This is a genomic window from Vibrio ostreicida, from assembly GCF_013074385.2.
In the GTDB taxonomy this organism is placed as follows: Bacteria; Pseudomonadota; Gammaproteobacteria; order Enterobacterales; family Vibrionaceae; genus Vibrio; species Vibrio ostreicida.
In genome coordinates, this window is sequence record NZ_JABEYA020000002.1 from 173,015 (window position 1) to 288,357 (window position 115,343).

Sequence of the window (115,343 nt, forward strand, 5' to 3'; positions counted from 1 at the left end):
TCGTACGAAAGCCAAGCTCTGCCATGATTTCACGTAGGCCTTGAGCCATATATTGAAAAAATGTGACGACATCTTCAACACGGCCATCAAAGCGTTCGCGTAGAGTTTTGTTTTGTGTCGCGATCCCCACGGGGCAGGTGTTTTTATGACATTTACGCATCATGATACAACCTTCCACCACGAGTGCTGCCGTGGCAACGCCCCATTCCTCTGCACCGAGTAAGGTTGCGACTGCGAGATCGCGAGGTGTTTTCATCTGACCATCTGCCTGAACAACAATACGGTTGCGCAGTCCGTTTTTTAACAGTGTCTGATGTGTTTCAGCTAGGCCCAATTCCCAAGGCAAACCAGTGTGGCGAATGGAAGACATTGGTGACGCTCCAGTTCCGCCATCAAAACCCGCAATAAGTACCACGTCAGCTTTGGCTTTTGCGACGCCAGATGCAATGGTGCCGACACCGGCTTCAGAGACGAGTTTTACGTTAACACGACTCGTTCGGTTGGCATTTTTCAAATCATAAATAAGTTGAGCTAAATCTTCGATTGAATAAATGTCATGGTGAGGTGGTGGCGAAATTAAGCCAACCCCTGGGGTTGAGTGACGGGTGGCTCCGATCCAGTCATCCACTTTATCGCCTGGGAGCTGCCCCCCTTCTCCTGGTTTTGCGCCTTGAGCCATTTTGATTTGCAATTCATCAGCATTGGTCAGGTAGTAAGAGGTCACCCCAAATCGACCGGATGCGACCTGCTTAATTGCGGAGCGTTCCCAATCACCGTTTGGTTGGCGTTTGAAGCGAGCGGGGTCTTCACCGCCTTCACCGGAGTTGGACTTAGCTCCTAAGCGATTCATTGCCACAGCCAGTGTTGAGTGAGCTTCATAAGAAATAGAACCAAATGACATGGCTCCGGTCGCAAAGCGTTTAACAATGCTCTCTATCGATTCGACGTTATCAATTGGGATAGCGCCTGCTGGGTTGTTGATAAAAGCGAGCTGGCTGCGCAGCGTAACCGCGTTATCGCCTTGTTTATCCACCGCGCAAGCGTACTGTTTGAACTGCTCATAATTCTTGTTTCGCGTAGATTCTTGCAACAAAGAGATCGTTTCTGGATTAAAAAGGTGCTTTTCACCACGTTGCTTCCACTGATAAACACCGCCTACATCAAGCAGTTGCAACGGTATTTCCCGCTGTGAATAGCCTATTCGGTGACGGATGAGGACTTCTTTGGCGATATCGTCCAAAGTGATCCCTTGAATTCGAGAAACGGTACCCGTGAAGTATTTGTCAACCACAGAACGATGAATCCCTAATGCTTCAAAAATTTGAGCACCATGATATGACTGCAGCGTTGAAATCCCCATTTTGGAGAAAATTTTCAGCAGGCCGCCATTGATTGCATTGCGATAGTTATCGAATAGATGACGTGGGCTAACCGCAGGGTCCAATTTTTTGGTGCGCTGAAGGTCAATGATGGTTTCAATCACTAGGTATGGGTTAACCGCATTTGCGCCATAACCAAGCAAGGTGGCAAAGTGGTGTGTTTCTCGTGCATCACCGGTTTCAACCACGATGTCGCACTTGGCACGGAGCCCCTTACGAATTAAATGATGGTGAACGGCTGCCACTGCCAGCATGGCTGGTATAGCCGCATGGTTAGAGTTTATAGCGCGGTCTGTTAGTAGGAGAATAGAGTACCCATCGACGACAGCGTCTTCCGCGTACTGACAGATACGTTTTAGTGCTCGCTCAAGTTTGCCCTTTTCCTCATTAGCTTGGAAGACGATATCCAGTGTCTTCGCCTGAAGATGTTCATTGTCAATCGCACGTAGTTTTTCCAATTCAGAGTTAGCCAGTACGGGGGAGTCAAGCTCTACCTTTTGACAATGAAGCGGGGTTTCTGATAGGAGATTTTGATCTTTGCCTAAGTAGGTATTGAGCGACATGACCATTCGTTCACGAATGGGATCGATAGGAGGGTTGGTCACCTGAGCAAAAAGCTGCTTGAAGTAGTTTGAGAGGTGTTGTGACTGATGGGACAGTATGGCTAGTGGCCAGTCAGCCCCCATTGCTGATAAAGGCTCTTTACCTTCTCTTGCCATGGGAACGATAAGTTCATTGACCTCTTCGCTACTGACGCCAAATGCTTGTTGGCGATGGAGCAAGCGTTGTGGGGAAGGCTGGCTGAACTGATTGCTTGCGTCAGATAGGTGATTTAATGTGAGTAGATTTTCTTGTACCCAAGTTTCATAAGGTTGAGATTGAGCGATGGTATCTTTCACTTCTTGATCGGAAATGATTCGGCCTTGCTCTAAATCGGCAACAAAAATACGGCCAGGTTGGAGGCGGCCACGAAAGTGGACATTTTCTGGTTTTACATCAACCGCGCCCGATTCTGACGCCATGATGAGATAGTGGTCTTTCGTTACAGTATAGCGGGAGGGACGTAGGCCATTTCGGTCAAGAGTTGCCCCCACTTGAACGCCGTCGGTAAAACAGATAGAGGCTGGACCATCCCAGGGTTCCATAACATTGGCGTGATATTGATAGAAGGCACGGCGTGTTGGATCCATGTTGGTATTTTCTTGCCATGCTTCAGGGATCATCATCATTAGAGCGTGAGGTAAGCTACGCCCCGAGAGGATCAGCAGTTCCAAAGCCATATCAAAATTAGACGAATCAGAGCTACCTTCTTGGCAAATAGGGAGGAGCATCTCTATTTCAGCGGGAGTGAAAAGGTCGGATTCAATGATGGCTTCACGTGCTTTCATCCAATTTAAATTGCCGCGAACCGTATTAATTTCACCATTGTGAGCAATGTAGCGAAATGGCTGAGCCAGTCGCCATCTCGGGAACGTATTTGTCGAGAAACGTGAATGCACCAGCGCCAGTGCCGTCACCATGGTTGGGTTTTGTAAGTCTAAAAAATATTGTGGTACTTGCTCTGTGGTGAGCTGGCCTTTGTAAACCAGAGTCTTATAAGACATTGAATTGATATAAAAGCCGTCTTTGATATTTGAGACGCTTTCAAGGCACACTCGGATGGTATAGTTGCGCAGAACGTAAAGTTTACGTTCAAGTTCTTTGGCAGTGGTTGCGGGGCCGCCTGTGACAAATACGTGTTCAAATTGAGGTTCTGTACTGAGCGGGTCGGCACCAATCATACTGTTGTCGGTCGGCAGAACCCGATAACCAATGATTTCGAGGTCTAAACGTTGCGCATTACGCTCTAGGATATCTCTGCACTGCTCACGTTGATATTTGTCTCTTGGAAAGAGCACGACACCAACACCGTATTGGTCGAAGCAAGGCAGTTTGATGCCAAGTTTAACGGCCTCTTCCAAGAGAAATTCGTGGGGTTTCTGTAACAAGATACCGGCGCCGTCACCACTGCATGGGTCACACCCTTGTCCACCTCTGTGTTCCATTCGCGCTAGCATCTCTAGAGCCTGTTTCACAATTTGATGCGATTTGCGGTTTTTCAAGTGGGCAACAAAGCCGATGCCACAAGCATCATGTTCTAATTCCGGCGTATACAGCCCTTGTGAAACGGATTGTTTCTCTGACATAGCGACATCCTTCCTGTTCAATCGACGCAGATTGTCCCAGTCTCCGCTGGCTCGCGTCTTGTCCTTTACATTGTGATTCGAAGTCGTTTTGACGGGTAAGCTTGACTTCGTTGTTTATCCCACAAGAAAAAATTGCGAGATAACACATCCTGGTGAATTCCATGTTTGATCACTGTCGAGTGATTCATACCTATTTCTATCGGTCATTACCGGCGTTTTAGTGCCTATAAAATTACACGATTTAGTATTTTGGTGAAATTATCCTACATTTATATCCGATTGCATTGCAATCAAAATCATGTCTCGATTGTGTGTTTTTGGATTTTTTGTGACTTTTTATGCTCCATGAGTGACTTTAAATTTCATATATTAGTTATTGTAAAATCTTTATTCATTTCTTACTTATTCTGAGCTTTCTGTACTTGGGTGTCTTTATCTTTGTTTTTTTCATTTATGTTATTTTTGTACAAATCGTTGGCGTGGAAGCATTGAGCTCCATAGAAGGAGAAAGTCAAAGAATGTGATGATTTTTAATACAATGCGTGGCGTATATACTGTTTTTGCGCATAGGTGTCTTTATTATGTTCTGCTCAAACTCACTGGTGCGTTATTTATTGGAGGAAGGGTTGCTCATCATTACTGATCAGTACCGAATGGTTGATAAATACAGAATTGTCAGCAATAAACTGATATCTTTCGTAATCTTATTAATAGATGGCGTTTAAAAATAGAGTATCGACATGGAGCACGTGTTTTATTGGTTTTTGGACATAGCTAGCGGGTCCGGTTGGGCACTGATGGGCCTTTTTTTGATCGTCATCTTGGTCGCGGCTGGCTATTCCCTACTGCAAAAACATATTGATGCTCTGATTCAAGACGTCCCTTCGGCGCTGCTGATCGTAGAAGCTCGTTCTGGACAACTATTGTTGTCAAATAATAAAGCGATACAGCTTCTGGGGATTCGTCGAGTTGGGAAGTTTTATCTGTTGCCAGAGACTGTCTCTGACGATCTATTGGTGTCGGTTGCAGGCACATTTTCTAGCCTTGGCTTTAATGATTTACCACTAGAGTGGAATATCTCGAAAAATACATGCATCAAAGTCACCATCAGCGGAAGAAAAACAGTGTATCGTCGCCAAGCCTGTTGGCTACTTTACGTTTCTACACATCAGGCCTCCCACGATGAAAGAGAGCGAGAAATTGAATCACTTTCAGTGGTACGTAGCGCATTAGATAATTTATCTGAGCTGGTCTTTATTAAAGACAATCATGGTCAAGTCCTGTCAAAAAATAAGGCGTTCGAACGTTTTTGGGGTGAACGTGTGGAAGAGGGCAGTGCCGATATAGAAGGTGTTGTGAAAGGCCGTGCCAATAAGAGGCGTTGGACAACCGATTCTGATGGGCGAAGTTGCCTATTGGAGACTTACCAAAACATTTTATTATCTTCTGCTGGGGAAAAGTTGGGCAGTATTGGTATCAGTCACGATGTGACGGATTGGCACCTTATGCAGAAAAACCTTCGCGAAGAAATGGACAAACGTCAGGATACAGAAGTTGCTCTGGCCCAGCGGGATACCATTTTACATAATATTCTTGAATCAAGCCCCGATTCAATCGGGATCTTCAATGAAAATATGGTGTATCAGGCTTGCAACAAGCCATTTGTCAAAGCATTAGGGATTTCTGATGTGGATGACTTGCTTGGCAAGCGGCTCCAGGATGTGATTCCAGAGAAAGCTTATAGTCGCTTATCTCAGACGGATCAGAAGGTGCTCTTTGAGGGCGTTTCATTACGTTTTATCGATCAGGTAATTAATAGTAATGGTGACGTGACTTGGTATGAGGTCGTCAAATCACCATTTCGTGATCCGGCTTCTGGTACGAATGGCGTTCTCATTCTTGCAAGAGATGTTTCAGAACGTTACTTGGCGGCACAGAAATTAGAACAAGCAAATCAGGAACTCGAACGCCTCAGTTTTATGGACAGTTTGACGCAAATTGCCAATCGTCGTCGTTTTGATGAGCAACTGGCAACCTTATGGCCATTGCATGTGCGAGAAGCGAAGCCGTTAAGTATTATGTTGTGCGACATTGATTACTTTAAAGGCTATAACGATTACTACGGTCACCAGCTTGGTGATGAGGCCTTGGTCGAGGTGGCGCGGGTTTTCAAATCTGTATTATTCCGTTCAAGTGATTGTGTTGCCCGATATGGTGGAGAAGAATTCGGTTTCATTTTACCCAACACCACAGCCACTGGCGCAACGCAAGTGGCTGAAAAGATACACGATGAAATTGCCCGACTTAATCTGGCTCATCAGGCCTCTGAAGTTGCGCCAGTGCTAACGGTCAGTATTGGGTTAGCAACGGTGATTCCTGTCAAGTTTGATCGTAGGGAAAACTTGATCGCTTTAGCAGACAGTGCTTTGTATCAAGCGAAAGCCAACGGAAGAAATCAGACCTGTGTTCATCACACATCCGAAAATTAACCTGATCCCCCTTTCGGAACTCTTAGCGGTATGAAAGGAAAAAAGGTAACATTCTTTGATTGTTATCGTTCGGATCCTTTATGAAACCGATAAAAAACCTTGCTCAGTATTATGTTGATCTTTTGGTCAAACTTGGCATTTTGCGTTTCTCTATTTTACTGGCTCTCGCACTCGTGGCTTTGGCTGTTGTTGTTCAGGTTGGTATCACTCTGGTATTAAGTGGTCATGTCGATGATCTTGATATCGTGCGCTCTGTTTTCTTTGGACTGCTGATTACCCCTTGGGCGGTGTATTTCCTTTCTGTTGTTGTCGATCAATTAGAAGAATCCCGGCAGCGCTTGTCTAAGCTTGTTTCTAAACTAAAGGACATGCGATCACGTGATCAGGAACTGAACCACCAATTGCAGCAAAACATCACCAAACTGAATCAAGAAATCGAGGAAAGAATAAAAGCGGAAGAGGCACGTGAAGAAGCCATGAAAGATTTGGAAAATGAAGTCTATCAGCGTGAGCGTACTCAACTTGAACTTGCAGAAAGAACGGCTTTATTACGCTCATTTATCGATGCCTCGCCTGACCTTATATACTATCGCAACGCAAAGGGGTTGTTTTCGGGTTGCAATCGAGCGATGGAAGAACTGACGGGTAAAACCGAAAATCAGTTGGTCGGTCTTACGCCTTGGGATGTTTATAGTAAAGAAGTGGCGCAACAGATTGTCGATACTGATGAAAAAGTTTTCGCTGATAATCAATCTCTTACTTATGAACAGTGGCTGGAATACCCTGATGGTCGTAAGAGCTATTTTGAACTGCGTAAAGTTCCGTTTTACAGCAAAGATGGGCGACATTTGGGTTTGGTCGGGTTTGGCCGAGATATTACCGAGCGCAAACGGCATGAAGAGTCTCTAGAGAAAGCCAGCAGAGACAAAACAACCTTTATCTCTACGATTAGCCATGAATTGCGGACTCCCTTAAACGGCATTGTTGGTTTGAGCCGTATGCTCTTGGATACGCATTTAAACGATGAACAAAGACATCATATGCAAACGATCAACGTAAGTGCGATTACGCTTGGCAATATTTTTAACGATATTATCGATATGGATAAGTTTGATCGGCGCAAACTTGAGTTATTTCCCGCGCCTCTTAATTTTGAAGAATTTATTGCTGAAATAGAAAGTATTTCTGCGCTTATGGCTTCTCAAAAAGGTTTACGTTTTGATTTGGAGCGTTTAAGCGTTTTGCCCACAGCGATTGAAATCGATGCAACACGTTTGCGTCAGGTTTTATGGAATTTGATGAGCAATGCAATGAAGTTTACCAAAGAGGGCGGAGTCGTGATGACCGTGGATGCTGAAGTGGAGCAGGGCATTGCAACCATCATGATGGAAATCGAGGACAGTGGTATAGGCATCCCCGAAACGGAAATGGATAAAATTTTTGCCATGTATTATCAGGTGAAATCAGGCAAAGATAACCTTCATGCGGTGGGGACTGGAATTGGATTGGCTGTCTCTAAGCAGTTAATTAAATTGATGGATGGTGATATTTCAGTCAGTAGCGAGGAGGGGTTTGGGAGTACATTTACTGTGACGATTCGAGTGCCTTTAGCGGAAGGAGTCAAAGAAATTGAAACGTTGCCTTCAGCGCATAGGGATCTCAATATTTTTATGGTAGAAGATATTGAATTGAATATTACGGTTGCGCGCTCTTTGCTAGAAAGCATGGGACATGAAGTGAGCGTTGCGATGACAGGTCAAGAAGCGATTGAAATGTTTGATCCAGAAATTTACGATCTGGTCTTTCTTGATATCCAGTTACCGGATATGTCTGGCTTTGATGTTGCTGAGTTTTTTAGACGCACTTATCGGGATCTCCCTCCCTTAGTGGCCCTAACGGCCAACGTGCTTAAAAATAAACACGAATACCTAGAAAAAGGGATGGATGACGCGATAAGTAAGCCATTATCAGTGACGGCGGTCCAGGATGTAATGGCCAAACTCTCTTCTCAAGATACCTCCCCTGAACTAGAACGGGGAGCGTCCCATGATGGCGCAGAAAGCAACGATTTGTACGAGCGCATTTTGGACCTTGATATGCTGGAATCTTACATCGGAATCGTTGGAACTCAACCGGTTCTCGACAGTATCGAGATGTTTGAGAAGATGATGCCTGAATATGTGGAAGTTCTAGACTCCAATATGATTGCAAAGCATCAGTCAGGAATCGTGTCTGAATCACATAAAATCAAAGGGGCAGCAGGATCGATAGGTTTAAAGCACATTCAGAAAGTGGCTCAGAAGGCTCAGTCCCCAGATTTGCCGGCTTGGTGGAAAAATATTGATGACTGGGTTGAAGAGATTAAGAATGAATACCGGAATGATATTTCAACACTTAAAGAGTGGTTGGCTCAAAGGTGATCACCGTGAAGAGAACTGCCTTGTGTATTGCCATGGGTGTGATGGTTTTTGCTGGGTGCTCTGCAATGCCTATTCTTTCGAAGGGGGATGGTAAGGCGCTGGTTACTCAGCCACCGATTCAACTTGAAAGCCAATTCTGGTTAAATAAAATACCAACATTGGAAAAAATATCGAGCCAGTGATTCAGGGCAGTTTATCATTGGAGTCTGATGGAGGTCTGCTCGCCACACTTGAAGTGGATAGCCTTACTCTTTCTCAGGGTGATGAGCGTTGGATAATTGATAACCCATCTCTCGATTTACGGACCCTCAATCACATTCATTGGCAAGTGGCTTTTTCTTGGCAGTTTGCTGTGTATGTTCAACGGCCGATTGATGTGACGCTGATACTGCGTCGCGACAGCAGAGAGATACGCTGGGTAGACAAGAATGTTGGGACCAATCTTATCTATTGATTGGCAATACGAAGTAAAAGAGGCTAATGCGAGAACATTAACCTCTTTTTTCACATTTAGCTGCTTGCTTCTTCTTTTAAGCCAGCACTGATGTCTAAGATGTCTTGCTCACTCAGTGAGCCGACCGCCTGACGCAGTTGAAGTACACTTAAGATGTAATTGTACCGCGCGTTCGATAAGTTTTTATTGGCGTCATAGAGATTACGTGTCGAATCGAGAACATCCACAATGGTTCGTGTTCCGACATCAAACCCCGCTTCTGTCGCTTCCAACGCCGATCTTGCCGACACCACCGTTTGCTCATACGCTCGGATTGCGCCGATATTGGCGTTAATGTCGTTGTTGAAGCCACGCACATCTTTGACCACACTGCGGTAGGTTGCTTCGAGGTCCTGACTTGCCGCAACGAAATCAAACTCTGCTTGTTTCGTCAGTGATGTTGTCGAACCACCAGAGTACAGGGGAACCGCGAGATTCACTCCTATATTGAAGTTGTCGGAATCGTAATTCTGAGAGACTCGGTCACTTTTTTTCTGTTCAGCAAGCGTATAACCGCCGTCCAAGGTTAGTGAGGGTAGGTGGCCAGAACGTTGAAGAGAAATATTATCTTTGGCGATGTCTTTTGATATACGAGACGACAGCAAACTTAGGTTTTTTTGCTGGGCTTCCTCGACCAGTTCGTTAACCGGTGTTTCCGTTTTGCTGGCCGAAAAACGCGCAATATCGAGCACATTCAGATTTGAATGTTCCAGTCCCGTGATTTCCCTAAGACCTTCATAACTATTGAGTAGACTATTTTCCGCCAGTACTTCGTCAGCAAGAACGGAGTCATATTGTGCCTGCGCATCGTGTACGTCAGTGATAGCAGAGAGGCCGACTTCAAAGCGTTGTTTGGTTTGCTCAAGTTGGCGGCCGACGGCGGCTTTTTCTGCTTGCACAAACACCAAATTGTCTTGTGCTCGTAGAACCTCAAAGTAAGCGGTGGCGACGCGAAGAATCAATGCCTGCTGAGTGGCTGCATAGGAAGCATCAGCTTTTCGGGCCCCTTTCTCTGCGGTATCGAGAGTAATCCAGCTTGAACGATCGTACAGCTCTTGTGTGAATCCTACCGTTGCATTCCAAGCCTCAGAATCGTTATCAACATCCGTTAACTTGCCGCGGTTGACGTCATAAGCGGCCGTCAGGTTGATTTGAGGCAGCAAGGTTGCACGGCTTGATGTAATGGCCTCGAACGCAGATTCACGCGTCGCGGCGGCACTCAACAGAGTCGGGTCACTGTCTTTTGCTTGGTTATAAATTTCCGTTAGTGTATCAGCGAAAGCTTGGGTGCTTAGGCTGCCTAGAGCTGCACTAATAAATAGTGGAAGCAGTTTTTTCATAGGTCCTATTCCTGCCAAAATACGAAAGATGATACAGCGAGAGTGTAACTCATACCGATGCTAATTTACGCAAAACTTTGCAACTTTTTACACTTAATTATCCACTTGTGCAATATATTTAGTGCATCAATTTAACTCAGAAAATAAATATTATATAAAAAGTTGAACCGTGCCCTTGGAAGTTAAGCTTTTGTCTGAGTAAACTATAAGACTCACTCACTGAGGTGCCAAATGCAACTATCTGACAACAAACAAAGCCAATTTACGCCACAAGATATAGAAATTATTTCAAAAGAAACGCTCTTTCAGGGTTTTTTTAGGATGATCAAATACCGTTTTAGGCATAAGTTATTTGCGGGTGGTTGGAGTCAAGTGATTGAAAGAGAGATGTTTGAGCGAGGACACGCAGTCAGCTTACTGCCTTACGACCCTGTGACGGATCAGGTTGTGCTTATTGAGCAAATAAGAGTCGGCGCTTTAGAGCATGAATCACCTTGGCAACTGGAAATTATTGCTGGCATGATTGACACTGGCGAGCTGCCGGAACAAGTCGCGCGGCGTGAAGCCATGGAAGAAGCGGGTATCTCAGTCAATGATATGATTAAGGTGACGTCTTATTACCCTTCATCTGGAGGTTGTTCCGAGAAGTTAGATGTGTATATCGGAAAAGTGGATGCGTTCACCGCTCAAGGCATTCATGGTTTAGACTATGAAGGAGAGGATATAAGAGTTCAAGTTGTCGATCGCGATACCGCTTATCAATGGGTTGTCGATGGGAAGTTTGAAAATGGAGCGTCAATTATTGCATTGCAATGGTTACAGCTTAATCATCAATCTTTGAGAGAAAAATGGCACAAGTAGCAGTTAAAAAATCGTATCACGTTGATTTGTCTGATCTGATGCGTACTTATGAAACCAATTATGCCAAGCTCAATGCGCTAATACCTAATGCAGCTAAGGTCGGGGACGTCCGTTGCTATCAGGCAGCCAACATGAGCTACCAAATTCTGGTGTGTGAAGTCACAAAGTACACAACTTTGGTCGATATCTGTCAAAGTGATGACGTACCAGTATTTCCATTGCCAAAAATGTCTGTCAGGCTTTATCACGATGCTCGCGTAGCGGAAGTGTGTGAATGTGCGCATTTGAAGAGGGTTCATGCTCGTTATGAATACCCAAATGCTAAAATGGTTCAACAAGATGAAAAAGTACAGCTGAATCGGTTTTTGGGGGATTGGTTATCCTTTTGTTTAAGGCATGGTATTAGTCGTACGCCACTTAATATTTAGGTTTTTTAGTTTTGAACGTAACGTCAAGTACATCAGATGGCAGCATCAGACTGCTACAAATAACCGATACTCACCTGTTTGAAGCAGCGGACGGTAGCCTGTTAGGCGTGAATACTAGCGATAGTTTTCTCGCTGTTGTTGATGCAATTGCAAAAATAAATCCTGCCTACGATGCGTTATTGGCCACTGGGGATATTACCCAAGATCATTCTAAAGTATCTTATCAACGTTTCGCGCAGGGGATTTCATCTCTTAAGAAATCGTGTTTTTGGTTGCCAGGTAACCACGATTATAAGCCGACGATGGCTTCAGTCATCCCATCTGAGCAAATCAAGCAAATTGAACATGTGCTACTTGGAGATGCTTGGCAGATGGTGTCGCTTGATTCTCAAGTTGAGGGCGTGCCACATGGTTTCCTCTGTGAAAAGCAGTTAGCGGTTCTAGAGCAGAGTTTGTCGCAGTATCCAAACAGGCATACGTTAATTTTATTGCACCATCATCCGTTGTTGATTGGAAGCGCTTGGTTGGATCAGCATAATCTGAAAAATGCACAACAGTTTTGGGCTGTGATTGAGCAACATAGTAACGTCAAAGCGGTCGTGTGCGGTCATGTTCACCAAGATATGAATGTGATGCATCATGGAATTCGTGTCATGGCGACACCATCAACTTGCGTACAGTTTAAACCGAAATCTGATGATTTCTGTCTCGACAATCGCTCGCCTGGCTGGCGGGAGATGGTTTTGTTTCCTGATGGGGGACTTGAGACCCAAGTAACACGCTTGCCCGCAGGCAGTTATCAACCGGACTTTAGTTCCTCTGGCTACTGATTAAAGTGAATTGAGGCCATTATGCCATCGCTTGTGCTGATTTATATCCATGGTTTTAACAGCTCTCCCTTATCTCATAAGGCGAGTGTCATGTCAGAGTACTGCCAGCGACATCGTCCCGATATCGACCTTCTTATTCCCCAGCTACCGTGCTTTCCTCAACTGGCCGCTGATTATTTGCGCAATATTATCCGGAACTATGGAGCCAATGATAAAATTGGTCTTATCGGAAGTTCTCTTGGTGGCTATATGTCGATGTGGCTCAATACACAATTTGGGTGTAAAGCGGTTGTCATCAACCCAGCGGTCAAGCCGTACGAGCTGTTAGTTGATTACTTGGGACCGCAGAAAAACCCCTATACTCAGCAATGCTATGAGTTAGAAAATAAACACATTGGAGAGCTAAAGGCGCTTGATACTCCGACCTTAGCCGACCCTGCGGATTTCTGGTTACTCCAACAAACCGGAGACGAAGTTTTGGACTACCGTGAGGCCATCACAAAATTTTCAGGGTCTAAACAGACCGTTGAGCCGGGCGGGGACCATAGCTTTGTTGGTTTTGAACGCTATCCTAAGAGTATTATTGAATTTCTTGGCCTATAGTTCCTCATTGGGGGAGGAGTCATAAATTTACAGGTAACTTAGTTATCTCTCTTGACATAGTGCTTTCTCTTCCAGACTATGTTTCACCTGTACTGAGCTTTACATTAATGGGGATAGCTTGTGATGTTTTTTCAATGTTGACAATAATTAAAAAAACCACAACACCCTATTCGCTCAGTAGTCCATTTATTCTACATAACGATAATCCGTATTATGACTGAACAATATAATGCTGGGGCCATTGAGGTTCTTAATGGTTTGGAGCCAGTACGTCGCCGACCTGGGATGTATACGGATACCGCACGTCCCAATCACTTGGGGCAAGAAGTCATCGACAACAGTGTCGATGAAGCGTTAGCCGGACACGCCTCCAAAGTTCAAGTGATTTTACATGCTGATCAATCATTGGAAATTACTGATGACGGTCGTGGCATGCCCGTTGATATACACCCGGAAGAGAAGGTTTCCGGTGTGGAACTGATCCTGTGTAAATTACACGCAGGTGGTAAATTTTCTAATAAGAATTATCAATTTTCTGGTGGCCTTCATGGCGTCGGAATTTCAGTTGTCAATGCGCTTTCTAAGCGCGTGGAAGTGACCGTTCGCAGAGATGGGCAAGTCTACGACATTGCTTTTGAACATGGCGATAAAGTTTCCGATTTAACGGTGACAGGAACCTGTGGCAAGCGCAACAAAGGCACCAGTGTTCATTTTTGGCCTGATGGCCAATATTTCGATTCTCCCAATTTCTCTGTTACGCGTTTACTGAACAATCTTCGAGCAAAAGCGGTGTTGTGTCCGGGGCTTGAGATCACCTTCTCTGACAGAGTCAATGGTAACGAACACAAATGGTACTACGAGGATGGCCTGAAAGATTACCTTGCAGAAGGGGTGAAAGGTTACACCGTCTTGCCACAAGAGCCGTTTACCAGTGAATTTTCGGCCGAAACTGAAGCCGCTGATTGGGCGATCATTTGGCAGCCTGAAGGCGGAGAAATGATCACCGAGAGTTACGTTAATCTTATTCCAACTGCACAGGGAGGCACCCACGTCAACGGGCTGCGCCAAGGGTTGCTGGATGCGATGAGAGAGTTTTGTGAATTTCGCAATCTGTTGCCTAGAGGGGTTAAGCTAACCGGAGATGATATTTTCGAACGCTGCTCATACGTTTTGTCCGTTAAAATGCAAGATCCACAATTTGCCGGCCAGACAAAAGAACGTCTTTCTTCCCGTCAGACGGCTGCTTTTGTGTCTGGTGTGGTTAAAGATGCATTTAGTCTCTGGTTGAACGAGAAACCTCAATTGGCAGAGCAACTGGCAGAAGTCTGTATTGCCAATGCGCATCGGCGTATGCGTGCCAGTAAGAAAGTCGTCCGTAAGAAAGTGGCGTCAGGGCCAGCATTGCCTGGTAAATTAACCGATTGTTCTGTTCAGGATTTAAACCGGACCGAAATTTTCTTCGTTGAAGGCGATTCGGCAGGAGGTTCAGCGAAGCAGGCGCGCGATCGTGAGTTTCAGGCAGTGATGCCATTGCGAGGCAAGATTCTTAATACTTGGGAAGTCTCTGCCGATCAGGTTTTAGCGTCGCAGGAAGTTCACGATATTTCTGTTGCGTTAGGTATCGACCCAGATAACGACAATCTTGAAAGCTTGCGTTATGGCAAGATTTGTATTCTCGCCGATGCGGATTCTGATGGGTTGCATATTGCGACTCTGCTATGTGCTCTATTTACTCGCCATTTCCGAGCTCTGGTTGAAGCTGGGCATATTTATGTCGCGATGCCACCACTGTATCGTATTGATTGTGGGAAAGAAGTCTTTTACGCCCTGGATGACGATGAAAAAGAGGGTATTTTTGAACGCCTCTCAAAGAAGAAAGCTAAGATTAATGTTCAACGATTCAAAGGGTTGGGTGAGATGAATCCCCTTCAGTTGCGTGAAACAACCATGGACCCAAATACCCGAAGGTTAGTGCAACTAACGATCGATGATTCTCAAGCGACAATGGAAATGATGGACATGCTTTTAGGCAAAAAACGTGCGGATGACCGACGTTCTTGGTTGCAGAGCAATGGCGATATGGCAGAGGTTTAAGGAATGTCGACAGAAATTACTTACGATGGCGTTGAACAGCTGCCAATGCGCAAGTTCACCGAAGATGCTTACCTCAATTACTCAATGTACGTCATTATGGACCGTGCCCTGCCGTATATAGGTGATGGCTTAAAACCAGTTCAGCGGCGCATAATTTATGCGATGTCAGAATTAGGGCTTTCAGCGACGGCTAAATACAAAAAATCAGCTCGAACCGTTGGGGACGTGCTGGGTAAATACCATCCACATGGCGATTCGGCGTGTTATGAAGCCATGGTATTGATGGCACAGCCGTTTTCTTATCGTTATCCACTTGTTGACGGTCAGGGTAACTGGGGAGCACCAGATGATCCCAAGTCGTTTGCAGCTATGCGTTATACCGAAGCAAAATTATCAAAATTTGCGGAGGTTTTGTTGGGTGAATTGGGCCAAGGTACCGTTGAGTGGCAGCCAAACTTTGATGGTACGATGAAAGAACCTCAAATGTTACCAGCACGTTTACCTCATATTCTACTCAATGGAATTACCGGTATTGCTGTTGGGATGGCAACGGATATCCCGCCACACAATGTTCGTGAGATAGCGGAAGCGGCTATACATCTCATTGACCATCCCAAGTCAGAATTAGCTGATGTGATGAACTTTGTTCAGGGACCGGATTATCCAACCGAAGCGGAAATTATTTCTCCAAAAGCTGAGATTGAAAAAATTTATCGTACCGGTCGTGGTAGCATCAAAATGCGTGCGGTATGGCACAAAGAAGGCAATGATATTGTTATCACTGCTTTGCCGCATCAAGTTTCAGGCGCGAAATTACTTGAACAGATAGCGGGTCAAATGAGGGCGAAGAAGCTTCCAATGGTTGAAGATTTACGTGATGAATCAGACCATGAAAATCCGACGCGTATTGTTATTGTTCCTCGCTCCAACCGCATAGACTGCGACCAATTAATGAACCATTTGTTCGCCTCCACGGATCTTGAAAAGAATTTCCGCGTTAACCTTAATATGATTGGTTTAGATAACCGACCTCAAGTTAAAGGTTTGGTGCAGGTCTTATCTGAGTGGATTGAATTTCGCAGAACAACCGTTCGCCGCCGATTGCAACATCGTTTGGATAAAGTCCTCGCGCGATTACACATCTTAGAAGGTTTATTGGTCGCTTATCTTAATCTCGATGAAGTGATCGAAATTATTCGCACCGAAGATGAGCCTAAAGCCGTGTTAATGGCTCGGTTTGGGATCAGTGATATTCAAGCTGACGCCATTCTCGATACGAAACTTCGCCACCTTGCCAAATTGGAAGAGATGAAACTGCGCGGTGAGCAGGATGAGTTGGAGAAAGAGCGCGAAAAATTAGAGAAGTTGCTGGGCTCGGATCGTCGTCTTAACACACTGTTAAAAAGAGAAATTCAAGCGGATTCAGAGAAGTATGGTGATGATCGTCGTTCACCTTTGATGGAACGCGCAGAAGCAAAAGCGCTCACTGAACGTGACCTCGTTCCGAGTGAACCGATTACGGTTGTGTTGTCTGACAAAGGTTGGATCCGACATGCGAAAGGTCACGATGTGGATGCCACGACGTTAAATTACAAATCAGGTGACCAATATTTAACTCATGCACGCGGAAAAAGTAGTCAGCCGGCAGTGTTTATTGGCAATGATGGGCGCAGTTACTCTTTAGAGTCGCATTCGTTACCTTCTGCACGTAGTCAAGGTGAGCCTATTACTGGTCGCTTGAACATTAATGCTGAAACGAGTATTCGTCATGTCGTTATGGGTGAAGAGGACCAATCTTGGCTGGTGGGCTCTGATGCAGGCTATGGTTTTGTGTGTAAAGGTAGTGATCTATTATCAAAAAATCGTAGTGGTAAAGCCTTAGTGACCCTCCCTCAAAACTCAGAGGTATTGACGCCCTTTATCGTCAATAATTTGGACACTGATGAAATTATCGCGATCACGAATCAGGGAAGAATGTTGTTATTTCCGATTAAAGACCTACCTCAACTTGGTAAAGGTAAGGGCAATAAAATCATTAACATACCGGCAGCGAAAGCCAAAGAGCGTGAGGAAGTCGTCTCTCATCTCTTGGTGCTCCCTCAAGGGGCTAGCCTGACGCTTTACGCTGGTAAGAGGAAATTGGGGCTTAAGCCTGTCGATTTGGACAGTTTCCGAGGAGAGCGAGGCCGCAGAGGCAGTTTACTTCCACGAGGTTTGCAACGAGTAACCAGCATAGATATAGAGGGACTGTCCCCTCAAGGACAAGACGATAGCGAGTAAATCAAACCCATGCTTTCGCATGGGTTTTTTCTTGTACCGCGTTAATAGTACTCCAGAGCCGATGTCAGAGGTTATATTTTGCGTGTATCTTCGGTAATGGTCACGTCCAATGTCTGCTCTTTACCTTTACGTAAAATAAGGACAGCAACCGTGGTGCCTGGACGCAGTTCTGTGACAATATCCATAACACTTTGGCGACCGTTGATCTTATGTCCGTCAATTTCCAAAATAATATCTTGTGCTTGGAAGCCAGCTTCCGCGCCTGGGCCATTTGGGTCGACGCCCAAAACGACAATACCGCCTATGTGCTCATTGCCCAAAAGGCGTGAGGTAACGGAATTGATATCTTGTCCGTCAATGCCGATATACCCGCGAATCACTCGTCCATCAGCAATGATTTTCTGCATGATCTTGTTGGCCAGGTTAAAGGGAATCGCAAAGGATATCCCATCGGTTTCTAGTTCAGTCGCTTGCTGAAAAGAAGCCGTATTGATTCCAACCAGTTCTCCCCTGGTGTTGACCAGTGCCCCTCCGGAATTCCCTTCATTGATCGCGGCATCCGTTTGAATAAAAGCTTGTCGGCCGCCGGCGCTGATTGAGGAGCGGCCTGTCGCGGAGACTATACCAAAGGTGGTTGTTTGACCAAGATTGTAGGGGTTACCTATTGCGAGTACCACATCACCGACTTTGGGGGAGTATGTTGGGTTGAGCGGAATGACAGGTAAGTTGTTGCCTTCGACCCGTAAAACAGCAATATCGGTATTCCGATCGGTGCCAACGAGCTGAGCGGCAGCAACGCGGCCATCTTGCAGAGCAACAACAATCTGATCGGCCTGAGCGACAACATGGTAATTGGTAATAATATAACCTTTGTCGCTGACAATAACGCCGGAACCTAACCCCTGAGTGAGTAGTTTGGAGCGGTCATCTTCTGTGTATTTTCTGCTGTAGATGTTGACCACGGCCGGAGCAGCTTTGCGTACAGCGCTATTAAAAGAGATTTCTTGCCCGGTGGTAATTGTTATTTCATCTCGGATATTCTCCGGGATAAGTGTCGAGCGCAGTGAGGGAATGGCGAGTAGTAATATTATAGCTGTTGCTAGGCCTAAACCTATTGAACGCAATAAGAATTGCATCATATCTTCCTAACCATTCTCGGTTTCTAACAAGTCGCGAAAGGATAGCATTAGAAGAGGTAATAATAAAAGGATGGCAGGAAATCCTGCCATCCTTTAAAGCCGTGATCGCACTTTTACCGAACGACCAAGTAAATTGTACGGTCGCCTCTTTGGATGTTGAGTGCCAATACGCTTGGTTCATGTTCGAGAATTTTTCTCAATTCTGCCAGATTCTTAATTCGCTTACGGTTCACACCGATAATAATGTCATCTTTTGCCAACTGATAGGCTTCAGCTTTAGAACCTTTCTCAACAGAGGAGACTCGAACCCCTTGTATTTTGTCGCTTGAGGTCGTGTTGGTGAGCTCTGCACCGGATAGACCGGCATGGAGTTTTTCAGCGGAAGCCTTGGCATTCTGTTGTTCACCTAAGGTGACCTCGAAATTCTCCTGCTTACCATCACGTACTACACCAAGTGTGACTTTTTTCCCTGCGCCAATGGTAGCGACTTTCGCTCTTAGCTCGCTAAAAGAATGTATCGACTTTTTATTGATAGAGATAATGACATCTCCAGCTAGAAGACCCGCTTTATCAGCAGCGCTATCTGGCACGACTTGGCTAACAAATGCGCCTTTACTCGATTCATATCCCAAAGCTTCAGCCAGCTCAGACGTAATTTCTCCGCCCTGAACGCCAAGCATACCTCGCTTAACTTCTCCAAATTCTAAGATTTGGTCGGTTAAATTCGTCATCATATTTGAAGGTATAGCGAAACCGATTCCCACATTACCGCCATTGGGACCCAATATTGCAGTATTAATACCAATCAGTTGACCTTTTAAATTCACCAAGGCGCCACCTGAATTACCACTGTTGATCGCCGCATCAGTTTGAATGAAATTTTCGAAATTTTCGATATTGAGACCGCTGCGTCCTAAAGCAGAGACGATACCTGAAGTCACTGTTTGACCGAGTCCAAAGGGGTTACCAATCGCGACAGTGAAATCACCGACTCGCAAGTTGTCGGAATCTGCAATCTTTATCTCAGTGAGATTTTTCGCTTTTTCCAGTTTCAGTAAAGCGACGTCTGACATTTGATCGCCACCGACCAGCTCGGCCTCATACTCTCGGCCATCATAAAGCTTGACTCGGATCTTTTCGGCTCCGTTGATGACGTGATAGTTGGTCACGATATAGCCTTTTTCCGCGTTAATGATGACACCAGAACCTAAGCCCCTAAAGGGACGTTCCTGAAGTTGCTCGGTTGGAAATTCAGGGCCAAAGAAAAAACGAAATTGTTCAGGTATTCGTTGTTTCGAGACTTGTGTACCTTCAACCGCGATACTAACGACGGCAGGTGTTACTGCGTCTAGCATTGGGGCTAAACTTGGCAATTGTTCCCCATCGATAGAAAGGGGTAATGCCGCTACTGCAGGTAAAGGGGTGATGATTGAACTCAAGCTTAAGGATAGAACGGTTAAAGCAAGCAAAGGTTTTTTCATCTGGTAACTCCTAATTAAGGTAAGGCCTGATAGTTAATATTTGTTTCAAAAACAAGAAATCAATCGACAGTTATGGGAGTTATGACTCAAAAAGCTTTGCAAAGTTCAGCAAAGCTTTAGTTAAAACTAGGTGGCTTGAGTGCTTTGGGTAGGGTCTGTTTCGGTCGACGTGTTTCGCTCCTCAGTAGGAGAGGGGGATTCGCCCGCGACGTAGTCTTTTGGTGCCTGATTGAGAGGTGGTATTTCCTCTACGTGCTTAACATCACTGGTGTGCGACTGCTGTGAAACCCTTTTGCTGAATGGGTTATCTTGCTCAGGAGTATTAGGCAGCAACTCCGAAGACGTTTTCGCCATGTGCTGGTAAAGCTTCGTGTATTCTCTACCTAAAGAATCGAGCATTTCAGCCGTTTGGGCAAAGTGGTCTGCAAGATCTTGTTTTTGTTGTTCCAACTCGAATTTGGCGGTGGCTAGCTCTTTATGAATACTCTGGTTTTTTTTGTATCCCGGAGTGGTAACACGTGAGATGACGACTCCTAAACCAGCACCGACAAGCAAACCTACGAGGGCATAAATCCAAGGCATAGTTGCTCCTTATTTATTGTTATTTAACATGTTTTTTGTTGTTTACGACACATGCTCATCGGACATGTTACTATGAGAAACCAAGACGATAAAGAAAAATGCGTGGGTTGTGCTCAGTAGTTTCAAGCCACCTTTAGAATGTGAGTGCAGTGATGACCCCAATAGAGCGTTATAGAAATGATATAAAAAGCCATGGTTTTCAAGAGGATGAAGACCAAGTGAAGGCTGTTGAAGCTTTGGACAATCTCTATCATGAATTTATTCATTATGTCAGTGCGCAGGCGAAGCAAGTAGCAGGTTGGAAACGATGGCTAGGAAAAAAAACATTGGCGCCCAGCGCACCCAAAGGTTTGTACTTTTGGGGAGGGGTTGGACGTGGAAAGACTTATCTAATGGACACTTTTTTCGATGCATTGCCTTATCAGAAAAAAATGCGGGTTCACTTTCACCGTTTTATGTATCGGGTGCATAATGAGCTTAATGCGTTAGGCGATGTCCATGATCCCCTTGAATTGGTCGCTGAAAAGTTTAAATCTGAAGCCGATATTATTTGTTTCGATGAATTTTTTGTCTCCGACATTACGGATGCGATGATCTTGGGGATGCTTTTTCAGGCCCTGTTTCAACGTGGTGTTGTATTGGTGGCGACCTCCAACATCCCGCCCCACGATCTGTATCGAAATGGTCTGCAACGTGCGCGATTTTTGCCTGCTATTGATTTAATTGAAAAGAATTGCTTAGTGCTGAATGTTGATAGCGGCATTGATTACCGACTGAGAACACTTGAACAAGCAGAAATTTATCATTTCCCTTTGGATGAAAATGCGAAGACTAATCTCAAACGCTACTTCGAGCAGCTTGTCGGTGAAGGGAAGGCGATACAAGGAAACATCGAAATTAACCATCGTCAAATCTCGATTGTCAACGCTCATGAAGGCGTCCTTCATGCGACATTTGAGCAACTTTGCCAGTCAGCACGAAGCCAAAATGATTACATTGAACTTTCTCGTATTTTTCACACTGTCATGCTCGCTGATGTTAAGCAGATGGAGAGAACTGTTGATGACGCGGCTCGTCGTTTTATCGCTTTGGTCGACGAATTTTACGAGCGCAACGTTAAATTGATACTATCTGCTGAAGTCCCTTTAGAGGATCTTTATATTCAAGGGAATCTCGAGTTTGAGTTTAAACGCTGTCAGTCGCGCTTGATTGAGATGCAAAGTCACGATTATTTAGCCAAAGAGCATCTGGCATAATAGTGTCGACGAATTGAATTCGAGTAAAAAGTTAATTTATTTAGCGAAAAGAGGTGATTTTTTCAACTGACTTCTTTATAATCCTGCGACCCACCGTTACTGCAGACCTTGATTATCGAAGGTATTTCGACATAACGGGTCGAGAGAACCAACCACTCGAAGGGGTGTTGACTGGACTCTTAGTCAGTGGGAGCTAATCGCTCCTTAAGTGTAAATTTAAATTATAAACGGGTTATTATTAGCATGAAAACTTTCGTTGCTAAACCAGAAACTGTAAAACGCGACTGGTATGTTGTAGACGCTGAAGGTAAAACTCTTGGTCGTCTAGCAAGTGAAATTGCATCTCGCCTACGTGGCAAACACAAAGCCGAATATACTCCTCACGTTGACACTGGTGATTACATCATCGTTGTAAACGCTGAGAAAGTTACTGTAACAGGTAACAAGGCTAAAGGTAAAATCTACTACCGTCACACTGAATTCCCAGGCGGCCTAAAATCAATCAGCTTTGAGAAGCTTATTGATCGTAAGCCTGAGATGGCGCTTGAGCTGGCGGTTAAAGGTATGCTACCACGTGGTCCTCTTGGCCGTGCTATGTACCGTAAGCTAAAAGTTTACGCTGGCGCTGAGCACAACCATGTTGCTCAACAACCACAAGTACTAGACATCTAATCGGGGATTTCGAAAATGGCAGAGAATCAATACTACGGCACTGGCCGTCGCAAAAGCTCAGCTGCACGTGTTTTTATTAAACCAGGCAGCGGCAACATCGTAATCAACAAGCGTAGTCTTGATGAATACTTCGGTCGTCCAACTTCTCGTATGGTTGTTAAGCAGCCTCTAGAGCTTGTTGAGTTGACAGAAAAACTGGATCTATACGTAACTGTTAAAGGTGGCGGTATTTCTGGTCAAGCAGGTGCTATCCGTCACGGTATCACTCGCGCATTGATGGAATACGATGAATCTTTCCGTCCTGCTCTACGTGCCGCTGGCTACGTTACTCGCGATGCTCGTTGCGTTGAACGTAAGAAAGTTGGTCTACGTAAAGCACGTCGTCGTCCACAGTTCTCTAAGCGTTAATCTTTTTCGGAAGATTACCCTTTCGGTGTTTACATCGGAACTATGGTCTCAAAAGCCTGGCATCTTGCCAGGCTTTTTGTTTTTCATCTCGACAAAACTGCGTTGTACGCCAGTTCCTATCAGGATTTCTAGAGTTACCTGCCTTTTGTGACCTCATAGGCGCTTTACTTCACGGATGTTATAAAAAGGTAGCTTTATCTTGTCAAAAAGTAGGGTTTTATTTATCATTTGCCATCAAATAAATACAACTAAATTCGTATTTTGTTAGCCATGCTCCTTAAGAGGAATAATAATAATCTAAGGGGAGCAAATGGGAGAATGTTTGGATGAGCAATGCGCCTTTAAATAACGGCCGTAGACGTTTCTTGACAGCAACAACCGCGGTTGTTGGTGGCTTGGGAGCTGTCGCAGTAGCCGTGCCGTTTATAAAATCTTGGAACCCAAGTGATAAAGCAAAAGCTGCAGGGGCCCCCGTTGAAGTTGAAATAGGTAAACTTGAAGAAGGGCAAATGGTTCGTGTTGAATGGCGTGGCAAACCGGTTTGGGTTGTCCGCCGCTCGCAATCGATCGTTGAAGGGCTGAAAGATATTGACGGTCAGCTCCGTGATCCACAGTCTGGGGAAGAGCAGCAACCTGCCTACGCGCAAAACGCGTATCGCTCTATTAAACCAGAGTATTTTATTGCTGTGGGTATTTGTACTCACCTGGGTTGTTCGCCCACCTATTTACCCGATACTTTTAGCGAACAAGTTCAAGGTGTTAAATCTGGTTTCTTCTGTCCTTGTCACGGTTCAAAGTTCGATATGGCGGGCCGGGTTTTTCAAGGCGTTCCTGCACCACTTAATCTTGTTGTACCTAAACACACGTATCTAAGTGAGACTAAGATTATTATTGGTGTTGACGAAGAAGGGGAAGCATGATGCAAGCTTTACTTGATTGGGTAGAAAAACGTCTACCAGCAATGAATGCTTATAAAAAGCATCTCTCTGAATACCCGATGCCTAAGAACTTCAACTTCTGGTATCTGTTTGGTTCGTTGGCGATGCTGGTTCTCGTCAATCAAATTCTGACAGGGGTGTGGTTGACAATGAACTACGTACCGTCAGGAGATGGGGCATTTGCTTCCGTTGAATACATCATGCGGGATGTCGAGTATGGTTGGCTGCTCCGTTATATGCATTCCACAGGAGCCTCAGCATTCTTCGTTGTGATTTACCTTCATATGTTCCGTGCTTTGATTTATGGTTCATATCAAAAGCCTCGTGAGTTACTTTGGATCTTCGGTATGTTGATCTTTTTGGTGCTTATGGCTGAAGCCTTTATGGGATATTTATTGCCTTGGGGGCAAATGTCTTATTGGGGAGCACAGGTCATTATTTCTCTGTTTGGTGCAATACCAGTGATAGGGGATGATTTAACCTTATGGATTCGCGGCGATTATGTGATTTCTGGGGCGACGCTCAACCGTTTCTTTGCACTGCATGTGATAGCGCTACCGATTGTTTTGTTGTTGCTGATTGTTCTTCACGTTTTAGCGTTGCATGAAGTGGGTTCAAATAACCCAGACGGAATCGAGACCAAGTTACCAAAAGGCAGCATGGGCGACGATTACGAAACGCAGTTCAAATTCCACAAAGACTACACGAAAAAGTATGACATTATCGATTCTATACCTTTCCATCCTTATGGAACGGTTAAAGATTTGATTGGTGTTGCTGGCTTCTTATTCTTGTTCTGTTACGTGTTATTTTTTAACCCCGAGATGGGCGGCTACTTTTTAGAGCCACCTAACTTTGAGGCTGCAAACCCTCTTAAAACGCCAGAGCACATCGCACCTGTTTGGTATTTCACGCCGTTTTACGCAATATTGCGAGCGGTGCCCGATAAACTGATCGGTGTCATTGCAATGGGTGCGTCCATCGCCGTGTTATTTGTTCTGCCTTGGCTTGACCGCTGTAAAGTACGTTCTTATCGGTATCGCAGTAAATTCCATTTGTTGAATATCATCCAATTCACGATCAGCTTTATTGCGTTGGGCGTTTTGGGTGCCTTACCCGCGACACCTACTTACACGTTATTAGCGCAGATCTTCAGCGTCGCTTATTTCATGTTCTTCGTACTCCTGTTTTATTACAGTAAAAATGAAGCAACTAAGCCATTACCAGACAGGGTGACATTTAAATGAAAAAATGGATTGTAATTTTACTTGCAATGCTGCCTTCGCTGGCCATGGCAGCTGGTGCTAACGTACCTTTAGATAAAGCAAATAATGACCTCAGTGATAAAGCGTCACTGCAAAATGGCGCTAAGATGTTCATGAATTACTGTTTTGGGTGCCATTCTGCTCAATATCAACGGTATGAGCGTGTGGGAAGGGATATAGGAATACCTGTTGATCTGTTGAAAGAGAACCTGATTTTTGATCCAGAAACCAAAGTAGGTTCATTAATGGAGAACGCGATTCCTGATAAATCCGCTGCGAAATGGTTTGGTGCTGCGCCACCAGATTTGACTTTGGTCGCTCGTGTGCGTGGTGCGGATTGGCTCTATACCTATTTACGTTCTTTCTACGAGGATCCTTCTCGTCCCTTTGGCGTAAATAATGTCGTTTTTCCTAGTGTCGGTATGCCCCATGTGCTCGAAGAGTTGCAAGGCATTCCAAAAGCACGCTATGAAACAGAAATGATCAACGGGGAAGAGCATCGCGTTCTTGTCGGCGTTGAGAGTGATGGCACTGGTGAGCTAAACACAGAAGAATACGACAACGCTGTCCGCGATTTAGTCAACTTCCTAGAATATTCTGGTGATCCAGTCAAACTTGAGCGTCATGCTCTTGGTTGGTGGGTTATGGCTTTTCTTGTTGTCTTCTCAGTAGTGGTTGTTCTTCTCAAGAAAGAATATTGGCGCGATGTGCACTAAATGTGCTAATATGCCCTGCTATTTTCCAATTCTAATGTTGACAATGGAGGCTTAGCCTCCATTGTTTTTTATATCTAAGTGTGCTGGAGGGCTCCATGGCTGTAGCTGCCAATAAACGTTCTGTGATGACTCTATTTTCAAGTGCATCTGATATGTATAGCCATCAGGTACGTATTGTTCTGGCTGAAAAGGGTGTCAGTGTTGAAGTTGAATTAGTAGATGAAGTAAATCTTCCTGCTGAGCTTATTGAACTGAACCCGTACAAATCAGTACCGACTTTAGTCGATCGCGAACTGGCGCTTTATGACTCTAAAATCATCATGGAATACTTGGATGAGCGTTTTCCTCATCCACCATTGATGCCTGTTTATCCAGTGGCTCGCGGTAATAGTCGTCTGATGATTTATCGCATTGAAAAAAATTGGTACACACTGGCAGAGAAAGTGGTGAACGGCAGCGCTGAAGAAGCTGAAAGTGCACGTAATAAACTGCGTAATGACCTTCTTACTCTAGGCCCTGTGTTTGCCGAATATGAATACTTCATGAGCGAAGAGTTCAGCTTGATCGATTGTTATTTGGCTCCACTACTGTGGCGTTTACCTGAGTTGAGTATTGAACTTACGGGACCTGGTTCAAAAGAGCTCAAAGTTTATATGAACCGTGTTTTTGAGCGTGATTCTTTCCTAGCTTCGTTGACCGAGGCTGAGCGCGAAATGCGCCTGACTCGCTAATTGGAAGCGATATGGACATAGCAAAAATGACGCCTCGACGCCCATATCTGCTTCGAGCCTTTTATGATTGGTTAGTTGATAATGATCTGACTCCACATCTTGTGGTAGAAGCGACACTCCCTGGAGTTCGTGTTCCTGTCGAGTTTATTCAAGATGGGCAGATCATTCTCAATATTGCTCCAAGAGCGGTTGGTAATCTAGAACTGGGTGACGACGCAGTGACGTTTAATGCGCGTTTTTCAGGTCGACCTCATTCTGTTATCGTTCCCCTGTATGCGGTGCAAGCGATATATGCTCGTGAAAATGGTGCGGGTACGATGTTTGAACCAGAAGAGGCTTATACGGATGATTTTGAACCCCATAACACTGAGGCTGACGATGAGAGCGGGCAAGAGTCTATTTTGACACTGGCCACGGAACGCAGCGAAGGGGAGTCGACAGGTGAGGAAGAGCATCCCTCTCCCGATGATGAGCCGCCCCGCCCTAAGGGTGGTCGCCCGAGCTTACGGATAATTAAGTAAATAAAAAGCAGCGATTACGCTGCTTTTTTATTGACTGAAGGTAATCTTAGCGATTGGTTTCAAATGCCTTTATGACTCTTTTCACGCCAGAAATATTACGTGCGACTTCAATGGCGATATCGGCCTGTTCTGGGGAGACATAGCCTAGTAGGAAAACTTCTTTGTCTTCGGTAATCACCTTGATGGTGACACCATTAAGATCTTTGTTCGTCAGCAGTGCTGATTTTACTTTTGTCGTAATCCAACTATCGTGGCTTATTTGCCCGACGGAAAGCGGTGATTTGATTCGAACCTGATTATGGACTTTGGTCACGCCTTTAATCGATTTCGTCTTCGCGACAAACTCATTCAATAATTCTTTGTTTATCGCCTGCCCCATTAATACGACACTTCCATCGTAAGCATTGGCTGTAATTCTGACCTCTCGTCGAAAAGGGGCTTTATTACTGAGTCCCGCGACTTCAAATTCGATGCTGCTATCGCTCCACATTTTTTCAGTACTGCGAGGATCGGAAACAATGTTCGCAGTGGTGGCTGCACCAGCAACGAATAAGCCAGCACAACCCGTTGTGCCTAAAAGTAGGGAGAGGAGAATCAATAATCTAAAATAGGTCATAAGCTAATCTTCGTGAGCGGGAAAGAGTACTTGATCGATAAGATCGCACAAGCAGTGAAGTGTCACCATATGTACTTCATGAATTCTAACAGTTCTGTGAGACGGAATACGAATTTCTACGTCGTTTTCACCCAGAAGTCCTGCCATTTCACCACCATCCTTACCTGTGAAAGCAATAATAGTCATATCTCTCGTGACGGCTGCTTCCATGGCTTTAATAATATTTTTGCTGTTTCCGCTTGTTGATATTGCTAACAAAACATCACCAGTTTGGCCAAACGCTCGCACCTGCTTGGAAAAAATTTCTTCATAGTGATAATCGTTAGCAACAGCGGTAAGTGTAGTATTATCTGCGGTCAAAGCCATGGCAGGCAGGCTAGGTCGTTCTGTTTCAAAGCGGTTGAGCAAACAGGACACAAATTGTTGCGCATTTGACGAAGATCCGCCGTTACCACAGCAAAGAATTTTGTTGCCGTTCAGTAAGCTGGCCACGACTGCTTGAGCGGCATGAGTGATTGCATCGGGTAGTGCTTCAGCAGAGGCAATCTGTATCTGAATACTTTCGGTAAAGCTGTCTTTAATGCTGTCTAGCATTGATTATCCTTCAATTATTGCGTTTTTTATCCAGTCGATTTGGTCGCCATGCTCGTGCATTGCGATAACATCAAATCGAATATCTGTCGAATGGACAGATTTACTTTGTTTCATAAGCCATTGGTGTGCGGCTTTAATAATTTTGTTCATCTTAGTTTGGGTGACAGTTTCTGCAGCATGACCAAAGCGCTGATGAGATCGGTATCGTACCTCGATAAATACAATCGTCGAGCCCTCTTGCATTATAAGGTCGATTTCCCCCACTTTGGTATTAAAGTTTTTTTCGAGTAAGGAAAGGCCGTGGCGGTTAAGGAATGTTTCCGCCATAGCCTCATAAAACTCGCCACTCTTTCGTTTATTGCGAAACACTGTGTTTCGCCCAGCTAATTTCGCGCTGAACAACACATTCATCATTGATGCTTAGTACACCAGTGTTGCCTTCGATGCGGTGCCCCTTGACGACTTTCATCTGTGGCAATTGTTCCATCAATAGGTAAGCGTCCATACCTAGAGCTTGTAAGCGCTTCTCAGCATTGGAGTCTTTCGGCCACAATTGCTCCATTTGTGCTTCAAGGGCAGCATTAGGTTGAATGAGAAGTGGTATATCACTATACATCACGTTAGTCAGATCTTCATATTGCTGACGTCCGCTATTACTACGGGAATTTGAAAAAAGTTGTGGTGGGGTAGTATCTGGGTTAATGGCGACTTCAATAAAAGGTTTAATGAGTGTTAACTCTGCGCTGCTCGCGACAATGTAAACTGCATCGATGTCCCGACGACTACGTGGCTGGCTTTCAAGAGGGATCTTAAGTAAGGATCCCATTTGTGCAATATGCTGTTGACTTTCCTGCAAGCCAAAAACTTTATTGATGTCTTTTTGCAGTTGGCGTTTATCGCCAAATAGATTGACTGCCAATTTATTGCTGCTGTAGGTTTTCCATTCCTTTTCGAATGCTTCAACAACCCGGGTGCCAAGGCGACCTTGAGGGGCAAGAATCAAAGGATAACGATAACCTTGAGCAAACAGGTGTTTTGCCGCTTGTGCAACTTCCTGCTCGGGAGAAAGCGCGAGGTAGCAGGTGTTATTTCCAGATTCCAGATTATTTGGGATATTTAACGCTAATGTGGGAATCGGATGTGTCAACTTGGCCTGTGCTTGTTGAAGCTTTTCTACATTACTTTTGATTAGAGGGCCGACAACGAAGTCGATGTTTTTGTCTTGAAGGGTTCGTTCCAGTTCTTCAGGTGTCACGGTTTTCGTATCAATAACGGTCAAATTGGCATTCTTATCCCGTTGCGAATCATTCATCATTTGCAAGATAAAGCCGTCTCTAATTAACTGAGCTTGTTTGGCAAACTTACCTGAAAGAGGAAGCAGTAAGGCGGTGTTAACAGGTTTGACAATATCAAGACTGAGAATATCTTCAATCGCCCTAGGGGTATAAACGGAAACGGGATGATTGGGGTTCTCTGCTAACCACTTTTCTAGGGTGTTTTTGAGTTGTGGTATATTACTCGACAACGTTTTTACGTAAATTACGATCTGTAACCATCCGTCCAACACCGCTTCATCTGGTTCGGCTGAGAGCTGTGTGATTTGATGTTGGTTATATTGATTTAGGTTACTCCAGACTTGCTGTGCGATCATCGCCTGCTGGGATTGCCCAACATATTGAGAAAGCTTGATGGTTTCGCGAGCTGCCTCAAAATATTGCTCTTGTTGAGCAAGCAATTTTGCCTTGAGTTGGTGATAGTCTTCCCACTGCTTGTTGGCCAAATGCCACGATGATTTAAAGTTAAGGTGACCGAGCGCTTCCTCGAAATTTTGTTGCCTAGCCGCCAGCCCCGCCTGTTCAAGCTGAAACTGTGCCTGTTGTGAAGGCAATAAAGACTGACGAGATAAGCGTTGAGTTAACAAATTGGCTTGATAAAAATCATTGGAATCGATTGTTGACTTCAATGCCATGATTAACCAATCATTCTGTAAACGCCCTTGAGCGCTATCCGCACGCATGAGGTAAGTTTGCATTGATTGACTTGGTTCGAGTGTAATATCAACCGATGTGGGGGTTGAGGGAGGGGTGGAACAGGCTGTCAATGCGATAGCAAGTGCTACAGGAGTCAGTAAGCGTGTTACACTGAGTCGCTTGTGGTTTTTCATGGCCATGAGCTCTTAATTAATTCCATATAAAATTGTGTCTATATTAATCGTTGAAGTGATGGTAAACAAATGACAAATAACAAAACCTTACCAACTGAGGTCCCAACTCTCTATATTGTCCCGACTCCAATTGGCAATTTAGGTGATATCACTCAACGCGCGCTTGACGTTTTAGCTGACGTCGAACTGATTGCTGCAGAAGACACCCGACATACTGGTAGATTATTGTCCCATTTTGGTATCACAACGAAAACCTTTGCATTACATGATCACAATGAACAGCAAAAATCAAAAGTTTTGGTCGAAAAATTGCTCTCAGGCAACTCTATAGCATTAGTCTCTGACGCTGGGACGCCACTGATTAGTGATCCAGGTTACCATCTTGTCACAAAGTGTCGTCAAGCTGGCGTAAAAGTTGTCCCGCTCCCGGGAGCCTGTGCCGTCGTTACAGCGCTGAGTGGCTCTGGTTTACCTTCTGATCGATTTAGCTTCGAGGGTTTTTTACCTGCTAAAAGTAAAGGACGAAAAGATAAGTTCCTTGAAATTGCAAAAGTAGAGCGAACCTGCGTATTTTACGAATCGCCGCATCGTATTCTTGATTCTTTGGCCGATATGCTTGCAATACTGGGCCCCCAGCGAGAGGTTGTGTTGGCTCGGGAATTAACCAAAACGTTTGAAACGATGAAGGGTTTACCCTTGGGTGAATTGTTTGAATGGGTGAAATCAGATCAAAATCAGCAAAGAGGCGAAATGGTCTTGCTCATTCACGGTTATCGAGCGATAGAAACTGAAAATATGCCGGAAGAGGCCACTCGTACCCTGAAAATTCTGAGTAAAGAATTGCCATTAAAAAAAGCGGCCGCGTTAACTGCTGAAATCTATAATTTGAAAAAAAATGCGCTGTACAAATGGGGATTAGAAAACGCCGACGAAAACACGGAAATGTAAGGTCGTATGATTAAAAAAACACCGAACAAGTCCATGCTGCCGTCAAATCTGTGAACTGACTAGACACTCAGAAAATAAGTCTATACAATCCGCCCTCGGAGTTGACTGGGTAGTCGCTGCTTCATTGATGTCCCTTGACCTTGTGTTTTGGGAGACTGATGGAGGGGAGGAAAGTCCGGGCTCCACAGAGCAGGGTGCCAGGTAACGCCTGGGAGGCGCAAGCCTACGACAAGTGCAGCAGAGAGAAAACCGCCGATGGCTCCTAGAGCACAGGTAAGGGTGAAAGGGTGCGGTAAGAGCGCACCGGACGGCTGGCAACAGTCCGTTGCAGGGTAAACTCCACCCGGAGCAAGACCAAATAGGCCTCCATATTGCGTTGCTCGCGTAAGGAGGCGGGTAGGTTGCTTGAGCCAGTGAGCGATTGCTGGCCTAGACGAATGGCTACTGCCGCGCAAGCGGAACAGAACCCGGCTTACATGTCGACTCCACCTATTCGAAACCCATCGTAACGTTATCGTTATGATGGGTTTTTTGCTTTTTATTGACGAAACTAATTCTGCAAACACTAAACTTAGCGCAATATCACGTGTTCCGATTCGCAATGGGTGACGATAACTTGCTAAATCAGTACACTGGAAAGATTGGACGCATCGGTGTGAGAGCGAGACAAATAAACATGACCGAAGAATTTAAGCACATTTCTGTATTACTTCACGAATCGATCAATGGGCTGGCCATTAAGCCTGATGGTACCTATATTGATGGTACTTTTGGTCGTGGGGGTCATACTCGCCAAATCTTATCTCAGCTTGGAGAAAATGGTCGTCTTTTTAGTATTGACCGAGACCCTCAGGCGATTGCTGAAGCGAAGACCATTAATGATCCAAGGTTTGCTATCATCCATGGACCATTTTCTCAAATGGCAGAATATGCAAAAGAGCGTGATTTAGTTGGCCATGTCGATGGTGTTTTACTCGATTTAGGTGTTTCTTCACCGCAACTCGATGATGGAGAGAGAGGGTTTAGTTTTATGAAAGATGGGCCACTTGATATGAGAATGGACCCCACTTCTGGAATGCCTGTCTCTCAGTGGTTAATGGACGCTGATCTTGATGACATTACTTGGGTGATTCGTGAGTTTGGAGAAGACAAACACGCTCGCAGATTGGCCAAAGCGATCATTGCGTATCGTGAGAATGAAGAAAATGAGCCATTAATGCGCACAAGCCAATTGGCAAAGCTCATTTCTGATGCAGCCCCTAAGAGCTTTAAAGAAAAGAAACACCCAGCGACGCGCGCTTTTCAAGCTTTTCGAATTTACATTAATAGCGAACTTGAAGAAATTGATAGTGCTTTAAAAGGCGCGTTGAGTATCTTGTCTCCTCAAGGTCGTTTATCCGTGATCAGTTTCCACTCATTAGAAGACAGAATGGTAAAACGCTTTATTCGAAAAGAAAGCAGAGGGCCTCAAGTTCCGCATGGTATTCCAATGACTGAGGCCCAAATTCAGGCACTAGGGAGCGCTAATATGAAGGCGATCGGTAAAGCCATCAAACCTTCGGTTGATGAAGTGGGTGCGAACACACGTTCACGCAGCTCTGTCCTGCGTATTGCAGAGAAACTGTAGCCTTAATGAGTCAAAGTATGCCCAACCTTGCTAAATTGGTAGTGCTTGATTTACTGACGGTAGGGCGGGCCCCTCTTTTATTGCTAGTGCTGATCTTTTCTTCTGCGATGGGGGTTGTTTTCACCACTCATCACACTCGTCAGGCGATTACTGAAAAAGATCAGGCGTTAGAAGAAAGAGAGCGTTTGGACAATGAGTGGCGCAACTTGTTGTTAGAAGAGACCGCTTTGGCTGAGCACAGTCGGGTTGAAGATATGGCTCGAAGCGAGCTACAAATGAAGCGCCCAGATTCAGACAAAGAAGTGGTTATTGATCTTCCATGAGTAAAATTAACGGCCCGGCATCGTCTAACAAGTCTGCAACTGAATCACCAAGCCTGATTCGTTGGCGATTCTATCTGGTATTATTTTTTGTCTTCTGTGCTTTTTTTGCATTGGTCGCGAGAATAGCCTTTATTCAGATTGTTGAACCAGATAACTTGATTCAGCAAGGTGACATGCGTTCTATACGAGCTAAGACCATTCATTCTGCCCGAGGTATTATTTCGGATCGCAATGGTGAACCTTTAGCGGTCAGCGTCCCCGTTGAAGCGGTTTGGGCAGATCCGTCGACCATCTTAAAGCGCAAAGGCCTTGATAACCTTGATCGTTGGTACGCTTTGGCCGATGTTTTGGGTCTAGACCGACAAGAAATGATCGACAAAATTCGGAATAATCAATCTCGTCGTTTTATTTACCTTCAACGTCAGGTTAGCCCTGCGATGGCAAATTACATTAGAGAACTGAAACTTTCAGGTGTTGGACTAAGAGCCGAATCGCGTCGCTATTATCCAACGGGTGAGGTGAGTGCTCACATTGTAGGTGTTACGGGCATTGATGGTCATGGTTTAGAAGGGGTTGAGCGTAGTTATGATAAATGGTTAACCGGAGAAGCGGGCAAGCGTATTATTCGCAAAGATCGGTATGGACGGGTTGTCGAAAATATCTCTCTTGAAGAACGAGAGGAAGGGAAGCCCCTTGAGCTTACTATTGATCAAAGAATTCAATCTATCGCCTATCGTTCGATTAAGCAGGCCGTCGCTGATTTTCGTGCAACGTCAGGTACTGCTGTGATTTTAGATGTTAAGACAGGTGCGGTTTTGGCCATGGTTAATGCGCCATCTTATAACCCAAATAATCGTTCTGATTTGCAGTCGGCAAAGATGAGAAACCGCGCAATTACCGATTCGTTTGAACCCGGTTCAACCGTCAAGCCATTTGTTGTCATTGCTGCTTTAGATAATGGTGTGGCCGACAAGGATACCATTATCGATACAGGAAATGGCCGAATGCGACTGGGTGGTCAGACGGTTCGTGATACGTCAAAAGTCGGTAAGGCAGATCTTACGACTATCCTAAAGAAATCCAGTAATGTTGGTGTCGCGAAATTAGCCTTAGATATGCCCCTAGAAGCCTTGCTTGGGATGTACAGCTCGGTAGGTTTTGGCGAAATATCTGGTTTGAATTTGGTTGGGGAAACTTCAGGGATCTTTCCTAATCGACGACGCTGGTCTAAGTTTGAAATCGCGACACTGGCATTTGGTTATGGGCTTTCTATTACGCCGCTCCAATTGGCTCACGCCTACGCTACGCTGGGCAACTACGGTCAATATCAACCCATTCATATTATTGAAAGTAATCAGCAGGATTTGTCGCGTCAGGTGATGGATAAGGAACACGCCCGCATGGTACTTGAAATGCTCGAAACCGTTACTCAACCCGGGGGGACGGCCAAAAAAGCGGCCGTTTCTGGGTACCGAGTTGCGGCGAAAACAGGGACTTCACGTAAAGCTATTGCGGGTGGGTATGGTGATGAGTATTTCGTTTATACCGCGGGTGTTGCACCTGTGAGTGATCCCCGAGTCGCCATTGTCGTGCTCGTCAATGAACCTCAGGGGGATAGTTATTATGGCGGTTCAGTTGCAGGGCCAGTTTTTTCTGAAATTCTAAAAGGAACACTGCAAATTTTGAATGTCGCACCTGACGAAAATCGATTTAAAGAACAATAGGTAATAAGCTTTATGTCTAAAGGATTGACACTTGCCAACCTGCTTGCACCATGGGTTGATTTGTCCTCTCACGTAAGCGCTAATGTTGTCATAGATAGGCTGGAATTAGACAGCCGTAGAATTGCTCAAGGCGCCACTTTTATTGCTATACAGGGCCATGAGATTGACGGTAGAACTTTTATAGGTGCGGCCGTTGAAAAGGGGGCGAATGCCATCATTGCTCAGGCTTGTCAGAAAAAACCCCATGGCTGTGTCCAAATTATTGCAGAAACCCCGATCGTTTATATTCAAAATCTGAACGCTCACCTTTCATCGCTCGCCAACCATTGGTTACCGCTAAAAGACAATCGTTTGATCGGAGTGACGGGAACCAATGGAAAAACGACAATCACTCAGTTGATTGCGCAGTGGCTAGGACTCATTGGTCAACGAGCGGCAGTTTTGGGTACAGCAGGAAACGGTTTTCTCGATGGTTTGGAGCCGACCTTGAACACGACGGGGAGTGCGATAGAGATTCAGCAAGCGCTGAGCAAGTATGAAAATCAAGGCGCAAGGTTTACGGCTATGGAAATTTCGTCCCATGGTTTGGTACAAGGCAGAGTCAGTGCGCTTCCCTTTGCGATTGGGGTATTTTCTAACCTCAGCCGTGATCATCTGGATTATCACGGTACTATGGCCGACTATGCGCAAGCTAAACTTTCGTTGTTTACGCAACATGATTGCGCTAAAAAGGTGATTAATGTTGATGATCCGATTGGGGCCGAGTGGATTAGACATCTTGATAATGCGATTCCTGTTACACTTTCTTCGGCCGACGCCAAAACAGGGGTTTACGCTGAGCGAGTGGCGTATTCACAACAGGGTATTACGCTAGACTTCGCAGGGGATTTTGGTAGGGGTCGTTTAACCTTACCCTTAATTGGGGAGTTTAATGCCAGTAATGCATTGGTTGCATTAGCGACGTTGTTGGCGCTTGGGATGAGAAAACAAGCATTAATTGACACCTCGGCTCAGCTAAAACCAGTACTAGGTCGAATGGAGCTTTTTACCGCAAAGGGTAAAGCTCAAATCGTAGTTGATTACGCCCATACACCAGATGCGTTAGAAAAAGCACTGTTAGCATTAAAAGTGCATTGTCGAGGAAAACTTTGGGTGATCTTTGGCTGTGGCGGTGAGCGTGATGTAGGTAAGCGCCCTATGATGGCGTCAATCGCGGAGCGTTTTGCCGATAGAGTGATATTAACCGAAGATAACCCTCGGAGTGAATGCCCAGTTTCTATTATGAGTGATATGTTAGCGGGCTTGGAGAATCCTGATGGCGTGAAAGTGGAACACGATCGTTTCCTTGCCTTAGAGTACGCCGTTAAACACAGCCACCCAAGCGACATCATTTTGCTCGCTGGCAAAGGGCACGAAGATTATCAAGTACTAGCAAAGGGGCGTGTGGACTATTCAGATCGTGAATCTGCACAACAGATTTTAGGTATAATATTATGATTACATTAATGTTATCTCAGCTCGTCGATATATTAGGTGCCCAGCATATCGGCGATGATATTGCGATTACCTCGGTATCAACGGATACAAGAAACATAGAATCAGGTGCGCTTTTTGTGGCGCTGGTGGGCCAACAATTTGATGCACACCATTTTACTCGCCAAGCTGTGGAACAGGGGGCAGGCGCACTTTTGGTGAGTCAGCCGGTAGACGATAGCGTTCCTCAGCTCTTGGTGGATGATACTAAGCTTGCCTTGGGGAAACTTGGCCAGTTTGTTCATCGTTTATGCCAAACGCCGACGGTTGCGATAACAGGAAGCTGCGGAAAAACGACCGTCAAGGAGATGGTCGCGAGTATCATGGCGCAAAAAGGTCAGGTGTTGTTTACCGCGGGCAATTTTAATAATGACATTGGTGTGCCACTGACATTACTGCGCTCTCAGCTGGACGATGATTTTGCTGTGATTGAACTTGGGGCAAACCATAAGGGTGAGATTGCGTATACGACTCGGTTGGTCCAGCCGGACATTGCCTTGGTTAATAACGTTGCCGCTGCTCATCTAGAAGGTTTTGGATCGATCACAGGTGTCAAAGAGGCAAAGGGTGAAATCTATCAGGGTCTTAAGCCAGGTTCGGTTGCGATAGTTAATCTGGACAGCCATGGCGGTGAATATTGGCAGAATGTGCTCTCTGACAAAACGGTAAAGACATTTTCACTTGCTGATAACAGTGCGGATTATAAAGCACGTAATGTGATGATAAAGACCAGTGGCGAAGCGTCTTTTCTTTTGGAAGGACCTGACTTGGCGTTTGATGTTGCTCTGGGAATTATCGGTCGACACAATGTTTCAAATGCTTTGGCGGCTGCGGCGCTTTCATTTGAATTGGGGGCCACGCAGCAAATGGTCGTGTCAGGTCTAGCGAACTTATCGAAAGTGAAGGGACGAGTTGAAACGGTGATACTTAATGACCAAATAAAACTGATTGATGACACTTATAATGCTAGCGTTCCTGCGATGAAATCGGCTGTCGATATTTTGAGCCACTTTAAAGGTGAACGTTGGTTGATTTTAGGTAATATGGCGGAGTTAGGTGCGGAAAGTCTTGCACTTCACCGTCAAGTCGGGGAACATGCGGCCCCATTTAACTTTGAACATGTGCTGACCTATGGCCCTGACGCTAGAGTGATCAGTGATGTTTGTAAAGGCATGCACTTTGATACCCATAACAGCATGATTGATTTTATTAAGCAGCAGCTGAGTCAGCGCAGTGAACCTCAAACTTTATTGGTGAAAGGTGCACTAAGTTCAGGGATGAGCAAGGTTACAGCTGCTTTGAAGGAGATATATACATGATAATTTGGCTTGCAGAGCTTCTACAGCCATACTTTTCATTCTTCCGTTTGTTCGAATACTTATCGTTTCGTGCCATCGTAAGCGTTTTAACTGCCTTAGGTCTGTCTCTCTGGATGGGCCCCAAAATGATCCGTCGTCTGCAGATGTTACAAATCGGTCAGGTTGTACGTAATGAAGGCCCAGAGTCTCATTTTAGTAAACGTGGTACTCCTACCATGGGCGGAATAATGATCTTAACCGCCATTGCAACCACGGTCCTGCTTTGGGCGGACTTATCTAACCCTTATGTATGGGCCGTCCTTGCGGTGCTGATTGGCTATGGCGTCATTGGTTTTGTCGATGACTACCGAAAAGTGGTACATAAAAATACGGACGGCTTGATTGCGCGTTGGAAATACTTTTGGCAGTCAGCGATTGCGATTGTCGTTGCTTTTGCGCTCTATGCGCATGGCAAAGACACGGCAGCGACGCAATTGGTCATCCCATTCTTTAAAGATATCATGCCTCAATTGGGATTGTTTTATGTCGTTCTTTCCTATTTCGTGATTGTTGGGACCAGTAACGCCGTTAATTTAACGGATGGTCTGGATGGCCTTGCCATTATGCCGACGGTATTGGTGTCTGCGGGTTTTGCCGTCATTGCTTGGGCGACGGGTAATGTCAACTTTGCTAACTACCTGCATATTCCTTATATCCCTTATACTTCAGAGCTTGTCGTAGTATGTACTGCTATGGTGGGAGCAGGCCTTGGTTTTCTTTGGTTTAATACCTATCCCGCTCAGGTATTTATGGGTGATGTCGGTTCTTTAGCACTCGGTGGTGCGTTGGGAACGATCGCGGTTTTGGTTCGTCAAGAGTTTGTTTTAGTGATTATGGGTGGTGTTTTTGTCATGGAAACGCTGTCGGTTATCCTCCAAGTTGGATCGTATAAGCTTCGAGGACAGAGAATTTTTCGTATGGCACCGATTCATCATCATTACGAACTGAAAGGATGGCCGGAGCCAAGGGTTATCGTACGGTTCTGGATCATCTCAATCATGCTCGTGTTGATTGGTTTGGCCACACTAAAAGTACGCTAAGGGAAACAATATACCATTATGGGTCGTTGGCAAAATATACATAATGTCGTTGTTGTTGGTCTTGGCGTAACCGGATTGTCGGTTGTAAACTACCTAACAGCATTGCCTTTTGATTTATCTGTTCACGTCATTGACACTCGGGATGCCCCCCCTGGGAAAAAAGAGCTACCTCCTCATGTGACACTTCACACAGGAAGCTGGAACATAGGCTGGTTACTCAATGCGGATCTCGTTGTTGTTAATCCTGGAATTGCACTAGCCACCCCTGCAATACAGCAAGTTCTTCGAGCAGGGATTACTGTAGTTGGTGACATTGAATTATTTGCTTGGCAAGTTGATAAGCCTGTTTTGGCGATAACGGGTTCAAATGGTAAAAGTACAGTGACCGAGCTCGCTGGACTCGTGGCCAGTGCTGCAGGCGTCAATGTGGCCATTGGTGGTAATATTGGTGTCCCAGCTTTGGATTTGCTTGAACGAGAAGCTGATCTCTATATCTTAGAGTTGTCGAGCTTTCAGTTGGAAACGACATCGAGCCTATCTCTCGTCGCTGCGGCATTTCTGAATTTGTCAGAAGACCATATGGATCGTTATCGCGATATGGAAGATTATCGTCAGGCCAAATTACGTATTTTTGACCATGCTCAGGTGTGTATTGTCAATGCTGATGACACCGCCACTTATCCAGATGACCACTTAAGTACTGTCGTTGAGTTCAGCTTAAATCAAAGAGTTAAGTATCATGTTGAACTCATTGAACAAACTGAATACTTGTGTCGCGATAATGTCCCTATTTTGTCCTGCGATGAACTTAGCCTTGTTGGCCGACACAATATTGCTAACGCGCTTGTGGTGATTGCGTTACTTACTCAGGCTAATGTGGATGTTTCTCGTGGGTTGGATGCTCTGCGCCGATATCAAGGACTTGCCCATAGGTGTCAGTTGGTTGGAGAGTCTCGAGGCGTTAAATGGATCAATGATTCAAAGGCAACGAATGTGGCCAGCACGCTTGCTGCATTATCGGGATTGAAACTTAAAGGCCGCCTCTACCTTTTGGCTGGGGGAGACGGAAAAGGCGCAGACTTTTCTCAATTGCAAGCACCTCTGTCCTTACTCAATGTCCAATTGTGCTGTTTTGGCTCGGATGGTGATAAGCTAATGCCATTGCATCCCGAGGCTAAACGTTTCGCGACGATGCAAGAAAGTGTTGAATGGATTTGTACACAAGTGCAAGACGGTGATATGGTCATGCTGTCTCCCGCATGCGCCAGTTTTGACCAATTTAAAAATTTCATGGTTCGCGGTGATGCCTTCGTTGAGCTTGTTAAACAGTATGCGTAATAGAGCGAGTCACTATGCTGATGAAAGGTTTCCTACCAAACTTTAATCGTTGGTTGACGACATCTTCACCAAAAACTCTATTCGATCGCCAGTTAGTGTGGATCTCTCTGTGTTTGATGCTGACGGGCTTAGTCATCGTCACATCGGCTTCTTTTCCCATTAGTTCACGTCTGACAGAGCAACCTTTCCATTTTATGTTTCGCCATGCGCTCTTTTTGGTCATGGCCTTATCTGCTGCGAGTGTCATTCTTCAGATCCCTCTTAGAAAATGGTTTGAATACAGCTCGTTATTACTGGGTGTATCAATATTCCTTTTGATAGTGGTGTTATTGGCGGGAAAATCCGTTAACGGAGCTTCTCGTTGGATCCCTTTAGGACTGTTCAATCTCCAGCCTGCTGAAGTTGCAAAGCTATCCTTGTTCATTTTTATGTCGGGTTATTTGGTGCGTAAACATGAGGAAGTGAGATCGAGTTTTTTTGGAGGGTTTATCAAACCCATTATCGTCTTTGGAACTTTAGCAAGCCTATTATTACTCCAGCCTGATTTGGGCACGGTTGTTGTTATGCTAGTGACTCTATTTGGCATGTTGTTCATTGCTGGCGCTAAGTTAACTCAGTTTCTTGCCTTGATGGTGGTAGGGATTGTTTCCGTGGTAGGCTTGATTTTGCTTGAGCCCTATCGAATGCGCAGAGTTACGTCATTTCTTGATCCTTGGGAAGACCCGTTTGGCAGCGGTTACCAACTGACTCAATCTTTGATGGCGTTTGGCCGAGGGGAATGGTTCGGTCAAGGGCTTGGTAACTCGATTCAAAAACTCGAATACCTGCCTGAGGCTCATACTGATTTTGTCTTTGCGGTATTGGCAGAAGAACTCGGTTTTATTGGCGTTGTTTTGGTTTTACTCCTGATTTTTAGTCTGGTTGTGAAAGCCATTTTTATTGGACGTAAAGCCTTTGACCATCGTCAACTGTTCGGTGGGTATCTCGCTTTTGGTATTGGAATCTGGTTTGCGTTTCAAAGTTTAGTGAATGTTGGTGCTGCCGCTGGTCTCGTTCCAACAAAGGGGTTAACACTGCCTTTGATCAGTTACGGGGGCTCAAGCCTTATTGTGATGACGGTTGCCGTGTCTATTTTATTGCGTATCGATCATGAATGTCGTTTGGTCGACCAAGAAAGTATTACGAAACAGAAAGAAGATCATGAAAAAGAATAAACGTTTAATGGTGATGGCTGGCGGGACTGGAGGGCATGTCTTTCCGGGATTGGCCGTCGCAAAAAAACTTCAGCAACAGGGCTGGGAGATCCGCTGGTTAGGCACTGCCGATCGAATGGAAGCTGAATTGGTTCCCAAATATGGTATTGAGATAGACTTTATTAAGGTCAAAGCGCTTCGTGGAAAGGGGGTTGTCGGTTTTCTCAAAGCTCCTTTTCAGATTATAAAGGCGATTCTTCAGGCCAAGAAACATATGCAGCAATGGAAGCCTGATGCCGTCCTAGGTATGGGAGGCTATGTCAGTGGACCAGGGGGCGTTGCGGCGAAAATACTTGGGATTCCGATTGTTTTACATGAACAAAACGCGGTGGCTGGCTTGACAAATCGTTGGCTGTCACACTTGGCTTCTGTCGTATTTCAGGCATTTCCTGGCGCCTTTAAACAGGCTGAGGTGGTTGGTAATCCAGTACGTGAAGACGTCGCTTCTATGCCTGAACCAGCCAAAAGAATGGCAAAGCGTCAAGGTAAGATTCGACTCCTTGTCATGGGGGGAAGTCAAGGCGCTCAGATTTTAAACCGAACTATGCCCGCTGTCATGGCCAATCTAGGTGGTGGCTATGAAGTTTGGCATCAGGCAGGAAAAGATAAGCAGGAAGAGGTTGATGCCGCCTACCAAGAACTCAATGTTGAGTGTTTTCAAGTTTCTGAATTTATTGATGAAATGTCAGAGGCCTATGAGTGGGCGGATTTATTGGTCTGCCGGTCTGGTGCGCTGACTGTTTCTGAAGTTTGCGCGGCCGGTGTTGGTGCTATTTTCGTCCCATTTATGCATAAGGACAGGCAGCAGGCCCTAAATGCTGAGCATTTAGTTGAGTGTGGAGCTGCGAAAATGATAGAGCAACCCGTTCTGACCACTGAGACCTTGACGCATCTGATTCAGCAGTTTGATCGCCGGGAAATTCTAGATATGGCGACGAAAGCTAAAGCCGCAGCAAAGCTCGACGCCGATACCCGAGTGGCTGAAGCCATTATTGCGTTAACGAATTAACGAGAAAAAACAATGACAATTCAACATACTCAAGATTTAGCCCAAATTCGCGCTATGGTTCCGGAGATGCGCCGAGTGAAATGCATCCATTTTGTCGGCATTGGTGGTGCGGGGATGAGCGGTATTGCTGAGGTGCTGCTGAACGAAGGCTATCAGATCACGGGGTCTGATTTAGCGGAAAATTCAGTAACCAAACGACTGACTGAAAAAGGCGCTACGGTTTTTGTTGGCCACTCGGACACGAATGTAATTCACGCGAGTGTCGTCGTGGTCTCCACCGCTATCAATGAAGAAAACCCAGAGATTAAAGCCGCAAGAATGTCCCGAATACCTGTGGTTCGCCGAGCGGAAATGCTGGCGGAGTTGATGCGTTTTCGTCATGGAATTGCTGTGGCAGGAACCCATGGGAAAACAACAACGACGGCCTTGGTGACTCAAATATATTCTGAAGCGGGGCTCGATCCGACATTTGTTAATGGGGGGGTAGTTAAGAGTGCTGGTACCAATGCTCGCTTAGGCTCTAGTCGTATATTAATCGCAGAAGCGGACGAAAGTGACGCCTCTTTCCTCCATTTACAACCAATGGTCAGTATCGTAACGAATATTGAAGCTGATCATATGGATACCTATGGCGGTGACTTCGAAACACTTAAGCAGACTTTTATTGATTTCCTTCATAACCTTCCGTTTTATGGGCAGGCGATCGTGTGTATTGATGATCCGGTCGTTCGTGAGTTAATCCCAAGGATCAGTCGACAGGTGATAACCTATGGTTTTTCAGAAGAGGCTGATGTTAAGATTGAAAACTATCAACAAAAAGGACAGCAAGGTCAGTTTACCGTTGTACGAGAAGGCGAAGAAAAACTCGAGATTACCCTCAATATTCCGGGCCGTCATAATGCGTTGAATGCTGCGGCAGCGATTGCTGTTGCAACCGAAGATGATGTGAATGATGAAGCAATTTTAAAAGCAATGGCTGGAACACAAGGGACGGGAAGACGTTTTGAACACCTCGGTGAGTTTGAAACGGGCAATGGTTGTGCCATGCTTGTCGATGACTATGGCCACCATCCGACAGAGGTCGACGTTACCATTCACGCTGCGAGAAATGGTTGGAGTGGCAAACGATTAGTTATGATTTTCCAGCCTCATCGATACAGCCGAACTCGAGATTTATATGACGACTTTACCAATGTGTTAGAGCAAGTAGACGTATTATTAATGCTTGATGTTTATTCGGCGGGAGAGAAACCGATTGCGGGTGCGGATGGCAGAGCATTGTGCAGAACGATTCGCAGTCGCGGGAAACTTGACCCTATTTTTATTTCAGATGGAAAAACGCTACCTTCTGTTTTAGCGAATGTTTTGCAAGATGGTGACTTAGTTCTAACGCAGGGCGCTGGCGATATTGGTAAAATAGCCAAACAGCTCGCGGGTTTCGAACTCAATGTGATTAAGATGCAAGAGGCTTAGTTGAAAGGCGGTATTTTGGGTGTTTAACGTAATTTATGTAATTAAAATGCGATTTCTCAATTTCATTGTTTGATACTTTGAAACACGCCAGTATAATCCTAAGGTTAAAGTAATTGCTTTGCCTCTACGCTAATTGATGAGATAGGGATAAGAATTGCGATTTGATAGCAGGAATCGCGGACTTGATTGAAAGCCGTCGTTTTACTGACTTTCCACTAGTGAAAAAACACGCTGTTGGTGGTGTATTTTTACTGGTGGTTTTGTCGTTGATTTTCTCCATTATTTATACCACTGTATCTTGGATGTGGGACGATGAGCGCTTGCCTTTGTCTCAAATAGTGCTGGAAGGGGATTTAACATACGTTAGTTCTATTGATGTACAGCGCTCATTTGCTAGATTACAACATGTAGGCACCTTTATGACACAGGATGTGATGGAACTTCAAGATACTGTCGAGTCGCTCCCTTGGGTTGCTCACGCTTCCATTCGAAAGCAATGGCCTAATGTTGTGAAGGTCTTTTTGACAGAGCATAAAGCGGTGGCTATTTGGAATGGCAATGAGCTGCTCAATGAACAGGGCCAAGTATTTAATGGAGATATTGGCAAGCTTGTTGACGATCGTGTCAAACTGTATGGACCAGCTAAGACCAGTGAAGAAGTACTTAGTGTTTGGCGAAAAATCAGCCCCCACTATGCCGCTTTGAACTTGAATATATCCTCTTTGGTTCTTAATGAACGAAGAGCATGGCAGATCATTTTAGACAATGGTATCCGGCTAGAGCTGGGTAAAGAATCTTTAAAAGAAAGGGTAGCAAGATCCCTTTCTTTATATAAAAAACTAGGTAGTGACTCCGCAAGGGTAAGCTATATTGACCTCAGATATGATACGGGAGCCTCTGTTGGTTGGTTCCCTGAGCAAGCGTTACAACAAGAGAGCACAGATGACTAAGACCGCTGATGACAACATTATTGTTGGTCTTGATATCGGTACCGCCACCGTATCAGCCTTGGTAGGGGAAGTCTTACCGGATGGCCAGATCAATATTATTGGTGCCGGAAGCAGCCCTTCTCGAGGTATGGACAAAGGTGGGGTGAACGATCTTGAATCGGTTGTCAAATCTGTTCAGAGAGCGGTTGATCAAGCTGAACTCATGGCTGAATGTCAAATAACCACGGTGTTTATTTCTATATCTGGCCGGCATATTACCAGTCGAATAGAAAAGGGGATGGGAACCATCTCAGATGAAGAGGTGTCTCAGGAAGACATGGACCGAGCGATTCATACCGCTAAATCGATTAAGATTGGCGATGAGCAACGTATTCTTCATGTGATCCCTCAAGAATTCACGATTGACTATCAAGAAGGAATAAAAAATCCTTTAGGCCTTTCTGGGGTGCGAATGGAAGTCAGCGTCCATTTGATTTCTTGCCATAATGATATGGCGAGAAACATTATAAAGGCGGTGGAACGTTGTGGTCTAAGAGTGGAGCACTTGGTATATTCAGGCTTGGCTGCGAGTAATGCCGTAATTACTGAAGATGAACGTGAGCTGGGTGTTTGCGTTGTTGATATCGGTGCTGGCACAATGGATGTCTCTATCTGGACGGGTGGTGCTCTGAGGCATACCGAAGTTTTTGCTTATGCTGGTAATGCAGTCACAAGCGATATAGCCTTTGCTTTCGGCACGCCTGTAGGGGATGCTGAAGAGATAAAAGTCAAATACGGTTGTGCTTTAAGTGAACTGGTCAGTAAGGATGACACGGTTAACGTTCCGAGTGTAGGAGGGCGCCCATCACGCAGTTTACAAAGACAAACTTTGTCGGAGGTGATTGAACCTCGTTATACTGAATTGATGGGACTCGTCAATCAAACTATCGATACCGTGCAGGAAAAGCTGAGAGAAGAGGGAATTAAACACCATCTGGCCGCTGGCGTTGTACTAACAGGTGGAGCTTCACAGATTGAAGGATTGGTAGAATGTGCGGAACGCGTATTTCGCAATCAAGTTCGAGTCGGCAAGCCTCTTGAAGTGAGTGGTTTGACAGATTATGTAAAAGAGCCGTATCACTCTACGGCAGTGGGTTTACTTCATTATGCAAAAGATAGCCAAATTAATGACGATACAGAGTACAATGAGCCTAAGAGCCAATCTGTAACGACATTATTTGGTCGTTTGCGTAACTGGATACAAAAAGAATTTTAACCTGAGCAGCAGGATAAACGGAGATAACACATGTTTGAACCGATGACGGAAATGTCTGACGACGCAGTAATTAAAGTCGTTGGGGTTGGTGGTGGCGGTGGCAATGCCGTTGAACACATGGTACGTGAATCCATCGAAGGCGTGGAGTTCATTAGCATCAATACTGATGCACAAGCGCTTCGTAAAACAAGCGTCAACAGTGTGATCCAAATTGGTGGTGATATTACTAAAGGTCTGGGCGCAGGCGCAAACCCTCAGGTTGGGCGCGATGCTGCTCTCGAAGATCGAGAAAGAATTAAAGAAGAGCTCAACGGTGCCGATATGGTATTTATCGCAGCGGGTATGGGTGGTGGAACAGGAACAGGTGCAGCCCCAGTTATTGCAGAGGTTGCAAAGGAATTGGGTGTGCTGACAGTTGCTGTTGTGACTAAGCCATTTAGCTTTGAAGGTAAAAAACGTTTAGCTTTTGCTGAGCAAGGAATTGAAGAGTTATCAAAACAAGTTGATTCTCTAATCACTATTCCTAACGAAAAGTTACTCAAAGTTTTGGGGCGTGGAATCACGTTACTTGAAGCTTTTGCCAGTGCGAATGATGTACTTAAGAATGCCGTACAAGGGATTGCGGAGCTCATTACCCGTCCGGGTATGATCAACGTCGATTTTGCGGATGTGCGCACTGTGATGTCAGAAATGGGGCATGCAATGATGGGCAGTGGTGTCGCAAAGGGAGAGGACCGTGCTGAAGAAGCTGCTGAGATGGCCATCTCTAGCCCACTTCTTGAAGATATCGATCTTGCTGGGGCCCGTGGTGTTTTGGTGAATATTACGGCTGGTCTAGACATGCGTTTGGATGAATTTGAAACGGTCGGCAACACGGTTAAAGCATTTGCATCAGATAATGCTACAGTTGTTATTGGTACTTCGTTAGATCCTGATATGGCTGATGAAATACGTGTCACAGTTGTAGCGACTGGGATTGGCACAGAAAAGAAGCCTGATATCACTTTGGTGGCGAGCGGAAAAACAAAAGTAACCTCTGTTGCGCAGCCACAACCAGCAACACAAGTTCAGCAGTCTGTTGTTAAAACAGAAGATAAGTCGGCACCAAATTTGCAGGAAAATACTCAGGTTAATCCTCAGTCGACCAATTCTGCACCTTCTGGCACAGGTACGAGTCAACAAAGTACCGCGCCGAAAGCGGATAAGGATACTGGATATCTGGATATTCCAGCGTTCTTACGTCGTCAGGCTGACTAAATTTAACGCATAATTTGACACTGTTCAAAATTATGATACGATTCGCGGCCAATATTGCTTATTGGGCGTGTTTTGTAGCAATTAGTACTGAGGCAAGCAGATGATCAGACAACGTACTCTGAAAGAATTAGTGAAAACAACGGGAGTGGGTCTCCATTCCGGTCGTAAAGTCACGCTTACTCTTCGCCCAGCGGCTGCAAATACAGGTATTGTTTACCGACGTACGGATCTCGAACCTGCGGTGGACTTTCCTGCGGACCCAGAGTCGGTGCGTGATACCATGCTATGTACGGCATTAGTCAACGATTCAGGGGTTCGTATTTCAACCGTTGAACACTTAAATGCCGCACTTGCTGGCATGGGAGTGGACAACGTCATCGTCGAAGTTGATGCGCCTGAGATCCCGATCATGGATGGCAGTGCCAGTCCTTTTGTGTTTCTCCTTCAGCAAGCTGGTATAGAAGAGCAAAATGCACTTAAACGCTTCATCCGTATCAAAAAGCCAGTGCGATTTGAAGACGATGATAAATGGGCTGAATTCTTGCCATTTAATGGCTTCCGTATGGATTTTGAAATCGAATTCAACCATCCAGCGATTGATTCCGATGAGCAACGACTAAAGTTCGACTTTTCTTCGCAAGGTTTTGTTAAAGACATCTCACGTGCTCGTACCTTTGGTTTCATGCGCGACATTGAGTATCTTCAGTCTCAAAACTTAGCATTAGGTGGTAGCTTCGATTGCGCCATCGTATTAGATGAATACCGTATTCTTAATGAAGAAGGTCTGCGATTCGAAAACGAATTTGTGACTCATAAAGTGTTGGATGCCATTGGTGATCTTTATATGTGCGGACACCCGATTATTGGTGAGTTCCGAGCATTTAAATCCGGTCATGGCCTCAATAATCAGTTATTGCGCGCAGTACTGGCTGATCAAGAAGCATGGGAATGGGTTACGTTTGAAGAAGAAGCCGTCTCTCCAGTTGCATTTGCAGAGCCCAATATGGTTATTGCTTAAAGTTAGAATGAAAAAAGCCAGACGTTAGTCTGGCTTTTTTTGTTTTGGATAGAGCATGGCAACCTTTCTCCGTTAAGGTTGCAACATTAAGCCGCGTAATCCTTCAGTGAATCGAGAGTGTCCCTTTGATTATTGGGATACGTGCAAACAACCATCATATAACCGCCAAAAATAAAGAATGCTTCAAACAAATCATCATGCTATTGGTTGTTAGGTGTAAAATTCCTTACACTATGCGCCACCCAAGCCTTGAAATCTAACGTTCTCATCGCAATATCTGAGTAAAGTGATTTATCTCAGTATTCTTAGTTTAAAACTGTTAGAGACTGAAGGCACAGAATAAAGATCGGGCCCGATCAAGTGAAAGAGAGATGCAGAGCACATGATAACTAAGTTACTGACAAAGGTAATTGGCAGTCGTAATGACCGCACGTTACGTCACCTTAGAAAAATAGTAAAAGAAATTAATAACTACGAGCCTACGTTTGAAGCCCTCACTGACGAAGAGTTACAAGCAAAAACGGCAGAATTCCGACAGCGCATTGAACAGGGCGAAACGTTAGATACCCTTTTACCTGAAGCCTTTGCAACAGTTAGAGAAGCATCTAAGCGTGTATACAGCATGCGTCACTTTGATGTGCAGCTTATCGGTGGCATGGTATTGAACGCTGGCCAGATTGCGGAAATGCGCACGGGTGAAGGTAAAACACTGACGGCAACTTTGCCTGCTTACCTCAACGCTTTGGCTGGAAAAGGGGTGCACGTTGTTACCGTTAACGACTATTTGGCTAAACGTGACGCAGAAACCAATCGCCCATTGTTTGAATATCTTGGTATGACGGTCGGCATTAATGTCCCTAATATGCCACCGCAAGAAAAGAAACAAGCCTATCTCGCCGATATCCTCTACGGCACCAATAATGAATTTGGCTTTGATTACTTGCGTGACAATATGGCTTTTCGTGCCGAAGACCGTGTTCAGCGCGAACGTTTTTTTGCTGTGATCGATGAAGTGGACTCCATCTTGATTGATGAAGCTCGAACGCCACTGATTATTTCTGGGCCAGCCGAAGACAGCTCGGAACTGTATACGCGAATCAATACGTTGATTCCGAATCTTCAACAGCAGGAGCAAGAGGATTCAGAAGAGTATCGTGGTGACGGACATTTCACCCTTGATGAGAAATCTAAACAGGTACACCTAACCGAGACCGGTCAGGAATTTGTAGAAGAATTGATGGTCAAAAATGGCTTAATGGAGGAGGGGGATACACTTTATTCTCCTGCAAACATTAGTTTGCTTCATCACGTCAACGCGGCGCTGCGTGCTCATGTGTTATTCGAGAGAAATGTCGATTATATTGTCAATGATGACGGAGAAGTTGTGATTGTTGACGAGCATACCGGACGTACGATGCCAGGACGCCGCTGGTCCGAAGGTTTGCACCAAGCGGTTGAAGCCAAAGAAGGCGTTAAAATTCAGAACGAAAACCAGACTTTGGCCTCTATCACGTTCCAGAACTACTTCCGCTTGTATGAAAAATTGTCAGGCATGACGGGGACGGCGGACACCGAAGCCTTTGAGTTTCAATCCATTTATGGGTTAGAAACGGTTGTGATACCGACGAATAAGCCAATGGTCCGAAACGACATGCCGGATGTCGTGTATCGTAGTGAAGAGGAAAAGTTTGCTGCAATTATTGAAGATATCAAAGAACGCGTAGCAAAAGGGCAACCCTCACTGGTTGGGACGGTTTCTATAGAGAAATCTGAGCTATTATCTAACGCACTTAATAAAGCTAAGATTAAACACAATGTCTTGAATGCTAAGTTTCACGAGCGGGAAGCGGAAATTGTTGCTCAGGCAGGTACACCTGGCACTGTCACTATTGCGACCAATATGGCTGGCCGTGGTACTGATATTGTCCTGGGCGGTAGTTGGCAGTCACAAGTTGAACAACTTAGCCACCCGACACCAGAACAAATTGAAGTGATCAAAGCCGATTGGAAAGAAGTTCACGATCAAGTGCTAGCTGCAGGTGGGTTACACATCATCGGGACAGAACGCCATGAATCTCGACGTATTGATAATCAACTTCGTGGGCGATCAGGTCGTCAAGGCGATGCAGGCTCATCACGTTTTTACCTCTCAATGGAAGATTCCCTACTCCGTATCTTTACCTCAGACAGAATCGCAGGCCTTATTCAAAGTGGCATGAGTGAGGGTGAAGCCATAGAATCAAAGATGCTATCGCGTTCTATTGAAAAAGCGCAGCGTAAAGTTGAAGGGCGTAACTTTGATGTTCGTAAGCAACTTCTAGAATACGATGATGTCGCGAATGATCAACGTAAAGTTGTTTATGAGTTGCGTGATGAATTAATGGGTGCTGATGATATCAGTGAAATGATTGAGTATAACCGTTCAGATGTCTTAACCGCAGTTATTGATGAATACATTCCGCCTCAATCACTTGAAGATATGTGGGATGTCGAAGGGCTTCAGGTTCGCTTGAAGAATGACTTTGATCTCGATGCACCTCTGAAACAGTGGCTTAAAGAAGACGACAAGCTCTATGAAGAAGCGTTGCGTGAGAAGATTCTTGAAACATCAATCAAGGTCTACAAAGAAAAGCAAACGGTTGTTGGCGAAGAGGTCCTTCGTAATTTTGAAAAGTCGGTCATGTTGCAAAGTTTGGATACTTTGTGGAAAGAGCATTTGGCCGCAATGGATCACCTTCGTCAAGGTATTCACCTGCGTGGATACGCTCAGAAGAACCCGAAACAAGAGTACAAGCGTGAGTCGTTCGAGTTGTTTGAAGGCTTATTGGACTCTCTAAAGTCGGATGTGATCACGATTTTGTCGAAAGTACGAGTTCAGCAGCAAGAAGAAGTCGAACGAATGGAAGCACAGCGACAAGCAAATGCGGAAGAAGCCGCCCGACGTGCTCAGACCCAACATGCTACGGCTGATAATTCTCTCTCTGATGATCTTGAAGGGCATCAACCTATGGTTCGCGAAGATAAGAAGGTCGGGCGCAATGAGCCGTGCCCATGTGGGAGCGGCAAAAAGTACAAACAGTGCCACGGTCAGATCAACTAGCTTAAAGAACATTGAACAATACAAAGAGTCGCATACGCGGCTCTTTTTTTAAGGAAAAGTATTTTGAAACGTATCCATATTGTTGCTGCAATTATTTTCAATTCAGATAAATCCAAGGTTTTTATCACCAAACGACCAGTGGACAAACACAAAGGTGGCTATTGGGAGTTTCCGGGGGGAAAAGTTGAAGCAGGAGAGAGTGTCTTAGATGCCATTACTCGAGAACTCGATGAAGAAGTCGGTATCGAAGTGACGCAATCGACTCTATTTGAACACTTGGAATATGATTATCCTGACAAGAGTTTAGCCTTTGATTTTATGATGGTGACTGACTTTGAAAATGAGCCTTATGGTAAAGAAGGTCAGCAAGGGATGTGGATTCCAGTTTCTGCGCTGCCCCAATATGACTTTCCTGAGGCAAATCGGTCTATTTTGCAGAGAGTCGTTAAAGAGTTCGCCTAGTCTCTAGCCAGTCGCTTTGAATGTTGGTAATTTTAGGCAACTGAGTAAATCAATGAAAAAATAATGGAGAAATGCAATGGTAAGAATTGCAATTGCAGGTGCTGCAGGCCGTATGGGACGAAATCTCGTGAAGGCCGCTTACCTTAATCAGCAAGCACGTGTCAGTGCTGGCTCGGAAAGGCCAGAATCATCATTAGTGGGTGTCGATATTGGTGAGTTGTGTGGTGAAGGTAAGTTGGACGTTGTCTTAAGTGACGATTTAGCCAAAGAAGTTGAACAGTTTGATGTGATCATTGATTTTACCGCTCCGGAAAACACTCTAGCTAATTTGGCCCTATGTCAAAGACATGGAAAAAGTATTGTTATCGGCACGACAGGTTTTACCGATCAGCAACAAGAGCAAATTGAGCAGATCGCGCAGAAAGTCCCCGTTGTCATGGCTCCCAATTACTCAGTTGGGGTAAATCTGGTGTTCAAGCTGCTCGAAAAAGCAGCGAAAGTGATGGGGGATTATTGCGATATTGAGATAATTGAAGCGCACCACCGTCACAAAGTCGATGCTCCCTCCGGTACCGCAATTGGTATGGGCGAGGCTATCGCTGATGCTATGGGTAATAAACTCAATGATGTTGCCGTCTACGCCCGCGAGGGTATTACGGGAGAACGCACTAAGAACGAGATTGGTTTTGCGACGATTCGGGCTGGGGATATTGTTGGTGAGCACACTGCCATGTTTGCTGATATTGGTGAACGTGTTGAAATTACTCACAAAGCTACCGATCGAATGACCTTCTCCAATGGTGCAGTCAAAGCGGCGGTTTGGCTCAAAGAAAAACCGGCAGGCTTCTATACAATGACTGATGTGCTGGACCTCAATCATTTGTAATTAAATAATTATGCGCTGGGTGGTTTCCCAGCGCATATGATAAGTTCATATTTTCATATGAAAAAATAACTTGAGATTTTAGACGGAAATGCACCATTTTACTTGTTGTTTTAGGGTGGTTTATCTGCTTTCTTCCATCTCTTGCTTAAAAGTTAAGTAAAACTCTGTTTGTTCAACGTTTGCGTGTGTGTCTTTTTTATTAGATGCTCATGGTGATCCTGTTTTCACGATGTTCTATTTTTTTTTTGCCTTTTTCCCTCCTTGTTTTCTTACTAAAGTTTTCATTTTAAGCCTCTAGTGTTCGTTTTCTATCAAAGCGCCCTTAAATTTAGATTTATTTTCGACACTTAGTTGACACAAATCGCCAGCCTAATTAGAATACCGCCAATTTGTCTGATAGACCTAATGTCACATATTTATCGTGGCTAGGAAGACAAGTTTGCAGTTTAATTTATAATTTTTGCATCTTTATTCTGGAGGTTGTCTTGAGTAAATCAGCACTGTTAGTCCTAGAAGATGGGACAGTGTTCCACGGTGTTTCCATTGGAGCAGATGGTATATCCGTTGGTGAAGTTGTTTTTAATACCTCGATGACGGGGTACCAAGAAATTCTCACTGACCCTTCCTATTCACAGCAAATCGTTACTCTCACTTACCCTCATATTGGCAATACCGGAACCAATTCCGAAGACGAAGAATCTTCTTCCATACACGCCCAAGGCCTTGTGATTCGTGATCTTCCTCTTATCGCTTCTAACTTTCGCAACGAACAATCCCTTTCCGATTATCTTAAATCTCAACATGTGGTTGGGATTGCCGACATCGACACACGTAAACTGACTCGTATTTTGCGTGAAAAAGGCGCGCAGAATGGTTGTATTGTCGCAGGCAACAACCTTGATGAAGGATTGGCATTAGCGAAAGCAAAAGAATTTCCCGGCTTAAAAGGTATGGACCTTGCGAAAGAAGTTACAACAAAAGAATCGTATCAATGGAAACAGGGTTCGTGGACGCTCGAGAGTGGTCTTCCAGAAGCGAAAGGTGACAGCGAGTTGCCCTATCATGTTGTTGCCTATGATTTTGGGGCAAAGCGAAATATCTTGCGCATGCTTGTTGACCGAGGTTGCCGCCTAACTGTGGTTCCTGCACAAACGTCCGCTGAAGCAGTACTAGCCCTTAATCCAGATGGTATTTTCTTATCAAATGGACCAGGGGACCCAGAGCCGTGTCACTATGCTATCGAGGCAACGAAAGTGTTCCTAGCGAAGGGCATTCCAACCTTTGGCATTTGTTTAGGTCACCAGATTTTAGCGTTGGCATCGGGCGCAAAAACGATAAAAATGAAATTTGGTCATCATGGTGCGAATCACCCAGTGAAAGACTTGGACTCTAACCGAGTTATGATTACCTCTCAAAATCATGGTTTCGCGGCAGATGAAGCGACACTGCCAGACACCTTGCGTGCCACCCATGTATCGCTATTTGACGGATCTCTTCAAGGTATTCATCGGACAGATAAACCAGCATTTAGTTTCCAAGGTCACCCAGAGGCGAGCCCAGGTCCTGAAGACGCGGCTCCGTTATTTGACCACTTTATCGAACTAATCAAACAACATAGCGCTTAATTCGGAGTAGTAGATAATGCCAAAACGTACTGATCTTCAAAGTATTTTAATCCTTGGTGCTGGTCCGATAGTGATCGGTCAGGCATGTGAGTTTGATTACTCTGGCGCCCAAGCATGTAAAGCACTGCGTGAAGAGGGCTACCGAGTTATTCTGGTCAACTCAAATCCTGCTACGATTATGACGGATCCCGATATGGCGGATGCGACTTATATCGAGCCCATTCAGTGGGAAGTTGTTCGCAAAATTATTGAGAAAGAACGGCCTGATGCGGTATTGCCTACGATGGGTGGACAAACCGCGCTCAATTGTGCCCTTGATTTGGAAAAGCATGGTGTTCTTGCCGAGTTTGACGTAGAAATGATTGGTGCAACCGCTGATGCGATTGATAAAGCCGAAGACCGTTCTCGTTTTGATAAAGCCATGAAATCCATTGGGTTGGAATGCCCGCGCGCCGATACGGCCAAAACCATGGAAGAAGCTTACGGTGTTCTCGATATGGTGGGCTTTCCTTGTATTATACGCCCGTCCTTTACTATGGGTGGAACGGGGGGCGGGATAGCTTACAATAAAGAAGAATTTGAGGAAATTTGTCGCCGAGGTTTAGATCTTTCTCCTACCAACGAACTGTTGATTGATGAATCGCTGATCGGTTGGAAAGAATATGAAATGGAAGTGGTTCGTGACAGAGCAGACAACTGCATTATTGTGTGTGCAATTGAAAACTTTGATCCTATGGGTATCCATACTGGCGACTCCATTACAGTAGCACCAGCACAAACGCTGACAGATAAAGAATATCAGTTAATGCGCAATGCTTCTTTAGCTGTGCTTCGTGAAATCGGGGTGGAGACGGGCGGATCAAACGTTCAGTTTGGTATTAACCCTAAAGATGGTCGCATGGTTATCATCGAGATGAACCCGCGTGTGTCGCGCTCGTCAGCGTTGGCGTCAAAAGCTACCGGCTTCCCGATCGCTAAAATTGCGGCAAAACTGGCCATTGGCTTTACTCTCGATGAATTAATGAACGACATCACAGGTGGTGCGACACCGGCTTCTTTTGAACCGACAATCGACTACGTCGTGACCAAGATACCTCGTTTTAACTTTGAAAAATTTGCCGGTGCCAACGATCGCTTAACCACTCAAATGAAATCTGTTGGTGAGGTTATGGCAATTGGTCGTAACCAGCAAGAGTCACTCCAAAAAGCACTTCGCGGTTTAGAAGTTGGAGCGACGGGTTTTGATGAAATGGTGGATCTTGACGCCCCTGATGCACTGACAACCATCCGTCACGAGCTCAAAGAAGCGGGCGCGGAACGTATTTGGTATATTGCCGATGCTTTCCGCGCAGGTTTATCTGTTGATGGAGTGTTCAATCTGACCCAAGTCGATCGTTGGTTCTTGGTTCAGATTGAAGATATTGTTAAACATGAGTTAGAACTTAAGGCAAAAGGGTTCGCAGGCCTGAATAAGGATCAGCTCACTAAGCTGAAGCGAAAAGGGTTTGCTGACGCCCGTTTATCTAAGATCTTAGGTGTTGCCGAGAGTGAAATCCGTCGTTTGCGTGATCAGTACGATATTCATCCGATTTACAAGCGCGTTGACACATGTGCAGCTGAATTTTCCTCGGATACAGCGTACATGTATTCATCTTATGATGACGAGTGCGAAGCCAACCCAACCGATAAAGACAAAATAATGATTTTGGGTGGTGGTCCAAATCGTATTGGTCAAGGCATTGAGTTTGACTATTGTTGTGTGCATGCGTCTTTGGCCTTGCGTGAAGATGGCTACGAAACCATCATGGTGAATTGCAACCCTGAAACAGTGTCGACGGACTATGATACGTCCGATCGCCTGTACTTTGAACCTGTCACATTGGAAGATGTGCTGGCCATTGCTCGTGTCGAAAAACCACAAGGGGTTATCGTGCAATACGGTGGGCAAACTCCGTTGAAATTGGCTCGAGCATTAGAAGCGGCAGGGGTTCCGATTATAGGAACGAGTCCCGATGCTATCGACCGTGCCGAAGACCGTGAGCGTTTCCAAGTCGCGGTTGACCGTTTGGGGCTCTTGCAACCTGAGAATGCCACCGTAACAACGATGGAACAAGCCGTGGAGAAATCTCGCGAAATAGGATTCCCTCTAGTTGTCCGCCCGTCTTATGTCTTGGGTGGGCGTGCGATGGAGATCGTATACGATGAGCAAGATCTACGTCGCTATTTCAATGAGGCAGTGAGTGTTTCCAATGAATCACCTGTCCTGCTTGATAGTTTCTTGGATGATGCGATCGAAGTCGACGTCGATGCGATTTGTGACGGCAAGCAGGTAGTGATTGGCGGTATCATGGAGCACATTGAGCAAGCGGGCGTGCATTCTGGTGACTCTGCTTGTTCATTACCTGCATATACGTTAAGTCAGGAAATACAAGATGTCATGCGAGAGCAGGTTGAGAAACTGGCTTTTGAACTGGGTGTCCGTGGCCTAATGAATACTCAGTTTGCGGTTAAGAATAATAACGTTTACCTGATTGAAGTTAACCCACGTGCCGCACGTACCGTCCCTTTTGTGTCAAAAGCCACAGGGGCACCTATCGCTAAGATTGCAGCGCGTGTTATGGCTGGTCAATCTCTCGAATCCCAAGGGTTCACTAAAGAGATTATCCCACCTTATTATTCAGTGAAAGAAGTGGTATTACCGTTTAATAAGTTTCCCGGTGTTGATCCACTTCTGGGGCCTGAAATGCGTTCTACCGGTGAAGTTATGGGAGTTGGAGCAACATTTGCGGAAGCTTATTCTAAAGCGGAATTAGGTTGCGGTAATATTTATCCTGAAGGCGGTCGGGCTCTGCTTTCTGTTCGCGCAGGAGATAAAGAGCGGGTGGTGGATTTAGCGTCTAAACTTACCAAGTTGGGCTATCAGCTTGACGCCACTCACGGTACGGCAATCATTCTTGGTGAAGCGGGCATTAACCCTCGCCTTGTCAATAAGGTTCATGAAGGCCGTCCACATATTCTTGATCGCATTAAAAATAACGAGTACACCTATATCGTGAACACGGCTGCTGGTCGTCAAGCAATTGAAGATTCAAAAGTACTCCGCCGAGGAGCCTTGGCAGAGAAAGTGAATTACACGACGACGCTCAATGCGGCATTTGCGACGTGTATGTCACACGCTGCTGATGCGTGTGCTTCTGTCACCTCTGTCCAAGAGCTTCATGCTCAAGTCGAGAAGTATAAGCAATAGTCCGATAATATCGACGAAAATAGACTATTTGATTGCCCGCTCGGAGAGCGGGCTTTTTCGTTTTTGGTCCTACTAATGAAAATATGGAATGAGTATCTGGAGATAGTTTCCTTATAAGACTCATAGTGACTGATGTTATGTTTGTTGGAATAGTAAGAAACGACATTGAATCTATGGAACTCTCATCTGAAATACTCATTTTACTCTTCTTCGTTGCGGCAGCGGCTGGGTTTATAGATGCAATGGCGGGAGGAGGCGGGTTATTAACATTACCGGCCTTGCTCGCTGTAGGTATCCCGCCAACTCATGCACTGGCGACCAATAAACTGCAAAGCTCATTTGGGAGCTTTTCTGCGAGTTGGTATTTTGTTCGGAATGGGCTGGTTAATCTCAATGAGATGAAGTGGGCTATCGTGTGCACTTTTACGGGGGCCGCAATAGGGGCAAAAGTTGTTCAATATGTCGATGCTTCTATCTTAACCAGCTTGATTCCATTGCTCCTTGTCGCGATTTCGATGTATTTTATTCTGATGCCCAGAACGGGCGGTAAGTCAGGTGTCGTTAGAATATCTGAAAGAGTCTTCGCATTTTCTGTTGGTGGTGGTGTGGGCTTCTATGATGGTTTTTTTGGGCCAGGAACTGGCTCAATCTTTACAGTGTGCTTTGTTGCACTGGGGCATTTTTCTCTGATTGACGCAACTGCCAGAACCAAAGTGCTTAACTTTACGTCAAATATTGCGGCGCTTATTCTATTCATTATTGCAGGGTTACCGATTTGGAAACTAGGCCTAATCATGGCTGTCGGTGGAGGGATCGGGGCGCGAATGGGGGCCAAAGTGGTCATCAGTAAAGGCCAACAGTGGATACGTCCTTTGGTTATAATGATGTCTATGCTGATGGCGATGAAACTGCTGTGGCAAGAGCATCAAAGCCTGTTTCTTGCTCTTTTTTAAGGCCGCTAACATTGAACCTTTTGCGTTGAATGGGTAACGGCTTTAGTTGTACTCAGCAGTCAGCATAGACAGGTATGTTCTTCGCACACGTTGAAACAGAAGGGTTAGACTTTCGTATCGATGATTGAGGCACTGATTCCGCTTTATAAGGTTAAATAATACTCATGGCATATTTGACCGAGCGAGGAATCGAAATGAGCAGCAAATCGATTAATTGTGTAATACGTTGGCTCTTATAAGCCGAAGGGCGCAAACAAATGTGGATAGGGCGATAGAGAGGAACCAGTTGTTCAAAATGATAGCAATTTTGAGGTTCAATCTTTAACGTTTTGATCACGGAGAGAGGAATTAATGCAGGGGCAATACCTGCAAGCGCCAGATGGGAAGCCGCGGAATATGAGTCCATTTCCATCACTGGTCTCATGTGTAGATCATTGAGTAATGATGATTGATAAGTGTTTGAACTGTTGTTGAGATCATTCGTTATAATCTTTGATGGTAAGGCGGTTAATCTTGTTGCAGACACCAAATAACAGGGTTCTTTGAGTAAAGGAACCAGACTTAAATGATGATTGGGCGGAAGTTCGCCAGCGCAAATACCAAGCTGAGCATCACCAGATTGAACATGTTCAACGATCCGTGGCGTATGGTTCGTGGTGATACTTAGGTAGGGATCATGGGAAAAGTATTGCCCTATGGTGGTGGATAAATACCCGGATACGAGAGTTTCAGAGCAATCAAGTTTGAGTTGATGGTTTTCAGGCAACGATTTTTGTTCGTAAATAAGCCCCCTCAATTCATTGAATGTCGGGCCGATATTTTCAATCAGGCTGATCGCTTCCTGAGTCAGTTGAACATTTCTTCCTTGAGGGAAGATCAGTTTTTTGCCTAACTTTTTTTCTAGATTAGCGATGCGTTTACTCACTGCCGATTGACTGATATAAAGTAGGCTACCCGCTCGGCTCATTGTCTTTGCTTGGCTTAGCACAATTAAGGTTTCAATGCCTTCCAATAGCATAATGTTTCCTCGAAAAACGATCAGACATTAATGTAACCAATTAAAAACGCACGCTCAACAATACGTCTTAAATTATGGTTTAAATGACGTTTATTGAAGGACTTAGCGGCATTAACGCTCACCATCTATCTGTGGACTTCTTTTATTGCGGGCATGGCTGCTTTCGTTATCATTGTGGTAAGTAGTACTGTCGATGTGAGTCGCACAGTATAAAGGCGATAATTAGCAGCTTCAGATAAAAACGGCCAATGATGCACGATATAGGATCAATGCTCCCAGTTGGAGAGCGATATGGGTTACGCTCAAGGCGGTAAATCCTGATAGCGTTGTGCGTTCTCGTTTCCATCACATCGAAGAAGGGAATAATATCCACCCTTTCAGATAGATAGGAATCTGAGTTAAATAAAAGTGAGTAATAGGCGATGAGGTTAACAAAGTGGCACTAAATTTTCATGTTGGATGGTGTACTCACAATAAAGGATATCGTTATGCCCTATACAAGGTTTTATACGTTAGTCAGATCGATGCGCTTGCCCTCCCCAAATCGCCATGTTGCGGGTCAGGGGCATTATCGGACACCACAAAAAAACTAGTTTACTAATCGCTTTGTTCCTTCTCTTGTTTTTGCGAGAATTAACTGGGTTATTTCTTGAAGACAGGTGAAGGAGCAGAATATGAAGCAGTCACTGACGTGGCAAGATGTTATCGGTGCAGAAAAACAGCAGAGCTATTTCCAGAACACACTCCGTTTTGTTGAGGCTGAGAGAGCGGCAGGTAAGCGAGTATTCCCCCCAGCGAAAGATGTATTTAGCGCTTTTCGGGTGACTGAGTTTGTTGATGTGAAAGTCGTTATTCTTGGACAAGACCCTTACCATGGTCCAAATCAGGCGCATGGTTTGTGCTTTTCTGTATTGCCTGGAGTGAAAACGCCCCCCTCGTTGGTTAATATGTATAAAGAGCTCGCGCAAGATATCGATGGATTTGAGATCCCCAAACACGGTTATTTACAAAGCTGGGCAGAGCAAGGAGTACTGCTACTCAATACGGTTTTGACGGTAGAACAAGGCAAAGCACATTCTCACGCGAAGTTAGGTTGGGAAGCTTTTACGGATAAAGTCATCGAGTCTCTTAACCTCTATCAAGAGGGAGTGGTATTCTTACTTTGGGGCGCTCATGCACAGAAAAAAGGCCGGTTTATTGATAGAGATAAACATTATGTTCTCACTGCTCCTCATCCATCTCCCTTGTCAGCCCATCGTGGTTTTTTGGGGTGTCAGCACTTTTCTCAAGCGAACAAAATTCTTCTTGAACAAGAGAAAATACCAATCGATTGGTGCTTACCTATTAATGTGGATAAATAGGCTTTGAATGGTCTTTACCCGATCTCGGAGAGTAAAAATGAAAAAAAGAGGCGCTTTGCCTCTTTTTCTTTTAGAAGTCGATGTTGCCTTGCTCATCAAAACCAATGTCCATATCTTTTAACTCACGTTGGAGTCTTTGCTTGTCCTTAATTGCTTCAATCTCACGCCATTTGCGTTTGACGGGTTTTGAGCGTGCAGCTCTTGATTTTGGAAAGTCCATTTCCAAGATTTCTTCAAAGTTTAAGCCTTCCATAAGCTACCTCTTTTTAAATTCTATTCTTTGAAGTGGTACTTAATGTAATACCATCCACAATGGAGACTAGCCATGATTCGTTTCTCATTTGTTACGTTTCAATGAAGTTTTTACTGTTTTTTAGACTTCGCTCCACATAAAAATGTCGATTTATTGCTGCTTTTTTGTTCGAACGATGAATGAATCTTGATTAAATTCCTACCGACTGGATGTTAATGGAGTGTATAAAAAGTGAGCTGTCATGGCCTATGAGAAACAAGGTGCATTGTTGCCTGAAGATAATGATTTTTCAGTGACACAGAGTGGACAGAATTTTCTCTCTCAGTCCTTTGAGACAAAGGAATGTCAAATACCACAAGGGATACTATTTCCTATTGGGTTGTTCACCTCTTATTGTTGTTAAATTTTGATGTTAATGTGCTGAATTTGTAGGTTTGTTGTTCTTTCTTGTGTTAACTAATGGTGATTTTATAGTGAAAAATAATACTATTATTATATTGGGTGCATATTGATTTTTGATATTCTAACCTGCATTATCCGCTCGTCAAAAAATGCTGATACGTAAAATGGAAGCATGAGGCGCGTTTTACATATCTAAGTTGCACGATAAATAGACAATAATACTAACCAAGGTTGACACTTGGTTTGCAACTGGATGGATGGCAGGGAAGCAGAGATCAGCGAAAACTCACTATGAGGATCTTATGACAGATTTAATTAATTTGATGAGCGATCTCCTTTGGGGCTCGATCCTAGTTTATCTTTTGGTCGGTGTTGGTATCTACTTTACGTTGAGGCTGGGTTTTATCCAGTTCCGTCACTTCGGTCACATGTTTTCTGTACTGAAAAATAGCCGTAAAGCGGACAAAGCAGGCATTTCATCGTTTCAAGCTCTGTGTACCAGTTTGGCCGCTCGAGTTGGAACAGGGAATATGGCTGGTGTCGCTATAGCGCTGACAGCAGGTGGCCCTGGGGCTATCTTCTGGATGTGGTTGATCGCCATGCTTGGTATGGCCACCTCTTTTGCAGAAAGCACGCTTGCTCAATTGTACAAAACCAAAGATGATGACGGAAACTACCGTGGTGGTCCCGCATATTATATGGAAAAAGGGTTAGGCATGCGCTGGATGGGCGTTCTTTTCTCTGTATTCCTTATCATCGCTTTTGGTTTGGTATTCAATGCCGTGCAAGCGAACTCAATCGCTGATGCAATGCATAAGGCTTTTGGATGGGACAACACGTATGTAGGCGTGGTGGTTGTACTGTTATCATCAGTGGTGATCTTTGGTGGCATCAAGCGTGTCGCGCGAGTTGCTGAGCTTGTTGTGCCAATTATGGCTTTGGCTTACCTATTGCTGGCGATGTTTGTTGTGCTTGCTAATGTTGAAAAGCTGCCAGCTGTTTTGGCCTTGATCTTCAAGAGTGCATTTGGATTTCAGGAAGCGGCCGCTGGTGGCTTAGGTTATGCAATAGCACAAGCGATGATTAATGGCATTAAACGTGGCCTTTTCTCTAATGAAGCGGGGATGGGTTCTGCACCTAACGCGGCTGCATCGGCGACCCCTTATCCGCCGCATCCAGTCTCACAGGGTTATGTGCAAATGCTGGGTGTGTTTATGGATACAATAGTGATTTGTTCTGCAACGGTTGCCATAATCCTTATGTCTGGTGAATATGTGCCGCATGGAGAAGTCACCGGTATTGAACTCACTCAAACTGCTTTGAGCTCGCAAGTTGGTGACTGGGGCGGGATTTTCGTCGCGGTTGCAATCTTCTTCTTTGCTTTTACATCGATCATAGCCAATTATTCGTACGCTGAGACAAACCTTATCTTCCTAAGACACAATCATAAAGCGGTTATGGGTATTTTCCGTCTCGTTGTTCTTGGTATGGTGATGTTTGGCGCTGTTGCTTCATTACCTGTCGTGTGGGCATTAGCTGATGTTTCGATGGGACTCATGGCGATTGTCAACTTGGTGGCGATTTTATTGCTGTCTGGGATTGTTATCAAACTCGCGAAAGACTACAACCGTCAGCTCTCTGAAGGCAAACTTCCTACGTTTGATTCTAACGATTTCCCAGAGTTGAAATCTCAGCTCGAAGAAGGTATTTGGGATCAGAGTAAACAGACGAAATAATTGTTAGTTTATCTATCAATCTGATTTGAAAAGCCATGCAGACAATGCATGGCTTTTTTTGTAATCTATAACCAATAAGATCAGACTAGATAGAGTTGAAACTATGTTAATCGTTGTATCGCCGGCAAAGACCTTAGATTATGAATCACCTTTGGTTACTGCAAAGTCCACTCAGCCAGAGTTCGTTGAGCATGCCAAAGAGCTTATTGATGAGTGTCGTAAGCTCACTCCCGCTGATGTCGCCCGTTTGATGAAAGTCAGTGATAAGATTGCGGATTTAAACGTTGGGCGTTTTCAAGAGTGGAGTGAGTCGTTCACCAGTGATAACTCCCGCCAAGCAATCTTGGCATTTAAAGGTGATGTATACACTGGTCTTGACGCCGAATCTTTTTCAGAGGAAGACTTTGAGTACGCTCAGGCACACCTTCGAATGCTATCAGGCCTATACGGCTTACTAAAGCCTTTGGATCTCATGCAGCCCTATCGGCTGGAAATGGGCACTAAATTAGCCAATAAGAGAGGGACAAACCTTTATCAATTTTGGGGGAATGTCATTACTGAAAAGCTCAATCAAGCTTTGCTCGAACAGGGAGATAATGTTTTAGTAAATTTAGCCTCAAACGAGTATTTCAAAGCGGTAAAACCTAAAATATTGGATGCTCAGGTTGTGACTCCGGTCTTTAAAGATTGTAAGAATGCTCAGTATAAAGTGATTAGCTTTTACGCAAAGAAAGCGCGTGGAATGATGGCTCACTACATCATTGAACATAAGGTGTCCAGTGTTGCTGACCTGACGCGTTTCGATATGGCAGGCTACTATTTTGTTGAAGAGGAATCGACGCCGACTGAACTCATGTTTAAGCGTGAAGAACAGTAGCCGATTGGCGCCGTGATGAAATAAATCCATGCTATATTTTTCTGCTAAGCATCAGACAATACGACTCGCTTTTGTTTCAGAGGGCGCTGCTCTTGCGCCTTTTTGATACGCATTGTCATTTTGATTTTGAGCCATTTTCTCAAAATTTTGATTCTCAGCTTCTGCGTGCGAATCAGCATGGTGTTGAGCGCTTCGTCATTCCTACAATTGGTCCGTCGAATTGGTCTAGCGTGGCTTTGCTTGCTAAACAACACCCGTCTCTTTTTTTTGCTTTGGGTTTTCACCCGCATTTTATCGACGCGCAAAGCGTTGAACACTTTTCTTTACTAGAGAGTTTACTGGCCAACCAACCGGCACAATGTGTAGCTGTGGGGGAGTGCGGACTGGATGGAGCCATACCGCTGCAAGCGAGTATTCAGGAGCAAGTTTTCATCCGTCAGCTCGAACTGGCAGCATCTTTTCATCTGCCTGTTATATTGCATGGCAGAAAAACGCACAATCGTATGTTGCAGTTGATCAAAAATAGCCGATTTAAAGGCGGTGGGGTTTTGCATGGTTTCTCTGGCAGCTATCAACAGGCAATGCAATTTGTTGAGCTTGGATTTTACATCGGTGTAGGAGGTGTCATTACTTACCCTCGTGCCCAAAAAACCCGTCGCGCGGTTAAACAACTATCTCTAGAGCACATCGTTTTGGAAACCGATGCTCCGGATATGCCATTATATGGTCATCAAGGTGAGATCAATCACCCCAAAATGCTGACGAAGATCCTTGCCTGCTTGGCCGATTTAAAGGAAATGCCGTTTCAAACAGTCATGGATTCGGTCTGGAGTAATAGTCACTTGGCGTTTAATATGGATGATGGGGCTTAGTCTGAATTGTTCAATTGATAATTATGAAGGTCACCAATGGTGATCTTGTTCACGTTAATGAGTAATGGAATGATTAAACTTATTAGAAACTGTGAGGGTGGCGTTATTTTATAAATGGACACATGAGTATAATTGCCCCGCTTTTCAAATCCACTTTGTAACACGCCAACAAACAACTTATAAGGAAGTCATAAACTATGAGCCTGTTTATGAGCCTAGTCGGTATGGCAGTATTGCTAGGAATTGCAGTACTACTGTCTGATAACCGCAAAGCTATTAAAATTAGAACTGTGGGTGGCGCATTTGCTATCCAATTTATGTTAGGTGCATTTATTCTTTACGTTCCTTGGGGACAAGAGATGCTTAAAGAATTCTCTGACGGAGTCTCACATGTCATCGCCTACGGAAACAAAGGTACTGAGTTTATCTTCGGTGGTCTAGTTTCTGGAAAAATGTTTGAAATCTTCGGTGGCGGCGGTTTCATCTTTGCTTTCCGTGTTTTACCTACCCTAATCTTCTTCTCTGCCTTTATCTCCGTTCTTTACTACGTCGGTATTATGCAGATAGTGATTAAGGCTCTGGGCGGCCTTTTGCAAGTCGCGCTGGGTACTTCTCGTGCTGAATCAATGTCTGCAGCGGCTAACATTTTTGTTGGCCAGACCGAAGCCCCATTAGTGGTCCGACCGTTTATACCCAAAATGACTCAGTCTGAGCTGTTTGCGGTAATGTGTGGTGGTCTTGCTTCTATCGCTGGTGGTGTACTGGCGGCATTTGCAGGTATGGGTGTTAAAATGGAATATCTGGTAGCGGCATCCTTTATGGCTGCGCCGGGTGGTTTACTTTTTGCCAAAATAATCAAACCTGAAACCGAAGAGCCTGATGAAAACCTCAATGGTGATATCGATGGTGGTGCTGATAAGCCTGCAAACGTGATTGATGCAGCCGCTGGTGGCGCTGCAGTTGGTCTCCAACTGGCCCTCAATGTAGGGGCAATGCTGTTAGCGTTTATCGGTCTAATCGCACTGGTCAATGGTATCCTAGGTGAAGTGGGTGATTTGTTCTCTATGCCGGAGCTCACTTTAGAACTTATTCTGGGTTGGGTTTTCTCTCCGTTGGCTTTCTTAATCGGTGTGCCATGGGAAGAAGCGACACTGGCGGGGTCTTTCATCGGTCAGAAAATTGTTGCTAACGAGTTTGTTGCTTATTCTGCCTTTGCACCATATCTAGCAGAAGGCGCTGAGGTCGTGTTGTCTGAGAAGACCAAAGCGATAATTTCATTTGCTTTGTGTGGATTTGCTAACCTTTCTTCCATTGCTATTCTACTGGGTGGATTAGGAAGTTTGGCACCAAAACGCCGTAATGAGATCGCTCGGATGGGTGTAAAGGCTGTTTGTGCTGGTACGCTCTCTAACTTGATGGCAGCGACAATCGCTGGCCTATTCCTTTCTTTCTAACTTGATTAAGCGAAAGATTATATAGACGCCGTTTTAAAAAGCCCCGTAGCAAGTTTCTTGCTGCGGGGCTTTTTTGTTTTTACAGCGTTAGAAAGTGGGGTCATTAGCCAGATAACATTTGAATCAAGCGTTTGTCATTCTAAATAATTGTTCAAACGTTGAACGGAACTTTTTTGAGATACTAACCGTTTGCGCTCTATGGGTAACTATAGTTCTGCGATGAATATCTATAATGTATGTATCTAGAGAAACGGGGGCACCGGTGATGAATGAAGTTTTTCTCGCGACCACGGCAGGTTTTGTTGTGGGGGTCCTGTTTTCCGCCATGAAGTTACCCATACCCGCTCCGCCTGTTTTATCAGGTGTTATGGGGATTATAGGGGTCTATCTAGGCGGTTTGACTTATCAATGGATCATTGAAAAGTTCTTTAGCTAGCACTGATCAATACAAGGAGTATGATTGGCGTTGGCATCAGCTTTGTCTTATTTATTGGACAAAGCGACTCATACATTAGAAACCGCAATCGCAGATTGTTGTACCAAAGACCAAATTGGTACTGTGCGGTGACAGGGATAGCAATTGGGGCAGATTTGCTGTTTGCCTCCAAGTCTTCAGGGAACCAAGTCCGTTCATTAATGACTGAACAGCCACTATTGGGTTGGGCAGATACTTTTATGAATATTGATCGGAGATAGAAATGAGCGAATTAAAAGCAGCAGCACTACGTGCACTTAAACTAATGGACCTGACAACACTAAATGATGATGACACCGATACAAAAGTGATTTCGTTGTGTCATGACGCAAAGTCAGCTGTAGGCAATACCGCCGCAATTTGTATTTACCCTCGCTTTATTCCTATTGCTAAGAAGACACTTCGTGAGCAAGGAACCCCAGATATTCGCATCGCAACAGTGACTAATTTTCCACATGGCAATGATGACATCGACATTGCTGTGGCTGAGACCAAGGCTGCAATTGCTTATGGAGCCGATGAGGTTGACGTTGTTTTCCCTTATCGTGCACTTATGGCCGGCGATGAAAAAACGGGTTTCGAGATCGTAAAGCAATGTAAGCAGGTATGTGGCGATACACTCTTAAAAGTGATTATCGAAGTGGGCGAGCTAAAAGAAGAAGCCTTGGTCAAGAAAGCGTCTCAGATTAGCATTGAGGCGGGGGCCGATTTTATCAAAACGTCGACGGGTAAAGTGCCCGTCAATGCAACGCCAGAGTATGCTCGGATGATGTTGGAAGTGATTCGTGATTTGGATGTTGCCAAAGACGTTGGTTTTAAACCTGCCGGTGGCGTCCGAACTGCCGAGGATGCTCAGGCTTACTTAGCGATGGCGGATGAAATATTAGGTAATGAGTGGGTAGATGCGCGTCATTACCGTTTTGGGGCCTCTAGCCTCCTAACCAACCTCCTTAATACGTTAGAAGTGACAGACGAAACTGCTGAATCATCGGCTTACTGAGTCTGATTAGATGGTGAGTGTTCACTCACCATTTTCCTTTTACTTGACTAACCACCTCAACTTATGTGGGAGGCGCTAATGTATTTACCTCAAGAAATTATCCGAAAGAAACGCGATGGTGAAATACTCACCACCGATGAAATTGATTTTTTTATTCAAGGTGTCGCCAAAAACACTGTCTCCGAAGCGCAAATCGCTGCGTTTACTATGGCAACCTATTTCAATGATATGACGATGGAAGAACGGATTGCTTTGACCTGTGCGATGCGTGATTCAGGAATGGTCGTGGACTGGCATGAACAAAACTTTGATGGTCCGATTGTAGATAAACATTCTACTGGTGGTGTGGGGGACGTTACCTCGTTGATGCTCGGCCCAATGGTCGCCGCCTGTGGTGGCTTTGTGCCAATGATTTCAGGCAGGGGTCTTGGCCATACTGGTGGTACCCTCGATAAACTTGAATCGATTCCCGGGTACAACATTACCCCCAGTAATCAAACATTCGCTGCGGTAACCCAAGAGGCCGGTGTCGCGATCATAGGTCAAACAGGTCACCTTGCTCCTGCGGATAAACGGGTGTATGCAACGCGTGATATCACTGCAACGGTGGACAACATCTCATTGATTACCGCATCGATTCTTTCGAAGAAACTTGCCGCTGGTCTTGAGTCGTTGGTCATGGATGTAAAAGTCGGCTCGGGCGCTTTTATGCCGACCTACGAAGCATCAGAAGAGCTGGCAAAGTCTATTGTTGCGGTGGCGAATGGTGCAGGAACGAAAACGACCGCGATCCTTACCGATATGAACCAAGTTCTCGCGTCCTCAGCGGGCAATACGTTGGAAGTTAGAGAGGCAGTGCGGTTTATGAACGGAGAATACCGTAACCCACGGCTTTTGGAAGTCACGTTAGCCCTGTGTGCTGAGATGCTGGTGCTTGGAAAATTGGCTAAGAGTACTCAAGACGCCCGTGAGCAATTGATGGAAGTATTGAACAATGGTCAGGCAGCTAATTGTTTCGGCAAGATGGTTTTTGGTCTCGGAGGCCCTGAAGACTTTGTAGAAAACTACGACCAGTATTTGGGTCAGGCACCGATTGTGAAGCCGGTTTATGCTGACAATATCGGTTTAATTTCTGCGATGGATACACGAGCGATTGGTATGGCCGTAGTGGCGATGGGAGGCGGTCGACGTGTCTCTACCGATGATATTGACTACGCTGTTGGCTTTGACCAGTTTATCCGTTTAGGCGAAGAAGCATCGCCTGAGAAACCCTTAGCGATCATCCATGCTCGCAATGAACAACAATGGCAAGTGGCCGCCGATGCACTCAAAAAAGCAATGACAGTAGGTGGTGCTTTTACGCCAACACCTGACGTTTATTGTCAAGTGCGAGCAGAAGACGTTTGAACCAATAAGATATGGCCAGCTTGAACCACAACAATCATAATTGAGCTGGTCTAAGGAAAGAGCAATGAAAAGAGCATTTATTTTAGTACTGGATTCATTTGGTATTGGCGCGACAAAGGATGCCAAAGACTTCGGTGATGTGGGTTCTGATACCATGGGACATATTGCTGACTACTGCAGTCAAGGCTTGGCAAATAACGAAAACCGCACAGGAGTACTCAAGTTACCTAATCTGTCCAAGCTGGGCCTAGCGATGGCTCACAAAGAGTCAACGGGCCACTTTGCCTCAGGCTTAGAAGGCGAGGTTGATATTATTGGTGCCTATGGGCATGCCGCAGAGTTGTCGTCAGGTAAAGATACGCCTTCAGGTCATTGGGAGATAGCAGGTGTCCCAGTGTTGTTTGAATGGGGGTATTTCACTGATAAAGCAAACAGTTTCCCCAAAGCGTTGACCGACCGTATATTGGAGCGAGCAGGTCTCAAGGGCTTTTTAGGAAATTGTCACGCATCAGGAACACAAATACTGGATGACTTGGGTGAAGAACACATGAGAACCGGTCTGCCAATTTTCTATACATCGGCAGATTCTGTCTTCCAAATTGCTTGTCACGAAGAAACATTTGGTTTAGATCGCTTACTTGATTTATGCAAAATTGCCCGAGAGGAGTTAGAAGATTACAATATAGGTCGTGTTATTGCTCGCCCATTTATTGGATCGGGTCGAGGCCAGTTTGAGCGCACAGGCAACCGTCGCGATCTGTCGGTTGAGCCGCCATCAGCAACAGTGTTACAGAAGTTGGTTGAGGAGAAGCAAGGAGACGTTATTTCTATTGGCAAGATCGCTGATATTTACGCCCATTGTGGCATTACACAGAAAGTTAAAGCCACCGGTATTCCAGCATTATTTGACGCGACATTAGAGCAGATCAAGTTGGCAGGAAATAATACGATTGTATTCACCAATTTTGTGGATTTTGATTCAGCGTATGGGCATCGTCGTGATGTTGCAGGTTATGCCGCAGCGTTAGAATATTTTGATGGGCGGATTAACGAAGTCATTGATCTTATGGAAGCTGATGATGTGTTGATTCTTACCGCTGATCACGGTTGTGATCCAACTTGGCCTGGTAGCGATCATACTCGTGAGCATATTCCCGTTATTGTCTATGGCAAAAAAGTTCCAGCAGGATCGTTAGGTTTACGCGAATCTTTTGCCGATATTGGTCAGAGCTTAGCCGCGTATTTTGATCTTTCTCCTATGGATTTTGGTCAGCGTTTCCTTTAATTCATTTCGGCAGGGGTGTTCCCCTGCCTAGAAGTATTTACTTGAACTTTACCTAGAAAATACTCGAATTAGTCTATGTTTTTTAGGAGTAGGTTCTCACCATTTTGCTTGGGCTTTCTTCTTACTACGACAGCCAGTAAGAGCCCTGCAATAAAGCTCATTCCGACCATGGTGTACATATATCGGTCACTCTTTCTGTAGTAATGGCCAGAGAAAGCGGTCACCTTACCCGTTTCAAACGTAATTCTGATGAATCCTAGAATCGCATTGTCATGAACAATCGGTTCTACCAACTGTTGCTTGCCAATACGTGCCGTTTCTAAAGGGGTGTCTAGCCCCAATATTTCACGGACACTTTTCGCTTTATCACTCGACGCTAAGCGAATACCTTCAGCATCATAAATCGTGGCATCAAACACGAGATTATCCACAGCCAGTTGATTGGTGAGATTGAGCAAGCGTTCTTGATCTTGATTGACAATCATCTGTCCAGCAGAGAGAGAGGCTTGGGAGACCAATACCTTGGTAAGTGTTTCTAGTTGACTCTTCTGAATTTGTTCATTGCCCTTCGTGATTTTAACGCTATTGACACCAATAACGCCGACCATTGAAATCAGACCGAGAATAGAAAGGGCTCTGACTGCCACGCGAAATGAAAACAGAGAGGATTCCATAAACACCTATACAAAGGTTAATTTTACTATAGAGCATATTGATACTTGCGCAGCCAAATTGCAATAGGGTAACGTGTAAGGAGATTTTTTAGGAACGATACACATGGAAACGTTTAAGCCCCTTTCTATCTATAGACACCTGCCACTTTTGAAGCGACTGCCAGAAGCTCGCTTGAGCAACAATTTTGATAGAGCTCACGCGAATTGGGTCGTCTTTTCGCGTAATCTATCCATCCATCAATTTGAAGATATCGACGCATTTACCGGCTATTTCAACGCCGTAGTCGATGTATGGAGAGTAGGGCCGTATGAAGTTGCGCTCATGCAAGGTGAACTCACGTCAGAGCATCAAACCATACTCAAAGCATTGAAATTGGACTTTGCGAGCCTAAATGATTTGCCCGATTTATCGAAGCCCGGTTTGATTGTTATGGATATGGACTCTACGGCTATTGAGATCGAGTGCATTGACGAAATAGCAAAACTCGCTGGTGTTGGTGAGGAAGTTGCACGGATAACCGAACAAGCTATGCAAGGAGAATTGGATTTTGAGCAAAGTTTACGCCAACGAGTTTCGAAACTGAAGGGGACGAGTGAAGAGGTGCTTTGTGCAGTAAAACGTGATTTACCTCTGATGGCGGATTTGCCAGAGCTGATCAATACGTTGCGCCAATTTGGTTGGAAGAGCGCGATTGCATCCGGTGGTTTCACGTATTTTTCAGATGCTCTTAAAGAAAGGCTGCATCTTGATTATGCGCAGTCCAATCAATTAGAAATTATTGATGGAAAATTGACTGGCCATGTTATTGGTGACGTTGTCTCCGCGCAGACCAAGGCTGATATTTTAGAAACGTTGTCAGAACAGTTTGATGTGGAACGTCACAATACCATTGCAGTGGGTGATGGTGCCAATGATCTTATGATGATGGATGTTGCAGGTTTGGGTATCGCTTTTCACGCTAAACCTAAAGTGGAGAAGAGTGCTCAAAACGCTATACGCTTTGCTGGTTTGGGCGGAGTGTTGTGTATTTTATCTGCTGCGTTGGCGAAACAACAAAAGTTAAGCTTCAAACCCATGCCATAGGCGATGCTTACGTTGGTATGTGATCGGAATGAGGGATTGGTTTGATTTTGGGTGCGATGAGTTATTTGGTTAGCTCAAGTCGGGTCAGGACTTCCTCCGTGATATCGGTAATTTCGCCATAGCCTACAATGCTGTTTATTTCTTTTTCAAGATTCTTGGCCTGACTCATGTTGCCCGCTGCCAGTTCTTGCAGGTCTTCTTGCAACAAGGCGGTCATGGGATCGAAGATCGGTGCACTACAAATACGCAAGGCAAAGAAGCCGTTGACCGCTTGGGCTTCTCTTACAAAAGCAATACGCTGCTTGAGAGATTCAAACTCACTCACAAGTTTCGATTCATAAGATTGAATTCTGTTACCAAATTGAGAAATGGAAAAATAAATTTCCTGAAATTGAGGTTCTGCACCATCTATGCGTCTCATTGGTTGGGCAAGTAATGTGTTGGTGTGTCCTTTATAGATGGGTTCAAGAGAAAAGTTTTGATCACGGCCTAATTTCGCCAAAATGACGAGATGTGGCGCTAAGGGAAAATTAACGCCAATAACGCGTGGTTTGAGGTTTTTACCCCTTTTTTCGACGAATATTGGTGAGCTGACGATTTTATCTAACAAGATATCATGCAGCCCTTCTAGGAGAGGGTTACTCGGCAGCAACTCCTGCTTTGCAATCAACTTATCTTTATTATGCTCAATCATTGTTCCAAAGAAAGCGATGGCTTTCATTGTGTGACTGTCTTCTTGCATCACTAACTGCATTCGCTTGCCACCTGGTGAAACACGAATAACGGTATAAGGGACATTATCCAAAGGAAGATTTTTGTCGTACAGGTCGAGTTCTTTAAAGTGTACTGTGCACTCCTCTCCTGAATTAAGTGTGCATGGTGTGCTTAATGCGACACTGATTCCTCGTTTGGATAGGTCTAAAGTAACACCTGCGTGGAGAGTTTCACCTTGTATTTTTAACTCGATAGGTGAGCGAAATTGATATCTAGGTTCTTTTCGTCGTGATTTTGCATCGAAGTAGATACAAAAAGGGTCGCTGTCAGGGTTACGTGCATGACGAAAGCGATTAAGCTCACTGCTTGCCAAGCGAGGTTTGGCCGCCAAGAGGTAATCTTGATGGGTAGATGGGGTTGAGAGTTCTTGAAGGACTCCGCAGTGAGTCAGCGTTTTTGTATCAAAGTTGAGTTCTGTTGAATGCTTGGCGAGTTCGAGTTTTTCCTCTGAAGCCAGTTCAAATACATGGAGACGAAATGCCCTCCAGCTCTCTTTCTTTGCCCCTACATGCCAAAATAGTTGTCTTGTTTCTGGTGTTGTTTCGGGCATCATCATCGAGAAGAATAAGGTTTTACCTTGGTGTTCGTGAGCAAAGGAATACAAAATATTATTGCTGCTCTTGATGCCAGGTTTGGACAGTAATGCAAGGCGTTGTTTATTAAACAAGGTAGTCAGTGACTGCTGATTGCGTTCATCATGCCAATATTGCCATATGGGCTGGTTATTTTCCGTCATTAACACGAGCTTCAATTCATTTTTACTAAAAAAAACGGGGAGGTTGCAAGTGTGCTTGAGAAAGGCATGTTCGTAGCCTCTGGTGCGTGCTCTAATTACCTTATCTTGAGTGTCATGTCGGGAGCGGTTGGCTTCATTAGCGAGTTGCTCTTCAATCACTTGTTCAATGATCATTGAATCGTCAAGTTTTAGAAGTCGAAGATATTTGACCGCGTCGTTTTCATAAGAGTCATCAATGCCAACCACTCGATAATTTACTGGGTGGTCTATGCCCTCTACTTCGGTCAAGTTTTCTAACTCAACGAAGCGAACTGAGATAATTTCGCCGAGTTTATAGCTAAAAGCGGCCGGCACTTTAAATTTTGCTCCAGAGGGAGAGAGGTCGACAGTCGTCGCATGGACAATTTGCTCTCTATTGATCTGGAGTTCGATTTGGGAGGAGAGCTTTAAACGCTTTTCTCGACGTTTGAGGTCATAACCAAGATTAATCGCTTCAACGTTGTACGCGGCACTAGTGTCAGTTGAGTCAGGCCCTTGAGCTTGCCCTTTTTTTTGCATCACACGGAAGTTGTTGTGCGTATTGCACAACGCCTCCCAGACTCCTTCCGTATAGCTGCCAAATTTTCGGGTATTCTTGTGATAGACGTTAAAGGCGACATCGTCTAACCAGTGCTTACGTCCATCAAGGTCGTACTCTCGGCAATCCCCTTTTACTCGTCCACGCAGATCGACACTCTTAGTGCAGGGTGCCATTACCCTGTTCAGTTCCATTTTGACTAAAATTTTGACCGAAGGAGGTTCACCTTCCGTCATTTGCGCAAGAAGGTATTCAAAATCCCCGGAGCGGAACGCAGGAATTAATCGCTCTGCTAAAGATAAAATTTCTGGCTGCTGCATATATTTTTGTTATCGTATCCCTTGTTGAGAAATATCGACCTTGATATACAGATCTTTAGTGATATGTTACACCGAATCAAGTTTAATTAGTGACGAATGCTAAAAATATCGTCACAAATATAGGTCAGGGTGGGTATGGCAAAAGCAAAAAGAGCATACGTATGTAACGATTGTGGTGCAGATTTCCCCCGTTGGCAGGGGCAATGCAACGCCTGTGGTGCTTGGAACACGATTAGCGAGGTTCGACTGGCAGCCTCCCCAGCGGCAACGCGCACAGAGCGTTTAACAGGGTATGCGGGCAATAGCGGAGAGACCCAAGTACAGACGCTGTCAGAGATTGATCTGCAAGAGGTCCCTCGTTTCACGAGCGGATTTAAAGAGCTTGATCGAGTGCTGGGCGGCGGCGTAGTTCCGGGAGCTGCAATTCTAATTGGTGGTAATCCTGGGGCTGGTAAGTCGACATTATTACTTCAAACCATGTGTTATCTCGCCTCTCAAATGCCTACGCTTTATGTCACCGGAGAAGAGTCACTGCAACAGGTGGCCATGAGAGCGTTGCGTTTAGGCTTACCAAAAGACAACCTTAAAATGCTCTCTGAAACCAATGTTGACCGTATTTGTCAGATTGCAGAGAAAGAGCAGCCCAAAATATTGGTTATTGACTCTATTCAGGTTATGCATGTTGCTGACGTCCAATCTTCTCCGGGAAGCGTTGCGCAGGTACGGGAATCGGCTACGGCTCTCACTCGATATGCAAAGCAAAACAATGTCGCGGTGTTTATTGTTGGTCATGTGACGAAAGATGGATCGTTGGCGGGGCCTAAAGTCTTAGAGCATATTATCGATTGCTCCGTGCTCCTCGATGGTGGTACAGATAGCCGTTTTAGAACGCTACGTAGCCATAAAAACCGTTTTGGGGCTGTTAATGAGCTCGGAGTCTTTGCAATGACAGGGCAAGGGCTGAAAGAAGTCAGTAATCCTTCGGCTATCTTTCTGTCGCGTGGCGAAGAGGAAACCTCGGGCAGTTCTGTCATGGTTGTGTGGGAAGGAACACGGCCACTCTTGGTCGAAATACAAGCACTGGTGGACTATTCACAACTTGCTAATCCACGGCGAGTGGCTGTTGGATTGGAACAAAATCGGCTTTCTCTTTTGCTGGCCGTTCTTCATAAGCATGGTGGTTTGCAGATGGCCGATCAGGATGTGTTTGTAAATGTTGTCGGTGGCGTGAAAGTCACTGAGACCAGTGCCGATTTAGCATTAGTCTTGGCATTATTGTCCAGTTTTCGTGATCGACCTTTACCCAAAGACGTGGTGGTGTTTGGAGAAGTAGGGCTCGCAGGAGAAATTCGACCTGTGCCGAGTGGGCAGGAGCGCTTGAATGAAGCGTTCAAACACGGTTTTAAAAAAGCCATCGTGCCAGCCGCTAACACGCCTAAAGGCGGGATCGAGGGGATGCAAATTCATAGCGTAAAAAAACTATCGGATGCTCTAGAAGCTTTTGATGAGTTATAGCGCGTCTGTTTTTCTGGGGGGCTCTCCCCCCAGCTATCACTTGTCTTTTCCATCAAAGCATATTGACGGCCTTTTCCACCGCAGAAACCAACCTTGTAACGTCTTGTGCGTTATTGTAAAGGGCAAATGACGCTCGGATGGTACCTTGAACACCTATGGCAGCCATCAAAGGGTGAGCGCAGTGGTGGCCTGCCCGTATTGCAACACCTTGTTGATCGAGCAAAGTCGCCATGTCCTGATGATGGACCCCCTCAACCACGAATGATAAAACGGATGCGCCTTTTTGATAGCCAAGGATAGAGACACCTTCGATTTGTCTGAGGTTATCGTAAGCTGTCGTCACTAAGTGATTGATATGTTGTTTGACATCACGATGATTGAACTGCTCATACCAATCTATCGCTGTTGCCAAAGCAATTGCGCCAGCAACGTTGGGTGTCCCAGCCTCAAATTTTCCCGGGAGTTGGCTGTAGGTTGTGCCGTCAAAAGAGACATGTTCAACCATTTTTCCACCGCCGTGCCACGGTGGCATACGTTCAAGTAAAGATAATTTGCCATAGAGAACACCAATGCCTGCTGGAGCATAGATTTTATGGCCAGAAAAGACATAGAAATCGGCATTGAGTGCCTGGATATTAACCGGTTCATGTACAATTCCCTGCGCCCCATCGATCACTACGGTTGCGCCAAATTGGTGGGCTTGCTCTATAACAGATTCAATCGGTTGACGCGTTCCCGTGACATTGGTGATGTGCGCCAAGGCAACTAACTTAGTTCTTGCACAGAGCAACGATTGAAACTCCGCCATATCCCATTGATAGTCGGCGTTCATCGGTACCTTGATGACTTTTGCCCCAGTCTGCTCAGCAACAATCTGCCAAGGGACGATATTGGCATGATGTTCCATTTCCCCCACAAGGATTTCATCCCCGTGTTGTAACCTCTGTCGCGCATGAGTTTGCGCTATGAGGTTAAGAGCCTCGGTAGCACCGCGTGTCCAGATAATCTCTTTGCTCGTTGAGGCACCAATAAAACTGGCCAACCGCTCACGTGCAGACTCAAAGTTTACAGTCGCCCGCGCAGTCAGGCTGTGGTTTCCTCGGTGAACATTGGCGTTCTGAGAACGATAGTAGTTAGAAATTGCATCAATCACGCAGTTTGGTTTTTGGGTTGTGGCGGCGCTATCGAGGTAGACCAGTTCTTGTTGATTAACCGTTTGATTGAGGGCTGGGAATTGGGCTCGCACCAAGCTGACGTCGATCATTGGCTATCACCTAACTTTTTGTAGTGTAACGTGGGAAGGGTGACCAAAGGTTCGGCCACCGACCAAGCATGTTGTTTACCAGACAGGTTAATGATTATCTCAATAGAAAATTCCAGAGCGGTGCCGGGCCCTTGGCTGGTCAATACGTTGTGGTTGACATCGAATGTCACTCTTTTGGGGCGCCAGTTTTTTGTTGGAATGTGGTTGGCAAAGTCTGGATGGCACGTCATTAATGCTTCAGAATAAAAGCCATGGTGTGCTAAAACCAATGCAGGAGCAGCACAAATTGCGGCAACGAGTTTGCCTTCATACATTTGCTGTCGAACGAGTTCGACGAGGACAGTGCTGTCTCGGAAAGTGTTTGAACCCCCGACGCCGCCAGGCAAAATAACGGCATCAAATTCTTCATCAGCAATATCAACTAATTTGCAATCCGCTGATAAGGTGACACCACGAGCCCCTTTCATGGTCAATTGTCCATCGAAGTCTGCACTTGCTATGATGGTTTCGTAACCCGCCCTGATCATGATATCAATAATGGTGATTGCTTCCATTTCTTCGGTGCCAGGTGCAATAGGAATGAGTACTTTTTTGGTCATTGTCCCTTCCAATAATTCAGTTCTATTTGTTTAATTTTCTCGAATAGAGAGCGGTTGATAGGCGCTGCAATACCATGAACGCTCGCTCGTTCTAATAGATAACCTGTAATAAAGTCTATCTCGCTTGGACGTTGATAAAAAATATCTTGTTGCATCGAAGAGTAGTTTTCGGCCGTTGCTCGAATTACATTACTGACCGTGTTAACCAATTCTGCCCTATCTATAATAATCCCTTCTGCGACCATGACCTTGTGCACTTCAACCAGCAACTTTTCAATAGTGAGTTGGTAGTGGGGTTGAGCGAGCTGGCCATTAGTGATCTGGTGAATGGCGCTCAGTGGATTAACGGCGCAATTTACCGCAAGTTTTTTCCAAAGAGAAGGGATTATATTCGAGCTCCATTGGACGTCAGGTAAAGCATGATCCATGACTGATTCTAAAAACTGACACTGTTGTCCGAGAGTATTAAAACCGCCTAGTTGTGTTTCGCCTCGCCCAGTGTGAATCACTTTCTGCTTGCTCGGCTTAAAGGCACCATGAGTCGTGGTGGCAAGGACCAAAGGGTTACTCGGGTATTGAGCATTAATGGCCTCAGCTGATCCCATGCCGTTGTGCATCAAGACAATGATCGCATCTTGAGCAATATTGGCTTTTAAGGCTGAAAGTGCGGTACTGACTTGCCAAGCTTTGACCGTGACCAAGATTAAGTCCGCGTGTTGAACAGCGTTAATATCATGATTTCGGAATTGGGTTGGTGGAGAATCACCTAGCTGGATGAGGCGTTCCGGTTCATTTGACGTTGACCAAAGGGAGACACGGTGGCCTGAAGCATAAAGCTTGGTTGCCCAAAGCGACCCTACAGCACCAGGTCCAACAATTACAATATTCACGCGACACTCATCAAAAAATAGTTTGATGAAAGGATAATGACACCGAAACGGAAAGCAAATAAAAATGGCACTAAAAGGTGCCATTTAGATATTGATGAGGTCAGCGCGATTAGAATTTATACGTTACCGCTAAGTAGTTTGTGGCGCCAGAAGAACGGAATCCAGAGCTATCTTCTATGCCATAAACATCTTGGTATAATTTTAGACCGTAACCGATCGCAAAGCGGTCTGAATGCCAGTAAATCCCGTTAAACATCGCTCCACCATTGGTTGACGAAACGTATCCCTTGTCTTTTTCCATGCCAAACTGGTAGTCGATGTAGCCTTGGTAAGAAATAAAGGAGCCATTTTCAAAAAAGTAGAAAGGTTTGAACCAATTGGTAGAGAGTTGGTAACCATTCCAATCTTTTTTGTTTGAATCATAGGTCCCGTACAGATTTAACCCTACTTTGCCGAACCAAGGCAGCTCTACATCTGAACCAAAGCCAATTTTTTGAGTGTTGACGCCAGAGTTACCTCCCCATTCCATCAGTGAGGAGACGTAAACTTCTTGGACAGGACCTAATGACAAGTCTTTACCAGTTAGTGCATCCAGAGACATGCGAGGGGCAAACTTCATAAAGATTTTTTCTTGACCGTTTTTATCGCTGCCGCTATCAGAGGTCAAGTTGAACACGTCAACATATCCGTAAAGATCAAAAATGCCTGAACGACCGCCGAATTCCATTTCCAAGTAGTCGTGAGTTGAGTTACCTGGTTTCTCGTTGAATGCGCCCATTAGGTTAAACTGCATCCATTTATAATCGTCTTTATGGATGTCGCCGTCAGAATAATCGGCTGCCATTGCAGTTGTAGACATGACTGCAGCGACACCAAGAGTGAAAAGTGATTTACGCATAGTGTGACTCTCTGTGTTTATTTTGTATTGGAACCGGTTCATAAGGATGTGGTTACACAATCTTTGCTGTGTTTTCTTCGCTGCGCATAATAATGATTAAATTCTCAATTAATAGTGATGTAATGTCCAAAATTGCATAAATATAGTGACCAATATCTCAATAATAAATAATAGTTTTATAACTAATGGGGTTTCATGTTTTTGCATATTAGCTGTTCAGGGAACCGTTTACGCAAACGTTTCATGTGGCTCGTTCCCCAAGTCCACTGGTTGAACAGTGTCTTCATTGATCTCTATTCCTGTTTGAAACGTACTAAAAGGCAAAACAGTAGCGGATGAAATATTGTGTCTCAGTTAATGTTATTTCCCCTTGGGTCGATTTTACTTCCTGAAGGAAAAATGAAACTTAGGATTTTTGAACCCAGGTACAAAAGGTTAGTGAAGGAAGCGAGTCAGAGGGACGGCACGTTTGGTATTTGCTTGTTTGAAAAAGAAGGGGAAGGGAGTTCTCTTTCCTGCGTTGGCACTCAAGCTAAAATCGTTGATTTTGAGTTATTGGACGATGGGCTTCTTGGACTTACCGTTATTGGTATGAAAAGATTCATGATCCAGAGAGTGAAAACAGAATTTGACGGCTTGAGAGTTGCGAACGTTGAATGGTTGCCAAGTTGGGACGTTGTTGATATTGAAGATCGGCATCAGTTTATTGTTGACCATCTCAGGCAGGTTTATCAGCAGTTTCCCCAACTTGGAGAGATGTACGATCAATGTTTTTTTGATGATGCCTCTTGGGTTACGCAACGCTGGCTAGAGTTGTTACCCATCCCTAAGAGTCAATTTGATTTTTTGCTACTTCAAAGCGATTGCTCGACGGCGATGGAATTCTTGTCTCAATCCATTGAGCCTTGAACTAAACTAATGTAGTGATCGATTTAACGATTTTTAACGTAAGTAGTCGGGAAAGCACCACAAGGAATCAACCATGGCGGTAACAAAAATAGACGCGTTGAGCAAGGCAGAGTGGAACGCCTGTATGGACAAGGTGAAAGATCGAGACAAAAAGGCTTTCGCGCTCGTGTTCAATTACTTTGCGCCTCGGCTTAAACAGTTTACCTTCAAGCACTTGGGTAATGAGCAGGTTGCATTGGAGTTGGTCCAAGAGACGATGGCAACGGTGTGGCAAAAGAGTCACTTGTTCGATGGATCAAAAAGCTCTCTATCAACTTGGATTTACACCATCTCCCGAAATCTGTGTTTTGACGTCCTACGTAAGCAAAGAGGCCGAGAGCTGCACATTCATTCTGAAGACATTTGGCCCAACGATTTCTGCCCACCCGATTTAGTCGAACACTACGCGCCTGAACATGAAATGCTCAAAGAACAAGTCATTAAGTTTTTAGATGTGTTACCAGAAGCGCAAAAAAAAGTGGTAAGAGCTGTGTATCTAGAGGAATTGCCGCACCAGCAGGTGGCGGATATGTATGATATTCCGGTAGGGACGGTGAAATCGCGCCTGAGACTAGCCGTAGAAAAACTAAGACAAACAATAGAGGTTGAGCGTTTATGAGTCATCATCCCGAGTACAATATGCTGAGGGCTTACGTGGAAGGTGAGTTGGACGCCGTCGACGGTTTCTCTATAGCCACTCATTTGGAATCATGCCCTGATTGCAAAGGTAAAGTGGCGGAACTCGAAGCGCAGTATGGAGAAAAATTGTGTGCTTTAGAAGGGGAAAGTGATCGAGCCTTTAGTGCGATGCTTGATAACATTTTAGCGGCGGACACCTTAGAGATTAATGTCAACCGGAGACCATCGACGATTGAAGTGGGTGGAAAGATTTTCCAATTACCACGTTCTCTGACGAATTTAAGGCATCACATCGGGCATTGGAAAAGTTACGGTGGGAAGGTATTTAGTGCGCCGATAGATCTGGGAGAAAACTGTCGAGTTAACCTTCTGTATATTTCTGAAGGTGTGAGAATTCCCCAACATACACACAAGGGAATCGAATCGACGTTAGTATTGCACGGAGGATTCTGTGATGAGGACGGAGAATATGAGGTTGGCGATTATCTTGTCAAAGATGCTTCCATCAAACATAGCCCTTACACGCGTGCTGGAGAAGATTGTCTGTGCATGACGATATTAACCGAACCTATGGTATTTACTCAGGGTGTTGCAAGAATGTTCAACATGTTCGGAAAAGGTCTGTACCCTTAAGGTTGTGCTTTGGGTGAGAAAAATGTGGTTAATGTTCATGACATTTTTTCATGAGAAGCAAGGAGGCAGATTCAACATCATGCCTCCTTCGCTTATATCCTCGGCTTTGTGACGCTATTGGTATCGTCTTCATCCCTTTGTCGCGCCTTATCTAGCAGTTTGGCGAAGTAGTGTCTTAGAGAATAGAGCATCAGTAAGCTCGGAATCACCATCAGTGAGGTGAGGATAAAGAAAAGAGACCAATCATTAAGAAAATCAACCAGCCCACCGCTAAATGACGCTAAAGTCGTACGGCCTAAGTTGCCTAATGAGGCGAGTAAAGCGTATTGGGTGGCTGAAAAGGCTTGACCAGTCAATACGGTTAAGAAAGAGACGAATGCAACCGTGGAAAAGGCTGTGGTGAAGTTATCCACGACAAGCGCAGCGAAGAAAAGATTTTCGTCGGGCCCAACGTGGGCAATCCAAGAGAACATGAGATTGCTTGCTGCCATCGCGACCCCACCTATCATTAGACCTCGTACGATGCCAAATCGGACATTGAACACACTACCGATTAATGTGAAGACCATGGTTAACCCCCAGCCGAAGAGCTTAGAGTAGTAGGCGATTTGTTGATTGCTGAATCCGATTTCCTTATAAAAAACAATCGACATTCTGCCAAGAAATGCCTCACCAATTTTAAACAGAAAGACAAACATCAATAAGGTCACTGCCACCTTAAAACCGTTCCGTTTAAAGAAGTCTAAAAAGGGTTCGAAGACAGTGACACCGAGCCATGCGAGGGCCGCGGATTGAGTTACCTGTTTGTGGCGTTTCTCAGCTTGTGCTTGAAGAGCTTCGCGATGCGACTTGGGTTCACTGACGAACAGGGTAAATAGCATCAATAAAACCACGATAATGGCCATTTCGTAGTAAACGTTATTCCAGCCAATCGCGTCAGCATTAACAAAAGCAATGTAGCCAGGCAATGAGTAACCGGTCCACCACCCGACTACTGCCATGGCAGCGGCTTGAGGCAGTTTTGAGGATTCGGTCTTTGGAAATGTATCAATACGATATGCGTCAATCGCGATATCTTGAGTCGCGGAGGCAAGGGCAATCCCCAAAGCTAATACGGATGTGAGTATTAGGCTCTCTGCTGGGTTAACACCAGCAATCAAAACGGTCCCGACCAGCACCAATGATTGGCAAAAGAAAATCCAGCTTCTTCGCTGGCCTAAAGTATTGTGTAAAATTGGGAGCTTAATTCTATCAACAAGCGGCGCCCATAAAAAGTTGATGGCATAGACGGTAAAAACACTGCCAAAGTAACCAATTGCCGTGCGAGTCAAACCTGCGTCCTTTAACCATCCAGACATGTTCGATCCAATGAGCACCCAAGGGAAGCCACTTGAACATCCAAGCATGAATACCCATAAAAGGCGTTTATCTAAATAGCTAAGAAGCGTTTCTCGCCAAGAAGCTGAAGAGGAATTTAGCGACATAATCTCTTCCTGTGCCGTGCGCTGTATGAGAAGTGAAGTCCAAAATGAAAAAACCAGAAAGGATTAAAAGGCTCCAAACGCATGGTTTGGAGCCTTTCTGGGTTAGGGAAGCAAGGTTACTTTTTTGATTATAATAGTATTTTTTGGTACATCTCGGTATCGGCCAACGGTTTTGGTGCCTTGTTTCGTCATATTTTGAACGATATCAAAACCGCGAGTTACTTTACCAAAGACCGCGTAGCCCGGCGGGCGTTGGTCATAATCTAGGAAACTATTGTCGACGTAGTTAATAAAAAATTGTCGAGTGGCAGAGTCAGGGTTGTTGGTTCTCGCCATTGCCACCGTTGCCGTTTCATTTTTAAGGCCATTGGAGGCTTCATTTTTTATGGGTTCATAACTGGGTAATTGCTTCATTTCTTGATTGAAGCCGCCACCCTGAGCCATGAAACCAGGAATGACTCGGTGAAACTGAGTGCCTACGTAACTGCCATCTTTGACGTATTTTAAGAAGTTTTCGACACTAATCGGAGCTTTTTCCTGATTAAGTTCGATAGTAAAAGCACCAATATTGGTTTCAAATTCCACTTTCGGTCCAGCCAACGCGAGCTGGCTAACGAGTGTCAGTGATGCGAGCGCTAACTTCCACATTAGAAACGCTCCTGCATATAGCTTTTGAGTTCATTGTCATTGGCGACCTCTTGCAAAACAAGGTTGATCACATCATTGAGAACGATTTCAATTTCTTCGTTGGAAGCGCTGAGAATACCGGAGCGGTTGGCGGTACCCGTATACGTTTTTACCAATTTACCCTGAGGCGTCTCTGCTGTAATGGCCAAAACGATTTTGCCATCCATTTGGTTTTCCATGACCGAATGCTTAACAGAAACAAGAGCTTGTTGCACTTCGACCTTTACGGAGTTTTCACTATTTACTGTGCTATTAAAGCCTTGTGATTGGAACTGCTCCAACAGCGCGTTTTCGATCGCAATTCTAACATTTTGCTTGGAATGAATCGGTTCAATGTTTGAACGACCACTATCGATCAGTGCAACATATTGTGCAGAGCGAATGTCTTTACTCGTCAGGGTAAAGCTTGCGCCTTGTGCCATGCCGCCGTGATTCAGAACTGGCTGAGGCATAAAGTTGATCTGATCTTGTTGCGGTGCAGAGCACGCGGTCAGTAAGGCCATTGACGCCGCTAGAACCAGTTTTCTCATTGTAATTTCCTTTAATCGTTACTCTAAAAGTATTAGAACCATGATAGTGAACTATTTAGTTGCTTGTAAAATAACAAATTTATTATTTGAGGCAACAAGCTTTACGTTCGGTTTCCCAAATAGCTTAGATAACTTCCCATCGTAGCCGAGGTGGCGGTTGCCGATAACTAATAATTTCCCCCCAATGCTGAGAACATGCTTTGCATCACAGAACATTTGCCATGCAATATGGTCGGTAATGGCTTGTTGTTGGTGGAAAGGGGGGTTACATACCACTAGGTCGGCACACGCTTGTTCGAAGCCATCGAGACAATTGTTGACGACGGCTTTGAATGCTCTTTCCGTACCGAGTGTGCTAGCCAAGTTTTGCTTGGCCGACTCGACGGCCATAAAGCTCTCATCAACACATGTGAGGTGGGCTAGTGGGTTAATTTTACCTAGTTTTACCGATAAAACACCATTGCCACACCCTAAATCGATAATTCGTTTTTTATCGAGGTTTTTGGGTAGATGCTCCAGCATAAAGCGAGCACCAAGGTCGAGTTTTTCTCCCGCATACACATTTGGCAGGTTATCGAGACTGAAGCTATGTTGGTCAAGGTGCCAACTTGTTTTGGGTGCCGCGCAATGTATGGGGTCACTGTCGGCCGTGCAAAAAACCAAGCGATGTTTCTTCCATGCGAGTGATGTTTTGGTGCTACCAAGATATTTCTCAAATATGTTCAATGTTGTTGAGTGAATTTCTTTGGCTTTATTAACGGCAATAACTGGGACCGTTCTATCGAGTTGTGCTCTGAGTTGAGTGAGTTGCCATGCCAGAAAGCGGTTATTTCTTGGAATTTGCATTAGGACATAGTCAACGTCCGCAGGGATTTTTTGCAGGGAATTGAGCAGGCAAATAGAGCGGCAATGATTCTGTTTCAGGTTGGCGGAAGTGGCTTGATGAGCAATATAAGAATCACTTATTGAGCTGACTTTATGATGTTCAGAAAACCAGCAACCTAATGCTCCAAAGTTGTCATTAAGCAGTAAAATGTGTTTCCCGTTGTCTAAATTTAATGACTCTATATGGTTAATGATGTATTCATCACCTGCGTCCCAAGCTTGCAATGTTTGATGAGTATGGTGAGGAAAGCGGTGCAGAGAGACGGTGCGCTCATGCAGCGTAAGATCAGTTTTCATAGTTGGAACGCGTTTGTCATTAATGACCCAAATTGTCGCAGAAGCGGAGGGATGTGGAAACTAAAACCTTTAGCTTTACGTACAAGACCATTAATATTAAGTCTTGATTAAGCCCTTTTACTCAATGGTGAGACTAAAATGATACAAGAAGTGATTCAAGCCAAGCTAAATGATAAATTTGCGCCCGACCACCTTGAGGTGATCAATGAAAGTTATATGCATAATGTGGCCCCAGGATCAGAAAGTCACTTCAAAGTAATTATCGTCAGTGAACAGTTTGAAGAGCAGAGGCTGATTGCCCGCCATCGTTTGGTGAATCAAGTACTGGCAAATGAATTGGCTCATCACATTCATGCCTTATCTATGCATACATACACGGCGAAAGAGTGGCGAGAGTACCATCATTTGGCGCCGGACAGCCCTATGTGTATGGGTGGGGGCAATTCAAAAAAATAGCGAATTTTTCGTTGAGCTAGGCCGAATCTGTAACAAAGTTTTCAAAGGAAGTGGATGGAAAATAAACAATGTTATTTTCGTCACCAATGCATTAAACGATAAACAAGCAAGTGATGCTAATTGTTTGTCTTTGGTGGTGTTTGTGCGATGGTTCAAACTTATGGCTAATACTTGAGCTTTTAGACTTAATTGCTTCGAAATAACGCACTTACCCCCCCTTTTGATCATGGCATACACTTCTAAAAAGGTGATAGACTATCGCACCTGATAAATCTCGACTAAATTTGTAGCGAGGTTTGAAAAAAGGATGTTGCGATTTTGGTGTTTTAAACAGCGCCAAAACCGGACACTAATGTCGTGTCTATAAAGTTACGCAATCAAAGAATCTTTTTCCCGATAAAAGTAGTGCAAGTGCGTATGATTACAATAAAGAAGGGTCTGGACCTTCCTGTTGCAGGAACTCCTACCCAGGTGATTAATGATGGTAAAACCATCAAGAAAGTCGCCTTGCTTGGCGAAGAGTACGTTGGCATGCGTCCTACTATGCATGTTCGCGTGGGTGACGAAGTAAAGAAAGCTCAAATTCTTTTTGAAGATAAAAAGAACAAGGGTGTTCAATTTACTTCTCCAGCAAGTGGTAAAGTGATCGAAATTAACCGAGGAGCAAAGCGTGTGCTTCAATCTGTTGTGATTGAGGTGTCAGGCGATGAACAGGTGACGTTCGACAAGTTTGAATCTGAACAATTAGCAAGCCTTGACCGCGAAGTGGTCAAAACTCAGCTTGTCAATTCAGGTCTTTGGACTGCTTTACGTACTCGACCGTTTAGCAAGGTTCCAGCCATTGAGTCTTCTACACAGGCTATTTTTGTGACCGCGATGGATACTAATCCATTAGCCGCACAGCCTGAGTTGGTGATTAATGAGCAACAGGAAGCGTTTGTTGCTGGCCTGGATGTACTTTCGGTATTGACTGAGAGCAAGGTTTACGTGTGTAAATCTGGCACCAGTCTTCCTCGTTCTTCTCAATCCAATGTTGAAGAGCATGTATTTGATGGCCCTCACCCAGCTGGTTTGGCTGGTACTCACATGCATTTCCTGTATCCAGTGAATGCAGAAAATGTCGCGTGGAGTATCAACTACCAAGACGTGATTGCGTTTGGTAAATTGTTTCTGACTGGCGAACTGTACACAGAGCGTGTGGTTTCCTTAGCGGGACCGGTGGTGAATAATCCCCGTTTGGTTCGAACAGTACAAGGTGCGAACCTCGACGACTTGACAGAAGACGAGTTAATGAAGGGTGAAGTTCGCGTGATTTCTGGTTCTGTTCTGACAGGAACTCAGGCGACGGGCGTTCATGGTTACCTTGGCCGTTACCACGTACAGGTTTCTGTCCTTCGTGAAGGCCGAGATAAAGAACTCTTCGGTTGGGCGATGCCTGGGAAGAATAAGTTTTCGGTCACCCGAGCTTATCTAGGCCATATCTTCAAGGGTCAGTTGTTTAATATGACAACGACGACAAACGGCAGTGACCGCTCCATGGTGCCAATTGGCAACTATGAGCGCGTAATGCCACTGGATATGGAACCAACTTTGCTTCTTAGGGATCTTTGTGCTGGCGACACAGACAGTGCACAGGCACTGGGTGCGCTTGAACTGGACGAAGAAGATCTAGCGTTGTGTACCTTTGTATGTCCAGGTAAGTACGAGTACGGTGAGTTACTTCGTGAATGCCTAGATACGATTGAGAAGGAAGGGTAATTTTCATGGCTCTTAAAAAGTATCTTGAAGACATTGAGCATCATTTCGAGCCTGGCGGTAAACATGAAAAATGGTTTGCCTTGTATGAAGCTGTTGCGACAGTATTCTATACGCCAGGTCTTATCACTAAAAAAAGTTCACACGTCCGCGATAGTGTTGATTTAAAGCGAATCATGATCATGGTTTGGCTTGCGGTTTTTCCAGCAATGTTCTGGGGAATGTACAACGCAGGCGGCCAAGCGATTACCGCACTGAATCACATGAATGTGGGTGACGCATTATCTACCGCAGTTGCTGGCAATTGGCATTACTGGTTGACAGAAATGCTGGGCGGTACTTTAACCGCCGATGCAGGCGTTGGCAGTAAAATGCTGTTGGGTGCAACCTACTTTCTACCCATCTATGCCACCGTCTTTGTGGTTGGTGGTTTCTGGGAAGTGCTCTTTTGTATGGTGCGTAAACATGAAGTTAACGAAGGCTTCTTCGTCACTTCTATTTTATTTGCATTGATTGTTCCACCAACGCTTCCTCTTTGGCAAGCGGCTTTGGGGATCACATTTGGTGTGGTTGTCGCAAAAGAGATCTTCGGTGGCACTGGCCGCAACTTCCTCAACCCTGCACTGGCTGGGCGTGCTTTTCTATTCTTTGCTTACCCAGCGCAAATCTCGGGTGATCTGGTTTGGACTGCTGCTGATGGTTTCTCTGGTGCTACGGCGTTAAGTCAGTGGGCACAGGGCGGTAACGGAGCGCTTGTTAATACCGTGACAGGCTCCCCAATTACTTGGATGGATGCCTTCCTTGGTAATATCCCTGGCTCTATCGGTGAAGTCTCCACTCTGGCGTTAATGATTGGCGCAGCGATGATCGTATATATGCGAATCGCATCTTGGCGGATCATCGCGGGTGTGCTGATTGGTATGATTGCGACTGCAACGTTGTTTAATACGGTTGGGTCTGACACTAACCCTATGTTTAATATGCCTTGGCACTGGCACCTTGTTTTGGGTGGTTTTGCGTTTGGTATGTTCTTTATGGCGACTGACCCTGTCTCTGCATCATTTACTAATAAAGCCAAATGGTGGTACGGCGCGCTGATTGGCGTGATGTGTATATTAATTCGTGTTGTGAACCCAGCTTATCCTGAAGGTATGATGTTGGCGATTCTGTTTGCGAACTTATTTGCACCTCTGTTCGACCATGTGGTTATTGAGAAGAACATCAAGCGGAGACTAGCACGCTATGGCAAATAATAATGACAGCATAAAAAAGACGCTGGGTGTTGTTATCGGGTTGAGCCTTGTTTGCTCAATCATAGTTTCAACAGCCGCTGTAGGCCTTCGCTCTCAGCAAAAAGCTAATGCTGTGTTGGATAAGCAAACCAAAATTATTCAGGTTGCTGGTATCGACACCGCGGGTGAAAAAGTGCCTGAGTTGTTTGCACAGTACATAGAGCCACGTTTGGTTGACTTTAAAACGGGTGATTTTGTTCAGGGTGATGCTGCTACGTACAATCAACGCCAGGCTGCTAAAGATCCTGCTGAGTCGATTAAGATAGCCGCGAGTGATGACAAGGCTAAGATTCTGCGTCGTGCCAACACTGGTGTGGTCTATCTGGTCAAAGATGGCAGTGATGTATCCAAAGTTATCTTGCCTGTTCATGGTAACGGTCTTTGGTCCATGATGTACGCTTTTGTGGCTGTAGAAACAGATGGAAATACGGTGTCTGGTCTTACTTATTATGAGCAAGGTGAAACTCCTGGGCTTGGTGGTGAAGTAGAGAACCCGACTTGGCGTGCTCAGTGGGTGGGCAAGAAGTTATTCGATGACAACCACAAACCGGCTATCAAAGTGGTTAAAGGTGGTGCTCCTCAAGGTTCAGAGCATGGTATCGACGGACTCTCTGGTGCGACACTCACGAGTAATGGTGTTCAACACACATTCGACTTCTGGCTAGGCGACATGGGCTTTGGTCCATTCTTGGCAAAAGTACGTGATGGAGGTCTGAACTAATGTCTAGTGCACAAAACATTAAAAAGAGCATTATGGCGCCGGTGTTGGATAACAACCCGATTGCGCTTCAGGTGCTTGGTGTCTGTTCTGCTCTGGCAGTAACAACGAAACTAGAAACAGCTTTTGTTATGACACTGGCCGTAACATTTGTTACAGCGTTGTCTAACTTCTTTGTTTCTCTTATCCGTAACCACATTCCTAACAGCGTACGAATTATTGTACAAATGGCCATTATTGCCTCGTTAGTTATCGTGGTCGATCAGGTGTTAAAAGCTTACTTGTACGATATCTCTAAACAGCTATCTGTCTTTGTTGGCCTTATCATCACCAACTGTATCGTCATGGGACGCGCCGAAGCGTTTGCCATGAAATCGGCGCCTATACCGTCTTTTATTGACGGGATTGGTAATGGTTTAGGTTACGGTTTTGTTCTTATCACTGTAGGTTTCTTCCGTGAATTGTTTGGCTCAGGCAAGCTATTTGGTTTGGAAGTTCTTCCTCTTGTGAGCAACGGTGGTTGGTATCAACCTAATGGTTTGATGCTGTTAGCACCATCTGCATTCTTCCTAATCGGCTTCCTAATCTGGGTAATCCGCATTCTGAAACCAGAACAAGTAGAAGCGAAGGAGTAAGGACTTCATGGAACATTACATTAGTCTGCTAGTTAAGTCGATTTTCATCGAAAACATGGCTCTGTCTTTCTTCTTAGGTATGTGTACGTTTCTTGCCGTATCTAAAAAAGTGAAGACTTCATTCGGTTTAGGTGTTGCCGTTGTTGTGGTATTGACGATTGCTGTGCCAGTCAACAACCTTGTGTACAACTTAGTGTTGAAAGATAACGCGTTAGTGGAAGGTGTCGATCTTAGTTTTCTAAACTTCATCACCTTCATTGGGGTTATTGCGGCTCTTGTACAAATTCTAGAAATGATCTTGGATCGTTTCTTCCCGCCTTTGTACAATGCTTTGGGCATATTCCTACCCTTAATCACAGTAAACTGTGCAATTTTTGGTGGCGTATCTTTCATGGTACAACGAGACTACAACTTTGCTGAATCGGTTGTTTACGGCTTTGGCTCAGGTGTAGGTTGGATGTTGGCGATTGTTGCGCTTGCAGGTATTCGCGAGAAAATGAAGTATTCTGATGTGCCTCCCGGTTTACGAGGGCTTGGCATCACGTTTATTTCAGTTGGTCTTATGGCCTTAGGCTTTATGTCTTTCTCTGGCGTTCAACTGTAAGTCGGGTAAGCCGCAGCAATTAAGGAATAGTCATGAATACTATTATTTTTGGTGTAGTAATGTTTACCCTGATTATATTAGCGTTGGTTTTGGTGATTTTATTCGCCAAATCGAAGCTAGTTCCAACAGGTGACATTACAATTTCTGTGAACGGTGACCCAGATAAGGCCATCGTTACGCAGCCGGGTAGTAAGTTACTAGGCGCACTTGCTGGTGCAGGTGTCTTTGTTTCTTCTGCTTGTGGTGGCGGTGGTTCTTGTGGCCAGTGTCGCGTAAAAATCAACTCGGGTGGTGGGGATATCCTGCCTACTGAGCTTGACCATATTACTAAAGGTGAAGCGCGCGAAGGTGAGCGTCTGGCTTGTCAAGTTGCGATGAAAACCGACATGGATATCGAGCTTCCAGAAGAAATCTTTGGGGTTAAGAAGTGGGAATGTGCTGTTATCTCAAACGATAACAAAGCAACCTTCATCAAAGAGCTCAAGATACAGATTCCCGACGGCGAGTCAGTACCTTTCCGAGCAGGAGGCTACATCCAGATTGAAGCGCCTGTTCACCATGTTAAGTACGCTGATTTTGATGTTCCTAAAGAATATCGTGAAGACTGGGATAAGTTTAATTTGTTCCGTTACGAGTCTAAGGTCAACGAAGAGACGATTCGAGCCTACTCGATGGCAAACTATCCGGAAGAAGAAGGCATTATTATGCTGAACGTCCGTATCGCGACGCCACCGCCTAATAACCCAGAAGTACCACCGGGTATAATGTCATCGTATATTTGGTCGCTTAAAGAGGGCGATAAATGTACGATATCTGGTCCGTTTGGTGAGTTCTTCGCCAAAGATACGGATAATGAGATGGTCTTCGTTGGGGGGGGAGCTGGTATGGCGCCAATGCGTTCTCATATTTTTGACCAGCTTAAGCGACTCAATTCTTCCCGCAAGATGTCTTTCTGGTATGGCGCTCGTTCTAAACGTGAGATGTTCTACGTGGAAGATTTTGATGGCTTGCAAGCAGAAAACGATAATTTCGTTTGGCACTGTGCCTTGTCTGATCCGATGCCAGAAGATAATTGGGATGGTTACACTGGGTTCATCCACAATGTGCTTTATGAGAACTATCTTAAAGATCATGAATCGCCAGAAGATTGTGAATACTACATGTGTGGTCCACCTATGATGAATGCGGCCGTTATCGGTATGCTGAAAGATCTTGGTGTCGAGGATGAGAACATCCTACTTGATGACTTTGGTGGCTAATCGATCACTGTTGTTCTGACTATGGCTGGCTCTATGAGCCAGCCATTTCTTTTTAATCCTAACAATTGATATGGGAAATGGTTTTTTAGTTAGAAAATTGTTCTCTATATTGATAAAGGCGATAATAGGAGTTAACGAGTGAAAAATTGGCTTGTTGTATTTGCTTCTCTATTGATCTTAGCTGGGTGTGAACAGCCCGCTGAGCAAATTCATTTTAGTGGCCCAACCATGGGGACCACCTACAACATCAAATATGTCTCAGCCGAGGGAATGCCATCCCCACAAGCTCTCCAGAAAGAAATTAATCGGTTATTGGAAGAGGTCAACGAACAAATGTCGACTTATCGCCAAGACTCAGAATTAAGTCGCTTCAATCAGATGAAAAATATAGAACCTTTTGAAGTGTCGCCACAAACGGCGAAAGTTGTGAAAGAAGCGATTCGTTTAAACGGTCTTACTTTAGGTGCATTAGACGTGACTGTCGGCCCACTGGTCAACCTATGGGGTTTTGGTCCTGAAGCTCGGCCTGAAGTTGTTCCAACGAATGAAGAATTGGCGATTCGTAAAGCCCAAACTGGCATACAGCATCTTAAGGTGATGGGCAACCGTCTTCAGAAAGACATACCGGCTCTATACGTTGATCTATCGACAATTGCAAAAGGTTGGGGTGTGGATGTTGTCGCGGATTATATTCAGTCTCAGGGTATCCAAAACTATATGGTTGAGGTGGGAGGCGAAATGCGCTTGAAAGGATTGAACCGCGAAGGGGTTCCATGGCGGATCGCTATTGAAAAGCCATCAACCGAAGAAAGAGCGATTCAAGAAATTATCGAGCCAGGTGATATGGCGATTGCCACATCGGGTGATTATCGTATCTATTTCGAGAGTGATGGCGTACGATATTCTCATATCATTAATCCAAAAACAGGGAAACCGATTCGTCATAAAGTGGTCTCTGTGACAGTATTGGATCAATCGTCCATGACAGCTGATGGATTAGCGACCGGCTTAATGGTACTTGGTGAAACACAGGGAATGAAGATTGCTAACGATAATAACATCCCTGTTTTTATGATCGTAAAAACTGAGAATGGATATAAAGAAATGGCATCGGAAGCCTATAAGCCATACATAAACCAGTAACAAAGTGAGCAGGTTATTATGAGTACATTTCTGATTACTTTCGGCGTTTTTATCGCCGTTATAGCAGCCATGTCCGTCGGCTATATCTTTCAGAAGAAAGTCGTTAAAGGAAGTTGTGGCGGTCTTGGCGCTGTGGGTGTTGACAAGGTATGTAATTGCCCCGAGCCTTGCGATGCACGAAAAAAACGTGAAAAAAGAGAAGCCATCAGAGCCGAAAAATTGGCAGCATGGGAAAAAAATCGTATCAGTTAACATGTTCAAGTCCGGAGTGTCCGGACTTGAGTTATTCTGTTGCGATGATTTGGTTGCGGCCGCGTGATTTTGCAACATACAGGCGATCATCTGCTACCTTTATTTGCTGTTCCAAAGGCCCTCCCAAACTGCAAACCCCAATACTAATGGTAAACATAATGTCCTTACCTTCGTAGCTAATGATGTTCGTTTCAATTCTCTGGCGCATCTTCTCTAATCGAGTCACGAATTCATCGAGGGTAGCGTAGGTTTGAATACAGAACTCCTCTCCGCCAAAGCGCACCACGACATCATCCGGAAAATAGTGGGTGAGCAGATCAGCAATTACTTTTAGTGCGGTATCTCCGGCATCGTGGCCAAACGTATCGTTGATACGCTTAAAGTAATCGACATCCACCATTGCGATGAATCTAGCATGGCCAGCCGTGCAAGACTGGTTAAATAGAAATCGGCGATTCCATAGGCCAGTCAACACATCTTGGTTCGCCAATTTATTCAGCTCATCTGTCGCCTCTTTCATGTCAAGGAGCTGATGAACTCGGCAGTAAAACTCTTCTTGATTAAACGGTTTGTGCAGAAAATCATTAGCTCCAGCCTTGAGAAAACGTGCGGTAATCGTACGATCCGCACTGCCTGAAAGGCCTAAAATGGCAAGACTGTTTTTATCGTACATTTGGCGAACTTCACGCGTTAGCGCAATACCATCTTTCCCTGGCATATCGTGATCAGTAATAACGAATGAAATGTCTGGTGTGTCTGCCAACCTATGTAACGCTTCTGAACCATTCTGAGCCTGCGTTGTTTTGATGTACTGATGTTCCAATAACTGAGTGACGTGTTTACGTACCATTTGTGAATCATCAACGACAAGTGCGTGATGATTAACGTTGTTAATCAGACGTTTGGCTAAAGGAACGAGGTAGGATATCGAAGCCATACTGTCTTTTAGAATATAGTCCATGACTCCCTTGGCAATAAAGCGTTCCCTGTACTTCTCGCCAAAGGTGGCGGTCAGCACTATCACTTTTTGTTTTCGCGATAAAACCAGATCAATGACTTCACCATCCTGGGCATCAGGCAGACAGTAATCAAGAACAGCAAAGTGGAAGTGGTGATGCTCATCCAAGGCTTGTAATGTTTCTGCATACGATTCACACCCTATCACGTGACAGCCGATAGACTTCAACTGCTGGGTCACATAATTCCGATAAGCACGACTGTCCTCAACCACTAATACTTTATGGGTCACTGGAGCCCCCTGATTATTACCCTATAATAATAATAAACGCATATTCTGATACTTCTATTAAAAGAGAAAAAAGATCTGTATTTGTCATTCTGATTGAACCCATCGACATATAATATATACTGTTTTTATGTACAGTTTTTGTTGTTGCTGCGATGCTGATTGAGAAGAAAACCAAAATTATCCATATTGATATGGATTGCTTTTACGCTGCGGTAGAAATGCGTGACAACCCAAGTTTTCGTGGACGGCCATTAGCGGTAGGGGGTCATGAAAAGCAACGTGGTGTTCTCTGTACGTGTAATTATGAGGCTAGGCAGTTTGGGGTGCGCAGTGCAATGCCGACTGCGCAAGCACTAAAGCTTTGTCCTGAGCTGCTGGTTGTGCCAGGTAGAATGCAGGTCTATCAGCAAATCTCTCAACAAATTAGAGGGATTTTTGCTCGGTATACACCGCTTATAGAGCCTCTTTCACTGGATGAGGCCTATCTAGATGTCTCAGAGGTAACCTTGTATCAAGGGTCTGCGACCCTGATAGCCAAAGCCATTCGGCGAGATATATTTTCTGAGTTACACCTTACTGCCTCGGCTGGTATCGCTCCGGTTAAGTTTCTTGCGAAAGTGGCATCAGAGATGAATAAACCTAATGGTCAATATGTTATCCCTCCGGAAAGTGTTCAGCGGGAGGTGGATAAACTGGTATTGGAAAAGATACCTGGAGTGGGGAAAGTCAGTCTGGGAAAACTTCATCAAGCGGGCTTGTACACCTGTGCTGATGTTAAAAATAGTGAATATCGCGAGTTGTTACATCGGTTTGGCAAACTGGGCGGTTCTTTATGGAATAAAAGTCATGGCATTGACCCCCGTGACGTTGTTGTTGAACGAGAACGCAAGTCTGTTGGTGTAGAACGTACCTTTAGCAAAAATATCTATACCTACGAGCAATGTTGGCACCTGATAGTCAACGAATTGTACCCTGAACTAGAAAGGCGGTTGAAAAAGGCTGTGCCAGAAAAAGGGATTATCAAGCAAGGCATAAAATTAAAATTTGCTGACTTCCAACTCACGACCATTGAGCATAACCATCCAATTCTTGATCTCGCTTATTTTAGAACATTGTTGAGGGACATTCTTATGCGACAAGATGGTCGGGAAATAAGACTGCTTGGTTTGAATGTGATGCTAAAGCCAGAACGACACATTGAGCAACTTTGTCTGGATCTATAGATTAAAGTTGTTCACCACTCTGATCATCGCATCTTGTGTCAGATGTTTGATGATTTTTCAGTGATTCGACTAGAGCAAAAACGCTTTGATATGGGGATGATGCTAGATGACCAAATCCAGCAAGGTTACGCGCCTTTATTTTTGTTAACCAAGGCGTGGTTATACCACATAAAAACTTGGTTTTTAGGGCAGATGACAAAGGATGGGCCAACCTTTTTTCCAGCGCTTCGAGCCAAAGACTGACATCGATTTCCTGTACTCTCTGATCCGTTGGCAGGGGCCAAGGTTGATGCTCTCCGCGACAAACACTGCAGTGACCGCAATGTTCAGGTGCGTTTTTGTCAGAAAAGTAACCCGCGAGTGCCTTACTCAGGCAATCTCTGGATTGAAAGAGGGCTAGCATGCTACTAATGCGATTTAGGTCACTGCGCTCTTTGCTCTGGAACAGCGAAGCAAGATCATGACTCAATTGATCGATGGGCCTGACTGTTGGAGTTACGGAATAGACTTCAGTCATCAGTTTGCTTTCTAGTTCTATCCATCCATGTTGATGAAAATAGTCCAAAGCTGATACGACACGGCTTCTTTCACTGCCGTAACTCTGCCACAAACGCTCAAAGTTGACGTCACACCAAAGACGGGCTTGTGTGGAACATTCAAAAATCGCATTAACAAACGTTTGTCGCTCATGGCTAAAGCGCTCAATAATATTCTGTTTTGTATCAATAAATTTAAAGCGATAATCGGCAAAGTAGCTGTATTGAGCTGATAGCCAATCCGTCATTTCTACATACACTAAGAGCGTTTTCAAGGGTAATGGACGAATATTACTTTGATTGGCCAGACGAGAGATGACCACCTCCCAATTGGGCTCAGATTTACTGGCTTGCTGCAATACATAATGAATTTCGCTTTGTTCTGGGGTATCACCAAAAACGAAGTTTTCCAGTGTTGAAATGCCCTCTAGGTTAGCTAAAAGAAGACACTGTGAATCCAGACCATCGCGGCCAGCACGACCAATTTCTTGAGCGTAATTTTCAATTGATTTAGGCAAATCAAAGTGGATCACCCGACGAATATCAGACTTATCGATACCCATCCCGAAAGCAATGGTGGCTGCGATACAATCCGTTTTCCCTGACATGAAATCTTGTTGTATTTGCTCACGGGCCGTATTACCTAAACCGGCATGGTAAGCAGACGCATTGATACCATTGTCTAACAGCAGGGCGGCGATTCGTTCGGCACTTTGTTGCTGAGTGACATAGACGATGGTGGGCAGCTCTGGTGATGAGGCGATGGTTGAAATGAGGGTGGTGTCTTTGTCTTGTTGTGGGCATGGTTGCACCGAAATATCGAGATTCGGGCGGTAAAATCCCGTGACGGTAATATTTTGTGGGGCAATATTAAACTTCTTTCCCATATCGTCAAGCACGTCCTGTGTCGCGGTGGCCGTTAGCAACAAAACTTGAGGGATCGACAATTGCTTCTGAAATTTGGGTAACTTGAGGTAATCTGGACGAAAATTGTGTCCCCATTCTGATATGCAGTGGGCTTCATCGACGACTAACTGAGAAATGGTTAATTGAGACAAAAAGGCCCTGAATCGTTCGTTTTTCAAACGTTCAACAGAGACCATTAGTATTTTTATTTCTCCATCGCTGATTTGTTTCATTATGGCCTGCGATTCTTCTCGGCTTTGGTTAGAGTTCAGCGAGGCAGCTGGAATCCCTTTTCTGTTCAGGTATTCGAGTTGATCTTTCATTAAGGCCAGCAAGGGTGAGATCACCAAGGTTAAGTGAGGTAAACACAGTGCGGTTAATTGATAGCACAGAGATTTTCCTGACCCAGTTGGAAAAATGGCGGCGCAAGAATGTCCAGCAAGAACGTGTTCCATGACTTGATACTGCCCTGCCCTCAGGGAATCAAAGCCGAAAGTGGAGTGCAGGACCCTGTAGATGGTTTCTTTGTGGGCGGATGTGTTCATATGTTGGTTACCAGTGTGACTCAAGTGCCTTACGTAGTATTCTAAAGAGAATACGCCACAAAGAAACATGATTTTTGTATGAATAAACCCGCTTTACTGCAAACGATATTAGCCGAGATGAATCGCGCCCTTGCTATTGCCAATCGTGCCACTCAACGGGCGATAGAATCGGCAACGGATGAAGAAACCATCGCAGAGCACAAATACGATACGTTAGCATTAGAGGCTTCCTATTTAGCGCATGGTCAGGCTGTACGTGCCCAGAAATATGAAGGTGAAATCAACCTCATGAACGCTTTATCTTTGCCTCAAGATTCTGATGAGGTGAGGCATGGAACTCTCGTCACTGTGGTCGATGGAGATAACAAAATCCAACACTTTTTTACCGCTCCTTGCGCTGGTGGTCTCACTGTTCAATTTGGTGGAATGGAAATCATGGTCGTCACGTTTGATTCGCCTATCGGTCAATCTTTAAAGGGTAAGCGGGTTGGAGATGAAGTCGTGTACTGTGTCTCATCGAAGGAATACTGGTATGACATCGAGGCAATAATTTGACGCAAGGGCTTTGAGATTTTGTTAGGGTAGCAAGGAATCTAAGAGGGTGAGTTTAACATGAAAAAAATACTGTTCATTATTCCATTGCTGATCGTGAGTCAGGCGTTTGCTAGCCAGTGTGATATTGATTTGAAGAATCACATCAGACTAAACGGTGAGATGCTCGAGATACAAAAATCTGATGGTGCGATCGCTTTGGTTGATGCGGATAACAAGTTAATGATTCAGGGTGAAACGATATTATTGAATGCTGATCAGCAACAGGCGATGGTGGATTATCACAACAGTCTGAATGATTACCTACCGCGAGCTAAACAGATCGCGCAGGATGGTTTACATTTGATCAATGATATCATTGATGAAGTGGCATTAAGTTTTGATGCGCCAGGTGCTTTCGATAATGTAAAAGCGTCGATTGAGCAGTTTTATGCGGGTATTGAGGAGCGATATTATCAGAACGGCGATCTTGTGTTACCCGCGGGAAGTTTTGCTTCATTTGAACAGAAATGGGCACAAGACTTCTCACAAGCGAAAGCGGCGTTAAGTAATGAATTGATTGGCAGTGCTTTTAATGTCATGTCTGAGAAGATGAAAGCGCAAGGATCATTGAACTTAACCGATATGGCCGACACTCTGAGCTCAGTCAAAGAGAGAATAGAGAGAAAATTAACTGAGCATTCAGCACAGGTTGAAAAACAAAGTGACGAATTGTGTGAGTCACTTGATGCAATGGCTGATCAAGAGCAGCAATTACACCGTAAGATCCCAGAGCTCAAAAATTATCCGATTTTTTCTATCTAGTGCTTTCCTCGTAGCGTGCCGCTCGTTAGCACAGCTAAACAACGCTGTATAAAATAATTTACATTTATAACAATGACGAACTTTGACAAAGTGGCAGCTAAAGCGAACAAAGGTCTGGAGCAATCAGCCTTCGTGCATTATTGTACTCGCTAACTAGTTTATAGGTGCAAGTTGAGTGGTATGGCACAAGCAAATAGCAATCAATCGCGTGAGCATTTTGGTTCACGACTCGGTTTTATTCTCGCTGCGGCAGGCGCGGCGGTTGGGTTAGGAAATATTTGGGGTTTTCCGACACAAGCAGCAAGTAATGGCGGCGGTGCCTTTCTCTTGGTCTACTTGGTGATGATATTGGTCGTTGCGTTTCCAATGTTAGTCGTAGAAATGGCGATTGGTCGGTATGGGCAGGCTAACCCAATCGATAGTATGCGTGCTTTGAATTCAAATCCTATAGCCAAATGGCTCGGTGGTTTGGTCGGTTGGATTGGTTTGAGCGTGCCTAGTGTCGTTTTGGCTTTTTATAGTATCGTTGGAGGGTGGTTGATCTGTTTCTTGCTCGGTGCAATCACCGATTTATTAGGGCTGACATCTCTCACGGTTTGGTTTAAAGGCTTTAGTATCGAGCGTAATTTGTTCGGGACAATCACGTTTTATATCCTTACGATTTTAATTGTTCAGGGTGGCGTGAGACAAGGGATTGAGCGGTGGTCGACGCGTTTGATGCCCGCTCTGTTTGTTCTTTTTGGCTTGCTGTTTGTGTACATAATGACGCAAACGGGAGCGATGGAAGGGCTCAAACACTATTTGATTCCCGATTTTGAGAAAGTCATGGACCGTAAGTTGATTTTAGCAGCAATGGGGCAGGGGTTCTTTTCTCTGACCATTGGTGGCTGCTCAATGCTGATCTATGGTTCATACCTCAGTAAAAAAGAGAACCTGCCGAAGATGGCAATGAATGTCACCTTAGTCGATACCGCCGTTGCGTTTATTGCTGGGCTAGTGGTTATGCCTGCGATGTTCGTGGCGATGAACAAAGGGGTGCAAATTTATGCAGAAGGTGGGGCTTTATTAAGTTCTGATACCTTGGTATTTACCGTGCTTCCTCTTATGTTCGATAGTTTGGGTATTATGGGACAACTGTTTGCCATCGTGTTCTTTTTATTGCTGACAATTGCCGCCCTGACCTCATCGATTTCAATGCTGGAATGTCCGGTAGCATTAGTCGGCGAGCGCTTCAATACTAAGCGCAGTATGAATAGCTGGATAATAGGCGGAGGGATTGCGCTGTTAAGTGTCATCATCGTTTATCATTTTAATGTGTTATTTGGGTTGGTTGCGATGGCCGCAACTCAATATCTTCAGCCTGCAGCTGCCTTATTGTTTTGTGTATTTGGTGGCTGGGTGTGGAACCGTCATCAGAAAATCAAAGAACTGCAACAAGGTTGTCCAGAATTCACTGAAGGCTGGTTTGGGAAGTTGTGGCCTGTTTATATCAAATTTGTGTGCCCAATTCTCGTGACGACCGTCATTTGGGCATCGTTTGGCTAAATGTTAGTGCGTGGGCTAGAAACTAAAAGGTAGCCCATTAGCGCGATGGGTGAGTGAGAGGCCTTTCCACCTAAAGCCAGCACTTGCGGCTGGCTTTGAATCAGAAAGCCGTGGCTATTTCTCTTTGTCTGGAATGGACGCCAGCAGGGCCACCATTTGTTCCCAGAAAAGCGCCACTGTATCGATTTTTACTTTTTCATCCGGAGAATGTGGGAATTTTATGGTTGGGCCAAATGAAACCATGTCCATGTTGGGGTAGGGTTCTTTGAACAAACCACATTCTAGCCCAGCATGGATCACCATAATGTTGGGTTTATGGCCATAAATGCCTTGATACATAGTGCGGAAAATCGCCATTATTTCTGAATCGGCTTCTGGCTTCCAGCCTGGATAGGCCCCAGAAAATTCGATGGTTGCCCCTGCCAGTTCAGCCAGTGACGTCAAAGTACTTTCCACCTGATGTCGACCAGAATCAATAAGGGATCGTACGAGACACAATATCTTGATGGTATCGTTGTCAGTGGTGACAACCCCAATATTGAGAGAGGTCTCGACCACACCATCAACATCATCACTCATACGGATGACGCCATTCGGGCAGGCATTGATAGCAGCAATCAACTGCTGTTGAGTGGCTATGGTGACCATGCCCAATTTGGATTCGTTAGGTTCATAGAGACTGAAAATATCCGTCTCAGTTCTGCCCAGTTCTTTGATGATCAATTGAGTAAACTGGTCAAATCTTTCGGCCAGTTTGAGTTCATTTTCTACTGGAACTGCAACGGTGACAAAGGCTTCACGCGGAATAGCGTTACGTAGCGTTCCACCTCGGATTTCAATGAGGCGGAGATCTAATTCTTGAGCGTACGTAGCCATAAAACGTGCCATTAGTTTATTGGCATTGCCCCTTCCTGTGTGGATATCACAGCCAGAATGACCTCCCTTTAAGCCTTTTATCGCCAGTTGACGGACGGCGTACGATGCTGTGACGGGTTCACGTTTTATTCTAAAGGTGATTTCGCCGTCAATACCACCGGCACACCCCATATAGACTTCGCCCTCTTGCTCGGAATCAGTATTGAGGAGGATATCGCCTTCTAACCAACCTTCTTGTAAACCAAAAGCACCAGTCATACCGGCTTCTTCATCGATTGTCAGCAACACTTCAAGGGGACCATGTTTGATATCGTTTGATGACAGGACCGCAAGGCATGATGCCATGCCGATACCATTATCGGCGCCCAGTGTGGTCCCATTTGCCGTCACCCAATCACCATCAATATAAGGTTGGATCGCATCTTGGGTGAAATCATGATCCGTTTCTTCATTCTTCTGCGGCACCATATCAATATGTGCTTGCAGAACCACCCCTTTTTTGTGTTCCATGCCAGGCGTGGCCAATTTTTTGATAAATACATTCCCCGTCGGATCTCGACGAACCTCCAATCCTTGCTCTGTGGCCCAATGAATAATGTAACGAGCGAGCGCTTCTTCATGCTTCGAAGGATGGGGAATTGAGCAAATTTTATCAAAAAACTGCCACACAAGTGGTGGCGATAACTTACTGATCTCAGAGTGAAATTCAGACACGGAAACTCCTTATTCGTGATAATACCAGATCGTTTAGCGTACACTTTACAACTAAATTGACCAAAAATTCACTTTGGCTTTTGGGCCAAGGCCAAAAAGAATAGCACCCTGCTGCTTCGCAGAGTAGCGAAAGCATTGATGAAAATATTCGTTGTCATCACAGAACCTACATTCACTTTTATGACTGTGGCACGTTGACGGCACTCACTGGCCAAAATGGATTTATGTAATTAAATTACAATTAGAGCTAAAAAAGACCATTTTAAATTATTTATTGTGATTTAAATCACCTTTATGTTGTAATTATTTTACTTTAAGGTATATTGGTAACCATCTTCAACAGTGAAGAGTAAATGCTCAGAGGATGAGTCCGATTTGTCGCCTCCAAGGAACCGAGAAATCAATATTTTTTCTTATTTCATTGATTTAAAAGGTGATTGTTATGAAAGGTTTACCAAGTGCCGCATTCTGGTTAAATAGCTCTGTTTATACGAGCAATTTTACCTATCCTACAAGTTTTGGTTACTAATCCAAGCTTGTTATCTTGGACAGATTTTTACCCCCAATTAGAATTTTTTTCAGAAGATTGCTTGCTGATAGGATTCAAGCGCTACTCGAATTGAGTGGCGCTTTTTTTATGGGTTGAAAAACCGTCGTCACATCGATGAGTTTTACGCACATAAATACATACTTTTGAGGGATAATCGGTGAATGACTTACGTCATTTGAAGATGTCAGTGTAAAACACAGCCCAGGGTGGTAAAACGCTGTTTGCGATTACTCTATGAATTTGAGGGATTTTATTCTTATCGACTTTAAATTCGCCTAATTGAAGAATGTTAATTATAAAAATATCGATTGGGGCGTCAATTCTATCTGGAATTTGTTATTTGTTGACTTTATAATCTCGCCAATCGATTACGCAACCGTTTACTCTACTTCTTTGGAACTCGATTATGCTCGAAAGACTTTTTAAGCTCAGCGAACACGGAACAAGTGTTAAAACTGAGATCATTGCTGGTGTCACGACTTTCCTCACTATGGCCTACATCATTTTTGTTAACCCTGCTATTTTGGCCGATGCGGGCATGGATCGTGGGGCCGTGTTTGTTGCGACATGTTTAGCGGCTGCCATTGGTTGTTTTATTATGGGGCTGGTTGCTAATTATCCTATTGCTCAAGCGCCGGGTATGGGGCTTAACGCCTTTTTTACTTACGCTGTTGTGTTAGGAATGGGTTACACATGGCAAGTCGCATTGGCGGCCGTGTTTGTTTCTGGCGTGTTGTTTGTTTTGTTAAGTGTGTTCAAAATTCGTGAGTGGATTATTAACTCTATCCCACTCTCTTTGCGTACAGGGATTTCAGCTGGCATTGGCCTTTTTCTCGCCTTTATCGCGTTAAAAAATGCGGGGATCGTTGTTGATAACCCAGCGACTTTTGTCTCTCTTGGTCAAATCACTTCTTTGCCTGCGGTGCTCGCATCTGTGGGTTTCTTTCTCACGATTGCTCTGGTTCATCATGGCGTGAAAGGGGCTGTGATGATCGCGATTCTTGGTGTCACTGGCCTTGGGCTTGTTTTTGGTGATGTTGAGTGGGTTGGGGTCATGTCCGCGCCACCTAGCCTTGCCCCGACGTTTTTGAAACTGGACTTTTCGGCTGTATTTGAAGTGGGTATGATTTCTGTTGTTTTTGCCTTCTTATTTGTGGATTTGTTCGACACGGCAGGGACCTTGGTTGGCGTTTCTCAGAAAGCCGGTTTGATGGACAAACAAGGTAAGATCCCCCGCTTAAACAGAGCACTATTGGCAGATTCGACCGCGACTTCAGTCGGGGCTTTACTGGGAACGTCAAATACCACATCTTATATTGAAAGTATTTCCGGCGTTGCCGAAGGTGGTCGAACGGGATTAACCGCGGTTGTTGTTGGTATTTTATTTCTGCTGGCCCTGTTCTTCTCACCACTTGCTGGTATGATCCCAGCTTACGCAACGACAGGGGCACTATTTTACGTCGCTGTTTTGATGTTATCAGGCTTGGTGAATATTGACTGGCATGATCTGACCGAGGCGGCGCCAGTTGCAGTGACGTGTTTACTCATGCCACTGACTTTCTCTATTGCAGAAGGTATTTCACTGGGCTTTATTGCTTATGCCGCGATCAAGCTATTGAGTGGCAAGGGTCGAGAGGTCTCCTTGAGCGTCTGGGTGATGTCAGCAATTTTTATCATCAAATACATCTTCGCTTAAATTACATAAAAGGCGGCCACCGACTCCCGAACGTGAGCAAATGGTCCCCAAATTTTTAGAATTAGGTTAATTAAAATGAGTAAGAAATTCATTATCACTTGGGATCAAATGCATGCTTACTGTCGCGAGTTAGCAGAACAGCAAATGCCGGCGGAGCAATGGAAGGGCATTTGGGCGGTGAGTCGCGGAGGTCTGATTCCAGGAGCTATCCTCGCTCGTGAATTAGGCATTCGATATGTTGATACCATCTGCATTTCGAGTTACGACCATGATCATCAACGCGACATGAGTGTGCTCAAAGCCCCTGAAGGAGATGGAGAGGGGTATCTGATTGTTGAAGATTTGGTAGACAGTGGTGATACGGCACGTAAGCTTCGCCAACTCTATCCCAAAGCCAAGTTGATTGCTGTCTGTGCGAAGCCATCAGGTGTTGATCTTTTGGATGACTATGTAGTCGATATTGCCCAAGAAACATGGATTGAGCAGCCGTGGGATATGTCGATTCAATACGCTGAGCCTGTTAACCGAAAACAAAAGTAACCGCGTATTCGTCTTATTATTTAATGGCCCAGACAGGGCCATTTTTGTTTCTGTCACCAGAGTGGATTTTGCCTACGCTATCGAGCGGGCTATCAGGTCGATTACTTTCGTGATTTATCCCAGTGAACTCGGAAGTCATTCTGCCTTTTCATCCTTTGCAGGTATACAATGAACGAAATTATCTTAGCTGGGTCCCAATATGACTGAAGATGTGAGTAAAAATCTTTCAGAAACACTGTTTACCAATCATAAACAAGCTAGAGAAACTTCAGCTTTGACCCAATATATGCCGAGCAGCCAAACGGTATTGGATGAAAAGCGCGGTTCAGACGGCGCCCATTGGTATCGTAATCTCCGTCGTATTCAGTGGGCTTGGCAAGGGATTGATCCTATTGAAATGGATGCGGTCCTCGCCAAGATTGCCTCTTCTCAACATTCTAGGACTCATGACGAATGGTTAGATACGGTTATGGGATACCACAGTGGCAACTGGACCTATGAGTGGACTAAGCTGGGGATGCTTCATCAAAAGCGCTCAGAAGAGCTTAAAGGAGAAGCCGCCGCGGATGAGATGTTTGGGGCATCTTTGTGTTTTAGTATTGCTGGTTACCCCCACCTAAACAATGATAATTTAGCTATTCAGGCGCAAACTTTGGCCAGCAATGCTTACACAGAAGCGGCGAAAAAGACCAAATACATCATTAAACAAATTGATGTGCCTTACCAGAATAAGAAAATTGTCGCCCACCTTCATTTAACCAAAACGGATAAGCCACAACCCGTTGTTATTGTCAGTGCTGGCTTGGATAGCTTGCAAACCGATATGTGGAAAATATTTCGGGATCATTTAGCACAAAAAGATATCGCCATGCTGACGGTTGATATGCCATCGATTGGCCACAATAGTCATTGGAAGTTAACGGAGGACACCTCCTGCTTGCATCAGGCTGTACTCAATGAACTCTTTCATATTCCTTGGGTCGACCATCACAGGGTTGGACTGATAGGGTTTCGTTTTGGTGGGAATGCCATGGTGCGCCTTTCATTTATGGAGCAAGATAAGATCAAGGCATGTGTGTGTTTAGGAGCGCCTATCCATGATGTACTCTCTTCACCCGAGAAATTAAAGAAGATGCCCAAGATGTATTTGGATGTCTTGGCTTCAAGGCTGGGAAAGCGAGTCGTCGATGTCAATAGTTTGGCTGGGCAACTTATGGCCTGGTCGCTTAAAGTTCAGGGCATTTTGTCTAGTCGTAAAACCAAGGTTCCGATTCTTGCAATGAGCCTTGATCAAGATCCGGTTTCACCATATAGCGACAATAAGTTGGTTGCCTTGTTTAGCGATTATGGTCAGGCAAAGAAAATCAGCGCTAAAACAATTACACAAGGACATGAGCAATCACTCGATTTGGCGATTAAGTGGCTGGAAGAGGAGTTAATGAGATGACAAATCTCATTAATTAGTCAAAACTGATATAAGGACAATACCCAAACTAATTCGTCCTTATTATTTGCCAACATCCGGTACAATCAATGAAAACAGGTATTGAATACGGAGATTCATTATGTCTGAACAGTCAAAAAGTCCAACCCATTACCGCTTACTATCGACGTTAAAGGCCATCGGGCCCTATTTGAGAGAAGTACAATGTGAGGAAGGGCGTTACTTGTTTGATTGCCTTTCTGTTTGTGTTAGTGACAAAAAGTCACCGGAGGAAAGAGAGTTTTGGGGATGGTGGTTAGAGCTTGAAATTGAGGGTAAGAAACTCGCCGCGCGCTATCGTACAGGGTTATATGATGTTAAAGGTGACTGGCTAGATGAAAAGCTGCCAAAGAAAGCCATTGAGGAAGTCTCTCGTACACAAGAAGCCTTTCATCAAAAGTTAGTCGATACCTTACAAAGTCAGTTTGGTATGACTGTGCATTTACACAAAGAATCGGCGGAATTCGTCTAAAACGCTTCGTAATGATCCTTGTGTAATTAAAAAGGCGCCTTTGGGCGCCTTTTCTGCTTGTGAATTTTGTCTGTGATTGTTAAAACAACAAGTCTGAGCCCCAAGTTTTCTTATGAGGTCTACCACAGTCCACCAAATGGATGGGTGATGAAAAAATGGGTCACAATTTTATTTTCAAAGCAGAAAGACAATGAATCAAAAATGCGGACAAGCAACACAGCCCCAGACTGTCGTTGTAAAACTCGGTACAAGTGTATTGACGGGTGGGACACTAGCGTTGGACCGAGCTCACATGGTTGAGCTAGCTCGTCAGTGTGCAGAGCTAAAAAAACAAGGCCACTCAGTGGTCATGGTTTCATCCGGTGCGATAGCTGCTGGTCGAGAACACTTGGCTTACCCCGCATTAGCCAATTCAATGGCCAATAAGCAGTTATTAGCGGCGGTTGGACAAAGTCAATTAATTCAGACTTGGGAAGCGTTATTTGGCTTGTATGGGATAAAAATAGGCCAAATGTTGTTAACAAGGGCAGACATGGAAGACCGAGAGCGGTTTCTTAATGCTCGTGACACAATCAATGCGTTAGTGAGTCATGATATTGTCCCTATCGTTAATGAAAATGATGCCGTGGCAACGAACGAGATCAAAGTGGGTGACAACGACAATCTGTCTGCACTGGTCGGGATATTATGTGGTGCGGATAAGTTATTATTGTTGACTGATCAGAAAGGTCTCTTTACCGCGGATCCTCGTAAAGACCCTAAGGCTGAGTTGATTAAAGAAGTTAAAACGATTGATGATAGCCTACGTAAAATTGCAGGTGGCAGTGGAACAACTTTAGGTACTGGTGGCATGGCGACGAAACTGCAAGCCGCCGATATTGCGCGCCGAGCGGGGATTGAAGTGATTATTGCAGCGGGGAGCGCGCCGAATGTTGTTTTTGACTCTTTGAGCAATACCCCTCAAGGGACCCGGTTTTTGCCCAGCAATGAAGCTTTGGAAAACCGTAAACGTTGGATTCTCGCAGGCCCAGCAGCATCGGGCGATATTATGATTGATGATGGTGCGGTTAACGCAGTTATTGGTCATGGAAGCAGCCTTCTCGCCAAAGGTGTGACCAAAGTGAGTGGTGAATTTTATCGTGGTGATGTTGTTCGTGTGACGGACAGCCAAGGCACATTAGTTGCTCGAGGTATCTCAAGTTACTCAAGTCTCGATTTGACGAAAATTTTGGGTAAACACAGCAAAGATATTATTGGAATTTTAGGTTATGACTACGGGAATGAAATCCTACATAGAGATGATATGGTCGTAATCCAAGAGTAAGGAAAGTAAAGTGGAACTGATTTCGAAAGGTAAAGCAGCCAAAGAGGCAGCCTTCCAATTAGCGACGGCGTCAACGACGCAGAAAAATAAAGCGTTGGCAATTATCGCGGATGAGCTGGAGGCGAATGCCCCGACCATTCTTGCTGCGAATGCTCAGGATATTGAAAAGGGGCGTGAAGCAGGGCTGACGGAAGCTTTACTTGATAGACTACTCCTCAATAAGGATCGCTTAGCTGCGATGGCAAATGATGTGCGTAACGTTATTAGTTTAGATGATCCTGTAGGCAGCGAGTTAGACAGTAAAGTGTTAGAAAATGGCATGTCTTTATCGCGCCGGCGAGTGCCTCTTGGCGTTGTTGGTGTCATCTATGAAGCTCGCCCTAACGTAACCATTGATATCGCGGCCTTGTGTTTAAAAACTGGCAATGCCAGCATTCTGCGTGGTGGTAAAGAGACCTTCTTTTCCAACATGGAATTGGTGAAGGTCATTCAATCTGCGTTGGCAAAGGCTAAGCTACCGAGTGCTTCTGTTCAATATATTGATAAACCTGACCGTGCGCTGGTTACTCAACTTCTCAAGCTCGACCAGTATGTTGACATGATTATTCCTCGTGGTGGGGCAGGGCTGCATAAAATGTGCAAAGAGAACAGCTCTATCCCAGTCATCATCGGTGGCTTTGGTATTAGCCATATCTTTGTTGATCAAAGTGCAGATCTAGCCAAGTCTCTTGATGTCATTGAAAACGCGAAAGTTCAGCGCCCATCGGCATGTAATGCGCTTGATACACTGCTGGTCCATGAACAAGTGGCCGCCGATTTTCTGCCTATGTTGGTGCAGCGTATCCAGGATAGAGTTGAGTTTGTGGCGGATCCGAAAGCGAAGGCTTTACTGCGTGATGCGACGCAGTTGCGAGACGCAAATGACGGTGATTATGACACCGAGTGGCTTAACTTTACCTTAGGTGTCGCAGTGGTCTCCGATGTCAATGAGGCGATTGAGCACATGAGGCGGCACAATGCGAGTCACTCCGATGCCATTATGACCAACAATTTGAAACATGCAGAGTTGTTTATTAATTCAGTCGGCTCTGCTGCCGTTTATGTCAATGCATCGACTCGCTTTACGGATGGTGCCCAGTTTGGTTTAGGAGCAGAAGTTGCCGTCTCAACCCAGAAACTTCATGCACGTGGGCCGATGGGATTAGAAGAACTGACCAGCTACAAATGGGTGGGAAGGGCCGATTATTTGTCGCGACCTTAACAACAATCATTGGACGTACGGAAAATAGGGCAACCTTGTCCTCTTTTCTTTTTATGGTGATCGTAATTCCGTTAAACTGTCACTCACAAATACGGAGGTGATATGCATTGTCCTTTTTGCTCTGAAAATGATACGAAGGTGATCGATTCTCGTTTGGTGGCTGATGGCCATCAGGTACGCCGTCGCAGGCAATGTCTCGCTTGCAATGAGCGCTTTACTACATTTGAGACGGCAGAGCTGGTCATGCCGCGTGTGATTAAATCGAATGGCAATCGTGAGCCATTTGATGAAGATAAAATGGTTGGTGGGTTGCAGCGAGCGCTTGAAAAACGTCCGGTGAGCGCCGATGCTGTTGAGTTATCTATTAGCATGATTAAATCACAACTACGTGCGACTGGAGAACGAGAAATTCCAAGTGAGATGATTGGTAATTTAGTGATGGGTCAGCTTAAAGATCTGGATAAGGTCGCCTACATTCGATTTGCCTCTGTTTATCGCAGTTTCGAAGACATCCGAGAATTTGGCGAAGAAATTGCAAAGTTAGAAGACTAATGGTGGCATTGGATGGCTGATTTTACTCCGATAGATTACAAAATGATGTCACGGGCGATTCAACTGGCGAAAAAAGGCACTTATACCACTTGTCCGAATCCCAATGTTGGATGTGTTATTACAGTTGGCGATCAGATCGTTGGCGAAGGGTTTCACGCTCGTACTGGGCAGCCTCATGCTGAAGTGCATGCCTTAACTATGGCGGGAGCCAAAGCACGGGGAGCAACCGCTTATGTGACGCTTGAACCTTGTTCCCATTATGGCCGGACACCACCCTGTGTTGAAGGTCTTATGAAAGCAGGAGTGGCGAATGTTATCTGTGCCATGGAAGATCCTAACCCTAAGGTCGCTGGACGTGGAATTCAGATGCTGCGTGGGTCGGGTATTAATGTAAAAGTTGGCCTGATGGAAGCGGAAGCTCAGGCAATCAATCCGGGGTTTATCAAACGGATGAACACCAACATGCCGTTCGTTCAGCTTAAAATGGCCGCAAGTTTGGATGGCCAAACGGCATTGGGGAATGGGCAGAGTCAATGGATCACCTCCCGTGAAGCTCGTCAAGATGTACAAAAATTTCGGGCTCAAAGTGGGGCTATCCTGACGACCAGCAAAACGGTCATTGATGATAACGCGTCTCTGAATGTTCGCTGGGACGATCTTCCGTTGTCTGTTCAACAACATTATGCAGAATCACAACTTCGACAGCCCGTGCGAGTCGTTCTAGATAGACAAAATCAACTTTCTTCTGAGCTGAACCTTTTTCAAACTCAGGGGCCGCTCTTGGTGGTTTCAGAACATGGTGATGTGCCGCTATACCTCAATGAAAGACAGCAAATTGATCTCAGGTCGACGTTGTCAGAACTCGCCACCAAGCACAATATCCAACATGTTTGGGTTGAATCGGGTGCGACATTGGCGAGCAGCCTAATTCGCGAGAATCTTGTTGATGAACTCATCATCTATTTGGCACCGAAAATTATGGGTAGTGATGGCCGAGGGTTACTCGGAGCCCTTAACCTAGATTCAATGTCTGATGTGATTCAACTCGATCTAAAAGACGTACGGAAAGTTGGCGGCGATCTTAGAATCAGAGCCTCAATACTAAATAAAGAATTGTAATTATGTTCACTGGAATTATAGAAGCGGTCGGCACGCTGGCGGCGGTTACGCCAAAGGGCGAAGATATGAGTGTGACGGTCAATGTGGGTAAGCTCAACATGGCCGATGTGAAATTAGGCGATAGCATTGCGACTAATGGCGTTTGTTTAACGGTGGTTGATTTTGATTCAAGCAGTTATAGCGCAGACCTTTCTCTTGAAACCATGACAAAAACAGGATTCACCCAATATCAGGTCGGAGATCGACTGAATCTAGAGAAAGCAATGTTACCGACAACGCGTTTTGGTGGCCATATTGTTTCTGGCCATGTCGACGCGGTGGGTGAAGTGCTTGAATGTAATAGCGTTGGGCGTGCGATTGAATTATGGGTCTCGATGCCTGAAGGTATTGAGAGATATGTTGTGGCGAAAGGTTCTATCACGGTCGATGGGATTAGTCTAACCGTCAATGATATACGTAAGAATGCGTTTAAATTAACAATTGTCCCTCATACGGGGGAAGAAACAACAGTGGCTGACTTTGAAGTTGGATGCAAGGTGAATCTGGAAGTGGATATTTTGGCTCGTTATATGGAACGCTTGCTCAGTACTCAGCAGGTGTCGTCCGAGTCTCGTGTCACGATGGAATTTCTCCAGAAAAATGGTTTTGCATAACTGCAGTGATGACCACTTTATCATCCAAAAACCATCGTCAAATATGATATAACAGGAAAATAAAAATGCCAATTAGTATGCCCCAAGACATTATCGAAGACATCCGGTTAGGTAAAATGGTTATCCTGATGGATGATGAAGACAGGGAGAATGAAGGTGACCTCATCATGGCGGCTGAACATGTGACGCCCGAAGCGATCAACTTTATGGCAACCCATGGTCGTGGTCTTATTTGCTTGACGATGACAAAAGAACGTTGTGAGCGCCTTGGTCTGCCGCCTATGGTTCAGGACAATAACGCACAGTACACGACAAATTTCACGGTATCGATTGAAGCCGCGCAAGGGGTCACAACGGGCATTTCTGCTGCAGATCGAGCGAGAACGGTACAGGCTGCGGTGGCTCAAGATGCAAAAGCGGCTGACCTTGTGCAACCCGGCCATATTTTCCCTTTAGCGGCGCAAGATGGCGGAGTACTCACACGGGCGGGTCACACGGAAGCTGGGTGTGATTTAGCGCGTTTAGCGGGTTTGGAAGCCGCGGGTGTGATTGTGGAAATCCTAAATGAGGATGGCACGATGGCTCGTCGCCCAGATTTAGAACTCTTTGCCGAAAAGCACGACATTAAACTGGGCACTATTGCTGATCTGATTGAATACCGCAACAATACAGAAACCACCATTGAGCGTGTCGCTGAGTGCCGACTTCCAACAGAATTTGGTGAGTTTAATCTGGTCACCTATCGCGATACGATTGATAATCAGGTTCATTATGCATTGTGTAAAGGTAACCTAGAGGACGATGCGCCGTTCGTTCGTGTTCATTTGCAGGATACGTTTACGGATTTGTTGCGAAGCGATCGCAATGCAGAAAGAAGCTGGACTCTCGATAAAGCGATGAAACGCATCGGTGAACAAGGTGGCGTACTCGTGATTTTGGGGAATGAAGAGTCGACGGACTTGCTGATTCATCGTGTCAAAGTGTTTGAAGCACAAGATAAAGATCAAGCCCCAACGCTTGCCAAGAAACAAGGGACGTCTCGCCGTGTTGGTGTTGGCTCGCAAATTCTTGCGGATCTTGGTGTGCATGATATGCGTCTTCTGTCGTCAAGCAACAAGAAATATCATGCACTAGGGGGATTTGGTCTCAATGTGGTTGAATATGTTTGTGAATAAGCGACAGTAACCAGCATTGATAATCTGAGTTCTTCAAGCAAAAACGCGTGACAGCTTTGAGCATTTCGCCGTACAGTGACAAATGACTGAGGCTAAATTTCCATTAGATATTGGTCACATATTTGTGCTAGAATCCGGCGATTCTCACTTGATGAATATAGTTAAAGGAAAGCTTATGAAAGTGGTCGAGGGTGGTTTCCCAGCACCGAATGCAAAAATTGCTATCGTTATTTCTCGTTTTAATAGTTTTATTAACGAAAGCCTATTGTCTGGTGCAATCGATACTTTAAAGCGTCATGGGCAAGTTAGCGACGACAACATTACCGTTGTTCGCTGTCCGGGTGCCGTTGAACTGCCATTGGTGGCTCAGCGCGTGGCGAAAACAGGTAAGTACGACGCAATCGTCTCTCTTGGGAGTGTGATTCGTGGTGGTACACCACACTTTGACTATGTTTGTAGTGAATGTAACAAGGGTCTAGCTCAAGTGTCTCTGGAATACAGCCTTCCAGTCGCTTTTGGTGTGCTTACCGTTGATACGATTGACCAAGCGATTGAGCGCGCAGGAACCAAGGCTGGTAATAAAGGTGCAGAGGCTGCACTAAGCGCACTTGAAATGATTAATGTTCTATCTGAAATCGATTCCTAATGGGGGCCAGTGTGAAACCAGCCGCACGTCGTAACGCACGTCGATTCGCTCTACAAGCGATCTATTCATGGCAAATTACTAAAGAAAATGTTGCCACTATTGAAGAGCAGTTCTTATCTGGTGGTAAGTATGATGAAGAAGAACATCATGCCGCGGAACCCGCGCTTGCTAAACCAGATACAGACGTTGCGTACTTCCGTGACCTTTTGACCGGTGTCGTACTTAGTCACATCGAATTGGACAGCAAAATCCGCCCTTATACTGCACGCCCAATGCAAGATTTGGATATGATGGAGTTAGCGTTGCTTCGTCTTGCGATGTATGAGATGACACGTCGAGAAGATGTGCCTTTTAAAGTTGTGATTAATG

Annotated in this window: 103 protein-coding genes and 1 other RNA gene (2 of these 104 running past the window's edge); 80 read left to right on the plus strand and 24 right to left on the minus strand. The window is 44.9% G+C overall.

What is annotated here, in order from left to right:
• Positions 1 to 3,565, minus strand: partial view of a glutamate synthase large subunit gene (gltB, locus tag HLM86_RS04475; RefSeq protein WP_170882308.1) — the 5' portion only. The gene continues 986 nt to the left of window position 1, outside the view; only the first 3,565 of its 4,551 coding nucleotides appear in the window; its start codon is at positions 3,563 to 3,565; its stop codon lies off the left edge, out of view.
• A 740-nt stretch (positions 3,566 to 4,305) separates the two neighbouring features.
• Here gltB and HLM86_RS04480 point away from each other — a divergent pair.
• From HLM86_RS04480 to HLM86_RS04495, 4 genes are all read left to right on the plus strand, one after another.
• A complete protein-coding gene (locus HLM86_RS04480; protein WP_076586279.1) occupies positions 4,306 to 6,054 on the plus strand; it encodes a diguanylate cyclase domain-containing protein in 1,749 nt (582 codons plus the stop codon).
• Between the two features lie 80 nt (positions 6,055 to 6,134).
• Positions 6,135 to 8,474 (plus strand): aerobic respiration two-component sensor histidine kinase ArcB, encoded by a 2,340-nt coding sequence (arcB, locus tag HLM86_RS04485; protein ID WP_170882309.1) that lies wholly within the window; start codon positions 6,135 to 6,137, stop codon positions 8,472 to 8,474.
• Between the two features lie 5 nt (positions 8,475 to 8,479).
• Positions 8,480 to 8,656 (plus strand): hypothetical protein, encoded by a 177-nt coding sequence (locus HLM86_RS04490; protein ID WP_170882310.1) that lies wholly within the window; start codon positions 8,480 to 8,482, stop codon positions 8,654 to 8,656.
• A 17-nt stretch (positions 8,657 to 8,673) separates the two neighbouring features.
• Positions 8,674 to 8,928, plus strand: a complete 255-nt coding sequence (locus HLM86_RS04495) for a hypothetical protein (protein ID WP_143678122.1) — start codon at positions 8,674 to 8,676, stop codon at positions 8,926 to 8,928.
• A 56-nt stretch (positions 8,929 to 8,984) separates the two neighbouring features.
• Here the strand turns inward: HLM86_RS04495 and tolC are convergent, their stop codons facing one another.
• The gene (gene tolC / locus HLM86_RS04500) at positions 8,985 to 10,307 is read right to left on the minus strand and encodes an outer membrane channel protein TolC (RefSeq protein WP_170882311.1); all 1,323 of its coding nucleotides are present in this window, start codon (positions 10,305 to 10,307) and stop codon (positions 8,985 to 8,987) included.
• 231 nt (positions 10,308 to 10,538) lie between these two features.
• Here tolC and nudF point away from each other — a divergent pair, with 231 nt between their 5' ends.
• The 6 genes from nudF to parC all read left to right on the plus strand — a co-directional run bounded on the left by nudF (position 10,539) and on the right by parC (position 17,403).
• Positions 10,539 to 11,168 (plus strand): ADP-ribose diphosphatase, encoded by a 630-nt coding sequence (gene nudF / locus HLM86_RS04505; protein WP_076586287.1) that lies wholly within the window; start codon positions 10,539 to 10,541, stop codon positions 11,166 to 11,168.
• On the plus strand, positions 11,156 to 11,596 hold the full coding sequence (locus HLM86_RS04510) for a DUF1249 family protein (protein WP_076586289.1): 441 nt from the start codon (positions 11,156 to 11,158) through the stop codon (positions 11,594 to 11,596). Before nudF ends, HLM86_RS04510 begins: the two co-directional genes overlap by 13 nt.
• Before the next feature lie 11 nt (positions 11,597 to 11,607).
• Entirely contained in the window at positions 11,608 to 12,426 is an 819-nt protein-coding gene (cpdA, locus tag HLM86_RS04515) for a 3',5'-cyclic-AMP phosphodiesterase (RefSeq protein WP_076586291.1), read from the plus strand.
• Between the two features lie 21 nt (positions 12,427 to 12,447).
• Positions 12,448 to 13,029 (plus strand): esterase YqiA, encoded by a 582-nt coding sequence (yqiA, locus tag HLM86_RS04520; RefSeq protein ID WP_170882312.1) that lies wholly within the window; start codon positions 12,448 to 12,450, stop codon positions 13,027 to 13,029.
• Positions 13,030 to 13,242: 213 nt separating this feature from the next.
• Entirely contained in the window at positions 13,243 to 15,123 is a 1,881-nt protein-coding gene (parE, locus tag HLM86_RS04525; RefSeq protein ID WP_076586295.1) for a DNA topoisomerase IV subunit B, read from the plus strand.
• A 3-nt stretch (positions 15,124 to 15,126) separates the two neighbouring features.
• The gene (gene parC, locus HLM86_RS04530; RefSeq protein WP_170882313.1) at positions 15,127 to 17,403 is read left to right on the plus strand and encodes a DNA topoisomerase IV subunit A; all 2,277 of its coding nucleotides are present in this window, start codon (positions 15,127 to 15,129) and stop codon (positions 17,401 to 17,403) included.
• Positions 17,404 to 17,474: 71 nt separating this feature from the next.
• On the opposite strand, the gene degS is transcribed toward parC, so the two are convergent.
• The 3 genes from degS to zapG form a co-directional block, all read right to left on the minus strand.
• Positions 17,475 to 18,542, minus strand: coding sequence for an outer membrane-stress sensor serine endopeptidase DegS (gene degS / locus HLM86_RS04535; protein ID WP_076586297.1), 1,068 nt, complete (start codon positions 18,540 to 18,542; stop codon positions 17,475 to 17,477).
• A gap of 113 nt (positions 18,543 to 18,655) precedes the next feature.
• Positions 18,656 to 20,023 (minus strand): DegQ family serine endoprotease, encoded by a 1,368-nt coding sequence (locus tag HLM86_RS04540; protein WP_076586298.1) that lies wholly within the window; start codon positions 20,021 to 20,023, stop codon positions 18,656 to 18,658.
• A 126-nt stretch (positions 20,024 to 20,149) separates the two neighbouring features.
• On the minus strand, positions 20,150 to 20,605 hold the full coding sequence (gene zapG / locus HLM86_RS04545; RefSeq protein ID WP_076586300.1) for a Z-ring associated protein ZapG: 456 nt from the start codon (positions 20,603 to 20,605) through the stop codon (positions 20,150 to 20,152).
• A gap of 152 nt (positions 20,606 to 20,757) precedes the next feature.
• Between zapG and zapE the strand changes: the two genes are divergently transcribed.
• The 8 genes from zapE to sspB all read left to right on the plus strand — a co-directional run bounded on the left by zapE (position 20,758) and on the right by sspB (position 27,112).
• Positions 20,758 to 21,861, plus strand: coding sequence for a cell division protein ZapE (gene zapE, locus HLM86_RS04550; RefSeq protein WP_170882314.1), 1,104 nt, complete (start codon positions 20,758 to 20,760; stop codon positions 21,859 to 21,861).
• 243 nt (positions 21,862 to 22,104) lie between these two features.
• Positions 22,105 to 22,533, plus strand: a complete 429-nt coding sequence (rplM, locus tag HLM86_RS04555) for a 50S ribosomal protein L13 (RefSeq protein ID WP_006877363.1) — start codon at positions 22,105 to 22,107, stop codon at positions 22,531 to 22,533.
• Between the two features lie 15 nt (positions 22,534 to 22,548).
• Positions 22,549 to 22,941 carry a 30S ribosomal protein S9 gene (gene rpsI / locus HLM86_RS04560; protein ID WP_038866232.1) on the plus strand — a complete coding sequence of 131 codons (393 nt, stop codon included), beginning with the start codon at positions 22,549 to 22,551 and terminating at the stop codon, positions 22,939 to 22,941.
• A gap of 326 nt (positions 22,942 to 23,267) precedes the next feature.
• Positions 23,268 to 23,861, plus strand: a complete 594-nt coding sequence (gene petA, locus HLM86_RS04565) for a ubiquinol-cytochrome c reductase iron-sulfur subunit (RefSeq protein WP_076586304.1) — start codon at positions 23,268 to 23,270, stop codon at positions 23,859 to 23,861.
• Positions 23,861 to 25,126 (plus strand): cytochrome b, encoded by a 1,266-nt coding sequence (locus tag HLM86_RS04570; RefSeq protein ID WP_076586306.1) that lies wholly within the window; start codon positions 23,861 to 23,863, stop codon positions 25,124 to 25,126. The genes petA and HLM86_RS04570 overlap by 1 nt, the downstream gene beginning before the upstream one ends.
• Positions 25,123 to 25,860: a cytochrome c1 gene (locus tag HLM86_RS04575; RefSeq protein WP_076586308.1), complete on the plus strand. Its 738-nt coding sequence runs from the start codon at positions 25,123 to 25,125 to the stop codon at positions 25,858 to 25,860. The genes HLM86_RS04570 and HLM86_RS04575 overlap by 4 nt, the downstream gene beginning before the upstream one ends.
• Before the next feature lie 95 nt (positions 25,861 to 25,955).
• Positions 25,956 to 26,591, plus strand: a complete 636-nt coding sequence (gene sspA, locus HLM86_RS04580; protein ID WP_076586310.1) for a stringent starvation protein SspA — start codon at positions 25,956 to 25,958, stop codon at positions 26,589 to 26,591.
• Between the two features lie 11 nt (positions 26,592 to 26,602).
• Positions 26,603 to 27,112, plus strand: coding sequence for a ClpXP protease specificity-enhancing factor (gene sspB / locus HLM86_RS04585; protein ID WP_076586312.1), 510 nt, complete (start codon positions 26,603 to 26,605; stop codon positions 27,110 to 27,112).
• Between the two features lie 46 nt (positions 27,113 to 27,158).
• Here the strand turns inward: sspB and HLM86_RS04590 are convergent, their stop codons facing one another.
• The 4 genes from HLM86_RS04590 to HLM86_RS04605 are packed head-to-tail and all read right to left on the minus strand — an operon-like array spanning position 27,159 to position 30,492.
• Positions 27,159 to 27,728: a BON domain-containing protein gene (locus HLM86_RS04590; protein ID WP_076586314.1), complete on the minus strand. Its 570-nt coding sequence runs from the start codon at positions 27,726 to 27,728 to the stop codon at positions 27,159 to 27,161.
• A 3-nt stretch (positions 27,729 to 27,731) separates the two neighbouring features.
• Positions 27,732 to 28,322, minus strand: coding sequence for a phosphoheptose isomerase (locus tag HLM86_RS04595; protein WP_076586316.1), 591 nt, complete (start codon positions 28,320 to 28,322; stop codon positions 27,732 to 27,734).
• 3 nt (positions 28,323 to 28,325) lie between these two features.
• On the minus strand, positions 28,326 to 28,733 hold the full coding sequence (locus tag HLM86_RS04600; RefSeq protein ID WP_342745374.1) for a YraN family protein: 408 nt from the start codon (positions 28,731 to 28,733) through the stop codon (positions 28,326 to 28,328).
• Complete coding sequence (locus HLM86_RS04605; RefSeq protein WP_170882315.1) at positions 28,678 to 30,492, minus strand: penicillin-binding protein activator; 1,815 nt, start codon at positions 30,490 to 30,492, stop codon at positions 28,678 to 28,680. Before HLM86_RS04605 ends, HLM86_RS04600 begins: the two co-directional genes overlap by 56 nt.
• 63 nt (positions 30,493 to 30,555) lie before the next feature.
• Here HLM86_RS04605 and rsmI point away from each other — a divergent pair, with 63 nt between their 5' ends.
• The 22 genes from rsmI to HLM86_RS04715 all read left to right on the plus strand — a co-directional run bounded on the left by rsmI (position 30,556) and on the right by HLM86_RS04715 (position 58,865).
• Positions 30,556 to 31,434, plus strand: coding sequence for a 16S rRNA (cytidine(1402)-2'-O)-methyltransferase (gene rsmI, locus HLM86_RS04610; RefSeq protein WP_076586322.1), 879 nt, complete (start codon positions 30,556 to 30,558; stop codon positions 31,432 to 31,434).
• 97 nt (positions 31,435 to 31,531) lie between these two features.
• An RNA gene (gene rnpB, locus HLM86_RS04615) (RNase P RNA component class A) lies at positions 31,532 to 31,925 on the plus strand.
• Positions 31,926 to 32,110: 185 nt separating this feature from the next.
• Entirely contained in the window at positions 32,111 to 33,061 is a 951-nt protein-coding gene (gene rsmH, locus HLM86_RS04620) for a 16S rRNA (cytosine(1402)-N(4))-methyltransferase RsmH (RefSeq protein WP_170882316.1), read from the plus strand.
• A gap of 5 nt (positions 33,062 to 33,066) precedes the next feature.
• Positions 33,067 to 33,384, plus strand: a complete 318-nt coding sequence (gene ftsL / locus HLM86_RS04625; protein WP_076586326.1) for a cell division protein FtsL — start codon at positions 33,067 to 33,069, stop codon at positions 33,382 to 33,384.
• Complete coding sequence (locus HLM86_RS04630; protein ID WP_076586328.1) at positions 33,381 to 35,108, plus strand: penicillin-binding transpeptidase domain-containing protein; 1,728 nt, start codon at positions 33,381 to 33,383, stop codon at positions 35,106 to 35,108. Before ftsL ends, HLM86_RS04630 begins: the two co-directional genes overlap by 4 nt.
• Before the next feature lie 12 nt (positions 35,109 to 35,120).
• Positions 35,121 to 36,605, plus strand: a complete 1,485-nt coding sequence (gene murE, locus HLM86_RS04635) for a UDP-N-acetylmuramoyl-L-alanyl-D-glutamate--2,6-diaminopimelate ligase (RefSeq protein ID WP_170882317.1) — start codon at positions 35,121 to 35,123, stop codon at positions 36,603 to 36,605.
• Positions 36,602 to 37,960 carry a UDP-N-acetylmuramoyl-tripeptide--D-alanyl-D-alanine ligase gene (locus HLM86_RS04640; RefSeq protein ID WP_076586332.1) on the plus strand — a complete coding sequence of 453 codons (1,359 nt, stop codon included), beginning with the start codon at positions 36,602 to 36,604 and terminating at the stop codon, positions 37,958 to 37,960. Before murE ends, HLM86_RS04640 begins: the two co-directional genes overlap by 4 nt.
• Positions 37,957 to 39,039, plus strand: coding sequence for a phospho-N-acetylmuramoyl-pentapeptide-transferase (mraY, locus tag HLM86_RS04645; RefSeq protein WP_076586334.1), 1,083 nt, complete (start codon positions 37,957 to 37,959; stop codon positions 39,037 to 39,039). The genes HLM86_RS04640 and mraY overlap by 4 nt, the downstream gene beginning before the upstream one ends.
• 18 nt (positions 39,040 to 39,057) lie before the next feature.
• Positions 39,058 to 40,377: a UDP-N-acetylmuramoyl-L-alanine--D-glutamate ligase gene (murD, locus tag HLM86_RS04650; RefSeq protein WP_170882318.1), complete on the plus strand. Its 1,320-nt coding sequence runs from the start codon at positions 39,058 to 39,060 to the stop codon at positions 40,375 to 40,377.
• Between the two features lie 14 nt (positions 40,378 to 40,391).
• Positions 40,392 to 41,591, plus strand: coding sequence for a cell division protein FtsW (ftsW, locus tag HLM86_RS04655; RefSeq protein WP_170882319.1), 1,200 nt, complete (start codon positions 40,392 to 40,394; stop codon positions 41,589 to 41,591).
• Complete coding sequence (murG, locus tag HLM86_RS04660) at positions 41,578 to 42,639, plus strand: undecaprenyldiphospho-muramoylpentapeptide beta-N-acetylglucosaminyltransferase (protein WP_076586341.1); 1,062 nt, start codon at positions 41,578 to 41,580, stop codon at positions 42,637 to 42,639. The genes ftsW and murG overlap by 14 nt, the downstream gene beginning before the upstream one ends.
• 12 nt (positions 42,640 to 42,651) lie before the next feature.
• Positions 42,652 to 44,112 (plus strand): UDP-N-acetylmuramate--L-alanine ligase, encoded by a 1,461-nt coding sequence (murC, locus tag HLM86_RS04665; protein WP_170882320.1) that lies wholly within the window; start codon positions 42,652 to 42,654, stop codon positions 44,110 to 44,112.
• Between the two features lie 161 nt (positions 44,113 to 44,273).
• The gene (locus HLM86_RS04670; RefSeq protein WP_390225672.1) at positions 44,274 to 45,062 is read left to right on the plus strand and encodes a cell division protein FtsQ/DivIB; all 789 of its coding nucleotides are present in this window, start codon (positions 44,274 to 44,276) and stop codon (positions 45,060 to 45,062) included.
• On the plus strand, positions 45,055 to 46,317 hold the full coding sequence (gene ftsA / locus HLM86_RS04675; protein ID WP_076586347.1) for a cell division protein FtsA: 1,263 nt from the start codon (positions 45,055 to 45,057) through the stop codon (positions 46,315 to 46,317). Before HLM86_RS04670 ends, ftsA begins: the two co-directional genes overlap by 8 nt.
• Positions 46,318 to 46,347: 30 nt before the next feature.
• Positions 46,348 to 47,574 carry a cell division protein FtsZ gene (ftsZ, locus tag HLM86_RS04680; RefSeq protein ID WP_076586349.1) on the plus strand — a complete coding sequence of 409 codons (1,227 nt, stop codon included), beginning with the start codon at positions 46,348 to 46,350 and terminating at the stop codon, positions 47,572 to 47,574.
• Between the two features lie 100 nt (positions 47,575 to 47,674).
• A complete protein-coding gene (gene lpxC / locus HLM86_RS04685; RefSeq protein ID WP_076586351.1) occupies positions 47,675 to 48,592 on the plus strand; it encodes a UDP-3-O-acyl-N-acetylglucosamine deacetylase in 918 nt (305 codons plus the stop codon).
• A gap of 382 nt (positions 48,593 to 48,974) precedes the next feature.
• Complete coding sequence (gene secA, locus HLM86_RS04690; protein WP_170882321.1) at positions 48,975 to 51,692, plus strand: preprotein translocase subunit SecA; 2,718 nt, start codon at positions 48,975 to 48,977, stop codon at positions 51,690 to 51,692.
• A gap of 63 nt (positions 51,693 to 51,755) precedes the next feature.
• Positions 51,756 to 52,154 (plus strand): 8-oxo-dGTP diphosphatase MutT, encoded by a 399-nt coding sequence (mutT, locus tag HLM86_RS04695; protein WP_076586355.1) that lies wholly within the window; start codon positions 51,756 to 51,758, stop codon positions 52,152 to 52,154.
• A 76-nt stretch (positions 52,155 to 52,230) separates the two neighbouring features.
• Entirely contained in the window at positions 52,231 to 53,040 is an 810-nt protein-coding gene (gene dapB / locus HLM86_RS04700; RefSeq protein ID WP_076586357.1) for a 4-hydroxy-tetrahydrodipicolinate reductase, read from the plus strand.
• A 485-nt stretch (positions 53,041 to 53,525) separates the two neighbouring features.
• Positions 53,526 to 54,665, plus strand: coding sequence for a glutamine-hydrolyzing carbamoyl-phosphate synthase small subunit (gene carA / locus HLM86_RS04705; RefSeq protein WP_076586359.1), 1,140 nt, complete (start codon positions 53,526 to 53,528; stop codon positions 54,663 to 54,665).
• Positions 54,666 to 54,681: 16 nt separating this feature from the next.
• A complete protein-coding gene (carB, locus tag HLM86_RS04710) occupies positions 54,682 to 57,912 on the plus strand; it encodes a carbamoyl-phosphate synthase large subunit (protein ID WP_076586361.1) in 3,231 nt (1,076 codons plus the stop codon).
• Between the two features lie 173 nt (positions 57,913 to 58,085).
• On the plus strand, positions 58,086 to 58,865 hold the full coding sequence (locus HLM86_RS04715) for a TSUP family transporter (protein WP_076586363.1): 780 nt from the start codon (positions 58,086 to 58,088) through the stop codon (positions 58,863 to 58,865).
• Positions 58,866 to 59,016: 151 nt separating this feature from the next.
• Here HLM86_RS04715 and HLM86_RS04720 read toward each other — a convergent pair whose 3' ends face one another.
• Entirely contained in the window at positions 59,017 to 59,883 is an 867-nt protein-coding gene (locus HLM86_RS04720; protein ID WP_170882322.1) for a LysR family transcriptional regulator, read from the minus strand.
• Between the two features lie 674 nt (positions 59,884 to 60,557).
• Here HLM86_RS04720 and ung point away from each other — a divergent pair.
• Entirely contained in the window at positions 60,558 to 61,244 is a 687-nt protein-coding gene (gene ung / locus HLM86_RS04725; RefSeq protein WP_076586367.1) for a uracil-DNA glycosylase, read from the plus strand.
• Positions 61,245 to 61,314: 70 nt separating this feature from the next.
• Here ung and HLM86_RS04730 read toward each other — a convergent pair whose 3' ends face one another.
• Positions 61,315 to 61,497 carry a DUF3545 family protein gene (locus tag HLM86_RS04730; protein WP_076586369.1) on the minus strand — a complete coding sequence of 61 codons (183 nt, stop codon included), beginning with the start codon at positions 61,495 to 61,497 and terminating at the stop codon, positions 61,315 to 61,317.
• A gap of 704 nt (positions 61,498 to 62,201) precedes the next feature.
• On the opposite strand from HLM86_RS04730, the gene HLM86_RS04735 reads away from it, so the two are divergent.
• From HLM86_RS04735 to HLM86_RS04770, 8 genes are all read left to right on the plus strand, one after another.
• The gene (locus tag HLM86_RS04735; protein ID WP_076586371.1) at positions 62,202 to 63,635 is read left to right on the plus strand and encodes an alanine/glycine:cation symporter family protein; all 1,434 of its coding nucleotides are present in this window, start codon (positions 62,202 to 62,204) and stop codon (positions 63,633 to 63,635) included.
• A gap of 103 nt (positions 63,636 to 63,738) precedes the next feature.
• Positions 63,739 to 64,512 (plus strand): peroxide stress protein YaaA, encoded by a 774-nt coding sequence (gene yaaA / locus HLM86_RS04740; RefSeq protein ID WP_170882323.1) that lies wholly within the window; start codon positions 63,739 to 63,741, stop codon positions 64,510 to 64,512.
• 92 nt (positions 64,513 to 64,604) lie between these two features.
• Positions 64,605 to 65,384 (plus strand): TatD family hydrolase, encoded by a 780-nt coding sequence (locus tag HLM86_RS04745; protein ID WP_076586374.1) that lies wholly within the window; start codon positions 64,605 to 64,607, stop codon positions 65,382 to 65,384.
• Positions 65,385 to 65,581: 197 nt separating this feature from the next.
• Positions 65,582 to 66,838, plus strand: a complete 1,257-nt coding sequence (locus HLM86_RS04750) for a NupC/NupG family nucleoside CNT transporter (RefSeq protein WP_076586376.1) — start codon at positions 65,582 to 65,584, stop codon at positions 66,836 to 66,838.
• A gap of 265 nt (positions 66,839 to 67,103) precedes the next feature.
• Entirely contained in the window at positions 67,104 to 67,274 is a 171-nt protein-coding gene (locus HLM86_RS04755) for a XapX domain-containing protein (RefSeq protein ID WP_076586776.1), read from the plus strand.
• Between the two features lie 262 nt (positions 67,275 to 67,536).
• The gene (gene deoC / locus HLM86_RS04760) at positions 67,537 to 68,313 is read left to right on the plus strand and encodes a deoxyribose-phosphate aldolase (RefSeq protein ID WP_076586380.1); all 777 of its coding nucleotides are present in this window, start codon (positions 67,537 to 67,539) and stop codon (positions 68,311 to 68,313) included.
• A gap of 78 nt (positions 68,314 to 68,391) precedes the next feature.
• Positions 68,392 to 69,720 (plus strand): thymidine phosphorylase, encoded by a 1,329-nt coding sequence (deoA, locus tag HLM86_RS04765; protein WP_170882324.1) that lies wholly within the window; start codon positions 68,392 to 68,394, stop codon positions 69,718 to 69,720.
• Between the two features lie 64 nt (positions 69,721 to 69,784).
• Positions 69,785 to 71,005 (plus strand): phosphopentomutase, encoded by a 1,221-nt coding sequence (locus HLM86_RS04770; RefSeq protein ID WP_170882325.1) that lies wholly within the window; start codon positions 69,785 to 69,787, stop codon positions 71,003 to 71,005.
• A gap of 68 nt (positions 71,006 to 71,073) precedes the next feature.
• On the opposite strand, the gene HLM86_RS04775 is transcribed toward HLM86_RS04770, so the two are convergent.
• The gene (locus HLM86_RS04775; RefSeq protein WP_076586385.1) at positions 71,074 to 71,679 is read right to left on the minus strand and encodes a YtjB family periplasmic protein; all 606 of its coding nucleotides are present in this window, start codon (positions 71,677 to 71,679) and stop codon (positions 71,074 to 71,076) included.
• A 103-nt stretch (positions 71,680 to 71,782) separates the two neighbouring features.
• On the opposite strand from HLM86_RS04775, the gene serB reads away from it, so the two are divergent.
• On the plus strand, positions 71,783 to 72,763 hold the full coding sequence (gene serB / locus HLM86_RS04780) for a phosphoserine phosphatase (RefSeq protein WP_076586387.1): 981 nt from the start codon (positions 71,783 to 71,785) through the stop codon (positions 72,761 to 72,763).
• 61 nt (positions 72,764 to 72,824) lie between these two features.
• Here serB and HLM86_RS04785 read toward each other — a convergent pair whose 3' ends face one another.
• Positions 72,825 to 75,170 (minus strand): PilZ domain-containing protein, encoded by a 2,346-nt coding sequence (locus HLM86_RS04785; protein WP_170882326.1) that lies wholly within the window; start codon positions 75,168 to 75,170, stop codon positions 72,825 to 72,827.
• A 135-nt stretch (positions 75,171 to 75,305) separates the two neighbouring features.
• Here HLM86_RS04785 and radA point away from each other — a divergent pair, with 135 nt between their 5' ends.
• On the plus strand, positions 75,306 to 76,685 hold the full coding sequence (gene radA, locus HLM86_RS04790; protein ID WP_076586391.1) for a DNA repair protein RadA: 1,380 nt from the start codon (positions 75,306 to 75,308) through the stop codon (positions 76,683 to 76,685).
• A 52-nt stretch (positions 76,686 to 76,737) separates the two neighbouring features.
• Here the strand turns inward: radA and csdA are convergent, their stop codons facing one another.
• The 4 genes from csdA to HLM86_RS04810 all read right to left on the minus strand — a co-directional run bounded on the left by csdA (position 76,738) and on the right by HLM86_RS04810 (position 80,336).
• Positions 76,738 to 77,949: a cysteine desulfurase CsdA gene (gene csdA, locus HLM86_RS04795; RefSeq protein ID WP_076586393.1), complete on the minus strand. Its 1,212-nt coding sequence runs from the start codon at positions 77,947 to 77,949 to the stop codon at positions 76,738 to 76,740.
• A complete protein-coding gene (locus HLM86_RS04800; protein ID WP_170882327.1) occupies positions 77,946 to 78,548 on the minus strand; it encodes a DJ-1 family glyoxalase III in 603 nt (200 codons plus the stop codon). Before HLM86_RS04800 ends, csdA begins: the two co-directional genes overlap by 4 nt.
• Entirely contained in the window at positions 78,545 to 79,438 is an 894-nt protein-coding gene (gene panE, locus HLM86_RS04805) for a 2-dehydropantoate 2-reductase (RefSeq protein ID WP_170882328.1), read from the minus strand. Before panE ends, HLM86_RS04800 begins: the two co-directional genes overlap by 4 nt.
• A 109-nt stretch (positions 79,439 to 79,547) precedes the next feature.
• Positions 79,548 to 80,336 (minus strand): nucleoside-specific channel-forming Tsx family protein, encoded by a 789-nt coding sequence (locus tag HLM86_RS04810; RefSeq protein WP_076586399.1) that lies wholly within the window; start codon positions 80,334 to 80,336, stop codon positions 79,548 to 79,550.
• A gap of 345 nt (positions 80,337 to 80,681) precedes the next feature.
• On the opposite strand from HLM86_RS04810, the gene HLM86_RS04815 reads away from it, so the two are divergent.
• The 3 genes from HLM86_RS04815 (at position 80,682) to HLM86_RS04825 (ending at position 82,556) form a co-directional block, all read left to right on the plus strand.
• A complete protein-coding gene (locus tag HLM86_RS04815) occupies positions 80,682 to 81,245 on the plus strand; it encodes an LON peptidase substrate-binding domain-containing protein (RefSeq protein WP_170882329.1) in 564 nt (187 codons plus the stop codon).
• A gap of 73 nt (positions 81,246 to 81,318) precedes the next feature.
• Positions 81,319 to 81,903, plus strand: coding sequence for an RNA polymerase sigma factor (locus tag HLM86_RS04820; protein WP_170882330.1), 585 nt, complete (start codon positions 81,319 to 81,321; stop codon positions 81,901 to 81,903).
• Positions 81,900 to 82,556 carry a ChrR family anti-sigma-E factor gene (locus HLM86_RS04825; protein ID WP_076586406.1) on the plus strand — a complete coding sequence of 219 codons (657 nt, stop codon included), beginning with the start codon at positions 81,900 to 81,902 and terminating at the stop codon, positions 82,554 to 82,556. The genes HLM86_RS04820 and HLM86_RS04825 overlap by 4 nt, the downstream gene beginning before the upstream one ends.
• A gap of 92 nt (positions 82,557 to 82,648) precedes the next feature.
• Here the strand turns inward: HLM86_RS04825 and HLM86_RS04830 are convergent, their stop codons facing one another.
• The 4 genes from HLM86_RS04830 to HLM86_RS04845 all read right to left on the minus strand — a co-directional run bounded on the left by HLM86_RS04830 (position 82,649) and on the right by HLM86_RS04845 (position 86,439).
• Positions 82,649 to 84,040: an AmpG family muropeptide MFS transporter gene (locus HLM86_RS04830; RefSeq protein WP_170882331.1), complete on the minus strand. Its 1,392-nt coding sequence runs from the start codon at positions 84,038 to 84,040 to the stop codon at positions 82,649 to 82,651.
• A gap of 102 nt (positions 84,041 to 84,142) precedes the next feature.
• Positions 84,143 to 84,688, minus strand: a complete 546-nt coding sequence (locus tag HLM86_RS04835) for a peptidylprolyl isomerase (RefSeq protein ID WP_170882332.1) — start codon at positions 84,686 to 84,688, stop codon at positions 84,143 to 84,145.
• Entirely contained in the window at positions 84,688 to 85,257 is a 570-nt protein-coding gene (locus tag HLM86_RS04840; RefSeq protein ID WP_076586413.1) for a YajG family lipoprotein, read from the minus strand. The genes HLM86_RS04835 and HLM86_RS04840 overlap by 1 nt, the downstream gene beginning before the upstream one ends.
• 51 nt (positions 85,258 to 85,308) lie before the next feature.
• Complete coding sequence (locus tag HLM86_RS04845; protein WP_170882333.1) at positions 85,309 to 86,439, minus strand: methyltransferase; 1,131 nt, start codon at positions 86,437 to 86,439, stop codon at positions 85,309 to 85,311.
• A 138-nt stretch (positions 86,440 to 86,577) separates the two neighbouring features.
• On the opposite strand from HLM86_RS04845, the gene HLM86_RS04850 reads away from it, so the two are divergent.
• The 9 genes from HLM86_RS04850 to nqrM all read left to right on the plus strand — a co-directional run bounded on the left by HLM86_RS04850 (position 86,578) and on the right by nqrM (position 94,553).
• Positions 86,578 to 86,895, plus strand: a complete 318-nt coding sequence (locus HLM86_RS04850; RefSeq protein ID WP_170882334.1) for a BolA/IbaG family iron-sulfur metabolism protein — start codon at positions 86,578 to 86,580, stop codon at positions 86,893 to 86,895.
• Between the two features lie 417 nt (positions 86,896 to 87,312).
• Complete coding sequence (locus HLM86_RS04855) at positions 87,313 to 88,653, plus strand: Na(+)-translocating NADH-quinone reductase subunit A (RefSeq protein ID WP_076586420.1); 1,341 nt, start codon at positions 87,313 to 87,315, stop codon at positions 88,651 to 88,653.
• Positions 88,654 to 88,658: 5 nt separating this feature from the next.
• Positions 88,659 to 89,903, plus strand: a complete 1,245-nt coding sequence (locus HLM86_RS04860; protein WP_076586423.1) for an NADH:ubiquinone reductase (Na(+)-transporting) subunit B — start codon at positions 88,659 to 88,661, stop codon at positions 89,901 to 89,903.
• The gene (locus HLM86_RS04865; RefSeq protein WP_076586425.1) at positions 89,893 to 90,663 is read left to right on the plus strand and encodes a Na(+)-translocating NADH-quinone reductase subunit C; all 771 of its coding nucleotides are present in this window, start codon (positions 89,893 to 89,895) and stop codon (positions 90,661 to 90,663) included. The genes HLM86_RS04860 and HLM86_RS04865 overlap by 11 nt, the downstream gene beginning before the upstream one ends.
• Positions 90,663 to 91,295, plus strand: coding sequence for an NADH:ubiquinone reductase (Na(+)-transporting) subunit D (locus tag HLM86_RS04870; protein ID WP_076586427.1), 633 nt, complete (start codon positions 90,663 to 90,665; stop codon positions 91,293 to 91,295). The genes HLM86_RS04865 and HLM86_RS04870 overlap by 1 nt, the downstream gene beginning before the upstream one ends.
• Positions 91,296 to 91,302: 7 nt before the next feature.
• Positions 91,303 to 91,899 carry an NADH:ubiquinone reductase (Na(+)-transporting) subunit E gene (gene nqrE / locus HLM86_RS04875; RefSeq protein ID WP_076586429.1) on the plus strand — a complete coding sequence of 199 codons (597 nt, stop codon included), beginning with the start codon at positions 91,303 to 91,305 and terminating at the stop codon, positions 91,897 to 91,899.
• Positions 91,900 to 91,931: 32 nt separating this feature from the next.
• Positions 91,932 to 93,158 carry an NADH:ubiquinone reductase (Na(+)-transporting) subunit F gene (gene nqrF / locus HLM86_RS04880; RefSeq protein ID WP_076586432.1) on the plus strand — a complete coding sequence of 409 codons (1,227 nt, stop codon included), beginning with the start codon at positions 91,932 to 91,934 and terminating at the stop codon, positions 93,156 to 93,158.
• Positions 93,159 to 93,296: 138 nt separating this feature from the next.
• Entirely contained in the window at positions 93,297 to 94,301 is a 1,005-nt protein-coding gene (locus tag HLM86_RS04885; RefSeq protein ID WP_170882335.1) for an FAD:protein FMN transferase, read from the plus strand.
• Positions 94,302 to 94,319: 18 nt separating this feature from the next.
• Positions 94,320 to 94,553 (plus strand): (Na+)-NQR maturation NqrM, encoded by a 234-nt coding sequence (nqrM, locus tag HLM86_RS04890; RefSeq protein WP_076586436.1) that lies wholly within the window; start codon positions 94,320 to 94,322, stop codon positions 94,551 to 94,553.
• Positions 94,554 to 94,584: 31 nt separating this feature from the next.
• Here the strand turns inward: nqrM and HLM86_RS04895 are convergent, their stop codons facing one another.
• Complete coding sequence (locus HLM86_RS04895) at positions 94,585 to 95,802, minus strand: GGDEF domain-containing response regulator (RefSeq protein WP_170882336.1); 1,218 nt, start codon at positions 95,800 to 95,802, stop codon at positions 94,585 to 94,587.
• 152 nt (positions 95,803 to 95,954) lie between these two features.
• On the opposite strand from HLM86_RS04895, the gene dinB reads away from it, so the two are divergent.
• On the plus strand, positions 95,955 to 97,025 hold the full coding sequence (dinB, locus tag HLM86_RS04900) for a DNA polymerase IV (RefSeq protein ID WP_076586778.1): 1,071 nt from the start codon (positions 95,955 to 95,957) through the stop codon (positions 97,023 to 97,025).
• Between the two features lies 1 nt (position 97,026).
• Here dinB and HLM86_RS04905 read toward each other — a convergent pair whose 3' ends face one another.
• Entirely contained in the window at positions 97,027 to 99,012 is a 1,986-nt protein-coding gene (locus HLM86_RS04905; RefSeq protein WP_170882337.1) for a RecQ family ATP-dependent DNA helicase, read from the minus strand.
• 78 nt (positions 99,013 to 99,090) lie between these two features.
• Between HLM86_RS04905 and HLM86_RS04910 the strand changes: the two genes are divergently transcribed.
• The 3 genes from HLM86_RS04910 (at position 99,091) to HLM86_RS04920 (ending at position 101,913) form a co-directional block, all read left to right on the plus strand.
• A complete protein-coding gene (locus HLM86_RS04910) occupies positions 99,091 to 99,567 on the plus strand; it encodes a GreA/GreB family elongation factor (protein ID WP_076586442.1) in 477 nt (158 codons plus the stop codon).
• A 57-nt stretch (positions 99,568 to 99,624) separates the two neighbouring features.
• A complete protein-coding gene (locus HLM86_RS04915) occupies positions 99,625 to 100,368 on the plus strand; it encodes a YggN family protein (protein WP_170882338.1) in 744 nt (247 codons plus the stop codon).
• Positions 100,369 to 100,548: 180 nt separating this feature from the next.
• Positions 100,549 to 101,913 (plus strand): sodium-dependent transporter, encoded by a 1,365-nt coding sequence (locus HLM86_RS04920; RefSeq protein ID WP_170882339.1) that lies wholly within the window; start codon positions 100,549 to 100,551, stop codon positions 101,911 to 101,913.
• Between the two features lie 114 nt (positions 101,914 to 102,027).
• Here HLM86_RS04920 and HLM86_RS04925 read toward each other — a convergent pair whose 3' ends face one another.
• The gene (locus HLM86_RS04925; RefSeq protein ID WP_170882340.1) at positions 102,028 to 103,503 is read right to left on the minus strand and encodes an aminoacyl-histidine dipeptidase; all 1,476 of its coding nucleotides are present in this window, start codon (positions 103,501 to 103,503) and stop codon (positions 102,028 to 102,030) included.
• A 442-nt stretch (positions 103,504 to 103,945) separates the two neighbouring features.
• On the opposite strand from HLM86_RS04925, the gene vcdP reads away from it, so the two are divergent.
• The 13 genes from vcdP to nusB all read left to right on the plus strand — a co-directional run.
• The gene (gene vcdP, locus HLM86_RS20520) at positions 103,946 to 104,032 is read left to right on the plus strand and encodes a small protein VcdP (RefSeq protein WP_483887723.1); all 87 of its coding nucleotides are present in this window, start codon (positions 103,946 to 103,948) and stop codon (positions 104,030 to 104,032) included.
• Positions 104,033 to 104,459: 427 nt separating this feature from the next.
• Positions 104,460 to 105,749: an NCS2 family permease gene (locus HLM86_RS04930; RefSeq protein ID WP_076586450.1), complete on the plus strand. Its 1,290-nt coding sequence runs from the start codon at positions 104,460 to 104,462 to the stop codon at positions 105,747 to 105,749.
• 75 nt (positions 105,750 to 105,824) lie between these two features.
• The gene (gpt, locus tag HLM86_RS04935) at positions 105,825 to 106,289 is read left to right on the plus strand and encodes a xanthine phosphoribosyltransferase (RefSeq protein WP_170882341.1); all 465 of its coding nucleotides are present in this window, start codon (positions 105,825 to 105,827) and stop codon (positions 106,287 to 106,289) included.
• Between the two features lie 199 nt (positions 106,290 to 106,488).
• Entirely contained in the window at positions 106,489 to 107,736 is a 1,248-nt protein-coding gene (frsA, locus tag HLM86_RS04940; RefSeq protein WP_076586454.1) for an esterase FrsA, read from the plus strand.
• A 118-nt stretch (positions 107,737 to 107,854) separates the two neighbouring features.
• Positions 107,855 to 108,244 carry a sigma factor-binding protein Crl gene (gene crl / locus HLM86_RS04945; protein WP_076586456.1) on the plus strand — a complete coding sequence of 130 codons (390 nt, stop codon included), beginning with the start codon at positions 107,855 to 107,857 and terminating at the stop codon, positions 108,242 to 108,244.
• Between the two features lie 190 nt (positions 108,245 to 108,434).
• Positions 108,435 to 109,568, plus strand: coding sequence for a glutamate 5-kinase (gene proB / locus HLM86_RS04950; protein ID WP_076586458.1), 1,134 nt, complete (start codon positions 108,435 to 108,437; stop codon positions 109,566 to 109,568).
• A 10-nt stretch (positions 109,569 to 109,578) separates the two neighbouring features.
• Positions 109,579 to 110,829, plus strand: coding sequence for a glutamate-5-semialdehyde dehydrogenase (locus HLM86_RS04955; protein WP_170882342.1), 1,251 nt, complete (start codon positions 109,579 to 109,581; stop codon positions 110,827 to 110,829).
• 102 nt (positions 110,830 to 110,931) lie between these two features.
• Entirely contained in the window at positions 110,932 to 111,381 is a 450-nt protein-coding gene (gene nrdR, locus HLM86_RS04960) for a transcriptional regulator NrdR (RefSeq protein ID WP_076586463.1), read from the plus strand.
• A gap of 12 nt (positions 111,382 to 111,393) precedes the next feature.
• The gene (gene ribD, locus HLM86_RS04965) at positions 111,394 to 112,500 is read left to right on the plus strand and encodes a bifunctional diaminohydroxyphosphoribosylaminopyrimidine deaminase/5-amino-6-(5-phosphoribosylamino)uracil reductase RibD (RefSeq protein WP_170882343.1); all 1,107 of its coding nucleotides are present in this window, start codon (positions 111,394 to 111,396) and stop codon (positions 112,498 to 112,500) included.
• 2 nt (positions 112,501 to 112,502) lie between these two features.
• Complete coding sequence (locus HLM86_RS04970; RefSeq protein WP_076586466.1) at positions 112,503 to 113,153, plus strand: riboflavin synthase; 651 nt, start codon at positions 112,503 to 112,505, stop codon at positions 113,151 to 113,153.
• A gap of 65 nt (positions 113,154 to 113,218) precedes the next feature.
• Positions 113,219 to 114,328, plus strand: coding sequence for a bifunctional 3,4-dihydroxy-2-butanone-4-phosphate synthase/GTP cyclohydrolase II (gene ribBA, locus HLM86_RS04975; protein ID WP_076586468.1), 1,110 nt, complete (start codon positions 113,219 to 113,221; stop codon positions 114,326 to 114,328).
• A gap of 175 nt (positions 114,329 to 114,503) precedes the next feature.
• On the plus strand, positions 114,504 to 114,974 hold the full coding sequence (ribH, locus tag HLM86_RS04980; RefSeq protein WP_076586470.1) for a 6,7-dimethyl-8-ribityllumazine synthase: 471 nt from the start codon (positions 114,504 to 114,506) through the stop codon (positions 114,972 to 114,974).
• On the plus strand, positions 114,974 to 115,343 hold the 5' portion of the coding sequence (nusB, locus tag HLM86_RS04985; protein WP_076586472.1) for a transcription antitermination factor NusB. 98 nt of this gene lie beyond the right edge of the window; only the first 370 of its 468 coding nucleotides appear in the window; its start codon is at positions 114,974 to 114,976; its stop codon lies beyond the right edge, outside the window. Before ribH ends, nusB begins: the two co-directional genes overlap by 1 nt.

Excerpts from the sequence above, each read along its gene's own strand:
- HLM86_RS04480 (WP_076586279.1), top strand. The coding sequence starts at position 4,306 with ATGGAGCACGTGTTTTATTGGTTTTTGGACATAGCTAGCGGGTCCGGT.
- arcB (WP_170882309.1), top strand. The coding sequence starts at position 6,135 with ATGAAACCGATAAAAAACCTTGCTCAGTATTATGTTGATCTTTTGGTC.
- tolC (WP_170882311.1), bottom strand. The coding sequence starts at position 10,307 with ATGAAAAAACTGCTTCCACTATTTATTAGTGCAGCTCTAGGCAGCCTA.
- nudF (WP_076586287.1), top strand. The coding sequence starts at position 10,539 with ATGCAACTATCTGACAACAAACAAAGCCAATTTACGCCACAAGATATA.
- HLM86_RS04510 (WP_076586289.1), top strand. The coding sequence starts at position 11,156 with ATGGCACAAGTAGCAGTTAAAAAATCGTATCACGTTGATTTGTCTGAT.
- yqiA (WP_170882312.1), top strand. The coding sequence starts at position 12,448 with ATGCCATCGCTTGTGCTGATTTATATCCATGGTTTTAACAGCTCTCCC.
- parE (WP_076586295.1), top strand. The coding sequence starts at position 13,243 with ATGACTGAACAATATAATGCTGGGGCCATTGAGGTTCTTAATGGTTTG.
- parC (WP_170882313.1), top strand. The coding sequence starts at position 15,127 with ATGTCGACAGAAATTACTTACGATGGCGTTGAACAGCTGCCAATGCGC.
- degS (WP_076586297.1), bottom strand. The coding sequence starts at position 18,542 with ATGATGCAATTCTTATTGCGTTCAATAGGTTTAGGCCTAGCAACAGCT.
- HLM86_RS04540 (WP_076586298.1), bottom strand. The coding sequence starts at position 20,023 with ATGAAAAAACCTTTGCTTGCTTTAACCGTTCTATCCTTAAGCTTGAGT.
- zapG (WP_076586300.1), bottom strand. The coding sequence starts at position 20,605 with ATGCCTTGGATTTATGCCCTCGTAGGTTTGCTTGTCGGTGCTGGTTTA.
- zapE (WP_170882314.1), top strand. The coding sequence starts at position 20,758 with ATGACCCCAATAGAGCGTTATAGAAATGATATAAAAAGCCATGGTTTT.
- rplM (WP_006877363.1), top strand. The coding sequence starts at position 22,105 with ATGAAAACTTTCGTTGCTAAACCAGAAACTGTAAAACGCGACTGGTAT.
- rpsI (WP_038866232.1), top strand. The coding sequence starts at position 22,549 with ATGGCAGAGAATCAATACTACGGCACTGGCCGTCGCAAAAGCTCAGCT.
- petA (WP_076586304.1), top strand. The coding sequence starts at position 23,268 with ATGAGCAATGCGCCTTTAAATAACGGCCGTAGACGTTTCTTGACAGCA.
- HLM86_RS04570 (WP_076586306.1), top strand. The coding sequence starts at position 23,861 with ATGCAAGCTTTACTTGATTGGGTAGAAAAACGTCTACCAGCAATGAAT.
- HLM86_RS04575 (WP_076586308.1), top strand. The coding sequence starts at position 25,123 with ATGAAAAAATGGATTGTAATTTTACTTGCAATGCTGCCTTCGCTGGCC.
- sspA (WP_076586310.1), top strand. The coding sequence starts at position 25,956 with ATGGCTGTAGCTGCCAATAAACGTTCTGTGATGACTCTATTTTCAAGT.
- sspB (WP_076586312.1), top strand. The coding sequence starts at position 26,603 with ATGGACATAGCAAAAATGACGCCTCGACGCCCATATCTGCTTCGAGCC.
- HLM86_RS04590 (WP_076586314.1), bottom strand. The coding sequence starts at position 27,728 with ATGACCTATTTTAGATTATTGATTCTCCTCTCCCTACTTTTAGGCACA.
- HLM86_RS04595 (WP_076586316.1), bottom strand. The coding sequence starts at position 28,322 with ATGCTAGACAGCATTAAAGACAGCTTTACCGAAAGTATTCAGATACAG.
- HLM86_RS04600 (WP_342745374.1), bottom strand. The coding sequence starts at position 28,733 with ATGAATGTGTTGTTCAGCGCGAAATTAGCTGGGCGAAACACAGTGTTT.
- HLM86_RS04605 (WP_170882315.1), bottom strand. The coding sequence starts at position 30,492 with ATGGCCATGAAAAACCACAAGCGACTCAGTGTAACACGCTTACTGACT.
- rsmI (WP_076586322.1), top strand. The coding sequence starts at position 30,556 with ATGACAAATAACAAAACCTTACCAACTGAGGTCCCAACTCTCTATATT.
- rsmH (WP_170882316.1), top strand. The coding sequence starts at position 32,111 with ATGACCGAAGAATTTAAGCACATTTCTGTATTACTTCACGAATCGATC.
- ftsL (WP_076586326.1), top strand. The coding sequence starts at position 33,067 with ATGAGTCAAAGTATGCCCAACCTTGCTAAATTGGTAGTGCTTGATTTA.
- HLM86_RS04630 (WP_076586328.1), top strand. The coding sequence starts at position 33,381 with ATGAGTAAAATTAACGGCCCGGCATCGTCTAACAAGTCTGCAACTGAA.
- murE (WP_170882317.1), top strand. The coding sequence starts at position 35,121 with ATGTCTAAAGGATTGACACTTGCCAACCTGCTTGCACCATGGGTTGAT.
- HLM86_RS04640 (WP_076586332.1), top strand. The coding sequence starts at position 36,602 with ATGATTACATTAATGTTATCTCAGCTCGTCGATATATTAGGTGCCCAG.
- mraY (WP_076586334.1), top strand. The coding sequence starts at position 37,957 with ATGATAATTTGGCTTGCAGAGCTTCTACAGCCATACTTTTCATTCTTC.
- murD (WP_170882318.1), top strand. The coding sequence starts at position 39,058 with ATGGGTCGTTGGCAAAATATACATAATGTCGTTGTTGTTGGTCTTGGC.
- ftsW (WP_170882319.1), top strand. The coding sequence starts at position 40,392 with ATGCTGATGAAAGGTTTCCTACCAAACTTTAATCGTTGGTTGACGACA.
- murG (WP_076586341.1), top strand. The coding sequence starts at position 41,578 with ATGAAAAAGAATAAACGTTTAATGGTGATGGCTGGCGGGACTGGAGGG.
- murC (WP_170882320.1), top strand. The coding sequence starts at position 42,652 with ATGACAATTCAACATACTCAAGATTTAGCCCAAATTCGCGCTATGGTT.
- ftsA (WP_076586347.1), top strand. The coding sequence starts at position 45,055 with ATGACTAAGACCGCTGATGACAACATTATTGTTGGTCTTGATATCGGT.
- ftsZ (WP_076586349.1), top strand. The coding sequence starts at position 46,348 with ATGTTTGAACCGATGACGGAAATGTCTGACGACGCAGTAATTAAAGTC.
- lpxC (WP_076586351.1), top strand. The coding sequence starts at position 47,675 with ATGATCAGACAACGTACTCTGAAAGAATTAGTGAAAACAACGGGAGTG.
- secA (WP_170882321.1), top strand. The coding sequence starts at position 48,975 with ATGATAACTAAGTTACTGACAAAGGTAATTGGCAGTCGTAATGACCGC.
- dapB (WP_076586357.1), top strand. The coding sequence starts at position 52,231 with ATGGTAAGAATTGCAATTGCAGGTGCTGCAGGCCGTATGGGACGAAAT.
- carB (WP_076586361.1), top strand. The coding sequence starts at position 54,682 with ATGCCAAAACGTACTGATCTTCAAAGTATTTTAATCCTTGGTGCTGGT.
- HLM86_RS04715 (WP_076586363.1), top strand. The coding sequence starts at position 58,086 with ATGGAACTCTCATCTGAAATACTCATTTTACTCTTCTTCGTTGCGGCA.
- HLM86_RS04720 (WP_170882322.1), bottom strand. The coding sequence starts at position 59,883 with ATGCTATTGGAAGGCATTGAAACCTTAATTGTGCTAAGCCAAGCAAAG.
- ung (WP_076586367.1), top strand. The coding sequence starts at position 60,558 with ATGAAGCAGTCACTGACGTGGCAAGATGTTATCGGTGCAGAAAAACAG.
- HLM86_RS04730 (WP_076586369.1), bottom strand. The coding sequence starts at position 61,497 with ATGGAAGGCTTAAACTTTGAAGAAATCTTGGAAATGGACTTTCCAAAA.
- HLM86_RS04735 (WP_076586371.1), top strand. The coding sequence starts at position 62,202 with ATGACAGATTTAATTAATTTGATGAGCGATCTCCTTTGGGGCTCGATC.
- yaaA (WP_170882323.1), top strand. The coding sequence starts at position 63,739 with ATGTTAATCGTTGTATCGCCGGCAAAGACCTTAGATTATGAATCACCT.
- HLM86_RS04750 (WP_076586376.1), top strand. The coding sequence starts at position 65,582 with ATGAGCCTGTTTATGAGCCTAGTCGGTATGGCAGTATTGCTAGGAATT.
- HLM86_RS04755 (WP_076586776.1), top strand. The coding sequence starts at position 67,104 with ATGAATGAAGTTTTTCTCGCGACCACGGCAGGTTTTGTTGTGGGGGTC.
- deoC (WP_076586380.1), top strand. The coding sequence starts at position 67,537 with ATGAGCGAATTAAAAGCAGCAGCACTACGTGCACTTAAACTAATGGAC.
- deoA (WP_170882324.1), top strand. The coding sequence starts at position 68,392 with ATGTATTTACCTCAAGAAATTATCCGAAAGAAACGCGATGGTGAAATA.
- HLM86_RS04770 (WP_170882325.1), top strand. The coding sequence starts at position 69,785 with ATGAAAAGAGCATTTATTTTAGTACTGGATTCATTTGGTATTGGCGCG.
- HLM86_RS04775 (WP_076586385.1), bottom strand. The coding sequence starts at position 71,679 with ATGGAATCCTCTCTGTTTTCATTTCGCGTGGCAGTCAGAGCCCTTTCT.
- serB (WP_076586387.1), top strand. The coding sequence starts at position 71,783 with ATGGAAACGTTTAAGCCCCTTTCTATCTATAGACACCTGCCACTTTTG.
- HLM86_RS04785 (WP_170882326.1), bottom strand. The coding sequence starts at position 75,170 with ATGCAGCAGCCAGAAATTTTATCTTTAGCAGAGCGATTAATTCCTGCG.
- radA (WP_076586391.1), top strand. The coding sequence starts at position 75,306 with ATGGCAAAAGCAAAAAGAGCATACGTATGTAACGATTGTGGTGCAGAT.
- csdA (WP_076586393.1), bottom strand. The coding sequence starts at position 77,949 with ATGATCGACGTCAGCTTGGTGCGAGCCCAATTCCCAGCCCTCAATCAA.
- HLM86_RS04800 (WP_170882327.1), bottom strand. The coding sequence starts at position 78,548 with ATGACCAAAAAAGTACTCATTCCTATTGCACCTGGCACCGAAGAAATG.
- HLM86_RS04810 (WP_076586399.1), bottom strand. The coding sequence starts at position 80,336 with ATGCGTAAATCACTTTTCACTCTTGGTGTCGCTGCAGTCATGTCTACA.
- HLM86_RS04820 (WP_170882330.1), top strand. The coding sequence starts at position 81,319 with ATGGCGGTAACAAAAATAGACGCGTTGAGCAAGGCAGAGTGGAACGCC.
- HLM86_RS04825 (WP_076586406.1), top strand. The coding sequence starts at position 81,900 with ATGAGTCATCATCCCGAGTACAATATGCTGAGGGCTTACGTGGAAGGT.
- HLM86_RS04830 (WP_170882331.1), bottom strand. The coding sequence starts at position 84,040 with ATGTCGCTAAATTCCTCTTCAGCTTCTTGGCGAGAAACGCTTCTTAGC.
- HLM86_RS04835 (WP_170882332.1), bottom strand. The coding sequence starts at position 84,688 with ATGTGGAAGTTAGCGCTCGCATCACTGACACTCGTTAGCCAGCTCGCG.
- HLM86_RS04840 (WP_076586413.1), bottom strand. The coding sequence starts at position 85,257 with ATGAGAAAACTGGTTCTAGCGGCGTCAATGGCCTTACTGACCGCGTGC.
- HLM86_RS04845 (WP_170882333.1), bottom strand. The coding sequence starts at position 86,439 with ATGAAAACTGATCTTACGCTGCATGAGCGCACCGTCTCTCTGCACCGC.
- HLM86_RS04850 (WP_170882334.1), top strand. The coding sequence starts at position 86,578 with ATGATACAAGAAGTGATTCAAGCCAAGCTAAATGATAAATTTGCGCCC.
- HLM86_RS04855 (WP_076586420.1), top strand. The coding sequence starts at position 87,313 with ATGATTACAATAAAGAAGGGTCTGGACCTTCCTGTTGCAGGAACTCCT.
- HLM86_RS04860 (WP_076586423.1), top strand. The coding sequence starts at position 88,659 with ATGGCTCTTAAAAAGTATCTTGAAGACATTGAGCATCATTTCGAGCCT.
- HLM86_RS04865 (WP_076586425.1), top strand. The coding sequence starts at position 89,893 with ATGGCAAATAATAATGACAGCATAAAAAAGACGCTGGGTGTTGTTATC.
- HLM86_RS04870 (WP_076586427.1), top strand. The coding sequence starts at position 90,663 with ATGTCTAGTGCACAAAACATTAAAAAGAGCATTATGGCGCCGGTGTTG.
- nqrE (WP_076586429.1), top strand. The coding sequence starts at position 91,303 with ATGGAACATTACATTAGTCTGCTAGTTAAGTCGATTTTCATCGAAAAC.
- nqrF (WP_076586432.1), top strand. The coding sequence starts at position 91,932 with ATGAATACTATTATTTTTGGTGTAGTAATGTTTACCCTGATTATATTA.
- nqrM (WP_076586436.1), top strand. The coding sequence starts at position 94,320 with ATGAGTACATTTCTGATTACTTTCGGCGTTTTTATCGCCGTTATAGCA.
- dinB (WP_076586778.1), top strand. The coding sequence starts at position 95,955 with ATGCTGATTGAGAAGAAAACCAAAATTATCCATATTGATATGGATTGC.
- HLM86_RS04905 (WP_170882337.1), bottom strand. The coding sequence starts at position 99,012 with ATGAACACATCCGCCCACAAAGAAACCATCTACAGGGTCCTGCACTCC.
- HLM86_RS04910 (WP_076586442.1), top strand. The coding sequence starts at position 99,091 with ATGAATAAACCCGCTTTACTGCAAACGATATTAGCCGAGATGAATCGC.
- HLM86_RS04915 (WP_170882338.1), top strand. The coding sequence starts at position 99,625 with ATGAAAAAAATACTGTTCATTATTCCATTGCTGATCGTGAGTCAGGCG.
- HLM86_RS04920 (WP_170882339.1), top strand. The coding sequence starts at position 100,549 with ATGGCACAAGCAAATAGCAATCAATCGCGTGAGCATTTTGGTTCACGA.
- vcdP (WP_483887723.1), top strand. The coding sequence starts at position 103,946 with ATGAAAGGTTTACCAAGTGCCGCATTCTGGTTAAATAGCTCTGTTTAT.
- HLM86_RS04930 (WP_076586450.1), top strand. The coding sequence starts at position 104,460 with ATGCTCGAAAGACTTTTTAAGCTCAGCGAACACGGAACAAGTGTTAAA.
- gpt (WP_170882341.1), top strand. The coding sequence starts at position 105,825 with ATGAGTAAGAAATTCATTATCACTTGGGATCAAATGCATGCTTACTGT.
- frsA (WP_076586454.1), top strand. The coding sequence starts at position 106,489 with ATGACTGAAGATGTGAGTAAAAATCTTTCAGAAACACTGTTTACCAAT.
- crl (WP_076586456.1), top strand. The coding sequence starts at position 107,855 with ATGTCTGAACAGTCAAAAAGTCCAACCCATTACCGCTTACTATCGACG.
- proB (WP_076586458.1), top strand. The coding sequence starts at position 108,435 with ATGAATCAAAAATGCGGACAAGCAACACAGCCCCAGACTGTCGTTGTA.
- nrdR (WP_076586463.1), top strand. The coding sequence starts at position 110,932 with ATGCATTGTCCTTTTTGCTCTGAAAATGATACGAAGGTGATCGATTCT.
- ribD (WP_170882343.1), top strand. The coding sequence starts at position 111,394 with ATGGCTGATTTTACTCCGATAGATTACAAAATGATGTCACGGGCGATT.
- HLM86_RS04970 (WP_076586466.1), top strand. The coding sequence starts at position 112,503 with ATGTTCACTGGAATTATAGAAGCGGTCGGCACGCTGGCGGCGGTTACG.
- ribBA (WP_076586468.1), top strand. The coding sequence starts at position 113,219 with ATGCCAATTAGTATGCCCCAAGACATTATCGAAGACATCCGGTTAGGT.
- ribH (WP_076586470.1), top strand. The coding sequence starts at position 114,504 with ATGAAAGTGGTCGAGGGTGGTTTCCCAGCACCGAATGCAAAAATTGCT.